The organism is Cryobacterium sp. W22_MBD10_FK3, from assembly GCF_052113745.1.
Taxonomy (GTDB): domain Bacteria; phylum Actinomycetota; class Actinomycetes; order Actinomycetales; family Microbacteriaceae; genus Cryobacterium.
The window spans coordinates 1-111,980 of the sequence record NZ_JBGQOH010000004.1 but is presented as its reverse complement, the minus strand read 5'-3'; the positions used below and the strand labels follow the sequence as shown (position 1 = coordinate 111,980).

Below are 111,980 nucleotides of genomic sequence, written 5' to 3'. Positions count from 1 at the left end.
AGATCGATGAAAGGAAAGAATCAATGAAGATTCTCATCGTTTGTGGTGCCGGGGCGTCCAGCGCCTTCGTGGCTCACCGGCTGCGGGTATCCGGCAAGGAACGTGGACTCACCCTCACGGTCGTCGCCGGCAGCGAATCGGATCTGCCGTCCTCGCTCGACACCATCGACGTCCTCCTGGTCGGTCCCCACCTCGAACCCCGCTTCGAGCGCCTCAGCGCTCAGGCGAAGGAGCGCGGCGTGGGCGTGGCACTCCTGCCCAAATCGGTGTTCTCGGCGCGTGACGGCGACCTGGCACTCGACCTGGCCGTGGATGCCGAACACGAACGTTCGTGGGTCTGACCCTTTTTCGGTCATCCACACCACTCCACCCCTGATTGTTGTGCCGGCAGCCGCCGGCCGCCCGCACGAAGCCGGGACCTCGACTGAGGCCCCGGTGACAATCCCGCACGTTGGAAGGAAGGCGCGAACCATGGTCGAACGCACCGTACTGATCGGATCGACGCACGGGCTGCACGCGCGGCCCGCGAAATTGTTCACGAAGGCCGCAGCCGCCACCGGCTCCCCGGTCACCCTGCAGAAGGGCGACGGCAAGCCGGTCAACGCCGCCAGCATCCTCGGTGTCATCGCGCTGGGCATCAACCACGGTGACAGCGTCACCCTAGCCACCGACGGCGACAACGCCGAGACCGTGCTGGACGCCCTCGCCGAGCTTCTCCTCACCGATCACGACGCCTAGGCGGACACGCACATGATTGAGCTGCAGGGCATCGGGATCGGCCAGAGCGTCGCCATCGGCCGGGTCCTGCGCATGCCCGAACCGCTGCCGGAGCCCGCAGACACTCGCAGCACCCTCGACCCCGCCGCCGAACTGGCCCGGGCCACCGCCTCCATGCACACGGTGGCCGAAGACCTCGAGGCCCGGGGCGAACGCGCCGGCGGCACCGCCCAGGAGGTGCTCGAGGCCCAGGCCATGATGGCTGAAGACCCCACCCTCGTGGAGGAAATCACCGCCCGGCTGCACAAGCACCAGACCGCCGAACGCGCCGTGTTCGAGGCCTTCGCCACCTTCCGCGACCAGATGCTGGCCCTCGGCGGCTACCTCGGTGAGCGCGCCGCCGACCTCGACGACGTCGCCCAGCGCGTGATCGCCAACCTCGGCGGCCTGCCCGCGCCGGGTGTGCCGGACCCCGAAGAACCGTTTGTGCTCGTCGCCCACGACCTGGCCCCCGCCGACACGGCCCTGCTCGACCTGGGGAAGGTGCTCGGCCTGATCACCATCGACGGCGGACCCACCTCGCACACCGCCATCCTGGCCAGGGAGAAGTCGATCACCGCGATCGTCGGCACCCACGCCGCCGCGCAGCTCACCGACGGCGACGAGGTCATCATCGACGCCGCCAACGGCATCGTGCTCGTGGCCCCCACCGACCGTCAGCTCGCCGAGGCCCGCGCCCGCATCCTGGCCCGCGAGGCCCGCGCCCTGGCCCCGATCGGCCCCGGCCGCCTGGCCGACGGCACCCCGGTTCCGCTCCTGGCCAACCTCGGCTCAGCGGATGGCGCCGCCAAGGCCGTCGCCCTCGGCGCCGAAGGGGTGGGCCTGTTCCGCACCGAGTTCCTCTTTCTCGACTCCACCTCCGCGCCCACCGTGACGCAGCAGCGTGAGCAGTACGAGCGGATGCTGCGCCAATTCCCCGGCCAGAAGGTCGTGGTGCGCGCGCTCGACGCCGGCGCCGACAAGCCGCTGGCGTTCCTCAACGACGCCGCCGAGGAGAACCCCGCCCTGGGCCTCCGGGGCCTCCGCGCCCTGCGCGCCAGCGAGGACATCCTGCGGGAGCAGCTCACCGCCCTCGCCGAGGCCGACGCGGCCACCGACGCTGACCTCTGGGTGATGGCACCGATGGTGTCCACAGTGGAGGAAACCCGGTACTTCACCACGCTCGCCCACGAGCTGGGCCTGAAGATGGCCGGCGTCATGGTGGAGGTGCCGTCCGCGGCCCTGCTGGCCGACCGCATCCTGGCGCACGCCGACTTCGCATCGATCGGCACCAACGACCTCACCCAGTACACCCTGGCGGCCGACCGGATGCTCGGCAGCGTCGCCGCCTTCCAGGACCCGTGGCACCCCGCGGTGCTCCGCCTGGTCGGCGAGGTCGGCGCTGCCGGCGCGAGCCTGGGCAAGCCCGTGGGCGTCTGCGGCGAGGCCGCGGCCGACCCGCTGCTGGCCGTGGTTCTTGTGGGCCTCGGTGCCACCACCCTGTCGATGTCGGCTTCGGCCCTCGCCGACGTTCGGGCCTCCCTGGCCGACTTCACTCTTGAGCAGGCCCGGCACCTCGCCGCGGCCGCTCTGTCCGCCGATGGCGCAGCATCCGCTCGCGCCGCGGCAACCGCAATCGCACACAGCTACACCAGCACCGCCCCCACCAGCGAGGCCCCTAGCCTGCTGGCCAACCCCGAGAGAGGTATACAGAAATGACAACGACGTCTGTCACCGAGAAGAAGGGTGCAAGGGTCCACGTTCAGGCCTTCGGCACCTTCCTGAGCGGCATGATCATGCCCAACATCGCGGCGTTCATCGCGTGGGGCATCATCACCGCCTTCTTCATCCCCACCGGCTGGACCCCGAACGAGACCCTGGTCACGCTCGTCGACCCGATGATCTTGTACCTACTCCCGCTGCTGATCGCCAACACCGGCGGCCGGATGGTCTACGGCACCCGCGGTGGAGTGATCGCCTCGATCGCCACCATGGGTGTCATCGTGGGCAGCTCGATCCCGATGTTCATCGGCGCCATGATCGTCGGCCCGCTGTCCGCGTGGATCCTGATGAAGGTCGACAAGATCTGGGCCGGCAAGATCCGCCCCGGCTTCGAGATGCTGGTGGACAACTTCTCCGCCGGTATCCTCGGCTTCGCCCTGGCCCTCGGCGCGTTCTTCGGAATCGCCCCGCTGGTCACCGGCCTGAGCGCCTTCCTCGAGACCATCGTGGACTGGCTGATCACCAACGGCCTGCTGCCGATCGCGTCGATCTTCATCGAACCGGGCAAGATCCTCTTCCTCAACAACGCCATCAACCACGGCGTGCTCACCCCCATCGGTGTGCAGCAGGTCCAGGAGTCCGGCAAGTCCGTCCTCTTCCTCCTCGAAGCGAACCCCGGCCCCGGCCTCGGCATCCTGCTCGCGTTCTCGTTCTTCGGCGTCGGCCTGGCCCGCGCGAGTGCACCCGGCGCGATCATCATCCAGTTCCTCGGTGGCATCCACGAGATCTACTTCCCGTACGTGCTGATGAAGCCGATGATGGTGCTCGCCGCCATCGGTGGTGGCATGACCGGTGTTGCCGTGAATGTCGCCTTCCAGACCGGCCTCCGCGCCCCCGCCTCGCCCGGCAGCATCATCGCGGTGCTGGCCCAGACCCCCGCCACCGACTTCGTCGGCGTGATCCTCTCGGTCCTCGCCTCCGCCGGTGTCTCGTTCGCGATCGGTGGTGTCATCCTCCGCGCCAGCCGCAAGAAGGACCTCGCCGCTGAGAACGACAACGAACTGGCCGCCGCCATCGCCAAGACCGAAGCCAACAAGGGCAAGTCCAGCTCCATTCTGGGCAACCTCGGCGCCTCGGCCACGACCGGTACCGCAGTGAAGAACATCGTCTTCGCCTGCGACGCCGGCATGGGCTCCAGCGCCATGGGCGCCTCGGTGCTGCGCAACAAGATCAAGAAGGCCGGCATCGAAGGGGTCACGGTGACCAACCAGGCCATCGCGAACCTCGACGGCACCGCCGACCTCGTGATCACCCACCAGGACCTGACGGACCGGGCCCGGGGCAAGAGCCCCAAGTCGGTGCACGTGTCGGTGGAGAACTTCATGAACAGCCCGAAGTACGACGAGGTCGTGCAGTCCCTGCACGGCACAAGCGAGGAAGCGACCAAGTAATGACCCAGAGCATTCTGGAACCGAAGAACGTGGTGGCCGCGGGTGCGGCCACCACGCGGGACGAAGCCATCCGTGAGGCCGGTGCCCTGTTGGTCGCCGCCGGAGCGGTGAAGCAGGAGTACGTCGACTCGATGTTCGAGCGCGAGAACTCGGTCTCGACCTACATGGGCAACTTCCTGGCGATCCCGCACGGCACCAACGATGCGAAGGAGTCGATCGTGCGATCGGCCCTCTCGCTCGTGCGGTACGCCGAGCCGATCGACTGGGACGGCCAGCCCGTCAAGTTCGCGGTCGGCATCGCCGGCCTGAACAACGAACACCTGGAGATCCTCTCCAAGATCGCCATCGTCTTCTCCGATGAGGACGAAGTACAGAAACTGATCGACGCAGGTTCGCAGGACGAGATCTTCGCCCTGCTCGAGGAGGTAAACGCAGAATGAAAGCCATTCACTTCGGCGCGGGCAACATCGGCCGCGGCTTCGTAGGTCTCCTGCTTCACGAGGCCGGTTATGAGGTTGTCTTCGCCGATGTGAATGCTCCTCTCATCGAGGCGCTGCAGCAGGCGCCCTCGTACACAGTGCACGAGGCGGGACAGACGCCCACCGACAAGGTGGTCGACAACTTCCGCGCTATCAACAGCAGCAGCCACGAGGCCGATCTCATCAACGAGATCGCCACGGCCGACGCGGTCACCACCGCCGTCGGTCCGACCGTGCTGCGGTTCGTGGCCCCGGTCATCGCGGCGGGCCTGGCCCGCCGCGAGGCCGGGCTGGCCCCGCTGGCCGTGATGGCCTGCGAAAACGCGATCAACGCCACCGATGTGCTCGCCGAGCAGGTCTGGGCGAACGTGCCCGAGGCCGACCGGGCAGCACTGGCGACCAAGGTGGCTTTCGCCAACACGGCCGTGGACCGCATCGTTCCCGGACAATCCGCGGATGCCGGCATCGACGTCACCGTGGAGGCCTTCTATGAGTGGGTCATCGAGAGCCCAGCGTTCGGGGGCACCCCGCCGGTGATCCCCGGCGCCACGTTCGTGGAGGACCTCGCGCCCTACATCGAGCGGAAGCTCTTCACTGTGAACACCGGGCACGCCACCGTGGCCTACCTCGGCACCCAGGCCGGCGTCTCCAAGCTCTCCGACGCCCTTCTGGTGCCGTCGGTCGCCGACGGTGCCCGCCGCGTGCTCGAAGAGACCAGCGCCCTGCTGGTGGCCAAGCACGGCCTCGACGAGGAAACCCAGCGCGCCTACCGGGAGAAGATTCTCGGCCGGTTCGCTAACCCGTCGCTGCCCGACACCGTCGAGCGGGTCGGCCGTCAGCCGCTCCGCAAGCTCAGCCGGCACGAACGGTTCATCGGCCCGGCCGCCGAGATCGCCGAGCGGGGCACCCGACCGGTGGCCCTGCTCGAAGCCATCGCCGCCGCCTTGCGCTTCGACGTGGCCGACGACGAGCAGAGCGTCGAGTTGAAGCGGATGCTCGCCAGCGACTCCGCCGAGACCATCGTCGCCGAGGTCTGCGGGCTCGAGCCCACGCATCCGCTCTACGCCGATGTGCTCGAGGTCGTGCGGGGCGCCGTCACCGCATCCTGAACCCGTTGTCCCTCGGCCCGAACCGGGCCGAGGGATTATAGGGATGAATTGCCAAAAGGCAATCACATAGCATAGGATAAATCCTTGGTGTCTAGCACCGCCTTTATGGGCGTGTCTGGCTGCCACAATCCACGCAAGACCAGCAACCAATACTTTAGCGATAGTGAGTTATGGCCAAAAAAGACGGTGTCATCGAGATCGAGGGCGCAGTAGTCGAAGCTCTTCCCAATGCGATGTTTCGCGTTGAGTTGACCAACGGCCACAAAGTTCTTGCCCACATTTCGGGCAAGATGCGTCAGCACTACATCCGCATCCTCCCCGAGGACCGCGTGATCGTGGAACTGAGCCCTTACGACCTGACCCGCGGTCGGATCGTATACCGCTACAAGTAACCGTTGCTGTAAGTAACGGCCCGCGGCATCCCGTGGGTACGAAGACAGCGATAACAAGGACACACCCATGAAGGTCAAGCCCAGCGTCAAGAAGATCTGTGACAAGTGCAAGGTCATCCGCCGTAACGGCAACGTGATGGTCATCTGCGAGAACCCGCGTCACAAGCAGCGTCAGGGCTAAGTCTCACCAAGTCCGACCAGCGATGGTCGTCTCGAGACCAGCACGACACAACTCAATACATAGCAGTGCCGGGAACCCTCACGGGTGACACCATCGGTTGGAGGCCGATGCACAGGTGCTGCTACAGACCTCCACTCATCCCACAGGAGAAGCCACAATGGCACGTCTAGCCGGCGTAGACATTCCGCGCGATAAGCGCGTGGAAGTTGCACTTACTTACATTTTCGGTGTTGGCCGTACGAGGGCACTCAAGACCCTCGCCGACGTCGAGATCGATGGAAACATTCGCGTCAAGGACCTGACCGACGACCAGCTCGTCCAGCTCCGCGACTACATCGAAGGAACCTTCAAGATCGAGGGTGACCTTCGCCGTGAGATCGCCGCTGACATCCGCCGCAAGGTCGAGATCGGTAGCTACGAAGGTATTCGTCACCGCAAGGGCCTGCCCGTTCGCGGCCAGCGCACCAAGACCAACGCTCGCACCCGCAAGGGCCCGAAGCGCACCGTAGCCGGCAAGAAGAAGGCGCGCTAGGCCTCGCCTAGCCCGTCACGCCTCTAGGATTCAGGAGAAATCATGGCAGCACCAAAGTCGGCCGTACGGAAGCCGCGTAAGAAAGAAAAGAAGAACATTGCTGTGGGCCAGGCCCACATCAAGTCCACGTTCAACAACACCATCGTCTCGATCACCGACACCACCGGTGCGGTCATCAGCTGGGCGTCCTCAGGTGGAGTCGGCTTCAAGGGTTCGCGCAAGTCGACCCCGTTCGCCGCTCAGCTGGCTGCAGAGTCTGCAGCTCGCCAGGCCCAGGAGCACGGCATGAAGAAGGTTGACGTCTTCGTCAAGGGACCGGGTTCAGGCCGCGAAACGGCTATCCGTTCGCTGCAGGCTGCCGGCCTCGAAGTTGGTTCGATCAACGACGTGACGCCCCAGGCCCACAACGGTTGCCGTCCCCCGAAGCGCCGCCGCGTTTAATTCCTTTCAGTGACAGGCGTCTGGGCTTGTCTGGGTCGAAAGATCCGGGCAGGCTCACTCGCCGTTCACCGCGACAGGGCCGCTCACCGCGGGCCCGTCGAGACTCACAATTTCACAACTCGCCACTAAGTGTCATATAGCGGACACTTCGCCGAAAGGAATCAATAGTGCTTATCGCACAGCGCCCCACGCTCACCGAAGAGAACATCTCGGAGTTCCGGTCCCGGTTCGTCATTGAACCGCTGGAGCCCGGCTTCGGTTATACCCTCGGTAACTCGATGCGCCGCACCCTGCTTTCCTCGATTCCCGGCGCTGCTGTCACCAGCATCCGCATCGATGGAGTGCTTCACGAATTCAGCACCGTTCCCGGGGTCAAGGAAGATGTCACCGAGATCATCCTGAACATCAAGGGCCTCGTCATCTCGAGCGAGCACGACGAGCCGATCACCGCGTACCTGCGCAAGCAGGGCTCCGGCCAGGTCACGGCCGCCGACATCTCGGCTCCGGCCGGCGTCGAGGTTCACAACCCCGAGCTCGTCATCGCGACCCTGAACGACAAGGCCAAGTTCGAACTCGAACTGACCATCGAGCGTGGCCGTGGCTACGTGTCGGCCACCCAGAACCGCAACGAGTACTCCGAGGCCGGCCAGATTCCGGTCGACTCGATCTACTCGCCGGTTCTCAAGGTGACCTACCGTGTCGAGGCAACTCGTGCCGGTGAGCGCACTGACTTCGATCGCCTCGTCGTTGACGTGGAGACCAAGTCGGCTATCTCGCCCCGCGACGCCATCGCATCCGCCGGTCGCACGCTGACCGAGCTGTTCGGTCTGGCCCGCGAGCTGAACACCGCCGCTGAGGGCATTGAGATCGGCCCCGCGCCGGTCGACGCCGTCCTCTCCACCGAGCTGTCCGTGCCGATCGAAGACCTCGATCTGTCCGTGCGCTCGTACAACTGCCTCAAGCGCGAAGGCATCAACAACGTCAGCGAACTGGTCGCCCTCTCGGAGACCCAGCTGATGAACATCCGCAACTTCGGTCAGAAGTCGGTGGATGAGGTCAAGGACAAGCTCGTAGAGCTCGGCCTGTCGCTGAAGGATTCTGTGCCCGGCTTTGACGGTGCGCACTTCTACAGCGGTTACGACGAAGAAACCATCTAAGGCCCGTCGTTCTCGACTGCCTTTCGACTTTGATACTGGAGATTACCGATAATGCCTAAGCCCACTAAGGGAGCCCGTCTCGGTGGCGGACCGGCGCACGAGCGCCTCATGCTCGCCAACCTGGCCGCCAGCCTGTTCACCCACAAGTCCATCAAGACGACCGAGACGCGCGCCAAGCGCCTGCGTCCGGTTGCCGAGCGCCTGGTGACTTTCGCCAAGCGTGGCGACCTGCACGCTCGTCGTCGCGTTCTCGCGACGATCGGCGACAAGACCGTCGTGCACGAGCTCTTCACCGAGATCGCGCCCCAGGTTGCGCTCCGCGATGGCGGCTACACCCGCATCACGAAGCTCGGCTTCCGCAAGGGCGACAACGCCTCCATGGTGCAGATGGAGCTCGTTCTCGAGCCCGTCACGCCCAAGGTGAAGTCGAACAAGGCCTCCGCGAAGGCGTCCGCGCCGGTCGCCGAGGAGACCCCGGCCGAAGCTGAGACCGTCGAGGCCGAGGTCGCTCCGACCGAAGCCGTCGAGGCCGACGCTGCCGAGGCATCCGCTGAGGAAGCCAAGTAACACCAGCTTCACCCGCTACACCTGAAAGGGCCCGACTCCGGTCGGGCCCTTTTTTGTGTGCGGCCGGTTACGGCAGTGTCGACGATGTGCAGTGCGGAAGTGCTCTGGTGGAGGTACGCGGGTCAGGCGCCGCTCTGCGCGTGGCGCGCCACCCGCAGAGCGGCGCCGCGCCCGCGCACCCGACGTGACCGGGCCATCCGCGGCGCTTCGGCTGCGTGACCCGCGGGCCGCGGTCACCGATCAGCGGATGCGGAACGGTGCCAGGGTGTCGGCCCCCGGTGCCGCGCTCGGCAGGCCGTGGGCGAGCCGGTTGAGGGCCGCCAGCACCGAATCGGCGTAGATCGCTCCGCCGGTGGGGCCGGGGTGGATGCCGTCGTCGGCGAGCACGTCAACGTGCGGGGCGATCGCGCCGCTCCAGTCGGCCAGCACCACCTGGCTGCGACGCGCCGAGAATTCCGCCAGCTGGGCGTTGACGCCAGCCGTCCAGTCCCGGTCGGCGAACGCGTTCACCACAATCAGCTCGCGGGAGGGACCGATCACCCGCATGATGGCGGCGAGGTCGGCCGGCTCGACGGGGCCGTTGGTGCCGAGCCCCACCAGAACCACGGGGCGCAGGGTTCCCGCGGCGCGTTGCGCGGCGAGGATCTCCGGGGCGGCGTCCATTCCGCGGGACACGGCCGCGTCGATCGTGATGCCGGGGAACTCCGCCTGCAGCTCGGCCGCAGAGGCGAGCATCACGGAGTCGCCGACGGCGGTGATGGTTGCCCCCGTGCTGGCCTCAGCGGCCACACCAGCGGCCCGGGCGGCGGCATCCTTGTCGGCCTGCGCCGCCGCGACCTTCGCGGCCTGGGCGAGGGCCTGTTGGCCGCGCAGCATCTCGGCCTGCGCCGTCGTGATGCTCGGCGCCGTGACCACGGATGCGACGGTGCCCGCCACCAGCACCAGCACGGTGGCCGCCGCCACCGTCAGCAGCGCGACGGGGCGGTGCCGGCGCAGCGAGGTGCGCGCGGCCGCCCGCTCGGTGACGCGCAGGCGCAGCCGGCCGGCCGCGCCGCCGAGGCCCAGCCGCCGGATCGGCATCTCGAGCCACCGATGAGAGGCAGCAGCGAAGGCCAGCGCCAGCCCGAGGGTGAGCAGCCCGGTGGCGACGGTGCTCGCCGCACCGCGCCCGAACGGGGCCAGGAGCTGCACGAGCACCAGCAGCGGCCAGTGCCAGAGGTAGAGGCCATAGGAGCGTTCACCGAGGTAGCGGAGGGGCCCGGTGTCGAGCATCCGCCCGAACCGGCCCGCGGCCACGCCGGCCCAGATGGCCACGGCGGAGAGCAGGCTCACCAGCAGCAGAGCGCCCCGGTAGGTGACCGGGGCGTCGTCGGGCAGCCAGATCGCCGCCGCCAGCAGGCCGGCCAGCGCGCCGGCACCCCACCATGGCCGGCCGGCCGCGAGGGCGAGACGAAGCGCTGACGGCGCCGCGCCCGCACCGGCCGTCGGCGCGAGCGGACGCAGCAGCAGGGCCAGTCCGGCGCCGATCAGCAGGCCGAAACTGTGCGTGTCCGAGCCGTAGTACACCCTGGTGGGATCGCCGCCCGGCTGGAAACCGATGCCCATCCACGTGGCCGAGGCGAGCGCCAGAACCGCGACGAGAGCGAGGCGCAGGCCCTGGCGGCGGATGCGCAACAGGAGCAACAGCAGCAGCGGCCAGAGCAGGTAGAACTGTTCCTCCACCGCCAGCGACCAGAGGTTGCGGAACAGTTCCGGTTGGCCGGACCCGAAATAGCTGGAGTCGGCGGCGGTGGACACCCAGTTGTAGCTGAAGGTCGCGACCCCCAACAGCCTCCAGCCCAGGCCCACGAGGACGTCCCCGCCGAGCAGCCACGCGCTCGAGCAGGCCACCAGCACCAGCGGCAACAGTGCGGGCAGGAGCCGACGGGCGCGGTGCAGCCAGAACCGCCGCGGCGAGAACCGGCCGGTGCCTTCGTGCTCGGCCACGATCAGGCCCGTGATGAGGAAGCCGCTGATCACGAAGAAGATGTCGACGCCGATGAATCCGCCCTGCAGCACCGGGGGGAACAGGTGGTAGACGACAACCAGGGTGACGGCGATGCCCCGCAGGCCGTCGAGGCCGCTGAGCCTGCGCGGCCTCGGCACCTGTGCATCGCCCGGCAGGCCCGGCACACCGGGGCCGCTGACGGAGACAGCTGTGGCGGGGGAGTGGGGGTCGGTCAGTGGGGAGCTGGTCATAACGGTGCGGCCGGACGACGGCCCGTCCAACGATAACCCGGCCCGGCCTCTACACTGACCTCTGTGAGTTTCCCCGAGCCCGTCGACGGCGCCCTTCCGCTGGTGCCCTCCGAGCTCAACCCGGATGGCGCCCTGGCGGAGCCGAGCGATTCGATGCCGCCAGCCGGCTCCAGCCGCATCCGCATCGATGTGGCCTACGACGGCACCGACTTCTTCGGCTGGGCCGTGCAGCCCGGCTACCGCACCGTGCAGGGCCAGATCGAGGAGGGCCTGGGCGCCATCCTCAAGCGCCACCAGCCCACCCCCACCCTCGTGGTCGCCGGGCGCACCGACTCCGGCGTGCACGCCCTGGGCCAGGTGGCCCACTTCGACCTCAACCCCGATCAGGTGGACAGCCTCGTGCGGATCAAGCGCGGCAGGGGCACGCCCAAGCACCCGACCGACCTGGCCACGATGGTGCAGCGCCGCCTCGGCGGCATCCTCGTCACCCAGCCCGAAATCGTGCTGCGCCGCGCCACCCTGGCCCCGCCCGGGTTCGACGCCCGCTTCTCCGCCCTCTGGCGGCGCTACGAGTACCGCATCTCCGACACCGGCGCGCTGCGCGACCCGCTGCAGCGGCTGCGCACCACCTGGCACGGCTTCGCGCTCGACCTTGCCGCCATGCAGGAGGCCGCCGCGACCCTGATCGGCCTGCACGACTTCGCCACCTACTGCAAGCCGCGCCCCGGCGCCACCACCATCCGCACCCTGCAGTCCTTCGAATGGCGGCGCGACCCCGACGGGGTGCTCGTGGCGACCTTGCAGGCGGATGCGTTCTGCCACTCGATGGTGCGCGCCCTGGTGGGCGCCTGCGTGTCGGTGGGGGAGGGCAAGCTGGTGGGCACCCGACTGGTGGACCTGCGGATCGAACGGGCCCGCACCAGCGAGTTCAAGGTGATGCAGGCGCACGGCCTCACTCTCATGGAGGTGGGCTACCCCGAAGACGCGGGGATGGCCATCCGTGCGGCGCAGACCCGCGCCCGCCGGGAGCTGCCCGACGACGACGAGTGAATTCGCGCGGATCTGCCCGGTGGAGTTGTGCGTGATTGCCCGGTGAACTAGTGTTGCTCCTTGGTGTCTTAGGCGTTGCAGCCAGGCACACGAACGTGAGCCCTCCATCGATCGTGTTCTCTTCGAGAACACACCCGGAGCGGGATTCACGAACACCTCCGTTCGAAAACAAGAAAGCAGCACAACAGTGACGCGCACCTACACTCCCAAGGCAAGCGAACTCCAGCACGACTGGGTCGTTATCGATGCCACCGACATCATTCTGGGTCGGCTCGCCAGCCACGCCGCGATTCTTCTTCGCGGCAAGCACAAGGCGACCTTCTCCCCCCACATGGATGGTGGCGACTTCGTCATCATCATCAACGCCGAGAAGATTGCCCTGACCGGCAAGAAGCTCGACCTCAAGATGGCTTACCGCCACTCCGGTTACCCGGGCGGCCTCACGGCCACGAACTACTCGGAGATGCTCGAGAAGCACCCCACCCGTGCGGTAGAAAAGGCGATTCGCGGCATGCTGCCGAAGAACTCGCTCGGCCGTGCTCAGCTGCTGAAGCTCAAGGTCTACGCAGGCCCCGAGCACCCGCACTCTGCACAGCAGCCCAAGCCGTACACCTTCAGCCAGGTCGCTCAGTAGCGTCGGCCCCAGACTTCTCGATATCTAAGAAAAAGGATTCACACCATCGTGGCGAAGATCGCAGACCAGATTGACGCAACTCCCGAGAGCTACTCCACCGAGACTCCCGCTGAAGTTGCAACCAAGGCGCCCCGCGCCGTCCTCAACGTTCCCGGCGCAGCCGTGGGCCGTCGCAAGCAGGCCATCGCCCGCGTGCGCATCGTTCCCGGCGCCGGCAAGATCGTCGTCAACGGGCGCGAGCTCGACGACTACTTCCCGAACAAGCTGCACCAGCAGCTGATTAACGACCCGTTCAAGGTCCTCGACCTGCTCGGCAGCTACGACGTCATCGCCCGCATCACCGGTGGTGGCCCGTCCGGCCAGGCCGGCGCGCTGCGCCTCGGCATCGCCCGCTCGCTGAACCAGATCGACGAAGAGAACAACCGCGCCATCCTCAAGAAGGCCGGCTTCCTCAACCGTGACGCTCGCGTCAAGGAGCGCAAGAAGGCCGGACTCAAGAAGGCCCGTAAGGCGCCGCAGTTCTCGAAGCGCTAACCCGTTAGTCGAGTACACACTCATATGGCTCGACTTTTCGGCACGGACGGCGTCCGGGGCCTGGCTAACCGTGATCTCACGGCTGGCCTGGCCCTGGGCCTCGCCCAGGCAAGCGCCGTAGTCCTCACGCAAGGCCGCCGCGCGGAAGAACGACGTGCCCAGGGCCGTCGCCCCGTCGCCGTGGTCGCCCGCGATCCCCGCATCTCCGGGGAATTCATCACCTCCGCCGTAGCAGCTGGCCTGGCCAGTTCCGGCGTCGACGTGTTGGATGCCGGCGTGATCCCCACGCCAGCGGCCGCGTTCCTCATCGCCGACATCGGCGCAGATTTCGGCGTGATGATCTCCGCCTCGCACAACCCGGCCCCAGACAACGGCATCAAGTTCTTCGCCTTCGGCGGCACCAAGCTGCCCGACACGGTCGAAGACCGCATCGAAGCCGTTCTGGCCGGCAACAAGCTCCTCACCCCGATCGGCGGCGACGTCGGACGCATCCGTCGGTTCGCCGACGCCGAGGACCGCTACGTCGTGCACCTGCTCGGCACCCTGCCGCACCGCCTCGACGGCATCCACGTGGTGCTGGACTGCGCGCACGGCGCGGCAGCCGGGGTGTCCCCGCAGGTGTTCACGGATGCCGGTGCCCGGGTCACCGTGATCGGTGCAGACCCCGACGGCCTCAACATCAACGACGGTGTGGGCTCGACCCACCTCGACAACCTGGCCCGCGCGGTGCTCGAACACGGCGCAGACGTGGGTATCGCCCACGACGGCGACGCCGACCGCTGCCTGGCCGTGGACCGCGACGGCAACATCGTCGACGGCGACCAGATCATGGCGATCCTGGCCGTGTCGATGGCCGAACGCGGCGTGCTCAAGGACCGCACCCTCGTGGCGACGGTGATGAGCAACCTGGGCCTGAAGAAGGCCATGGCCGCCAACGACATCAAGATGATCGAGTCGAAGGTGGGCGACCGCTACGTGCTCGAGGAACTCGACGCGCACGGGCTGTCGCTCGGCGGTGAGCAGAGCGGGCACGTCATCATGACCAAGTTCGCCACCACCGGAGACGGCATCCTCACGGGGTTGCACATCGTGGCCGAGATGGCCCGCACCGGCAAGACCCTGGCCGAGCTGGCCAGCGTGATGACCGTGTTCCCGCAGATCCTGGTGAACGTTCGCGGCGTCGACCACCACGCCCTCGCCGATGACGACGTCATCGCCGCGGCCGTGCGCGACGCCGAAGCCGAGCTGGGTGACACCGGCCGGGTGCTGCTGCGTCCCTCCGGCACCGAGCCGATGGTGCGGGTCATGGTGGAAGCCGCCGACCAGCCCACCGCCGACCGGCTGGCGCACGCCCTGGCCGAGGTCGTGCGGTCCCGTCTGGCCCTTCCGGTCGCCTGAGCACCCCCGCCCTTCCGACTGTTCCCCGTGCGGACAACTGCACCCGGCGCACCGGGTGCATGTGTCCGATATGGCACCAGTTGCATGCACGAAAGCGGGCGGCCAGGAGAACCTGACCGCCCGCATCCGTCGTCCGGCCCGACGACGTCGTGGGTTACGGCGTGGGCATGCCGCCGTTCACGTTCAGCGTCTCGCCGATGACGTAGCTGGACTCGCCCGAGGCCAGGAAGACGTACGCCGGGGCCAGCTCGGCCGGCTGGCCGGGGCGACCCAGCGGGGTCTGCTCACCGAACTCGGGCAGTTCCTCGGTGGGCTGGCCGCCCGCGGTCTGCAGCGGCGTCCAGATCGGCCCGGGTGCCACGGCGTTGACCCGGATGCCCTTGGGCGCCAGCTGCTGACCGAGCGCCTTGGTGAACGCGTTGATGGTGGCCTTGGTCGACGCGTAGTCCACCAGGTTCTCCGACGGCGTATAGGCCTGGATGGACGTGGTGTTGATAATGCTCGAACCCGGCTTGAGGTGCGGCAGCGCTGCCTTGGTGAGCCAGAACATCGCGTAGACGTTGGTCTTGAACGTCTCGTCGAACTGCTCGTCGGTGAGCTCGAGGAGGTCTTCCACGTGCTGCTGTTTGCCGGCGTTGTTCACCAGGATGTCGAGGCCACCGAGGCCGTCCACCGCGGCGGAGACCACCTGCCGGCAGAAGGCGGAGTCCGTGAGATCACCGGGCAGGGCCACGGCGGTGCGTCCGGCCTCCTCGATGAGGGCGACGATCTTCTGCGCGTCCTCTTCTTCTTCAGGAAGGTAAGAGATGGCGACATCCGCTCCCTCGCGGGCGAACGCGATCGCGACCGCGGCGCCGATACCTGAATCGCCGCCGGTGACGAGGGCCTTACGGCCGGTCAGGCGCTCCGAACCTCGGTATGACTTCTCGCCGCGGTCGGCAGTGTTGTCCAACTCCGCATCGAGGCCCGGACCATCCTGGGACTGGGCGGTGGTGCCGATATCTGCGTATTTCTTGGACGGGTCTTGGAAGGTGTACTGGTCGAAGGACAAGGCGTTCCCTTTCGTCGTAAGTGCCGCTGCGGGGTGCGCGAACACAACCGAACCAGCCTAGAAGCCGCCGTCTGACCGCTCTCTGAGTAAATTCTTACGAAATCATTGCAAGGTCCGGGGTGCTATTCGGTGAAGTCGGCCGCGGCCAGAACATAGCGGACATGACGCCGGAGCGCCGAGCCGGGGGAGAGCCGCGGGTGGTCGAACTCGTCGGCGAGCTGCATGCCGAGTCGTTCCATCACCTTGCGAGAGCGGATGTTCACGACCGCGGTGATCGAGTTCACCTCGGCCAGCATCAACTCGGTGAACGCGAAGCGCAGGGCGGCTGTGGCGGCCTCGGTTGCCAGGCCCTGCCCCCAGGCCGATGGCGCCAGCCGCCAGCCCACCTCGACCCCGCCGGAACCCGGGATGCCCTCCGGCATCGGAGCGAGCCCGGTGAAACCGATGAACGCGCCGGTGTCCAGGCGCTCCAGCGCCCACAACCCGTGGCCGTGCACGTCGAAGAGGGCGTCGGCGCGGACCGCGAGCCTGTCGCTCTGCTCCCGGTCCAGGGGAGCTGGGAAGAATCGCATCACCTCGGCATCCGCCGTGAGCTGCGCGAACGGCTCCAGGTCGTCATCCCGCCACCGCCGCAGCAGGAGCCGGTCGGTGCGCACCTCGAAGTCCATCCGTCCACGGTACCGGCCGCGAGATCCGGGTGGGCGCGCGCCCAACTGTTGCCGGTGCGGACATCTGCACCCGGCGTGCCGGGACCATTTGTCCGCACGGGCAACAGTTGCGCAATTCGGGCGCGATTGGGCGTGGCGGAGCGCGAGCAGCCGCGGGTCAGACCTTGCGGAGCAGCACCTTGTCGACGGTGTGATCGGAGTCCTTGCGCAGTACCAGGGTGGCCCTGGAGCGGGTGGGCCGGATGTTCTGCAGCAGGTTGGGCTCGTTGATGGTGCCCCAGATGGTGCGGGCGCGGGCCCTGGCTTCGTCCTCGCTGAGCGAGGCGAACCTGTGGAAGAACGACTTCGGGTTGGTGAAGGCGCCGCGCTGCAGCCGCAGGAAGCGCTCCTCGTACCACCGGGAGATGTCCGCGGTGCGGGCATCCACATAGATGGTGAAGTCGAACAGGTCGCTCACCGCGAGCCCGTGGCCGGGAGCGGGCGGTTGCAGCACGTTGAGGCCCTCGACGATGAGGATGTCGGGCTGGCGCACGACCACCTGCGCGTCGGGAACGATGTCGTAGTTCAGGTGCGAGTAGAACGGGGCGCGCACCTCGGCGGCACCGCTCTTGATGGCGCTGACAAACCGCAGCAGCGCGCGCCGGTCGTAGGACTCCGGAAATCCCTTGCGCTCCATCAGCCCACGGCGGGCAAGTTCGGCATTCGGGAAGAGGAATCCGTCAGTCGTGACCAGCTCCACCCGCGGGGTGTCTTCCCACCGGGCCAGCAGCTCGCGCAGCAGCCGGGCGATGGTGGACTTGCCGACGGCCACCGACCCCGCCACGCCGATGACGAACGGTGTGCGCTGGGCCCGCTCGCCTAGGAAGTCGCTGGTGTCACGGTGCAACCTGCGGGCGCCCGCGGCGTACAGATTGAGCAGTCGACTCAGCGGCAGGTAGACATCCGACACCTCGTTGATGTCGAGCGGCTCGCCCAAGCCGCGCAGCTGCACCACCTCGGTTTCGCGCAGAGGCAACGGCGTCGAGGGCGCGAGGGAGGCCCACACAGCACGATCGAGCTCCACGAAGGGGGTGCTGTGACCGTTATTACCTGGGCTCACCACCGGCTCGGACATCGAGACCAAGCATAGTGCGACTAAAATCAGGGCCATGTGCGGAATTGTGGGATATGTAGGAGACAACAAGAGCGTCGAAGTCCTCATGGGCGGGTTGCGCAGACTCGAGTACCGGGGCTATGACTCCGCGGGTATCGCGGTGATCGACGACGACGGGAAGCTCAACACGGCCAAACGCGCCGGCAAGCTTGCCGTACTCGCGGCGGCGCTCGAAGAGCACCCCATCAACAAGGGGCGGACGGGCATCGGGCACACCCGGTGGGCGACGCATGGCGGACCGACCGACCAGAATGCGCATCCGCACCTGGGCGATGACGGCAAGCTCGCCCTCATTCACAACGGCATCATCGAGAACTTCTCGCCGTTGAAAGACGAACTCCTCGCTGAGGGTTACGTCTTCGAGAGCGAAACCGACACCGAGGTGGCCGCCGTGCTGCTCGGTCGCGAGTACCAGCGTCTGGGCGACCTCGGTGAGGCATTCCGCACCGTCGTGGCCCGTCTGGACGGCGCCTTCACCCTCCTCGCGGTTCACCAGGACCAGCCCGGCGTGGTTGTCGGCGCCCGCCGCAACTCGCCGCTCGTGATCGGCCTGGGCGAGGGTGAGAACTTCCTCGGTTCCGACGTCGCCGCGTTCGTGGAGTACACCCGTCGCGCCGTCGCGATCGGCCAGGACCAGATCGTGACCATCACCCCCGACCTCGTCACCGTCACCGACTTCTTCGGCAACCCCGTCGAGGTCGAAGAGTTCGACATCGCCTGGGATGCCTCCGCCAGCGAAAAGGGCGGCTGGTCCAGCTTCATGGCCAAGGAGATCTCCGAGCAGCCCGACGCCGTGACCAACACCCTGCGCGGCCGCATCGTCGACGGCCAGGCCGTTGTGGGCGAGCTGGTGGAGTTCGGCGACGACGTGCTCGCCAGCATCCGCCGCATCGTGATCGTCGCCTGCGGTACCGCCGCCTACGCGGGACAGACCGCGAAGTACGCCATCGAGAAGTGGGCGAAAGTGCCCGTCGACGTCGAACTCAGCCACGAGTTCCGTTACCGCGACCCGGTGCTCGACGAGCACACCCTGGTCATTTCGATCAGCCAGTCCGGCGAGACCATGGACACGCTGATGGCCGTGAAGTACGCCCGCGAAGCCGGCGCCAAGGCCATCTCGATCTGCAACACCCAAGGTGCCACTATTCCTCGCGAGTCCGACGCCGTGATCTACACGCACGCGGGCCCCGAGGTGGCTGTCGCCTCGACGAAGGGCTTCACCGGCCAGATCGCCGCGCTCTACCTGTTCGCACTGCACCTGGCGCGGGTGCGCAACACCATGCCGCTGGAGGAACTGGCCGAACAGGTCGTCGAGCTGCAGGCCATTCCCGAGAAGATCGCCACCACCCTGCTGCAGGGCGACGCCGTGCGCCAGCTCGCTGTGTGGATGACCGATTCCCGCGCGGTGCTCTTCCTGGGCCGCCACGTCGGCTTCCCGATCGCCCTCGAGGGTGCGCTCAAGCTCAAGGAGCTCGCCTACATCCACGCTGAGGGCTTCGCGGCCGGCGAGCTCAAGCACGGTCCGATCGCGCTCATCGAGCCGGGCCAGCCCGTCTTCGTGGTCGTTCCGAGCCCCCGCGGCTCCGCGCACCTGCACCCGAAGGTGGTATCCAACATCCAGGAGATCCGCGCCCGCGGTGCCCGCATCATCGCGATCGCCGAGCAGGGTGACGCGGCGGTTCTGCCGTTCGCCGACACCGTGTTCCACATTCCGCTCGCGGCGCCGCTGTTCGAACCGCTGCTCGCAGTCGTGCCGTTGCAGCTGTTCGCCATCGAACTGGCCACGGCCAAGGGTCTGGACGTGGACCAGCCGCGCAACCTGGCCAAGTCGGTCACGGTCGAGTAGGCCGGTCGCACAGACCAGTCGAAACAGGCCACGGATGCCCAGGACTCGTCACGTCATCGCCTCGCGATGCCGCACGGGCCCTGGGCATTTCGCACGAACCGGCAGACGGGGATTGGGCACAGCATGATCAAGGGCATCGGTGTCGACATTGTCGACCTGGCACGCTTCGACCGGCAGGTCGCCCGCACGCCCGGGCTGATCCCGCGGTTGTTCGCGCCCGCCGAGCGCGCCCTGCCGCCGCACTCCCTGGCCGCCCGATTCGCCGCCAAGGAAGCCCTGATCAAGGCGCTCGGCGACAGCGTTGGCGCGAGTTGGCAGGAGATGGAAGTGATTTCGGACAGCCACGGCAACCCGTCGTTCGCGCTCACCGGGGTGATCCTGGCCGCCCTGTCGGCCCGCGGCATCACGAGCGCGCACCTGAGCCTCACCCACGATGCCGGGGTTGCCTGCGCGTTCGTGGTTCTGGAGGGAGACTCATGACCGACTTCCGTGAGGCCGTCATCGACCTCGGCGCGGTGCAGGCCAATGTGGCGCACCTGCGCAACCTGATCGGCACCCGGCACACCATGGCCGTGGTCAAGGCCAACGGCTACGGCCACGGCGCTGTGCAAGTGGCCCGCGCCGCCCTCGCCGGCGGTGCCGACTGGCTCGGCGTGGCCGACATCGACGAGGCCCTCGCCCTGCGTGCCGCCGGCATCGACGCCCCGCTGCTCGCCTGGCTGCACGGTCCCGACGCCGACTTCGCCGCGGCCATCAGTGCAGACATCGACCTCGGCCTGTCCTCCGAGACGCAGGTGCGCCGGGCCGCGGATGCCGCCACCGCCGTGGGCCGCACCGCCTCCGTGCAGATCAAACTCGAGACCGGCCTCAACCGCAACGGAGTCGACGAATCCGACTGGGCCACCGTGCTGGGCCTGTCAGCCGCGTTCGAGCGGGTCGGCCGGCTCCGGGTGCGGGGTGTGTTCAGCCACCTGGCCAATACCTCTCCAGAGGACGACCTCGCCGCGATCGCCAGCTTCGATCGGGGCCTGGCAGCCGCGACCGCCGCCGGGCTCACCGTCGACCTCGCCCACTTGGCGTCCACCGCAGCTGCCCTACGCCTGCCCGCGGCCCGGTACTCCATGGTGCGGCTGGGCATCGGCATCTATGGGCAGTCCCCGTTCGCCGACGAGGATGCTGCCGCGCTGGGCCTCAGCGCCGTCATGACCCTGCGCGCCCGGGTCGCCGCCGTGCGCCGGGTTGCCGCCGGTGCCGGCGTCTCCTACGACTACCTGTGGCGTGCCGCCGACGACACCACCCTGGCCCTGGTGCCGCTGGGCTACGCCGACGGCGTGCCCAGGCAGGCGATGAACGCCGCCAGGGTGGCCATCAACGGCACCCAGTACCCGGTGGTGGGCCGGGTCGCCATGGACCAGTTCCTCGTCGACGTGGGCACAGCCCCCGTGGCTGTCGGCGACGTGGTGGTGCTGTTCGGCGACGCCGCGGCCGGGGTGCCCACCGCGGCCGAATGGGGTGCGGCGGCCGGCACCATCAACTACGACATCATCACGCGGGTGGGCGCCAGGGTGCCCAGGCGCTACCTCGCGGCCGACGCCGCGGAGCAGTAGAGCGATGCGCCGGATCATCGCCGACCCCGAGGCCATGCACACCTTCGGCCAGGAACTGGCCGGGTTGCTGCGCGCCGGCGACCTGATGGTGCTCACCGGGCCGCTCGGTGCGGGCAAGACCACCCTCACCCGCGGCCTCGGCGAGGCCCTGCAGGTGCGCGGCCAGGTCACCAGCCCCACCTTCGTGCTCGCCCGCACGCATCCGAGCACCGCCGGCGGGCCGCCGCTGGTGCACGTGGATGCCTACAGGCTGAGCAGCGCGATGGAACTCGACGACCTCGACATCGACTTCGCCCGGTCGATCGTGGTGGTGGAGTGGGGCCGCGGCCTGCTCGACGGGATCACCGAATCGTGGCTGGACGTGGAAATCGAGCGGCCCGTCGGCGCCTCCGAGGCCCGGCCAGGCACCGAGGCGGATGCCGATGACGCCGTCGCCCTGGACCTCGCCGAACCGCGCACCGTCACGGTGACCGGCTACGGGCCGCGCTGGCAGGATGGTCTGGGCCTCGCGGACGACGGCCTCCGCCCCGGCCCGGATAGCCCGGTCTCGGCATGACCGGCTCCGCCCCGACGGGCTCCCGGCCGACCGGCGCCTGGTACTGGATCGCCCTCGTCTTCACCGGCCTGCTCGGCGGCCTGCTCTCCGGCGTGTTCGGCGTCGGCGGCGGCATCGTCATGGTTCCCCTGCTCATCTCGCTGGCCCGGATGGACCAGCGCCGGGCCGCCACGACCTCGCTCGCCGCCATCGTGCCCACCTCCATCGTCGGGTCGCTCACCTACCTCGCCAACGGTCATATCGACCTCGTCGCCGGCGCGATCATCGCGGCCGGCGCCGTGGTCGGCTCGGTGATCGGCACCAACCTGCTGCGCCGCATCCCCCTGTTCTGGCTGCGCTGGCTGTTCATCGCGCTGCTGGTCGTGGTGGCCGTGCGCATGGTGCTGGTGGAGCCCGAACGCGGCGCCACCCTCGAGCTGAACTGGATCGTGGTGCTCGGCTACCTCGCCCTGGGGCTGGCGATGGGCGTGGCGTCCGGCCTCTTCGGCATCGGCGGGGGAGTGATCGCGGTGCCCGCCCTCGTGGCGGTGTTCGGTGTGAGCGACCTCATCGCCAAGGGCACCTCGCTGCTGGTCCTGGTGCCCACGAGCATCGTCGGCACGGCCGCGAACGCCCGCGCCCGGCTCGTCGACCTGCCGGCCGGCCTCGTCGTGGGAGTGGCCGCCACGATCGCCGCCGTGCCCGGGGTGGCCCTGGCCCTGCTGATCCCGCCGCGGTTGTCGAGCATCCTCTTCGCCGTGCTGCTGCTCCTGGCCGCCACCCAGCTCACCATCCGGGCCCTGCGCACCCCGCGCCCCTGACGCCTGGCGCCCGCCGGCGCGAGCCAACTGTTGCCCGTATGGACAATTGCGCCCGGTGTGCCGGCACCAATTGTCCGCTTCGGCACCAGTTGCGGGTAGCACTGGCCAGCGTCGGCCAGCCCGGCCAGCCCGGCGCAACGCGGGCACCGGACCCCGGCGGCGGCGGATGCCCGGGCCTGGGCCGAATAGGCTGGACAGGTGCTCCTCGCCATCGATACCTCCGCCGGCACCAGCGTCGCCGTCGTCGACCTGACCCAGGGCGTGATCGCTGAACGCGGCGTCGCCGACACCATGCGGCACGCCGAGGTGGTCGGCCGCCTCATCCAGGAGTGCCTCACCGAGGCCGGCATCCAGGTCTCCGCGCTCTCCGGCGTCGTCGGCGGCATGGGTCCCGGCCCGTTCACCGGCCTCCGGGTCGGCATCGCCGCGGCCCGGGTCTTCGCGCTGGGCATCGACCGGCCCCTCGTGCCCGTGATCAGCCACGACGCCATCGCCTACGGTCACTACCGCACCGGCCACACCGGCCCCCTGCTCGTGGTCACCGACGCCCGCCGCCGCGAGGTCTACTGGTCGGCCTACAGCGGGGCGGATGCCGCCGGGCTGCCGGTGCGCATCGGCGCCCCGGCCCTGGCCAAGCCGGCCGAACTGCTCGAGGCCGACTTCGTGCACGCCGGCCTGCCCCGCCTGGATGCCGCGACCATCTCGGCCGGCGACCTGGGCATGGTCGCCGAGCTCGGCTTCGCGGCCGGACGCCCGAATGTGTCGGACGAGGCGCTCTACCTGCGCTCGCCCGACGTCACGGTGTCCACAACCGGCCCCAAGCGGGTGAGCTGATGACCTGGCAGCTGCGCCGCGCCACCGCCGCCGACGTCGACAAGATCATGGCCCTGGAAACCTCCATCTTCGAAAACGACGCCTGGTCGACCGAGATGATGACCCGGGACGTCACCGACCCCGGCTGCTACTACCTGGTCGCGTTCCCGCCGGATTCCCCGGAGCACATCGTCGGCTATGCAGGCCTGCAGGCCGCGCAACGCTCGCCGGAGAGCGACATCCAGACCATCGCCGTCGTGAAGGAAGCCCGCGGCCGTGGCCTGGGCCGGGTGCTCATGCTGAGCCTCCTCACCGAGGCCCGCAAACGCGGCGCCCGGGAGGCCTTCCTCGAGGTGCGCGCCGACAACCCCGGCGCCCAGCACCTCTACCGCTCGCTCGGCTTCGAAGACCTCGGCGTGCGCCGCGGTTACTACCAACCAGACAACGTGGATGCGATCGTGATGCGCCTGCCCATTCCGCCCGCCGAGATGCAGTTCACGGATGCCGCCGCCCCGATCGCCGCGCTCGCCCAACCCGCCGAACCCGCAGCGCCATCCGCCGCATCCGCCGAGCCGGCGCCCGCTGCCCCGGCCCGCCCGCTCAACCGCAGCAACCCGCTGGTGCTCGGCATCGAAACGTCCTGCGACGAGACCGGCATCGGCATCGTGCGCGGCACCACCCTGCTGTCCAACACCATCGCCTCGTCGATGGACGAACACGCCCGCTACGGCGGCGTCGTGCCCGAGGTGGCCGCGCGCGCCCACCTCGAGGAAATGGTTCCGGCCATCCGCGCTGCCGTCGCCGAAGCCGGTATCCGGCTGGACGAGATCGACGCCATCGCCGTCACCAGCGGCCCCGGCCTCGCCGGCGCGCTCATGGTGGGCGTCGGCGCGGCCAAATCCCTGGCGATCGCGCTGGACGTGCCGATCTACGCCGTCAACCACCTCGTCGGCCACGTCGGCGCCGACCTGCTGCGCGGCGAGGGGGTCACGACGGATGCTCCGCTGGAGTATCCGACCATCGCCCTGCTGGTCTCGGGCGGGCACACCTCGCTGCTGCTGGTGCGCGACCTCGTCTCCGACGTGGAACTGCTCGGCGAAACCATCGACGACGCCGCCGGCGAAGCGTTCGACAAGGTGGCCAGAGTGCTCGGCCTGCCCTACCCCGGCGGCCCGCAGATCGACAGGGTCGCCGCCACCGGCAGTCCCACCGCCATCCGGTTCCCCCGCGGGCTCAGCCACCAGAAAGACGTGGCCAAGCACCGTTACGACTTCTCCTTCTCCGGCCTCAAGACGTCGGTGGCGCGCTGGGTGGAGCAGAAGCGGGACGCCGGCGAGACCGTGCCGATCAACGACGTCGCGGCGAGCTTCCGCGAGGCCGTCGTCGACGTGCTGCTCACCAAGGCTGTCGCCGCCTGTACCGACCTCGGCGTGCCCAGGCTGCTGCTCGGCGGCGGCGTCATCGCCAATGCCCGGCTGCGCCAGGTGGCCCAGGAACGCACGGATGCGGCCGGCATCGCGCTGCGGATCCCGCCGCTGTCGCTCTGCACCGACAACGGCGCCATGATCGCCGCGCTCGGTGCGCAACTGATCATGGCGGGGAAGGCCCCATCCACCCTCGATTTCGGTGCGGATTCAACCCTCCCGGTCTCACTCATCCAAGCCTGAAACCGCATCTCACCATACGTTTCTCGCGTGGAGGCGTTACTGTGGCCGTGGGGGTTCTTCAGCCGTGCCAGCACGTTGACACCCCCACAGCGCGGGTGCCACTATGGCACCCATCGCACCCAGCACCGTTGCGTTCCCTGCGCTGCACCCATGTGAAGGAGTCTCCACAAAATGACCGACCCGAACCAGGCCCCCGCGAACCAGCCGGACTCGAACGAGCCCACCCCGCCGCCGGCCTACACCCCGCCCGCTCCGCCGGCCTACGGTGCCGCGCCCGCCGCCCCGGCCTACGGTGCCGCACCCGCCGCTCCGCAGGCGTATTCGCCGCAGGGCTACGGTCAGCAGGCCGCAGGCGACAAGTGGAACGTTCTCGCGATCATCTCCCTGGTCAGCGCATTCTTTGTATCGCTCGCCGCGGTGATCTGTGGTCACATCGCGCTCAACCAGATCAAGCGCACCGGCGAAAAGGGCCGCGGACTCGCCATCGCGGGCCTCGTCCTCGGCTACCTCGGCCTGATCAGCGGCATCATTTTCATCGTCGTCGTCGTGCTCGTGACCATTGCGGGCATCAACGACGGTAGCTACAGCACGTACTAAAGCTCGGCGCACCGCGCTTAGCGGCCGACCGGCCCGGCCTCATCGCCGGGCCGGCCGGAGCTCCCCGGGTGACGACCACCAGGCGTTCACAGGAAAGGAATGACCCGTCATGACTGATCCCAACACCCCGCACCCCGAGGTGCCCCAGGTGCCCGACGTGCCCCAGGTGCCCGACGTGCCCCAGGTTCCCGACTTTCCGCCGTCCGACAAGGCCGGCGATCCTCCCGAGCGTGCCGGCGGCCCCGGCCCCGACGCCGAACCGAGCGCACCGGCCGCCTATCCGGCCAGCCCGGGTGCCCAGCCGACACCGCCGCCCGCCTACGGCCCGCCGGCCACGCCGGCGCCGTACGGTTCGCCGCCGCCCGGCTATTCCCCGCCCGCACCCGGCTATGGAACCCCGCCGCCATCCGGCAGTCCCGCGCCCGGCTACTACGCGGGCCAGCCCGGGATGCCGTCCGCCACGAAACAGCCCATCCTGAGCATCCTGTCGATGGTCGCCGGCATCATCGGCATCCTCGGCTCGCCGATCGCGTTCTTCCCCATCTTCGGCGGCATCCTCGCGGTCATCCTGCCGGCGGCCGGTGTCGTGCTCGGCTTCATTGCCCGCACCAAGGAACCCAACGGCAAGGGCTTCTGGCTGACGGGCATCATCACGGGCTTCGCAGGCGTCGCCCTGGCGCTGTTGAGTATCCTGCTCTGGGCGCTGGTGTTCGCGAGCGTTCCGATGAACAATTACAACTACTGAGCCCAGCCGCGGCTGTTGCATCGGCTGCATGACCCAGCCGAGTCGAGAAACGAGTCACACCCATGCCGCAGTCCGGGCAGCCCGACACTCGGGCCGAGCGGGAGCAACCGCGCCCGCCCACCGCGGTGCCGGCGCAGTCGCGAGCCCAGGCCCGCGCCGCAGAGGCTGAGGCCGCGCAGCGCGCCGCCGCCGGGGATCCGCCGCACCTGACCCGGCCGCCCGTCGCCGGCGAACTCGCCTACGAGTCCACCATCACCGCGCCCACCGAGTGGGTGCCGTACGTGTACACCACGGCCGAGATCCAAACCCACGCCGCCCGCCGCGGGCTCAGTGTGGCCGCAGCGGTCTGCGGCATGCTCGGGGTGCTGGCCGGCATTTTCGTGATCTGGGGCGTTCCGCTCAGCGTCGCTGCCGTGGTGCTCGCGCTGGTCGCCAGGTTCGTCGAGCACCGCACCGGCGGTCTGTGGATCGTGGGCCTGGTCAGTGGGCTGGTGGGCATCCTGATGGGTGTGCTCTGGTTCGTCGTGATCACCCAGATGGTGCCCGCCTACTACGGCTGAGCCAGCCATCCAGCCGCCCGTCGCGCCGTGCCGGTCAGACCCGTTCCACCAGCAACGCCACCTTGTGGCCGGCCGCGCGAGTCAGTACCAGCGTGCCGGACTCCGGCCCCTTCAACTTCAACCGGGTGCGCAGGGTCGCCGGGTCCACGTCCACGCCGCGCTTCTTGATCTCCAAGGTGCCGATCTTGCGGTCGGCCAGCGCCAGGCGCAGCTTCTTCTCGTCGGTGGGCAGCACCTCGAGCACCCTGAACGCCGTGGCGAAAGGGGTACGGGTCAGGGTCGGGCTGGTCAGGTAGGCCAGCCCCTCGCTGAGCATCGCCGCGTCCATCGATCGGGCCAGGTCACCGATCAACCGGGCTCGGATGATGGCGCCGTCGGGTTCGTACACGTAGCTGCCGAGCTCGCCGACGCCGACATCCTCGCTGTCGGCCGGCGCGGTCAGCTCAGCAACCCCATCCTTGGTCAGCAACAGGGCCGCCCGGCGGATGCCCGGCCGCGCGAGAGCGCCGAACCACAGGCCCATCTCCACCAGCTTGCCGTCCACCGACACCCACTGGGCCTCGGCGGTGTCGGGGATTTGGTCGCGGTCGTGGCCCGGACCGAGCTTGACGCCCACCGGCATCCGCTCGCTCAGGGCGTACACGTCGTCGAGGTTGGGGGAGTAGTCCTCGGCACGGGTCAGTCGGCTGGTGTTGCCGTGCCCGGCGGTGCGCCGGGCGGGGTCGAACCAGAGCGCGTCGAACTCGGTGGGGTCGATGTCGGCGGCGTCGGCACAGCGCACCGAGGAGGTCGGGAACGGGGCGAGGTTGAAGCTGGCGACGGTGGCGGTGACCTCGTCGATGTCGATCGCGGTCACGGTCAGCTCCAGCGCGGCCATCGCCATGGCGTCCCCGCCGATGCCGCAGCCCACGTCGGCGACCCGGGTGAGCCCGCCCTCAACGAACCGGCCGGCGTGCAGCGCCGCGACGCGCAGCCGGGTGGCCTGTTCCAGGCCGGCCTCGGTGAACAGCATCCGGCTGGCGAAGTCACCGAACTTCGACACGGCCTTGGCCCGCAGCCGGGACTGGTAGAGCACCGCGTTCACGAGGGCGGGGGAGTGCCCGGCCTTGCGCAGGGCGCTGACCGTGCGAACGACGTCGGCGCCCGCTTCGTAAACGGGCAGGGAGTCCAGCAGGCGCAGGCCTTCGGGTGAGAGCAGCTCAACGAGCTCGGCGCGATCCATCCCGCAAACCTATCAACCCAAACGGGGACACAGCCCGGGTGCTCTGGCACTCACATTGCGTGAGTGCCAGTTGCGCCCTAAACTCGACTTAGCACTCTCGCTGTGAGTCTGCTAACTACGTCTTAGCTAAGAAAGAGGTCAACCGTGTCGGTCTCCATCAAGCCGCTCGAAGATCGCATCGTCATCAAGCAGGTGGATGCAGAACAGACCACCGCTTCCGGACTTGTGATCCCGGACACCGCCAAAGAGAAGCCCCAGGAGGGCGAAGTTGTCGCCGTCGGCCCCGGCCGCATTGACGACAACGGCAACCGCATCCCGCTCGACGTCGCCGTCGGCGACAAGGTGATCTACTCCAAGTACGGTGGAACCGAGGTCAAGTTCGGTGGCGAGGACCTCCTCGTTCTGTCGGCTCGCGACGTTCTCGCGGTCGTCGTTCGCTAGTCACACCCCATATCGTTGAATCCCGGATGGCCTCGGCCATCCGGGATTTTTCGCGTCCAGAGGGGGTTCCCGTGCACCAACCGTCCACCACGTCCATGGGTGGCCCATTTTCGCTAGTGGTGAGCACCCCGGCACTAGCAAATTCGGGCCAGTCACGGCAGGGTCGGCAGCTCTCGTGACCGACACCGACGGTGGCCGGATGCGCCCGGCGCGCAGTTCCGCGAACACCGGCCTGATCTTCGCCGTCTCCGCTTACGGCATGTGGGGGATCCTCCCGCTCTACTTCCTCTTCCTCGCCCCTACCGGCGCGTTCGAGATCGTGGCCTGGCGGGTGCTCTTCTCCCTGGTCTTCTGCGGCGTGCTGATCGCCTCCACCCGGGCCTGGCGGCCTCTGGTGGCTGCGCTGCGGTCGCCCCGAATCGTGTGGACGATGGGGCTCGCCGGTGTACTGATCTACATCAACTGGCAGACCTTCATCCTCGGCACCCTGAGCGGCCACGTCGTCGAAACCGCCCTCGGGTACTTCATCAACCCGATCATCACCGTGCTGCTCGGTGTGTTCGTGCTGCACGAACGGCTGCGCACAGCGCAGTGGGTGGCGGTGCTGATCAGCTTCATCGCCGTGATCGTGCTCAGCGTCGGGTACGGCACGGTGCCGTGGATCTCGCTGATTCTGGCGTTCTCCTTCGGCCTCTACGGCCTGATCAAGAAACGGGTCGGCGGACACCTGGATGCCCTCACCGGGCTGACCCTGGAGACGATGTGGCTCGCCCCCATCGCGATCATCCAGCTCGTGGTCGTGGCGCTCATCTCCGGGCTGACCTTCGGCACCGTCTCGCCGGTGCACACGATCGCGCTGATCGGCTCCGGTGTGCTCACCGCCATCCCGCTGCTGTTCTTCGCGGCCGCGTCCCGGCGGTTGCCGTTGACCACCCTGGGGCTGGTGCAGTACCTCGCGCCGGTGTTGCAGTTCCTCGCCGGCGTAGTGATCTTGCACGAGCCGATGCCGCCGGAGCGCTGGTTCGGGTTCGGGCTGGTCTGGCTGGCACTGATCGTGCTGACCGTTGACATGATCGTGGCCGGCCGCGCACAGCGCCGTTCGCTGCCCGACCTCGTTTAGCCGCTGCCCGTCCACGCGGCGAGCCGAAGATTACGGTTTCTTACGCCCGCGAACTGACCGTGCCACGGGGTGCCCGCCGGGGTTCCGCTGAACGATTGGGGAGAGCATCCTGATCAGCGCACCGTTCGTAACGATTTGGTCGCGTTACACGGCTGTAACACAGCCGTCTTGTTTGGCGTCGTTCTGATGAATAGCTTTACAGCACGGCAACGATCGTTTGCCAGCCTTTCTCTCGATTCCCCTTACCCTAGGAGCAACATGAGCGTATTCGCGAAGGCCTCGGCCTCCCGCTCGGCCCGCGCCGCAGTCACCGGTTTCGCCATCTTCGGCGTCAGCGCACTTCTGCTCACCGGATGCAGCACGGATGCAGCCGAACCGGCCGAATCCGATGCACCGGCAGCGTCCAGCAGTGAGGCCAATCCGGTCGAGGCCGGCGAACGTGCCCTCGACCTCAAGGTCGGCACGATCCTGCCCCAGAGTGGTGGACTCGCCTTCCTCGGCCCGCCCGAAGAAGCCGGCGTCAACCTGGCCATCGAAGAGGTCAACGCTGCCGGTCTCGGCATCGACATCGAAGCCATCCTCCGCGACTCGGGCGACACCACCACCGACACCGCCACGGTTTCGGTGACTGACCTGCTCTCGCAGGATGTCTCGGCGATCGTCGGAGCGGCATCCTCGGGTGTCTCCAAGACCGTCATCGACCAGATCACCGGTGCCGGCGTCGTGCAGTTCTCCCCGGCCAACACCTCGGCGGACTTCACGGACTACGAAGACAACAACCTCTTCTGGCGCACCGCGCCGTCCGACATCCTGCAGGGTGAAGTCCTGGGCAACCTGATCGCCGAAGACGGCAACAGCACCCTGGGCCTGATCGTGCTGAACGACGCCTACGGAACCGGCCTGGCCGAGTACACCACCGAGGCGTTCGAGGCTGCCGGCGGCGAGGTCGTCGCAAGCGCGAGCTTCAACGAAGGCGACGCCAACTTCTCGGCTCAGATCGCTGAAGTCACCGCGGCCAACCCCGACGCGATCGCCCTGATCACGTTCGACCAGGCCAAGGTCATCACCCCGGACCTCGTAGCCAGTGGCTTCCCCGGCGACAAGCTGTACTTCGTCGACGGTAACCTCGCGGACTACAGCAAGGACTTCGCTCCCGGCCTGATCGAGGGTTCCAAGGGCACGCTGCCCGGCCTCGACACGGCGACTCTCGGTGACTTCACCGAGCGTCTGCTCGCGGTCGACCCGGCCCTGACCGACTTCAGCTACGCGGCTGAGTCGTACGACGCCGTCATCCTGATCGCCCTGGCCGCTTACGCAGCCAACGACGTGACGGGTGAGTCCATCTCCAACTACCTGCAGCAGGTATCCGGCGGTACCGGTGACGGCACCAAGGTCACCACCTTCGCCGAGGGCGCTGCGCTGCTCGCCGACGGTAAACAGATTGACTACGACGGTTACTCCGGCCCGATCACGTTCGACGAGAACGGCGACCCGACCGACGCGACCATCGGTATCTTCCAGTTCGGTGCGGACAACACCTACGCCCGCCTCAACTAGCTCCGCTCGCTGACTCGCGGCACAACCACAGCAGACGTACCGCGACACGCACCAGAAGGGCCCCGGCTTCGGCCGGGGCCCTTTTGTGTGCCCGGGCCGATCAGGGGGCTGACGACCGGGCCTCAGGCCTGCCGCGCGGGTGCCTGACTCCTGCTGAATTCGGTCGACAGGATGCGGCGGCCCGGATCTCCGGGGCGGGCATCCGGTGTCGGCACGACGTGCAGGAGCTATGCGCGGGCACGGTGGATACACGGGGCCTCGGGTGGCGAGGCGTGGCGGGCCGCAGGGTGCGGCTGGGGCGCTGCGCCGCCCGTTCTCGCGCACCGTTCCGCCGACCGGGCGGAACGGGCGTCAGCGGGGCTCCTGGCGCCGCCGGCAACGCGAAGTGCCCCGCCGCAGACCAGGGGCTCCGGTATACCGGGGCAACTCGTCCGTGACGGGGCACGTGGGTGGTGCGGGTCAAGCGGGTGCTGCGGGTTAGTCGTCCTGACCCAGGGTGCCCAGGTACAGGCCGATCACCTTGGGGTCGTTCAGCAGCTCACGACCGGTGCCGGTGTAGGCATCCCGGCCCTGGTCGAGCACGTAGCCGCGGTCGCAGATCTGCAGGCAGCGACGGGCGTTCTGCTCCACCATGATCGTGGTCACGCCGGCCTTGTTGATCTCCTTCACGCGCAGGAAGGCTTCGTCCTGGCGCACGGGGGAGAGCCCGGCGCTCGGCTCGTCGAGCAGCAGCACGTGCGGGCCCATCATCAGCGCCCGGGACATCGCCACCATCTGGCGTTCACCGCCCGAGAGCGATCCGGCCCGCTGGCCGAGGCGCTTGCGCAGCTCGGGGAAGATCTCGGTGACGAACTCCAGCCGCTCGGCCAGGCCCTTGGGCTTCTGGTACATGCCCATCTCCAGGTTCTCCTGGATGGTCAGGGTGGGGAAGACGTTGTTCGTCTGCGGCACAAAACCGACACCCTTGGAGACCAGCTTGTTGGCCTTGAGGTTGGTGATGTTGTCGCCGCGCAGCCGGATCTCGCCCTCCCGCACCTTGACGAGACCGAAGATCGACTTGAGCAGCGTGGACTTGCCGGCGCCGTTCGGGCCGATGATGCCGATCAGTTCGCCGTCGTAGGCGGTGAGCGAGCACTCGTTGAGGATGTTCACGCCGGGTACGTACCCGGCCGTCACGTTCTTGACCTCGACGACGGCGTTCCGCACCGGGGGCGGCGTGGCGTCGACCAGCGGGCTAGAGTTCGTCATCGAGCAGCTCCTTAATGGCTCCGACATGTTCCTTCTCGGCGTCGGGGTCCTCGCCGAGGTCTTCATCGTGGTGCTGGCCCAGGTACGCGTCGATCACGGCCTGGTTGCGCATCACCTCGTGCGGGTCGCCCTCGGCGACCACCTTGCCCTCGGCCATCACGATCACCCAGTCGGCGATGTGACGCACCATGTGCATGTCGTGCTCCACGAAGAGCACGCTCATGCCCTCCGCCTTGAGGTTGAGGATGTGGTCGAGCAGCGACTGCGTCAGCGCCGGGTTGACCCCGGCCATCGGCTCGTCGAGCATCACCAGGGTCGGGTCGCTCATCAGCGCCCGGGCCATCTCCAGGAGCTTCCGCTGCCCACCGGACAGGCTGGCCGCGTAGTCGTCCTTCTTGGTGTCGAGCTTGAACCTGGCGAGCAGGTCCAGCGCCTTCACCTTGTTGTCGGCCTCCTGCTGACGCCAGAGGAACGGCAGAATGGCGCGGAACAGGTTCTCGCCCACCTGCGCCTTCGCGCCGAGCAGCATGTTGTCCATCACCGTGAGCAGGCCGAGGGCCTTGGTGAGCTGGAACGTGCGGACCTGGCCCATCCGGGCCACCTTGAACGCGGCCACCCCGCCGATGGGCGTGCCCTCGAAGGTCCACGAGCCGGTGTCGGGCTTGTCGAAACCGGTGAGCAGGTTGAACAGGGTGGTCTTGCCGGCCCCGTTCGGGCCGATCAGGGCCGTGATGGCGCCGCGCGGAATCTCGAGGTGCTCGACATCCACCGCCTTGAGTCCGCCGAAGGTGCGGCTGACGCCGTCGACCACGAGGATCGGGTCCTTCTTCTTGCAGCCGGGAACGGCGTCGCCGATGTGCATGTCAACGGTCTTGACGGGCTTGGCGGTGGGAACGGTGTTATTTGACAAAAGCCAGCTCCTTCTTGTTTCCGAAGATGCCCTGTGGTCTGAAGATCACTATGAGCATGATCGCCACTCCAACGAGGATGAAGCGCAGCTGTCCGGCCTGGATGCTCGTCAGGAACGGGATCCAGCCGGCCTCCACGGCCCTGGCGATGAAGCCGGAGAAGAAGGACAGCAGCACCCAGAAGATCATCGAGCCGATGACCGGCCCGAGGATCGTGGCCGCTCCACCGAGCAGCAGGATGGCGTAGACGAAGAACGTCAGCGACGTCTGGTAGTTCGACGGCACCACGGCACGAGGCAGCACGAAGATCATTCCGGCGATGGTGCCGAAGACACCACCGAGGATCAACGACTGCATCTTGTAGGAGTAGACGTTCTTGCCCAGGGCGCGTACGGCATCCTCGTCTTCACGGATGCCCTTGATCACGCGGCCCCAGGGGCTGCGCATGATCTGCCAGGTGAACAGGCAGGCCAGGATCACGATGGTCCAGGCCACGATGCGCAGCCACCAGTCGTAGGCGTTGTACTCGAACGGACCGAACCCGTAGGTGCCGTCGGGAATGGGGTTGAGGTCGGCGAAGCCGCCCTTGTACCCGCTGAGCCCGTTGGCCGACCCGGTGATGGGCTCGAACGTGTTCGTCGTGAACAGCAGGCGCACGATCTCGGCGGCCGCGATCGTGACGATGGCCAGGTAGTCCGCCCGCAACCGCAGGGTCGGAATACCCAGAACCAAAGCGAAGACCACGGATGCGCCGATACCCACGAGCACCGCCGCCCAGACCGGGAAGCCGAAGCTCAGGGTCGAGATGGCGTAGCCGTAGGCGCCGAGGGCCATGAAGCCGGCCTGGCCGAAGTTGAGCAGGCCGGTGTAGCCGAAGTGAACTGCCAGGCCCAGCGCCGCGAGGGCGTAGGCGGCGGTGGTCGGGCTGATCAGCTCGACGGCCGCGTTGCTAAAGATTGCTCCCCAGTCGATCATCGTCAGCCCCTAGCCAATTCTCTCTTTGCGACCCAGGATGCCTTGCGGCCGAAGCAGCAGCACCAGGATCAAAACGACAAGTGCACCGACGTACTTGAGGTCGGATGGAATCCACAGCGTCGACAGCTCGACGAACAGGCCCACGATGATGGAGCCCACCAAGGCGCCGAACGCAGTGCCGAGACCGCCGAGGGTGGTGGCCGCGAAGACCAGAAGCAGGATCTGGAAGCCCATGTCCCAGCTGACTCCGGGGCGGAAGTAGGCCCAGAGCACACCGGACAGACCGGCCAGCGACCCGCCGACGATCCAGACGGTGCGGATGACGCCGTCAACGTCGATGCCGCTGGCGGAGGCCAGGCTGGGGTTGTCAGAGACGGCTCGGGTGGCCTTGCCCGTGCGGGTGCGCAGCAGGAAGTAGGAGACCGCGAGCAGCACCACGATGCTGATGCCCATGCTGGCGAGGTCGATCGGCGACAGCGAGATGGGGCCGAACTTGAGGTCGGTCATGCCGGAGCCGGGCAGCTGGCTGGTGCCGCCGCCGTAGAACAGCTGGAAGGTGTACCGCAGCGCGAGCGACAGCCCGATGCTGACGATCATCAGCGGGATCAACCCCACGCCCTTCTTCCGCAAAGGTTTCCAGATCGCCGCATCGAGCCCGAAGCCCAACAGGCCGCTCAGGGCGATGGCGATCAGGATGGCCAGCCAGATCGGCAGGCCGAGGGTCACCGAGAGGGTGAGCGTGGCCAAGGCGCCGAAGGTGATCATCTCGGCGTGGGCGAAGTTGCTGAGCCCGGTGGTGCCGAAGATCAACGACATACCGATGGCGGCCAGGGCCAGCAGCAGGCCGAAGTTCAGGCCGTTCACAAACCGGTTCACGAACTGGTCGAAGAAGCTGACCGTGGTGCGTTCCCCCTCGCCGAGGAAGAAGTTCACCGATTTCACCTTGGTGAGGCCGAACTCGGCGTCGATTTCGGCGCCGCCCTTGGCCACGACCACGCCCTTGGGCAGGGTGTCCTCGTCGAGGGCGACCGTGTAGGTCTCCTTCTCCGGCACGCCGATGCGCCACTTGCCGTCGGCGTCGGTGACGACCTCGGCCTCGTAGCCGGAGCCTTCGACGGAGATGAGCACGTCTTCGATGGGCTCGCCATCGAATTGCACGTTTCCGGCGATGACGTAGTCGTACTGGTCAGTATTGATTTCGTCCGCTTGAGCGGCCCCAGCGCCGAGCGTGGAGAAGGTCAGCGCGCCAAGGAGCAGGCCAAGGAGCAGCACCACCCTCCGGGGCGTCAATTTGCGAACTGCGTGTGTATTACTCACTGCACCTCCAGGGCGGCACCGTCGGTGCGTATTCGAGCCGGCACGGACTTGCCTGCCAGCGACGTTGCTGACAGTACGTGCCGATTATGTCGCATATGTTTCGTACGCTGAATTTAGTGGTCTTGATTTTGGTTCGCGGAATGCGTGGAGCGCAACGTCGCTTAACATTGAGTACCGGTTGTATCCCTTGGATTTCCGGACATTTCTCCATATCCGCGAATGCAAAAGGGGTTTCATGGATCAGCCAGATCCGTTCGGTTTCACCGGGCTCACCTACGACGACGTCCTTCTCCTGCCGGGACACACCGACGTCATTCCGAGCGAAGCCGAGACAAAGTCCCGGCTAACCCGCAGAATCAGTGTCGCCACGCCGCTGCTCTCCAGTGCCATGGACACCGTCACCGAGACCAGGATGGCCATCGCCATGGCTCGCGAAGGCGGCCTGGGCGTTCTGCACCGCAACCTGTCGATCGCCGACCAGTCCGAGCAGGTCGACCTCGTCAAGCGCAGCGAATCCGGCATGATTACCAATCCGGTAACGACTTCGCCCGACGCCACTGTTGCCGAGGTGGATGCCCTCTGCGGCCAGTTCCGCATCAGCGGCCTGCCCGTCGTCGACAACGACGGCGTGCTCGTGGGCATCATCACCAACCGCGACATGCGGTTCGTATCGACCGTGAAGAAGCACACCACCAAGGTGCGCGAGGTCATGACCACGTCCCCGCTCATCACCGGCAAGGTGGGCATGGCTCCCATGGACGCCGTGGCCATCTTCGCCACCCACAAGATCGAGAAGCTGCCGCTGGTCGACGACTCCGGCCGCCTCACCGGGCTGATCACGGTGAAGGACTTCGACAAGAGCGAGGAATACCCCAACGCCACCAAGGACGACGCCGGGCGACTGCGTGTCGGTGCCGCCATCGGTTTCTTCGGTGACGCCTGGCGCCGGGCATCCGCCCTGCTCGAGGCCGGTGTCGACGTGCTCGTGGTCGACACCGCCAACGGCGACAGCGCCGGAGTGCTCGAGATCATCCGCAAGCTCAAGTCCGACAAGGCCTTCGCCGACGTCGATGTGATCGGCGGCAACGTCGCCACCCGCTCCGGCGCGCAGGCGCTCATCGACGCGGGCGCGGATGCCATCAAGGTAGGAGTCGGCCCCGGCTCGATCTGCACCACCCGCATCGTTGCCGGTGTGGGCGTGCCCCAGATCACCGCGGTCTACCAGGCCTCGCTGGCCGCCAGGGAGACCGGCGTGCCGGTGATCGCCGACGGTGGACTGCAGTACTCCGGCGACATCGCCAAGGCGCTCGTTGCCGGCGCCGACACCGTGATGCTCGGTTCGCTGCTCGCCGGTTGCGACGAGAGCCCCGGCGAACTGGTCTTCACCAACGGCAAGCAGTTCAAGACCTACCGCGGCATGGGGTCGTTGGGTGCGTTGCAGACCCGCGGCAACAAGACCTCCTACTCCAAGGACCGCTACTTCCAGTCGGATGTGCCCTCCGATGACAAGCTCATCCCCGAGGGCATCGAAGGCCAGGTGCCCTACCGGGGCCCGGTGTCCAACGTGGCCTACCAGCTCATCGGCGGGCTGCGCCAGTCGATGTTCTACGTGGGCGCCCGCACCATCGAGGAGCTCAAGCAGAAGGGCAAGTTCGTGCGCATCACCGCCGCGGGCCTGAAGGAGAGCCACCCGCACGACGTGCAGATCATGGTGGAAGCGCCCAACTACCGCCGCTAACCGGCTCCAACCCACAGCAACTGTTCCCCCCACGGACAATTGCACCCGGCACACCGGGTGCAATTGTCCGTTTTGGCAACAGTTGGCCGGTGACCGCGCGCGCACGGGCGGCCGCCGGTTCAGCCAGCGCGGCTGGCTGGGTGCGGGCTGCGACTAAACTGGGCGGGTGAGTATGGAAATTGAGATCGGCCGGTCCAAGCGCGCTCGGCGCGTATACGCCTTCGACGACATCGCGGTGGTGCCGTCCCGGCGCACCCGTGACCCGGAGGATGTGTCGGTCGGCTGGTCCATCGACGCCTACCAGTTCGACATCCCGTTCCTGGCCGCCCCGATGGACTCCGTGGTCTCCCCGACGACGGCGATCATGATGGGTCAGCTCGGCGGACTGGGTGTTCTCGACCTGGAGGGCCTCTGGACCCGTTACGAGGACCCGGAGCCGCTGCTCAAGGAAATCCGCGAGCTGCCCGCCGACAAGACCACCGCACGCATGCAGGAGATCTACGCCGAGCCGATCAAGCCCACCCTGGTCACGGAGCGTCTCGCCGAGATCCGCGCCGCCGGTGTCACCGTCGCCGGCGCCCTGTCGCCGCAGCGCACCCAGGAACTGTACGAGACCGTTGTCGCCGCCGGCGTCGACCTGTTCGTCATCCGCGGCACCACGGTCAGCGCCGAGCACGTCTCCCGCAACCAGGAGCCGCTGAACCTCAAGAAGTTCATCTACGACCTCGACGTGCCCGTCATCGTCGGCGGCGCCGCCACCTACACCGCGGCCCTGCACCTGATGCGCACCGGAGCGGCCGGCGTGCTCGTCGGCTTCGGCGGCGGCGCGGCATCTACCACCCGCACCAGCCTCGGCATCCACGCCCCCATGGCCACCGCCGTGGCCGACGTCGCCGGCGCCCGCCGGGACTACATGGACGAGTCCGGCGGCCGCTACGTGCACGTCATCGCCGACGGCGGCCTGAGCACCTCCGGCGACATCGTCAAGGCCATCGCCTGCGGTGCGGATGCCGTGATGCTCGGCACCGCCCTCGCCCGCGCCACCGACGCACCGGGCGGCGGCTTCCACTGGGGCGCCGAGGCGCACCACTCGCAGCTGCCGCGCGGCAAGCGCGTGGAGGTGGGCACCGTCGCCCCGCTCGAGGCGATCCTGTACGGTCCCGCCCCTGTCGCCGACGGCACCGCCAACCTGGTCGGCGCCCTGCGCCGCTCGATGGCCACCACCGGCTACAGCGGAATCAAGGAATTTCAGCGGGTAGAGGTAGTTGTCGCGCCGTACTGAGTGAACTAGCGTCGAAGCAAGCACCACCGATGGCGATGGGAGTTTGCAGATGACGCATGACAATTCGGTGACCCGGTCCACGAAACTCGGACCCGAGGAACGCGCGGCGGCGATCGAGCGCCTCAAATCCAAGGAAGTCGACATCCTCGTGGTCGGCGGCGGCATCGTCGGCACCGGCAGTGCGCTGGATGCCGTCACCCGCGGGTTGAGCGTGGGCATGCTCGAAGCCCGCGACTGGGCGTCCGGCACCTCCAGCCGCTCGTCCAAGCTGGTGCACGGCGGCATCCGCTACCTCGAACAGTTGGATTTCCGGCTGGTGCGGGAGGCTCTCACCGAACGCGGCCTGCTGCTCAAGCGCATCGCGCCGCACCTGGTCAAGCCGGTGCGGTTTCTCTACCCGTTGAAGAAGCGGGTCGTCGAACGTGCCTATGTGGGCGCCGGGATGCTGCTCTACGACGTGCTCTCCTACCTGGGCGGGCGGCCCGGTGTGCCGCACCACCGCCATCTCAGTCGCGGCCAGGTGGCGAAGCTGGTGCCCAGCCTCAACCACAACGCCCTCGTGGGCGGCATTACCTACTACGACGCCCAGGTCGACGACGCGCTCTACGTGGCGTCGCTGGCCCGCACCGCGTCGGCGTATGGCGCCCACGTCGCCAGCCGGGTGCGGGTGGAGGGCTTCATCAAGGTGGGCGAACGGGTCGTGGGCGTGCAGGCGCACGACCTGCAGACCGGGGAACGGTTCGAGGTGCGTGCCAAGCAGGTGGTGAACGCCACCGGCGTCTGGACCGACGACACCCAGCGGATGGTGGGGGAGCGGGGCACGTTCAAGGTGCGCGCGTCCAAGGGCATCCACCTGGTCGTGCCGCGGGACCGGTTCCAGTCCTCGATGGGCCTGCTGCTGCGCACCGAGAAGAGTGTGCTGTTCGTGATCCCGTGGGGCCGGCACTGGCTCATCGGCACCACCGACACCGACTGGCATCTGGACAAGGCGCATCCGGCGGCCACGGCCGCTGACATCGACTACCTGCTCGAACACGTCAACGCCGTGCTGCAGGTGGCCCTGACCCGAGAAGACGTGGAGGGTGTCTACGCGGGCCTCCGGCCGCTGCTGGCCGGGGAGTCCGAGCAGACCTCGAAGCTGTCCAGGGAACACCTCGTGGGACATTCGGTACCCGGCCTGGTCGTGATCGCCGGCGGCAAGTGGACCACCTACCGGGTGATGGCCAAAGACGCGATCGACGCGGCGGTGGATGCCCTCGACGGGCTGGTGCCGCCATCCACGACCAAGGAGATCCCGCTGCTCGGCGCCGAGGGGTACCGGGCGGCGTGGAACAAGCGCGGCAAGATCGCGCACGCGTTCAACCTGCACACGGTGCGGATCGAGCACCTGCTCAACCGCTACGGCACGCTCACCGACGAGCTGCTCGACCTCATCAAGGCCAGGCCCGAGCTGGCGGAGCCGTTGCCCGGCGCCGACGACTACATCCAGGCCGAGGTCGTGTACGCTGCCACCCACATGGGCGCCCTGCACCTCGAGGATGTGCTGGCCCGGCGTACCCGCATCTCGATCGAGGCCTGGGACCGCGGGGTGTCCGCGGCGCCGGTCGCCGCACGGTTGCTCGCCGGAGTGCTCGGCTGGGACACCGAGCGCGAGGAGCGGGAGGTGTCGATCTACCTCAAGCGGGTCGCCGCCGAGCGGGCCTCGCAAACCCAACCCGACGACGAGTCCGCCGACCGGGTGCGCCTGGAGGCGCCGGACATCGTCACGAACTGAGCCCGGCTGGTTCACTGCGCCTCCTGTCGGCGACCGCGCCCGCTATAGGGGGCGCGTTCGCCCGTACGAGGTGCAGTGAGTAGCCTTCCGAGGCGCAGCGAGCCTCGGGATGCTGGTGGAATGGTGCCGGTCGCCAGTGTTGGGGTTAGCTCATTCACCGCGCGGTGGGGATGCCGTTGCGGCTGAGCAGATCTCCCAGAGCAGGGAGGGATGTGGCAACCGACCAGTCCCAACGGAACACACCCAGCCCCAGCGCGCGCAGTCGGTCCTCCCTGATCTTCTCGGCGATGACGATATCGGCCGCGGAACGCCCGTGGGTGAACTCGTCGCGCAGGTACTTACCGTGCCCGTCGAATTCACCTACCTTTCCGAGGTCTCGCCAGAAGAAGTCGCTGAACCCGATCAGCCCCGCGTGATCCGAGTGCGACACCTGTAACTCGGGCAGGAGAAAACCCAGCAAGAAGATGCCGGCCCGGCTGATCGATTCTCCGGTCGACCCGGAGAGCGGCGAGGCGAACTCCAAGACTCGTCGCGCCGCGGTTCGTCCGGGAACCCGGCCGAGCTGGGCGACGGCTCGTTCGAGGTCTGCCATGGTGGTCAACGCCTGACCGACGCGAGGTTCGTGAATCGCCTTGTCCATCACCGCCACCGCCTGGCCGAACCTGAGCACTCTGGCCAGCGTCACCGCCGTAGCGGCGACAGAGGTCACGCGGAGGCCGTCGTGCATGGTGAGGTCAAGGTCGTGTTCCTGCGTATGGCGCACCACGCCGTGGCGAGACCGGCCCCCGGCCGCAGCCGTTACGGAGACATGGATGTCAGTGGGCCAAGCACCGACGACCGGCAGGCCCCAGACGGCGGCCGCCGACAGGTGGGAGTACACCGCGGGCTCTTCCACGACCGCGGCGTGAGCGCGGATACGCCGGAGGTAGCGGTCATCCGCGCCGAGGGCATCCCACTCGGCGGCACGCACATACACACCGCGGCGCAGGCGAACGACGGTGTGACGGTCGAACTCCCGGCGGAGCTCGTGCTGGAGGCCGACCCTGGCCGCGTCGCTGGCCAGGATGAGCCCCCGGTGACCGGACATCGCCGCGAGAACCTGCAGGGTGGTCGATGATGTGGCGTCCATGCCGAGAGGCTCGCAGAACACGGTGGGCCTGACGTCAGGCGAGAGGCATCTGTGCACTTCTGGGTGTTCGATGGCACTCGTGCGTCGCCGCTGGCCGCCCGCCCCCGCCCTCGCTGAATGGCCCACGTTGGCTGGATGCGCCCCCGCTGGCTGGATGAGCCCCCTATAGCGGGATCAGCGGGCCATACGAGGTTCATCGAAGGGCGCGGGGAGGCTCGCGGGGCCCCGCGGATGCTCGTGGGCCCGGCGTCGCGGCCCGCCCAACCGGCAGACACGCTCCGGTAGAATGGGAACACCGCCCACAAGCCTCAGGAGTCGCACCATGGTTGACGTTCGACGGGTCAAGCTCCCCGGTGTCGGTGTGCTGCACACCTTCATCACCGATGACGGCGGCAAGGTCGGCGTCATCGCGCACCGATCCGGTCACAGCGACCTCATCACCTTCGCCGACGACGAGGGCGGCCCGGACGCCAGCAAGGTATCCCTGCGGCTGAGCGAAGACGAGGCGCACACCCTCGCCGAACTGCTCGGCGGCACCCAGATCACCGAGTCGCTCACCGCGCTCGACCAGATCCCCGGACTCAGCATCGACTGGTTCACGGTGGACTACGAAGACCACATCGCCGGGCAGCCCCTGGGCAACCCGGCCGAGCGTGGCATCGCCGGGCTCACCGTCGTGGCCGTGGTGCGCGGCGAATCCGCCAACCCCGCGCCCGCGCCCGACTTCAAGGTCTTCCCCGGCGACACCCTGGTGGTGGCCGGTTCACCCGAGAAGGTCGCGAAGGCGTTCGCCTTCTTCCGCACCGGTGAGATCAAGGCCAAGCCCGTCGACGCGCCGCCCGGAGGTTAACCGATGCACCTCGGTGAAGACCTCCTCACCCTGGGCATCCTGCTCGTGGTGGCCTACGGCCTGGGTCGGTTGGGCAAGCTGATCGGCCTGCCGTCGATCCCGATCTACATGATCGTCGGCCTCCTCGCCAGCCCGTACAGCGGATGGTTCCCGCTGGACTTCAACTCCGCCGACATCGAGCTGATCGCGGTGTTCGGGTTGATCCTGCTGCTGTTCAGCCTGGGCCTCGAGTTCGACCAGGAGGCCTTCTTCGGCGACGCCGGAAAACTGTTGATCTCCGGCGGCTCGTACATTCTGATCAACATGGGCGCCGGCTTCGCCTTCGGTCTGATGACGGGCTGGGGCGCCCGCGAGGCCCTCGTTATCGCTGGCATGACCGGAACCTCGTCCAGCGCGATCATCACCAAGCTGCTCATCGAACTGCGCCGGCTGGCCAACAAGGAAACCCCGATGATCCTCGGGGTGACCGTGGTCGGTGACATCTTCATCGCCGTGTACCTCGCCATCGTGTCTGTCGTGCTCAGCGGCAAGACCGAGATCTGGCCGATCGTGCTGCAGCTGGGCATCGCGTTCGTGTTCCTCGTGGTGATGTTCTCCGTCGCCCGGTGGGGCGGCCGGGTCGTCTCCAGGCTCATGCGCACCAAGGACGATGAGCTCTTCACCATCCTGTTCTTCGGCCTGGCCGTGCTCTTCGCCGGTATCGGCGAGATCATCGGCGTCACCGACGCCATCGGCGCGTTCCTCATCGGCGTGGTCCTCGGCGCCAGCACCTACCGGGGCCGCATCGAACGGGTGGCGGTGCCGCTGCGCGACGTTTTCGGCGCGTTCTTCTTCCTCAACTTCGGTCTGGCGTTGAACGTCGCCGAGTTCGGCTCGGTCATCGGCCTGGTCGGCATCGCCATCGTGATGACCTTCGTGCTCAGCTTGGGCTCGGGCATGCTGCTGGCCCGGATGCATCAGATGGGGGTACGGGAAGGACTGAATACCGCGGCGATCTTCGTCAACCGCGGCGAGTTCACGCTGATCCTGGCGACACTGTCGGTCAGCGCGGGACTCGACCCGCGCCTGCAGCCGTTCGCGGGGCTCTACGTCTTGACCATGGCGATCCTCGGCCCGCTCTTCACCGCCAACTCCGAGAAGATCGGGGCCGCGATAGGCCGTCGTTCCCGGGCCGCTCATCCGCCCACCCGCACCTCGGAGCGTGACGCGATGCGCGCCGAGGAGATCGCGCTCGTGGAGGCGGCCACCCACGACCAGAAAACCGGCGACCCGATGGTGGACTTCATTTCCGACACGTACCCGACCCCCAAGAAGACCGACAAGACGGCCGGCCCTGACGACCAGACGGGTGACTACTCATGATCCGCATGATGGTGCGTCCCCGCTGGATCGCCGCCCTGCTGCTGGCCCTCGCCATCGCCGCGGCGTTCGCGCTCCTCGGCCAGTGGCAGTTGGACCGGGCCATCTCCTCCGGCCAGGTGGTGGAGCGCAGCACCGAAACCGTGCAGCCGCTCAGCGACACCGCCACTCCGGACGGCCCGCCCCCGCAGGCAGCGGAGGGACAGATGGTCGAAACGACCGGCTCCTTCGTGCCCGGTGACGAGCAGATCATCAGTGGCCGCCACAACGGCGGCGTCTCCGGGTTCTGGGTGGTCAGCCACTTCGTCACCGACGAGGGCGCCAGCATCGCGGTGGCCCGCGGCTGGACCGCCGAGGCCGATGAGGCCGAATCGGTGCGCGACAGGCTCGCGACGCAGATGTCGATCCTGTCCCTGCAGCCCCTCACCGGCCGGTTCCTCTCCTCCGAGGCGCCCGTGCTGCCGGAGGACGGCGCCGACCCGCACACGATGACCACGGTGTCCACGGCGGCGCTGATCAACCTCTGGGCCAACTGGATCGACCAGTCGGTCTACCAGGGCTACATCGTCGACACCGTCGCCCCCGACGGTCTCGCGGTCATCGACTCCCCGGAACCCGTCGTCGAGGTTCCGCTGAATTGGCTGAACATCTTCTACGCCCTCGAGTGGGCCGTCTTCGCCGGCTTCGCGGTGTTCCTCTGGTACCGCCTGGTGCGGGATGCCTGGGAGCGCGAGACCGAAGAGGCCGAGATCGCCGCAGCCGCCGCTGCCGACGCCGCAGCCGGTTCGCCGGATGCGCCGCCCGCCGGCGCCGACAGGTCGCACGCCAACGCCCCGTAGAATTAGCCCATGCCACTTGAACCCAAGCCCGCCGACCTGCCCAGAATCCCCGGTGCGCTTCGGCTGTACCAGGTCTCGTCGATCATCACCGGTGTCCTGTTGCTCCTGCTCTGCGCCGAGGTGATCGCCAAGTACTTCTTCGGCACCGAGCTTGAGGGCGGCGGCCCCAACGGCCTGCTGGCCCTCGTCCCCGAGGGCACCGTCACCGCCGTCAACCTGAGCACCGGGTTGCTGATCGTGCACGGCTGGTTCTACGTTCTGTATCTGTTCGCCGACTTCCGTCTCTGGAGCATCATGCGCTGGCCCTTCCTGACCTTCCTGGTGATCGCCCTCGGTGGCATCATCCCGTTCCTGTCCTTCTTCCTCGAGGTGAAGGTCGGCCAGCGGGTGAAGGCGTTCCTCGCCGCGCACCCCGTGGCTCCGATCGAAGCGGGGGCCCGCGCATGAGCGCCGTGAACCCGATGGACGTTGTCGGAGCGGATGGCGCCGAAGGCGCCGAGGGCCTCGAAAACCTGCTCGGCACCGAAGAAGGCGCCGCGGCCACGGTTCCCGCCGGCTCCGGCATCAGCCGCCCCGTTCTCGTGGTCGACTTCGGCGCGCAGTACGCGCAGCTGATCGCCCGCCGGGTGCGCGAGGCATCCGTGTACTCGGAGATCGTGGCGCACTCGATCACGGCGGCCGAGGTCACCGCGAAGAACCCGATCGGCATCGTGCTCTCCGGTGGACCGTCCAGCGTCTACGCCGAGGGTGCCCCCACCTTCGACCCGGCCATCTTCGACCTCGGCATCCCGGTGCTGGGCATCTGCTACGGCTTCCAGGTGATGGCCACCATTCTCGGTGGCGAGGTCGCTCACACCGGCCAGCGCGAATACGGCTCCACCCCCGTGGTCGTCTCCGACGGCGTCAACGCGCTGCTCGCCGGCCAGCCCGCCGAGCAGACCGTGTGGATGAGCCACGGCGACTCGGTCTCCAAGGCCCCCGACGGCTTCACCGTGCTCGCCTCCACGGTCTCCACCCCGGTCGCCGCGTTCGCCAACGACGAGCGCCGCCTCTACGGCGTGCAGTGGCACCCCGAGGTCAAGCACTCCGCGCACGGCCAGCACGTGCTGGAGAACTTCCTGCACCGCGCCGCCGGCATCCCCGCCGACTGGAACAGCGGCAACGTCATCACCGAACAGGTCGCCAAGATCCGCGCCCAGGTGGGCACCGGCAAGGTCATCTGCGGGCTCTCCGGCGGTGTCGACTCCGCCGTCGCGGCCGCTCTCGTGCACAAGGCCATCGGCGATCAGCTCGTCTGCGTGTTCGTCGACCACGGCCTGCTGCGCCAGGACGAGCGCCGCCAGGTCGAGGAGGACTACGTCAAGGCCACCGGCATCCGCCTGGTCACGGTGGATGTGCGCGAACAGTTCATCCAGGCGCTGGCCGGGGTCAGCGACCCGGAGACCAAGCGCAAGATCATCGGCCGCGAATTCATCCGCACCTTCGAGCAGGCCCAGGCCGAGCTCATCAAGGAGTCCGCCGAGATCGACGGCGACCCGATCCGCTTCCTCGTGCAGGGCACCCTGTACCCCGACGTCGTCGAGTCCGGCGGCGGCAGCGGCACGGCCAACATCAAGAGCCACCACAACGTGGGCGGCCTGCCCGAAGACCTGCAGTTCGAACTCGTCGAGCCGCTACGCGCCCTGTTCAAGGACGAGGTGCGGGCCATCGGCGCCGAGCTGGGCCTGCCCGCCGAGATCGTGCAACGCCAGCCGTTCCCCGGACCCGGCCTGGGCATCCGCATCGTCGGTGAGGTCACCCAGGCGCGCCTGGACCTGCTGCGCCAGGCGGATGCGATCGTGCGCGCCGAGCTGACCGCCGCGGGCCTGGACCGCGAGATCTGGCAGTGCCCCGTGGTGCTGCTCGCCGACGTGCGCTCGGTGGGCGTGCAGGGCGACGGCCGCACCTACGGCCACCCGATCGTGCTGCGCCCGGTGTCCTCCGAAGACGCCATGACGGCCGACTGGACCCGCCTGCCCTACGACCTGCTCGCGAAGATCTCCAACCGCATCACCAACGAGGTCGATGGGGTCAACCGCGTGGTGCTCGACGTCACGTCGAAGCCGCCGGGGACCATCGAGTGGGAGTAGGCGTCACGCCGCTCCCGTAGTCGTTCCGGAAGCACCCTCGCCAACGCGAGGGTGCTTCCGTCGTTAACCCGGCGCGGCGGTGCGGCGGTGCGGTCGGTATCGCGGTGCGGCGGTGGCACGGGCGTGATTGCGCGGCTGCTGAGGTAGGCGGGTCAGGCGCCGCTGTGCGGCAGGCGCGCCACCCGCCCAGCGGCGCCTTGCGCGCATAACCGACGAGAGGGCCGGCCCGTGGTGGGCCGGCCCTCTCGGGTGCTGCGGATGCTGCGGGAGCGAGGGAGCGCTACTCGCGGGCGATCATGAAGATGCGCAGCAGCTCGATGTAGAGCCACACGACGGTGACCATGATGCCGAACGCGCCGCTCCAGCCGTACTTGCGGGGCGCCCGGTTGTTGACGCCGCGCTGGATGAAGTCGAAGTCGAGCACCAGGGAGTACGCCGCCATCAGCACGGCCAGCACACCGATGACGAGGCCCAGCTTGATCTCGAAGCCGGCGATCTCGATGCTGCCGCTGCGCATGCCGAACGCACCGTCGACGGCGCCGAACATCATCATGCCGAAGTTGACCAGGGAGAAGACCGCGTAGCCGATCATCGCGATGAGGAAGACCTTGGTGGCCTTCTTCGATGCCCGGATCTTGCCGCTGGAGAACAGCGCCAGGGTCACGCCGACGACCACGAGGGTGGCGATGACGGCCTGCACGACGACGCCACCAGCCATCTCCTCGAAGAAGCGGGAGATGCCACCGACGAACAGTCCCTCAAACGCGGCGTAGGCGAGGATCAGGGGCGGCGACGGCTCCTTCTTGAAGGCGTTGACCAGGCCGAGCACGAGCCCGCCGATCGCGCCGAGGATGACCAGGAACGGCATCACCGGGGTGAGCACCCAGGCGGTCGCCGCGGCGGCCAGCAGAATCGCGAAGGCCAGAACTGTCTTGCCGATCGTGTCTTCGTAGGTCATCCGGTCGGTCTCCTGCGAACCGGCGGAGGGCGAGTTGTACAGCGCCTGCAGGTCGTTGTCGGAGAGCACCTTGGTTGATGCAACGGCGCCGGGAGCGCCGAACGCGGCGTTTCTAAATGCGGGGTTGGACGTAGCCATGGTTCCTGCCTAACAATCAGCTGGGTAAAGGGAAGCACGCCCGCCTCGGACGTGTGAGTCTGTGCCCCAAATCTACCCGAACAACCCGGGGTTTGCTGAGAGTCCGCTCAGAGACGACGGCGCGCGCCGGTGCGCCGAACCGCCAGAGCCCAGCCCAGCCAGGCGCAGGCCACGGTCGCGACGCCTCCGCTGAGCAGTCCGACCCAATTCTGGCCGTATTCGTTCAGCGCGCCCTTGAGCACGAAGCTCAGCACGATCACCGGGAGCACCGCCAGGTAGCTGCGCGCCGGCCGGTGCCGGGCGAACAGCCACCCGCCCAGCAGCATCGCGAACGCCCCGACGAAGTCCGGCCCGGCGACGAGCACCAGCGCGGCCACCAGGCACGGCAGCACCACCAGCAGCCGCCGCCACAGGGCGCCGGGCAGAATCAGCCAGCCCAGCAGTTGCACGCACGGCCCCACCAAGAGGAACCACAGGCTGTAGGTGCTGGTGAGGTTGGTCAGGGCGGCGCCGAGCACGATTGTGACCAGTCCCACCGCGTACCGCCACCGCACATCGCCCCAGCGCACGCGCGGCGTCGGGTCGATCCAGCTGGTCATACCCCAAGATTCGCACAGCCCGCGGCTAACCTTGACTCATGCCACCCCTCGTGATCGGACACCGCGGCGCCAGCGGGTACCGGCCGGAACACACCGAAGCCGCTTACCAGCTCGCCTTCGCCCTGGGCGCGGACGCGATCGAACCCGACATCGTCGCCACCAAGGACGGTGTCCTGGTCGTGCGGCACGAGAACGAGATCTCCGGCACAACGGATGTGGCCACGCGCGCCGAGTTCGCCGGCCGCCGCACCGAGAAGGTCATCGACGGTGTCGCCCTCACCGGCTGGTTCACCGAGGACTTCACCTGGGCAGAGCTGCGCACCCTGCGCGCCAGGGAACGACTGCCGGCCCTGCGCGGCCTGAGCGCCAGCTTCGACGGGCTCTTCCCGATCCTGCGGCTTCGGGACGTGTTCCGTCTGGTCGACCGGGCCGAGGCGCCGCTCGACCGGGAACTCGGCGTCGTCGCCGAGATCAAGCACGCCAGCTACTTCGAGTCGATCGGCCTGCCGCTGGACGAACTGTTCGCCGCCGAGGTCAACGAGGCCGGCTGGAACACCGGGGAGGGCCGGCTCACCATCGAGAGCTTCGAACGCACCGTGCTGGCCCAGGTGCAGGCGCGCGGGGTGTTCGGCCGCCGGGTGTTCCTGCTCGAGGCATCCGGTGCCCCCGCCGATCTCGTCGCCAGGTTCGGCGACCGGGCCACGCAGTACTCGGACTACCTCACCGACCTGGCGCTGTACCAGCTCGGCCACCAGGTCGACGGCATCAGCGTGCCCAAGTCGTTGATCCTCAACACGGATGCGGAGGGCAACGTCGACGGCGCCTCCGACCTCGTCGACTCCGCCCACGCCGCGGGCCTGGAGATCTACACCTGGACGCTGCGCCCGGAAAACCGGTTCCTCGCTCCCGGCTTCAGAATCGGCACCCGCAAGGCCGACTTCGGCAACTGGCAGGCCGAGTTCCGCACGATCATGGACACCGGCATCGACGGGGTCTTCGCCGACCAACCCGACCTGGCGGTCTTCGTGCGCGACGGGCTGCCGGCCGGGCTGCCGCATCCGCTCTCCCGCGCCTGAGGCCGAACCGTCCGCCGGGCGGATGTCGGCGGCTGCGCCTAGAATTGGCTCGCCATGACTTTGTCTTCAGACCTGCCCAACGCCCCCGCGACCAGGTCGTCGGCGACCCCGATCATCCTCGACGGACGAGCGGGTCCCGATGCCGGGTCCAACGCCGGTCAGCAGCAGAGCCCGCTCTTCGACGGGCTCAACCCGCAGCAGCTCGAGGCCGTGAAATACCGAGGTCCGGCCCTGCTCATCGTCGCCGGCGCCGGCTCGGGCAAGACCAGTGTGCTCACCCGCCGGGTGGCCAGCCTGATCGAGAGCCGGGAGGCCTGGCCCAGCCAGATCCTCGCGATCACGTTCACCAACAAGGCCGCCGCCGAGATGCGCGAACGGGTGCGCGGGCTGCTCGGCCAGGCGTCCGACGGCATGTGGATCAGCACCTTCCACTCCTCCTGCGTGCGCATCCTGCGCCGCGAGGCCGAGAGCGCCGGCCTGTCCACCAACTTCAGCATCTACGACTCGGCCGACTCCAAGGTCACCATCAAGCGCATCATCAAGCAGCTCGACGCCGACACCATGGGCTTCACCCCCGGCAATGTGGCGTCCAAGATCTCCAAGCTCAAGAACGAGCTGGCGGATGTCGACTCCTACGCCCGCAACGCGAACATGAGCGACCCGCAAGAGGTCATGTTCGTCGAGATCTTCCGCCAGTACACGAGAAGGCTGCGCGCGGCCAGCGCCCTCGACTTCGACGACCTGATCGGCGAGACGGTCTTCCTGTTCCGCGCCTTCCCCAAGGTCGCGGCGCTGTACAGGCGCCGGTTCCGGCACATCCTGGTCGACGAATACCAGGACACCAACCACGCCCAGTACGCGCTGGTGCGCGAACTCACCCGCCCCGTCGACGCCGAACTGGCCGACGACATGGAGGATCAGGGGCTGCACGTGAAAAACCTGCAGAATGCCCAGGGGCAGATCCCGGGCGCCTCGCTGACCGTGGTCGGCGACTCCGACCAGTCCATCTACGCCTTTCGCGGCGCCTCCAGCCGCAACATCACCGAGTTCGAACGCGACTTCCCCGGCACCAAGGTGATCCTGCTCGAGCAGAATTACCGCTCCACCCAGAACATCCTCTCGGCCGCGAACGCCGTGATCGGCAACAACTTCGATCGCCGCGAAAAGCGGCTGTGGAGCGCCGGCGGCGACGGCGAGAAGATCGTGGGCTACACCGCATACAACGGCCACGACGAGGCGCAGTTCGTCGCCGACGAGATCGAGGTACTGCACGCGGCGGGCATGGCCTACCGCGACATGGCGGTCTTCTACCGCACCAATGCGCAGACCCGGGCCCTGGAAGAGATCCTGGTGCGCGCCGCGGTGCCGTACCGGGTCGTCGGCGGCACCAAGTTCTACGAACGCGCCGAGATCAAGGACGCGCTGGCCTACCTCATCGCCGTCGCCAACCCGCAAGACGAGCTGGCGCTCCGCCGCATCCTGAACACGCCCAAGCGCGGCATCGGCCCGGCCACCGAAACCCAGCTGGCCAGCTTCGCCGACACCAACGGCATCAGCTTCCGTCAGGCGATGCGCGACTCCGGCGGCCTGGGGCTCGGACCCAAGGTGACCGGCGCCATCCTGAAACTGGCCACGCTGCTCGATTCGGCCGCGCTGATGATGGATCCCCAGAACCCGGCCGGAGCCGCCAACGTCAGCGACCTGCTCACCTTCCTGCTCGATGGCAGTGGCCTGCTCGCCGTGCTGCGGGCCAGCCGCGATGCGCAGGACGAGGTGCGGGCCGAGAACATCGAGGAGCTCGTCGCGCAGACCAAGGACTTCAACCGGGAGAACCCCGACGCCGGCCTGGTCGACTTCCTCACCCAGGTGTCGCTGGTGGCCGCCGCCGACGACCTCGACGACGCCTCCGGCACCGTCTCGCTGATGACCCTGCACACCGCCAAGGGCCTGGAGTACGAGGCCGTGTTCCTCACCGGCGTCGAGGAGGGGCTGCTGCCGCACCAGATGTCGGCCGGCGAACCGGGCGGCCCCGCCGAGGAACGCCGGCTGTTCTACGTGGGCATCACCCGGGCCAGGCAGCGCCTGTACCTGTCGTTGGCGATGACCCGCGCCCAGTTCGGCGAGGTGAACGTGGCGATGCCCAGCCGCTACCTGCAGGAGATCCCGGCGACCCTGATCGACTGGAAGCAGTCGCCCGGCATGGCCAACTCCCGCGGCGGTACCCAGCCCCGCGCTCTGAACGCCCGCCGCGACGGCGGCGGCTTCGGCAGCCGCAGCGGCACCCCCGGTCAGCTGCCGCCGGCACCCAAACCGAAGACCGAGTGGGCCAACCGGGTCACCGCGCAGGTGCGCGACAACGGTGACCTCACCCTGAACGCGGGCGACCGCATCCGGCACGTGGACTTCGGTGACGGCAAGGTCAACCAGGTCACCGGCGAGGGCACCAAGCGCATCGCCCACGTGCAGTTCGACACGAGCGGGGCGAAGAAGCTACTGATCAAGATCGCCCCGATCGAGAAGATCGAGTGACCGGCCCGACCAACGACGAGTCAACGGATGCGCGCTCCCGCCCCGAAACCCTGAGGCAGTGGGCACGATCCCTGCGTGCCCTGGACCTCGAGGTCGCCAGCCGGGCGACCCTGGCGATGGTGATACCGCTGATCGTGCTGGTGCTCGCGGGGCGGATCGACTGGGCGGTCTACGCCTCCTTCGGCGGAATGACGGCCCTGTTCGGGCGCAGCGAACCGTACCGGCTGCGGGCACGCTCGGTGAGCGTGGCAGCCGTCGGGATGCTCGGAGCGATCGCGTTCGGGCTGGGGCTGGCCGCCGTCGGGGCGCCGCTCTGGCTGCTCACCTGCGGTCTCGTCGTCGTGCTGGTCACCGGGGTGCTGCTGGTCAACACGATGGGCCTGTTTCCCGGTACCCCGCTGTTCTTCGTTTTCGCCTTCACCGTGTGCTCGCAGGTGCCCACCGAACCCGATCAGGTGGCGCCCCGGCTGCTGGTGGGCCTGGCCGGCGCGGCCTTCGCCTGGCTGGTGACCATGTCCGGTGCTCTGCTGCGTCGCGTGGTACCCGAACGAAGCGCCCCGCTGTTCAAGCAACTGCCGCGGCAGCCGCGCGTGAACCTCCGCGCGTGTCGCAGCGGCCGGGTCTGGCTGTCGATCGCACAGATGGTGGTGGGCAGCCTCGTCGCCGGCGGCCTCGCGATCATGGTGGGCATCGGGCATCCGTATTGGGCGGTCGTGAGCGTGGTGGCGGTGCTGCCGCCGCCCGGCGCGAAGCACTCCACCTCGCGGGCCTTCCACCGCATCTTCGGCACCGCCCTCGGGGTCATGGTCACCGCGCTGGTGCTGCTGCCGGGTCCACCGGTCTGGGTGCTGATCCTGGTGATCGCCATCGGTCAGTTCGGTGCCGAGATCCTGGTCGGCAAGCACTACGGAGCGGCCCTGCTCTTCATCACCCCGCTGGCGTTGACGGTGTCTCACCTGGGCAGCCCGATGCCGGTCTCGGTGTTACTGGTCGACCGGGTGGTGGAGACAGTTCTGGGCGGTGCGGTCGCCCTGGTGATCGTGGTGAGCACTCGCGCTGGCCTGGCCCGGAGCGCGCGGCGGCGGGCCGTCGACCGCTGACCGGCGCCGGGCCGTCGACCGCTGACCGATGCCTTGTCGGCGACCACCGACGACGGTACGGTGTGCTGCACCGGGGCCCGCGCGTTGCAGCCGTCCCGGTCAACCCGATCCCCGCACCGTTCAGCGTCGGCGCGCGTCCACAGGAGGCTCGATCATCATGACCCACGATTCCGACGGCCTATGGCCGCACGACCCCGAGGCGCTCGACGACAACCGCACCGTCGACGACCTCGAGATCCCCGAGGACGAGGAGCTGCTTCCCGACGCGGAGGACACCGCGCCGACCGACGTGGAGGACACCGATGAGTGGGGTGACGACGCCGACAACCGGCTGGTCGACCTCGGCGACGACACCGACGACACCGACGACACCGACGACGACCTCGACCGCTGACCCCGGTCGGGCGGTGCGGCACCGTCGCGCCAGGGCGACCTGCCCTGCCTCTTGCGGCTGAGGGACCCACAGCAGGACATCGGCCGGAAAATAGGATCCCGCGTCCAATCCCGTCCCTGTGAAGTCACTTCTTCCTTCCGAGGTGCGGCTCAGGGTCAGGGGGCCGGGAGCCGGGTCACCGGCGGGGGCGCCCAGGCGCCGTCCAGCACGTCGCGACGCGGGCCGTACAAGCGCATGGTCACGCCGAGCGGGCCCGGTGGCGCCGGCAGCCAGTTGGGCACCAGATGGTCCGGGGGGCGTTCGTGCTGCAGCACGAGGTCAAGCGAGCCGTCCGGGTTGTAGACCAACTGGTCCCGGTCGCCGATCGCGTACCGGTCGATCGGGTTGGCGGCCGGGAAGCCGTCAGCGTCGTACATGGTCAGCGACCAGAACGCCTCCACGGGCGGCAGCTCGTGCGCCTCGAAGTGCAGCGCGTACCGGTTCCCGCCATCGAGGGGCCGGCCGTCGGCATCCGCCATCAGGATCGGGTAGACAGCGTCCTCCGGCGGGTTGGCGCCGAGACCCACCAGCGCCACCACGGCGCGCTTGAGGTAGTCGTTGCCGTAGTTGCCCATGGTGTCGGTATTGAGCAGCCAGCCGTTCACCCGCCGGCCCAGCAGGGGCAGCGTGGCCAGCATGGTCGCTCTCGCCTCGGCCACCCCCTCCTCGAGCCTGCCGGTGTCCGCCGCATCCAGCCGCTCGCCGTCGAAGCGCAGGCCGGGCACGATGCCGAGGTGCCGGATGCGGGCCAGGACCGAATAGTCGGTCGCGTGCACCGGCACCGTCCTCAGTGCGGATGCCGCCCGCCTGAAGAACTCCACCCCGCTGAGCTGGGCCACGGTGCGCAGCGGTGGGGTGGACGAGTCAACCGTCGGGTCCAGCGGGAACGGCACGTACTCCACCGGCAGGGTGAGCCGCAATTGGTCTTGCAGCGCCCGCACCGCCGGGTAGTCGTCGACGCCGTTGGTCTGGAACCGGCCCACGATCCAGAGGTATGGCGTTGGTGCCTGCACGAGGCCGAGGCCGGCCGGCATCTCGCCCACCCAGCCGGGCGGCACCACGAGCAGGTCCAACGCCGCGGTTCCGGTGGTGCGCTTGCCCGGGTTGGCGAACACCTCGGTCCACATGTCGATCAGCGGCAGCATGTAGTAACGATCGGCGGTGTCCGGCAGGTGCACCAGCACGGGTCCCGCGCTGAGGTCCAGCCAGGCCAGCGAATACAGGGTGTCGAAGTTGGGTCGCACGACGTCGCGAAAGTCGGCCGTCGGAAAGGCGCGGGTGTGCACGAAGGTGTTCTCAGGTCCGCGGCCGAAGACCCGCCCCGGCGCGGTGTTGATGCTCTGCTGCCGGGTGACGTCCATCAGCACCAGCGGGTACAGGTAGAGGTAGGCCTCTTCGGCCAGGGTCTTGGGGTCGATCGACAGGGTGCTCATCGGCGCTCCTCCTGTTGAGTCTGAGCCACGCCCGGGCGTGCGGGCACGCGAACCGTTCGCACAGGCATTGTGGCCCATCACCTCGCCCGGGCACAGGGCTCGGCCGCCGAGGCGGTTATCCGGCGCTGCGACGGTGGCGCAGGCGCCGCACCAGGAGCGCGATCGCCCGCCAGCCGAGCAGGAACACGCCGAGCACGAGGACGGTCACGATCACGAAACTGGTCTGCACCCCCTGACCGCTGGCGAGGCGCAGGAGCATGCCGACGACCACGGTGATCAGCCACAGGCCCACCCCGGTCCACCAGATCTGCAGCGGCGTGCGCCAGGCGCGCAACACCAGCCAGGCCACGACGAGCCCGGCCAGGAACGGCCACCAGGTGCCCAGCACTCCCCAGAGGCCCTCGCCGTGGCTGGCCCGGCCGATCACCACGAACAGCAGCAGCATGGCCGCATCCAGGCCCGCCGCAAGCGAGATGAGGGCGAGGCTGGCGTTGCGATACGGCATGGGTTCAAGAATACCGGCCCGCGCCATCGGCACTCATCTGAGAAGGTAGAGTTTGAGATGGTCAGTATCTCTCGACGTCGAGCTAGTTTTCGCGCCGGGGAGCCAGACCACACCTACCCCATGCACGGAACGCTATGACGCGGATTGGAAGAGCAGCGTGGATCTTTACGAATACCAGGCCAGAGACCTGTTTGAACAGTATGGAGTGCCGGTTCTGCCGGGCATCATCGCAGACACGCCCGAGGAGGTGCGCGCCGCGGCCGAGAAGCTCGGCGGTGTCGTCGTCGTCAAGGCGCAGGTCAAGGTGGGCGGCCGCGGCAAGGCCGGCGGCGTGAAGGTCGCGAAGACCCCGGATGAGGCCGAAGCCGCCGGGCGCGCCATCCTGGGCCTGGACATCAAGGGCCACACCGTGAACCGGGTGATGGTCGCCGGGGGAGCCCGCATCAAGCAGGAGTTCTACTTCTCCGTACTGCTGGACCGGTCCAACCGCTCCTACCTCTCGCTCGCCAGCTACGAGGGCGGCGTGGAGATCGAGGTCCTCGCGGTGGAGAAGCCCGAGGCGCTCGCCTACGTGGCGATCGACCCGAACGCCGGCATCGACCTGGCCAAGGCCCGCGAGATCGCGATCCAGGCGAAGTTCCCGGCCGAGCTCGTCGACAAGGTCGCCCCGGTCTTCGTGCAGCTCTACAACGTCTACAAGGGCGAGGATGCCAGCCTCGTCGAGGTCAACCCGCTCGTCCTCACCGAGGAGGGCGACATCATCGCCCTCGACGGCAAGGTCACGCTGGACGAGAACGCCGGGTTCCGTCACCCGCACCACGCCGAACTCGAAGACGCGGCCGCTGCCGACCCGCTCGAGGCCAAGGCCAAGGCGAACGACCTCAACTACGTCAAGCTCGACGGTTCCGTCGGCGTCATCGGCAACGGTGCCGGCCTGGTCATGTCGACCCTCGACGTGGTCGCATACGCCGGGGAGAACCACGGCGGCGTGAAGCCGGCCAACTTCCTCGACATCGGCGGCGGAGCATCCGCCGAGGTCATGGCGGCGGGCCTCGACGTCATCCTGGGCGACCCGCAGGTCAAGAGTGTCTTCGTCAACGTCTTCGGCGGCATCACCGCGTGCGACGCCGTTGCCAAGGGCATCGTCGGCGCGCTCGCCGAGCTCGGCTCCGCGGCGAACAAGCCTCTCGTCGTGCGCCTCGACGGCAACAACGTCGAGGAGGGCCGTCGCATTCTCACCGAGGCGAACCACCCGCTCGTCACCCTGGCCGCCACGATGGACGAGGGCGCCGACAAGGCCGCCGAACTCGCCCACGCCGCCCGCTGACTGATTAAGGACAACTGACATGTCAATCTTCCTCAACAAGGATTCCAAGGTCATCGTGCAGGGCATCACCGGCGGTGAGGGCACCAAGCACACCGCCCTCATGCTCAAGGCCGGCACCCAGATCGTCGGTGGCGTCAACGCCCGCAAGGCGGGCACCACCGTCGTGCACGGCGACGTCGAGCTGCCCGTGTTCGGCACGGTCGCCGAAGCCATCGAAAAGACCGGCGCGGATGTCTCCATCGCGTTCGTGCCGCCGGCCTTCACCAAGGACGCCGTCATCGAAGCGATCGACGCCGAAATCGGCCTGCTCGTGATCATCACCGAGGGTGTGCCGGTCAAGGACTCCGCCGAGTTCTGGGCCTACGCCCAGGAGAAGGGCAACAAGACCCGCATCATCGGGCCGAACTGCCCGGGCATCATCACGCCCGGCGAAGCCCTCGTGGGCATCACCCCGGCGAACATCACCGGTAAGGGCCCGATCGGCCTGGTCTCCAAGTCGGGCACCCTGACCTACCAGATGATGTACGAGCTGCGCGACTTGGGTTTCTCCACCGCCATCGGCATCGGCGGCGACCCCATCATCGGCACCACGCACATCGACGCGCTCGCCGCGTTCGAGGCCGACCCGGAGACCAAGGCGATCGTGATGATCGGTGAGATCGGCGGCGACGCCGAGGAGAAGGCCGCCGCGTACATCAAGGAACACGTCACCAAGCCCGTCGTGGGCTACGTGGCCGGGTTCACCGCCCCCGAGGGCAAGACCATGGGCCACGCCGGCGCCATCGTCTCCGACGGAGCCGGAACCGCGCAGGGCAAGAAGGAGGCCCTCGAGGCCGCCGGGGTGAAGGTCGGCAAGACGCCGAGCGAGACCGCGACCCTGCTGCGCGAGGTTCTCGCCGCACTGTAACCCGCTTCCGAGCATGAGGGGCCCGCCGATTCGGCGGGCCCTTTCTCGTGCGCGGGGGCGCGAGTACGATGCCGGCACACGACGGATGCCGATGTTCCGATCGGAGGAGCATGTCCCGCAACGACGCCACGGTGCCGGTCCGGCCCGACTCTGCCCGCGCACCGGGCAAGGGCCTGGCCGCGGGCACGCTGGGCCTGTTCGGTTCCACAGTCATCGGGCTCGCGTCCACCGCCCCGGTGTACTCCCTGGCCGCGACGCTGGGCTTCGTGGTGCTCGCCGTGGGTGCCCAGGCACCCGTGGTGTTCGTGATCGCCTTCATTCCGATGCTGCTGGTGGCGTTCGCCTACCGGGAACTGAACCGGGACATCCCCGACTGCGGCACGACGTTCACCTGGGCGACCAAGGCGTTCGGCCCGTGGGTGGGCTGGATGGGCGGCTGGGGGGTGGCGGTGGCCGGCATCGTCGTGCTGGGCAACCTCGCCCAGATCGGCGGAATCTACTTCTGGCTGCTGGTGGCACCCGACCTGGCCGAGAACGCAACTCTCGTGACCATCACCGGGGTGGTGTTCATCGTGCTGATGGTGTGGGTGAGCTACCGGGGAATCGAGATCGGTGAGCGGCTGCAGAACGTGCTGCTGGGCTTCCAGTACCTGGCCCTGGTGCTGTTCACGGTGTTCACCCTGTGGGCGGTGTTCGACGGCAGCGCCCCGGCCGGCTCGACCACCCCTCAGGCCGAGTGGTTCAACCCATTCGCCCTCACCTCGTTCCCCGGCCTGGTCGAGGGTGTGCTGCTGGCCCTGTTCATCTACTGGGGCTGGGACACCTGCCTGTCGCTGAACGAGGAGACCCGCGACCCCAAGCGCATCCCGGGCCAGGCGGCGGTGCTCACCACGATCATCCTGCTGGTCACCTACGTGGGTGTGGCGGTCGCGGCGATGGCCTACGCCGGGCTCGGCAGCGACGGGCTCGGTCTGGGCAACGAGGGCAACGCCGACGACGTCTTCTTCGCTCTCAAGGACGCCGTGTTCGGGCCCTGGGCCTGGCTGCTCGTGGCCGCCGTGATGATCTCGGCGGTCTCCTCCACCCAGACCACCATCCTGCCCACCGCCCGCGGTACCCTCGCGATGGCCGTCTACAAGGCGCTGCCGCGCCGGTTCGCCCAGGTGCACCCGCGCTTCTACACCCCGTCGTTCTCCACCCTGATCATGGGCATCGTCGCGGTCGCCTTCTACGTGGGCATGACCCTGGTGTCGTCCAACATCCTCAACGACACCATCCTCTCGCTGGGCCTGGCGATCGCGTTCTACTACGCCATCACCGGCTACGCCTGCGTCTGGTACTTCAGGCACGACCTGTTCACCAGCTGGCGGAACGCCTGGATGCGCTTCGTCTTCCCGCTGCTCGGCGCGCTGCTGCTGACCGCGGCGTTCGTGTTCTCCCTCATCGACATGATCCGCCCCGACTACGGCTACACGGTGCTCTTCGGCGTCGGCGGTGTCTTCGTGGTCGGTGTCGGTTCCCTGCTGGTGGGGGTGCTGTTGATGATCGTCTGGTCGTTCTTCGCCGGCGCCAAACCGTTCTTCCGCGGCGAGTCGCTCAACCGCGACACCGCCGTGCTGGTGCCGGACGACGAGCTGCCGGTGACCCGGTCGGTTGACGGCGGGATCTGACGGCGGGATCTGACGAGGGGATCTGACGCCGGGATTCGCCGGGGATTCGGGTTGGGCGCGGCGGGGTACGACGAACCTGCAGCCCGCCCAGGGTAGGCTCCCTCACGGATATGAACCGTATAACGACTGCCCTGCTCGCCGCGCTCGAGGCGCTCATTGTCGTGGCCATCGGCGTGGGCATAGCCCTGGTGCCGCTCACCATTCTGTGGGGCACCCACTACGGCCTGGGCATCGACTGGTTCGTCTTCTGGCGTGCCGCCGTCGACGTCTGGCTGCTCGGAAACGGCGTGGATCTGGCCGTGCAACTGCCGATCGAGACGATCTCGGCGCTGAATCTGCCCGGTGCCGAGTCGCCGTTCAGCCTGACGTTCGCCCTGCTCGGCTTCGCCCTGCTGGCGATCCTGCTCGGCGTGCGCACCGGCCGCCGTGCCGCCGGCACCGGATACAGCTTCACGGCCGCCGGCGCGGCCATCCTCAGCTACGGTCTGCTCGCCGCGCTGCTCACCTTCTCCGCCGGCACCGCCGTCGTCACCCCCGCGGCGGTGCAGGGCGTCCTGCTGCCCACCCTGATCTTCGCCGGCGGGGTGCTGATCGGCCTGGCCGGGGCGCCCCGAGCGGCGCCGAGCCTGCCCGGCTGGGCGAGTCGCCCCCTCGGCGCGCAACTGCGCCGCATTCCAGCCGAAGTGCAGAGCCAACTCGCCGCGGCGCTGCGCGGGGGCACCGCCGCTGTCGCCGGCATCATGATCGTCTCCGGCCTGGCCGTTTTCGTGTCGGTCCTGGCCAATTTCGCCACCGTGATCGGCCTCTACGAAACCCTGCAGGCCGATGTGATGGGCGGCATCGCCCTCACCATCGCCCAGCTGGCGTTCATCCCGAACGTGGTGATCTGGGCGGCCAGTTGGTTCGTCGGTCCGGGCATCGCCCTCGGAGCGGGCAGCAGCGTCTCGCCGCTCGGCACCACCCTCGACGCCGTGCCCGGCCTGCCCCTGTTCGGCGCGCTGCCGCACGGCACCCTCGAATTCGGCTTCCTCGGCCTGCTCGTGCCGGTCCTGGTCGGTTTCGTATCGGCCGTGCTCGTGCGGCAAAGCCTGGACAAGCGCGCCAACGCCCCGCACGGGTCGGCGCGGATGCTGATCACCGGAGCATTGATGGGCGTCGTCGCCGGCATCCTGCTCGGCCTGCTCAGCTGGTGGTCGGCCGGCGCGATGGGGCCGGGACGCCTCACCGAGGTGGGCCCGAACCCGCTGCTCGTCGGTGCGCTCACGACGGTGGAGGTGGGTGTCGCCGCCGCACTCGGTATGCTCGTCGGTGGCCGTCGGGCCCGGAGCACGGATTCGCGCACCGAGGAAGTCTCAACGAAACGGTAGGCTCGGATGGTGCTGTCACTGGTCGTATTGATCTCCGGCGGAGGCTCGAACCTGCGCTCACTTCTCGAGGCGTCCAGCGACGCCGAGTTCCCCGCCCGGGTCGTGGCGATCGGTGCCGACCGGGACGCCGAGGGCCTCGCGCTCGGTGAGGAATTCGGCATCCCCACCTTCACGGTGCCGTTCTCCTCGCACGCCAACAGGGACGCCTGGGGCGACGCGCTGCTCGAGCAGATCCAGCAGTGGCAGCCCGACCTCACCGTGCTCAGCGGCTTCATGCGGCTGCTGCCGCCGCGGGTGGTTGCGGCCCTGTCGCCGCACCTGATCAACACGCACCCCGCCTACCTGCCCGAGTTCCCCGGCGCGCACGGGGTGCGCGACGCGCTCGCCGCCGGTGCGACCCAGACGGGTGCCAGCATCATCGTCGTTGACAACGGAGTGGACGACGGACCGATCGTGAGCCAGGAACGGGTGCCGGTACTGCCCGGCGACACCCAGGACTCGCTGCACGATCGCATCAAACTCGTCGAACGCCGCCTGCTCGTGCAGGCCGTGCTCGACATCGCCAACGGACACGTCGATCTCAAGGAGCATTCCCCCATATGAGCGGTCACACCAACGCCCGGAGCCTCTACCGCGACCGGGATGTCATTCCCGTGCAGCGGGCGCTGATTTCGGTTTCAGACAAGACCGGCCTGGTCGAACTGGCGCACGCCCTCGCCGCCGCCGGCGTGGAGATGGTCTCCACGGGCTCCACCGCCGCCACCATCCGCGACGCCGGCCACAGCGTCACGGATGTCTCCGCCGTCACCGGGTTCCCGGAGTCGCTCGACGGCCGGGTGAAGACCCTGCACCCGAGCGTGCACGCCGGCATCCTCGCCGACCTCCGCCTCGAGGCGCACGAGAACCAGCTCGCCGACCTGTCCATCGCCCCGTTCCAACTCGTGGTGGTGAACCTGTACCCGTTCGTCGAAACCGTCGAGTCCGGCGCGGAGCCCGCCGACGTGATCGAGCAGATCGACATCGGCGGACCCGCCCTGGTGCGCGCCTCCGCCAAGAACCACCCCAACGTGGCCATCGTGGTCGACCCCGAGGACTACCCGGAGATCATCGCCGCCGTGGCCGCCGGCGGCAGCACCCTGCGGTTGCGTCAGAAGCTGGCGTCGCTGGCCTTCGAGCACACCGCCAACTACGACCTGAGCGTGTCGGCCTGGTTCACCGAGAACGTCTACGACCAGTGGCAGGACGACACCGAGGCGCTCGGCGAGGAGATTCTCGACGCGTTCGACGCCATCGTCGGTAACACCGACGACACCGCCGACGCCCTGTTCCCCGAGACCCTCGCGATCGAAGCCACCCGCGCCACCGTGCTCCGTTACGGCGAGAACTCGCACCAGGCCGCCGCCCTGTATCTCGGCGAGGGCGGCCAGGGCATCGCCCAGGCCGTGCAACTGCACGGCAAGGAGATGTCGTACAACAACTACGTCGACGCCGACGCCGCCGTGCGCGCCGCGTTCGACTTCAGCGAACCGGCCGTGGCCATCATCAAGCACGCCAACCCGTGCGGCATCGCCGTGGCCAACCCCAAGGCGCCCGACGCCATCGCCTCGGCGCACCACCGGGCACACGACTGCGACCCGGTCTCCGCGTTCGGCGGCGTCATCGCCGCCAACCGCATCGTCACCCTGGGCATGGCCGAGACGGTCAGCCAGATCTTCACCGAGGTGCTCGTGGCGCCCGGGTTCGAGCCGGCCGCGTTCGAGCTGCTCAGCGCCAAGAAGAACATCCGGCTGCTGCAGCTGCCCGAGGACTACCGGCGCTCGTCGCTGGAGCTGCGCCAGATCTCCGGTGGCCTGCTCGTGCAGGAGACCGACACCTTCGACACCCTCGACACCGACGAGTGGCGCCTGGTGTCCGGCCCCGAGGTGGATGCCGCCACCCGCGCCGACCTCGAGTTCGCCTGGAAGGCCTGCCGGGCCGTGAAGTCCAACGCGATTCTGCTGGCGCACGCCGGCGCATCCGTGGGCGTGGGCATGGGCCAGGTCAACCGGGTCGACTCCTGCCACCTGGCCGTGAGCCGGGCGGGGGAGCGGGCCGAAGGCGCCGTGGCCGCGTCCGACGCGTTCTTCCCGTTCGCCGACGGCCTCGAGGTGCTGCTGGAGGCCGGGGTGACCGCGGTCGTGCAGCCCGGCGGTTCGGTGCGCGACGAGGAGGTCATCGCCGCGGCGACGGCCGCCGGGGTGTCGATGTACTTCACCGGGGAGCGTCACTTCTTCCACTGATCAAATGATTCGCAGGCGCCGGTGCGGCATCCGTTTTTCGCGGATGCCGCACCGGCGTTCGTCATTGTGTGGCTCTTCTCAGTCAGGGCTGTCAGACTGGGTGGTCCACGTGACACCGCCGTTGCAGACCTGTACAGACCTGACACGGAAAGGCCACCTGTGATCGACATTCTCGGCATGCCCCTGCCCGCCTTCCCGGTCGCCGTGGTCACGGCGATCGTGCTCGCCCTCGCCATCACCGCGATAGCGGCCCTTGCGTTCCGGCTGGTCGGCAAGCGCAAAGCCTGGGCGCGTGTGCTCGTGCAGCTCATCCGGGTGCCCTTCCGCATGACCATCCTGATCGGCGCGCTCTGGCTCGCCGTGGTCGGTTACCTCGACGTACCCGCCGACTGGGATGCCGCGTTGGGCTTCCTCTTCCGGGCCCTGTTCATCGGCAGCGCGACCTGGCTGCTCTGCGCGCTGCTCTACTATGCCGAGGAGATGGCCGCCAACCGGTACCGGATCGACGTGCGCGACAACCGGGTCGCGCGTCGGGTGCGCACCCAATTGCGGATGCTGCGTCGCATCGGCATCGTGATCATCATCATCTGCGCCATCGGCACCGTGCTGCTGAGCATCCCGGGTGCCGCGACCGTCGGGGCGAGTCTGTTCGCCTCCGCCGGTCTGCTCAGCGTGGTGGCGGGCCTCGCCGCCCAGTCCACTCTGGCGAACATCTTCGCCGGCATGCAGCTCGCGTTCAACAACGCCCTGCGCGTGGATGACGTCGTGATCGTCGAGGGGGAGTGGGGCAAGATCGAGGAGATCACCCTCACCTACATCGTGGTGCACATCTGGGACGACCGGCGGATGGTGCTGCCGTCCACCTACTTCACCACCACCCCGTTCCAGAACTGGACCCGGCACAACAGCGAACTGCTCGGCCAGATCGACTTCGACCTGGACTGGCGGGTGAACCCGGCCGCGATGCGCGAGGAGCTCAACCGCATTGTCGAGATGACCGACCTGTGGGACCGCCGTGCCGTGGTGCTGCAGGTGACGGATGCGATCGGTGGCTTCGTGCGGGTGCGCGTGCTCGTCACCGCGCAGGACGCTCCCACCCTGTTCGACCTGCGTTGCTTCGTGCGGGAGAACCTCATCGACTGGGTCAACGCGGAGAACCCGGAGGCCCTGCCGATGAGCCGGGTGGAGGTGCGGCACGAGCCCGAGGCCGCTCCGGTGCGGCCGTCATCGCGCGGCCGGAAGCCGGCCCGCCCGGTCATCGAGGCCCCCGGGCTGTTCTCCGGCGACGAGGGCGGCAAGGAACGTGCCCAGCACTTCACCGAGTCCATCACCGTGCAGGACTGGGAAGACGCCCCCGAGTCCCTGCCGGCGCCGCGCTAGCCGCCCCACGCAGGTCACCGACTTGCACCGAATTCCCGCTTGGCGCCATCCGAAGGGGCACTGTGCGGCAAGTGACGGATGCGGCGCGCTCGCGGGCCGGCCGCGGATCGCGCCGGGCGGAGGTGTTTTAGGCTGTGCGCATGACAACCTCCGGTGACTCTGGCATCCCCGTCGGCACGGCATCCACTGGCACCGCCAAGCGCGTGCTGGTACGCCGCCCGGTCGACATCCTCGCCGAGGGGCAGATCACCCACATCGACAGGGTCCCGATCGATCTGGACCTGGCCCGAGCGCAATGGGAGGGCTATGTCGCCGCCCTGCAGGCCGAGGGCTGGGCCACCACCGAGGTGGACCCCGCGCCGGACCAGCCCGACTCCGTCTTCGTCGAGGATGCCGTGATCCTGTTCGGCGACACCGCCGTGCTCTCCAGCCCCAGGGCTCCCAGCCGGCGCGGCGAGACGGCCGGAGCCGAGGCCGCGGTGCGCACCCTCGGCCTGACCGTACGGCGCCTCGACCTGCCCGGCACCCTCGACGGCGGAGACGTGCTCAAGGTGGGCCGCACCGTGTACGTCGGCCAGAGCCTCCGCACCAACGCCGACGGCGCCGCGCAGCTCGCCGCCATCGTCGAGCCGCTCGGCTACACCGTCGTGCCTGTCCCCGTGACCCGGGCCCTGCATCTCAAGACCGCGATCACCGCGCTGCCGGACGGCACCATCATCGGCTACCCGCCGCTCGTGGACGACCCGGGTCTGTTCGAGCGTTTCCTGCCCGTGCCAGAGGCCGAGGGCACCGCCGTCGTGATCCTCGACGAGAACACCCTGCTGATATCGGCCGCGGCCCCGCAGACCGCCGAACTGCTGACCGGGCTCGGCTACCGCACGGTCACCGTGGACATCACCGAGTTCGAGAAGCTCGAGGGCTGCGTCACCTGCCTGAGCGTGCGGGTGCGCTGACGCCGACCCGCACCAAGCGCCCGCCCTCGCGTCCGCATCCGCTGCCCGAGACCGTGGGCCGAAATTCGCTCTTGCGCCCAGCGCGCCCCTGGCCCTATCCTGAAAGGCTGCCTGAACAGGGGGGCACAAGACGATGACACGACGCGCTCAGGAGGCCGACATGACTAAGACAGCTCGCACCAGGTTCGCATCGATTGCAACCGGCGCTGCCTTCGTCCCGGCGCTCCGGCTCGCCTCCGCCTAGGGGCCCGGCCAGACCACCCACTGCCCGCATCATCGCGGGCGACTCATATCGGCGGGCGTCAACGCGCTCGACCTTTCCGACGCGGTCCACCGCGCCGACCTGGGAACCACCGTCGGCTTCGCCGCGGCTCGCGCACCCATTCAGAACGCACCATCCAGCCCGCCGACGCCTCGCGCCGCACCGGGCCCAGCCAGGAACACCAGATGACCACCACTGCTGAACAGCATCCGCCTCACACCGCTCCCACCCCCACCGTGCGAAGCAACACCCTCCGCACCCTGCTGCGGCTCTACCCGTACGCCAAGCCGGCTCTGCCGCGCCTGGGTCTGGGCATGCTCGCGGCGCTGCTCGCCTCGCTGGTGGCGCTGGCCATCCCGCAGGTGCTGCAGCAGCTTGTGGACGGCGCCCTCAGTCAGGGCGACACGGCGCCGATCTGGCCCGCCGTGCTCACAGTGCTCGGCCTCGGCGTGCTCGAGGCCATCATGATCGCCCTGCGCCGCTGGTTCGTGTTGGTGCCCGGCACCCACATCGAGTCCAGGATGCGCAACGCCCTGTACAGCCGGCTGCAGGACCTGCCCGTCACCTTCCACGACCGCTGGCCGAGCGGGCAGCTGCTCTCGCGCGCCATCAGCGACCTCAACATGATCCGCCGATGGATCTCCTTCGGCCTGGTGCTGCTCGTGGTGAACTTCCTCACCATCCTCGCCGGGGTCGTCATCCTGGTGTCGATGAACTGGATCCTCGGCCTGATCTTCCTGGTCTGCTCGATCCCGATCTGGATCTACGGTTACGTCTTCGAGGAGAAGTACTCCGTGATCGCCCGCCGCAGCCAGGACCAGTCCGGCGACCTGGCGACCGCCGTCGAGGAATCGGTGCACGGCATCCGGGTGCTCAAGGCCTTCGGCCGGGGCAGCTTCGCCTTGAAAAGCTTCGCCAACCAGGCCGAAGAACTGCGCGGCACCGAGATCGAGAAGGCCCGCGCCATCGCCGGCATCTGGCTGTGGCTGCTGCTGGTGCCCGACGTGGCATTCGCGCTCTGCCTGGTCACCGGTGTCTGGCTCACCAGCCAGGGCCAGCTCAGCGTCGGCGAGCTGGTGGCGTTCTTCGCCACCGCCACCGTGCTGCGCTTCCCGGTGGAGTCGATCGGTTTCCTGCTCTCGATGACGTTCGACACCCGCACCGCCACCGACAGGTTCTTCGACATCCTCGACACCCCCAACACCATCACCGACCCGCCCCGCCCGGTCACCATCACGACCCCGCGCGGCCGGCTCGCGTTCGAGAATGTGCACTTCCGCTACGCGGACTCGCCCGAACGCTTCCCCGACCTGCTCGACGGGGTCAACCTGGTGCTCGAACCCGGTGAGACCATGGCCCTGGTCGGGCTCACCGGCTCCGGCAAGTCCACCCTGACGGCGCTCACCACCCGGCTGTACGACGTGACGGATGGCTCGGTGACCCTGGACGGGGTCGACGTGCGGGCCCTCCGCCGCGAGGAACTGCGCCGCCACATCGCCATGGCGTTCGAGGACGCCACCCTGTTCTCGGCATCCGTGCGCGACAACGTGCTGCTCGGTCGCCCGGAGTTCGCCGAACCGAGCCCCGAGGCCGACGCCGCCCTGGCGGAGGCCCTGCAGATCGCGCAGGCCGGCTTCGTGCACGACCTGCCCAACGGCGTGGACACCCTCGTCGGCGAGGAGGGCATGAGCCTGTCCGGCGGCCAACGGCAGCGCGTTGCCCTGGCCCGCGCCGTGGCCGCGGCGCCCGCCGTGCTGGTGCTCGACGACCCGCTGTCGGCGCTCGACGTGAACACCGAGTCGCTCGTGGAAGCCGCGCTGCGTCGCGTGCTCGCCTCGACGACGGCGCTGATCGTGGCGCACCGCCCGTCCACGGTGATGCTCGCCGACCGGGTGGCGCTGCTCGAAGCCGGCCGCATCACCGCCGTCGGCACCCACTCCGAGTTGCTGGCCACCAACGCGCACTACAAGTTCGTCATCTCCAGCCTGGAGGACGAAGAACGACGAGAGTCCGAGCGAGCGGGAGAAGCACTGTGAGTGTCATCGGTGTCGAAGGCGAAGAACGCCTCGACTACACCAAGGCCGAAAGCGGACAGATCCGCCGGCGGTCGCTGCACCTGCTCGGTTCGCTGCTCTTCCCGGTGCGCTGGTCGGTTGTCGTGGCGATGCTCGTCGTGGTCGTGTCCACGGCCGCGCAGGTCGCCGGCCCCGCGCTGATCGCGTACGGGATCGACAAGGGCCTGCCGGCCCTGCTCGAGCAGGACTGGGTGCCGCTGGCGGCGACCGGTGTCGTCTACCTCGTCACCGGTGTCACCGGCGCGCTGCTGATCGCCTGGTACACGGTGCTCTCCGCCCGGATCAGCCAGGCCGTGCTCATCGACCTGCGGAAGCGCGTGTTCCTGCAGACCCAGAGGCTCAGCCTCGAGTTCCACGAGTCGTACACCTCCGGGCGCATCATCTCCCGGCAGACCAGCGACCTGGATGCGATCCGGGAGCTTCTGGACTCCGGCATCAACCAGCTCGTGCAGGGTCTGCTCTACATGGTCTTCACCGGCATCGCCCTGGTCGCCCTCGACGGGGTCAGCGGTCTGGTGCTGCTCGTCGCCCTGGTGCCGCTGCTCGCGCTCACCCGCTGGTTCCAGGTGCGCTCCCAGCACCTGTTCCGCCAGTCGCGCACGGCCTCGGCGAGCCTGATCGTGCAATTCGTCGAGACCATGACCGGCGTGCGCGCCGTCAAGGCATTCCGCACCGAGAAGCGCAACGAGGGTGTCTTCGGCACGCTCGTGGAGGCCTACCGGCTGGTCAACGCCCGGGTCATCCAGCTGTTCGGCGTGTTCGACCCCGGCCTGATCCTCATCGGCAACGTGACCGTGGCCGCGGTGCTGCTGGTCGGCGGCTTCAGGGTCGCCGACGGCCAGCTGGCCATCGGCGCGCTGCTCGCCGCACTGCTGTACACCCGCCGGTTCTTCGACCCGATGGAGGAGATGGCGATGTTCTACAACTCCTACCAGTCGGCCGCGGCGGCGCTGGAGAAGATCTCCGGGGTGCTCGAGGAACGCCCCGGCGTGCCTGACCCGGTCACGCCGGTGGACCTGTGGACGTCGAAGGGCGCCGTGCGGTTCGACAACGTGCAGTTCGAGTACCAGGCCGACCGGGTCATCCTGCCGCAGTTCAGCCTCACCCTCGAGCCAGGGCAGACCATCGCCCTGGTCGGTTCGACGGGCGCGGGCAAGTCGACCCTGGCGAAGCTGATCTCCAGGTTCTACGACCCGTCACACGGCAAGGTGCTGCTTGACGGCGTGGACCTGCGGGACCTGCATCCCAAGGACCTGCGCCGGGCCATCGTGATGGTGACCCAGGAGGCGTACCTGTTCAGCGGCAGCGTCGCCGACAACATCGCGATCGGCAAACCGGATGCGACCAGGTCGGAGATCGAGGCGGCCGCACGCGCGGTGGGCGCGCACGACTTCATCGAGGGGCTGCCCGGCGGCTACGACACGGACGTGAACAAGCGCGGCGGCCGGGTCTCGGCCGGGCAGCGCCAGCTGATCTCGTTCGCTCGGGCGTTCCTGGCCGACCCGGCGGTGCTGATCCTCGACGAGGCCACCTCGTCGCTGGACATCCCCAGTGAACGGCTGGTGCAGGAGGCCCTGCAGACGCTGCTCAGCGACCGTACCGCGGTGATCATCGCGCACCGGCTGTCGACGGTGGCCATTGCCGACCGGGTGCTGGTGATGGAGAACGGTGTGATCGTCGAGGACGGCACCCCCGACATGCTCATCTCGGGCACCGGCCGGTTCTCCCGCCTGCACGCCGCCTGGCGGGAGTCGCTGGTCTAACCCGCGGGCTAGCGGGGGCCCAGGGGCGCGACGTTGGGGGGCGCCAGGGGGGACGGTTCGCGCAGCTCGACGAAGATCGCCCGGGTGGGGGTGGAGCCGGTGTTCTCGCCCGAGTGGGTTTGGGCGGGTAACCAGCGCGCCTCGCCGGCATCCAGAACGGCGTCGAAGACCCGTTCGCCGCTGGAGAGCCGACGCCGAAACCCGCTCAAGGTGACCATGACGCTGTCCGGATGCCGGTGTGGGGTGGTTTCGTCGCCGGGCTCGTCCTGGTACTCGAGCACCCGCACCCGCTCGTTTTCGAACAGCACCCGGTAGTGCTCCGGATTCGACCTCACCGGGTCGGCCGCGTCGCCCCGCTCAGTGACCTCACCCTCTGCCGCATCCATGCCGGCACGATACACCTCGCGGGAACTGTGAGAAAAGCACCGAAAACCTCGAGTTCTAGGTGCGTGAGGCACAGTTCGCGGGAGGGGCGGGAGGCCCTCGGGAGAGGGGTTTGAGTCGGGCGTGTTTCGGGGATGTCAAGGGTCGGCAACCACTCGCCGGGAACCCGCCTGACCCGCTTGACACTCCCCGGGCGGGCGGCGAATCTGGTCCAAGGGAACACAACCGCCTCGCACGAGCACCTTCGTTCCCGAGCCGGCGCCACCGGTCATCCGACGGTGTCGGCCTGTCTGATCGGGGGATCACCCAGCATGGATTCAGTCACCATCGTGGGCGCAGGGGTGGTGGGTCACGCGAGTGCCGCGGCCCTCCGCGCCCACGGCTACACCGGCCGCATCACCGTGCTCGGCAGCGAACGCCACCGTCCGTACGACCGGCCGCCGCTCGGCCGCGGATTCCTCACCGGCCAGACCACGATCGGCGAACTGGCCCTCGAGGCCGCGGGCGAAGACCTCGACGTGGACTGGCGGTTGGGGGTGGCGGCCGCCGCCCTCGACCCGGCCGCGCACCGGGTGACCCTGGCCAACGGCTGCACCGTGGATGCTGACGCCGTCGTCATCGCCACCGGCTCCGCTGCCCGGCGCTTCGACACCATGCCGCGCGGGGTGCACACCCTGCGCACCGTGGAAGACGCCCTGGCGCTCCGCGAAGAGCTGCTGCCCGGCGCCCGCATGATCGTGGTCGGCTCCGGCGTGATCGGCCTCGAGGTGGCATCCACCGCCCGGGAGATGGGCCTGGACGTGACGGTGCTCGGCAGCACCACGGATGCGCTCTGCGCGACCTTCGGCCGTACCGTCGCGGACGCCGTGTTCGGCTTGCACGAGCGCCGGGGCATCACCGTGCGCACCGACCTGCGGGTGGCCGACCTGACCGGACCCGGGTGGGTGTCGGGGGTGCGACTCACGACGGGGGAGGAGATCGGCGCCGATGTGGTGCTGCTCGACATCGGCGCGGTGCCGCTGGTGGGCTGGCTGGGTGATTCCGGCCTCGATCTGCGCGGTGGGGTGGTCGCCGACGCGGCGGGCGCCACGGCCAGCCCCGGCATCGTCGCCGTCGGCGACTGTGCCGCGTGGCTGGATCCGTTCAGCGGCACACACCACCGCATCCCGCACTGGAGCGACACCCGCAACCGCCCGGCGATCGCCATTGCCGCGCTGCTCGGGGTGCACCTGGGGGCGGCGGCGCCGGCGCTGGTGAGCTCGGCGCAGGCGGGCGCCCGAGTGCAGTTCGCCGGCCGACTGCACGGCGACGAGCTGATGACCGTGGAGGCCGGCAGCGGCGACACCGGCGACCTGTTGGCCGTCTACCGCCGCGGCGAGCAGCCGGTGGCGGTGCTGGGCATCAACCAGCCGGTGCGGGTGCAGGAGTGGCAGCTGCGCCTGACGGCGCCGACCGCGGTCACGGGCGCCAGCGCGCCCGGCTGAGATCCACCCGGTAACCGATCTCCGGCTCCGCACCGAACAAAAGCGGCGTGTGCTCGGCGCTGTAGTGCACCAGCGCCCGGCTCTCGTGGCCGATCGGCGGGAGACCTCCCGCGCGGATCACCCGCCACCACGGCGCATCCGCCCCGAACTGTGCCATCGTCTGGCCGACGACGCGGGCGGCGCGGGAGCCGAGAGTGGCGGCGACGTCACCGTAGGTCATCACCTGGCCGGCCGGGATAGCCTCGACGATGTCGAGCACGGCCTCGACGAATGGGCTGGTCGGGGACAGGCGCATGGGCTACAGGGTGAGCGCGCCGATGACCTCGCCGAACTCGGTCTCGCCGATGTCGGCGAACCCGATGCGGTGGAAGAACGCCTCTGGGCCCTGCTCGCCGGGCTCCCAGATGACGGTGATGCGGTCGAATCCGCGGCGGCGGGCCTCTTCGGCGAGGGCTTCGGCGGCGAACTTGCCCACACCCATGCCCTGGGCTTCGGCGTCGACGTTGATCCGCCAGATGCAGGCCCGGAATTCCTCCTGGGGGGAATCGGGGTCGAAGTTGCCGTGGATGAACCCGGCGACCTCGCCGTCGAGCAGCACGACACGCTGCCAGGCGGTGGCCGGGTTGATCACGGAGGCGGCCACCGAGTACGAGACCGGCGCGATGAATTGCTCCTGACCAGGCTTGAGGCTCAGGTTGTTGGCCGCGACGATATTGCGCGCGGACAGGTCTTCAAGTCGAAGTTCAGGCATACCCCAAGGTTATCGCCCGGGTGCCGCGGCAGGTAGTCGGGTTTCTGGGGGACCCGGGGACCGCGGCAGCAGCCCGACGAAGTGTCTCGATGTCGAGAGAGTTACCGCCCTCGGCTAGGATTGTTGACGGCCCCACGCCCCGACTCACTGAGGAGAATCCATTGTCGAAGATCAAGGTTGCAGGTACTGTCGTCGAACTTGACGGGGACGAGATGACCCGCATCATCTGGCAGGCCATTAAGGACTCCCTCATTCACCCGTACCTCGACATCGACCTCGAGTACTACGACCTCTCGATCCAGAAGCGCGACGAGACCGACGACCAGATCACCGTCGACGCGGCCCTCGCCATCCAGAAGCACGGCGTCGGCGTGAAGTGCGCCACCATCACGCCCGACGAGGCCCGCGTCGAGGAATTCGGCCTGAAGAAGATGTGGGCCTCGCCCAACGGCACCATCCGCAACATCCTCGGCGGCACCATCTTCCGCGAGCCCATCATCATCTCCAACATCCCGCGCCTGGTGCCGGGCTGGAACAAGCCGATCATCATCGGCCGCCACGCGTTCGGCGACCAGTACCGCGCCACCAACTTCCGCTTCGAGGGCGAAGGCACCCTCACCATGACCTTCACCCCCAAGGACGGCGGCGACCCGCAGCAGTTCGAGGTCTTCCAGGCTCCGGGCAGCGGTGTGGCCATGGGCATGTACAACCTGGACAAGTCGATCATCGACTTCGCCCGCGCCTCGCTGAACTACGGCCTGGAGCGCAACTACCCGGTCTACCTGTCGACCAAGAACACCATCCTCAAGGCGTACGACGGCCGGTTCAAGGACATCTTCCAGGAGATCTTCGACACCGAGTTCAAGGACCGCTTCGAAGCTGCCGGCCTCACCTACGAGCACCGCCTGATCGACGACATGGTCGCATCGGCGATGAAGTGGGAGGGCGGTTACGTCTGGGCCTGCAAGAACTACGACGGCGACGTGCAGTCCGACACCGTGGCGCAGGGCTTCGGTTCGCTGGGCCTGATGACCAGCGTGCTCTCCACCCCTGACGGCAGCGTCGTCGAGGCCGAGGCCGCGCACGGCACCGTGACCCGGCACTACCGCCAGCACCAGCAGGGCAAGCCCACCTCGACCAACCCGATCGCGTCGATCTACGCCTGGACCCGCGGCCTGTCGCACCGCGCCAAGCTCGACTCCAACCCGGCGCTCGCCGAGTTCGCGCACACCCTCGAGGACGTCGTCGTGAAGACTGTGGAGAGCGGCAAGATGACCAAGGACCTCGCGCTGCTGGTCGGCCCCGACCAGGGCTACCTCACCACCGAGGAGTTCCTGGCCGCGATCGCCGAGAACCTGCAGGCCCGCCTGGCCTAACCCGCCGCATCCGCGCCGCGCGCATCCGCGCCGCGCGCACCCGCTCGCACAAAGGCCCCGCCGATCCGGCGGGGCCTTTGTGCGCCCAACTGTTGCCGTTGCGGACAACTGCACCCGGCACACCGGCACCATTTGTCCGCATCGGGCACAGATAGCCGACGGGCCGGCACGGACGGGGACGGACGGGGACGGACGGGGACGGGTAAGGACGGGCAGCGACGGGCGGGGCGACGAAGGCCAGGCTTTCCTGGCTGGTGCGCAGGGGCCTTTCGAGGTGACAATGGAGCCATGTCCACCCTCGAGGGAGCATTCCGCCGGTACCCGGTTGTGGCGGCAACCATCCTGATCGGCCTGCTGGGCCTGCTGCTGTGGGCCGTCGGTCTGACCAGCGCTGTGCAGTGGCTGTTCTCCGGCCTGGGCCTGGTGGTGGCCGGCATCGAGGGTGTCGGCATGGTCAAGCGGATGCGCCAGGGCACGGTCGGCGTCGACCTGCTGGCGATCATGGCGATCGTCGCCACCATCCTCGTGGGCGAGTACGTGGCCACGCTCCTGATCGTGCTGATGCTCTCCGGCGGCGCCGCCCTCGAGGAGTACGCCGCCGGTCGCGCCCAGCGGGAGCTGAAGACCCTCCTCGAGCGGGTGCCGCAGATCGCTCACCTGCTGCCCGACGGTTCCTCCGAGGTGGACGACGTGCCGGCGACGCAGGTGCAGATCGGTGACCTGCTGCTGGTGCGTCCCGCCGAGATCGTGCCGGTGGATGCCGACCTGGTCTCGGCCGTGGCGGCGTTCGACGAATCGTCCATCACCGGCGAAAGCCTGCCGGTGGAGCGCCACGCGGGCGATCCGGTGCTCAGCGGCTCGATCAACGGGCAGGCCGCCGCCACCGTGCGCGCCACCGCCCTGGCCGCCGACAGCCAATACCAACAAATCGTGGCGCTGGTGGGCGAGGCCGCCGCGAGCAAGGCCCCGGTGGTGCGCCTGGCCGACAGGTACGCGGTGCCGTTCACCGGGGTGGCGCTGCTGATCGCCGGCCTGGCCTGGTTCGTCTCCGGCGACCCGGTGCGCTTCGCCGAGGTGCTCGTCGTGGCCACCCCGTGCCCGTTGCTCCTCGCCGCGCCGGTGGCGTTCATGGGCGGAATGAGCCGTGCGGCCCGCAACGGCATCATCGTCAAGGGCGGGGGAGTGCTCGAGGCGCTCGCCCGCGCCAAGACCGTGGTGTTCGACAAGACCGGCACCCTCACCTACGGTACCCCGGCCATCGCTCGGGTGTGCCCTGAGCCCGGGTTCGGTGAGGACCAGCTGCTCACCCTGGCCGCGTCGGCCGAGCAGTATTCGTCGCACGTGCTGGCCGCATCCGTCACAGCGGAAGCAGAGAGGCGCAACCTGGCGTTGTTGCGCACCACCTCGGCAGAAGAACTGCCCGCGCACGGGGTGACGGCCCGATTTCGCCAGCAGGAGGTGATCGTGGGCAAACTGTCGTTCGTGGCCGAGCATGCCCCCGATGCCTACCCTGCCGACCTTGCCGGCGGGGAATTGGCCATCTACCTGGCCGTGGACGGCCGTTTCGCCGGCTGCATCGTCGCCAGCGACCGGGTGCGGGACAACGCCCGCGCCACCGTGCAGGCCTTCGACAGGCTCGGCGTGCACGAGTCGGTGATGCTCACCGGCGATGCCCGCACCACCGCCAACCACATCGCCCGGCAGGTGGGCATCACCCGGGTGCGCGCCGACTGCCTGCCTGTCGACAAGGTCGACGCCGTGCGGGCGATCCGCGACCGGCCGGTGATCATGGTCGGCGACGGCGTCAACGACGCCCCGGTGCTCGCCGTGGCCGACGTGGGCATCGCCATGGGCGCCAAGGGCTCCACCGCCGCCAGTGAGTCAGCGGATGCCGTGATCCTGCTCGACGACCTGTCCCGCGCCGCCCGCGCCGTCGCCATCGGCCGGGACACCGTGCGCATCGCCCTGCAGAGCATCTGGCTGGGCATCGCGCTCAGCATCGGCCTGATGATCGTCGCCGCGTTCGGGCTGATCCCCGCCACGGTCGGTGCCCTGCTGCAGGAACTCGTGGACCTGGCCACCATCCTCAACGCGCTGCGGGCCATCGGCGGCCGCCGCGACATCCGCGCCCGCGGGGTCGCCGCGCGGATCCCCGCGGCGACCCGGCCGGTGCCCACCAGCTGACGCGCCCCCGCCAGCTCGCCCACGCGCCTCCCGGGGCCGCCGAGCGCCTAATCTGGAGGGATGCGACGCATCCGTTCACCGTTCGGGCCCACCCACAGCCGAACGGCGAACGAACCCCGCCTCGGCCGGGACGTGTACGTGCTCGGCGTCATCGCCTTCTTCGTGATGGTGGGCTTCGGCGTGGTCGTGCCGGTGTTGCCGGTATACGTGAAGAGCTTCGGTGTGGGCAACCTGGAGATCGGCGCTGTGGTGTCGGCGTTCGCCCTGATGCGCTTCGTCGCCAGCCCGGTCTGCGGCAAGCTCATCGACTGGGCCGGCGAACGCACCATCCTGGCGGTCGGCATCGGCATCGTCGCGGTGTCCAGCGGCCTGGTCGGCATCGCCGGAAGCTACCCGCAACTGCTGCTGCTGCGGGGGGCGGGCGGCATTGGTTCGGCGATGTTCACCGTCGCGGCGATGACCCTGCTGCTGCGCACGACCGCGCCGGGCATCCGCGGCCGCGCCGTGGGCTTCTACCAGGGCGGCTTCCTCATCGGCGGCATGGCCGGACCGGCGCTCGGCGGCCTGCTCGCCACCATCTCGCTGACCGCACCGTTCTTCTTCTACGCCGGCACCCTGGCCGTGGCCGGCCTGATCGGCCTGGTGCTGCTGCAACCGGCCACCCGCGCCGGCACCGGACCCACGGGCGCCCCCACCCCGCTGCTGCCGTTGGGCACGGTGTTGCGCGACGCCCGGTTCCGCGCCGCCTGCCTGGCGAACTTCTCCCAGGGCTGGTCATCGTTCGGCGTGCGCGGCGCGCTCGTGCCGGTGCTGGTCGTGGAGGTGCTCAAGGGCCCGAGCGCCTGGACGGGCATCGCGTTCGCCATCGCCGCGGTCGCGCAGACCCTCGCCCTGGCGCCGGCGTCGAGGTTCGTCGACACCGTCGGCCGCAAGCCCGCCATCATCGGGTCGTTCCTGGTGGCCGCCGTGACCATCACGGCGATCCCGTTCGCCCCCAACATCGTGATCCTCACCGTGCTGCTCAGCGTCTACGGGGTCGCCGCGGCGTTCATGGGCACCGCGCCGGCGGCATCCGTCGGCGACGCGGCCGGCACCGCGGGCGGGCGGCCGGTCGCGATCTTCTCGATGTTCTCCGACTTCGGCGCCATCGTGGGACCGCTCGTGGCGGGCCTGCTCGCCGACACGGTGTCCTACCCGGCCGCGTTCCTGCTCGGCGGCCTGCTCTTCGTCGCCACCTCCCTCTACGCGCTGCGGATGCCCGCCGGCCTGCCCGCGCAGCCCGCCCCCGAGCCGCCCGCCCGCTGATAGCCCGCCCGTCATCCGCTGACATCCGGCGACCCGGTCCGGCATAACTCCTGCTGGAAATGCAGGAGTTGTGCGTATCCGGCGGGCGCGGGCGGTTCTACGGTGGGGGCATGGACTACCTCGAGGTGCCCGTACCGGCCGATCTGTCCCCCGAGGTGCAGCGGTTGTGGTTTCTGGAGCAGCCCGCCGAGCAGCGCTACGAGCGCATCTTCCCGCAGCCGGCCCTGCACCTGATCGTCAACCTGGCCGGGCCGTACCGGCTCTTCGACCTGCAGACCGGGGCGGTGCGTGTGCTTCGGGCCGGGTTCCTCTCCGGGCTGCAGCCGCGGTTCCTGATGAGCCAGAGCCCGCCGGCCATCCGCCACATCGCCGCCGAGCTCGCGCCCTTCGCGGTCGCCCGGTTTCTGGACCTGCCCGCCACCGCCCTGACCGGCACCGTGCGGGAAAGCCAGGGTCTGCTCGGCGACACCGACGCCGTGCGAGCGGCCGCCGAGCAGGCCGAGAACCCGGCGGCGGCGGTGGCGGTGCTGATCGAGCACCTGCGTGCGCGGCAGCGACCCAGCGGGGTGCCGCCGGCGGTGGTGCGGGCCTGGTCAGGCATCCAGCACAACCCGGATGCGCCGATTCCGCAGATCGCGGCGGCCGCCGGCACCAGCCACCACCGCCTGATCGACGGCTTCAGGGCCTGGTGCGGGGTGACGCCCAAGGTCTACGCGGACATCGTGCGGTTCCGGCAGTTCATCGACGCCCTGCCGTTGCGGGGGCCGATGCCCAGCTGGGCCGATCTGGTGGCATCCAGCGGATACTACGACCAGCCGCATTTCATCAGGGTGTTCCGGGCGTTCACGGGCCTCTCGCCCACCCGGTACCTCGATATCGTCGCCCGGTACGGGCCCGAGTACGCCGCGTTCGTGCCGCTGGACGAGCCGCACGGAGTGCCGGAATTTTCTACAAGACCCCGGGGGCCGGGCGGTCTACGGTGACAGTGTCCCGGATGGGCCGGGACCACCACCCCCGGGAGCGGTCATGGACGGGTCCTTCAACTGGCTGGCGATCGCGCTGGCCGCACTCTCATCGTTCGTCATCGGCGGACTCTGGTACTCGGTGCTCTTCGCGCGCCCCTGGCAGCGCGCGGCGGGGGTCACCGACGATCAGCTCGCGCACGGAACCGCGCGGGTCTTCATCGGGTCCGCGGTCCTGGCGATCGTGATGGCGATCAGCCTGGCCGCGTTCATCGGCTCGAGCGGGGTGGGCTTCGGTGTCTTCGCCGGTTTCGCCACCGGTGCCACGTTCGTGGCCGCCGCCTTCGGCGTGAACTACCTGTTCGAACGACGAAGCCCGCTGCTGTTCGCCATCAACGGGTCGTACAACGTGGTGTCCTTCACCGTGATGGGCGCCATCATCGGCCTGATGCAGTAAGGCTCAGGCGCCGAGCTCCTTGCGGCCGGAGAGGATGCCGCTGACGGTGGCGACCACCGCGAAGACGCCGGCCACGATCGGCTGGCCCAGGTCCCACCAGGCGAGCGCGGCAGCGCCGAACACGAAGATCTCCACGATCGCCTTGCCGAACGGGTCGAGCCTGAACACGGCCTTGGGCGAACGGAACAAGGCCCAGACCAGGATCGCGAACGCCGGCGCGAGAATGCCGACCAGAATGCCCGGCCACGGCAGCGGCCAGGCCAGGAAACCCCAGAGCGCGAGACTGACGAAGGCGAACAGTTCGAGCACAAAACGCAGAATGTCGTTGGCGCCGATGGTGGGGGCGGGGCGGGTGTCGTTCACCCGCCAATCCTACCCACCGGGCTACTTGAAGATGATGGTGCGGGCGCCGTCGAGCAACACCCGGTTCTCGGCGAACCACTTCACCGCCTGGGTGAGGGTGCGGCTCTCCTCGTCCTGGCCGATCGCGACCAGCTCGGCCGAGGTGCGGGAGTGGTCCACGCGCACCACGTTCTGCTCGATGATCGGCCCCTCGTCGAGATCGCTCGTGACGAAGTGCGCCGTGGCGCCGATGAGCTTCACCCCGCGCGCGTGCGCCTGCTTGTAGGGGTTCGCGCCCTTGAAGCCGGGCAGGAACGAGTGGTGGATGTTGATCGCCCGACCGGTGAGGTACGCGCACAGCTCGGGGGAGAGGATCTGCATGTACCGGGCCAGCACCACCAGCTCGATGTCGTTCTCCTCAACGGCCTCGATGACCCGGGCCTCGAACGCGGCCTTGCTGGCCGCATCCGTGATCGGCAGCGACTCGAACGGCACCCCGTAGAAGCCGACCAGGTCGCGCAAGGTGCCGTGGTTGCTGAGCACGAGCGGAACCTCCACGGCCAGCTGGCCGCCGCGCTGGCGGAAGAGCAGGTCGTTGACGCAGTGCCCGGCGGTGGACGCCAGAACCAGGGTGCGCAACGGCCGGCCGACGACGTCGATGACGGATGCCATGGCGTACCGCTCGATGATCGGCGCGAGCGCGGCCTGCAGCTCCTCGCGGTTCGCCGGGGACTCCACCTGCAGGCGGATGAAGAACCGCCCGGTGTCGGCGCTGGAGAACTGCTGGCTCTCGGTGATGTTGCCGCGGGCCTGCACGATCGCGCCGCTGACAGCGTGCACGATGCCGGGCTGGTCGGGACAGACGAGAGTGACGACCAGGTGGTGATGGTGGGCCGGCGCCGGAAGACTGGTGTTCATCGAACCAGATTACCCGGCGGCGGGGGTGCGGCCGCGGCCCGCAGGCCCCGCACGGCCCGCGCCCGCGCCGGGCGCGTCGCCGGCACCCGGCGTTATCGATGCCAGGGGCCCGGAAACACAGGGCTCCTGCTCGCGTAAAGCGGCGCAACAATCCCGCAATGTCATGGTCGCGCAGCCGAAACTCCAGGATGCTGAGATGGACGCAGGCAGCCGAGCTGCCCGACGGACCCGGATCGAAGCTCAGCGGAAGGCAGTTCCACCATGACCGAATCAACCGTGCAGGCGCAGCGCACCCGACCGACGACGATCACCGGAGCCGTCATCCACGGCAACGCCTGGGGCCGGGTGATCGGGTTTCCCACCGCCAACATCGAGGTTCCGGGCCTGATGGCGCACAGCGGCATCTGGGCCGCGATCGTGCACGGCCACGGACTGCCGGCCGAGGGCGCGCTCGCGGCCGTGTCGGTGGGCACCCGGCCCACCTACTACGGCGACGCCGGGCATCCGTTGCTCGAGGCCCACCTGCTGGACTTCACCGGCGACCTGTACGGCCAGGTGCTGTCGGTTGAACTGCGCCTGTTCCTGCGCTCGGAGGTGGCCTTCGTCGACACCCCGGCCCTCGTGGACCAGCTCGCGATCGACGTGCAGAACACCAGGGACTGGTACGCCGCCGGGGCCCGCGCCGCCGCCTGACCCTGCCCGATACCCATTCAGCACGCACTCGGCTAGGCTGAAGAGTGGTCGGTACGATTCTCACCGGCCCCGGGCGCGCACGTCGGCGCGCACCGCTTGACTTACCCCGCGCAGCCAGCCGTGACAGCCGCTGGCCTCGGGCAAGCGGCATCCTGTCTGTGAGCCACAGCACCCATGTCATTCACCGCGCCCATCTCGCTGCCAACCAACCTTCCGCAGCGCTCCAAAACCGCCCCCGCTGGGCCGTTCCCCTGGATCGGCCTGATCGCCCTCTCCGCCGCCGTGTTCCTCTCGGTCACCTCCGAGATGCTGCCCACCGGTCTGCTGCCCGAAATGAGCACCTCGCTCGGTGTCAGCCAGTCCGACGTGGGCCTGCTCGTGTCCTGGTTCGCCTTCACCGTGGTGATCACCAGCACGCCGCTGGCGCTGCTGACCAAACGGATGCCCAGGCACGGCCTGATCGTGATGGTCCTCGTGGTCTTCGCGCTGAGCAACATCCTCACCGCCGTCGCGCCGGACTACACCTTCGTGGTGATCTCCCGCGTGATCGGCGGGCTCGCGCACGGCCTGTTCTGGGGCGTCGTCGGCGCCTATTCCGCGCACCTCGTGCCCAAGGACCAGATCGCCAGGGCGGTCTCGATCACCATCGCCGGCGGCACGCTGGCATTCGTGTTCGGGGTGCCGCTGGGCACCTTCCTCGGCCACCTGCTGGGCTGGCGGCTCTCCTTCGTGGTGCTGGCCGGGCTGATGCTGGTGGGCGCCGTGGTGATCTGGCGCTTCCTACCCAAGGTCGAGCACTACTCGGCCAAGCGCACCGAAACCGTCACCACGGCCACCGGCACCATCACGACGGCCAAGCTGCCCCGCGACCCCACCATCGGCCCGGTGGCGCTGGTCTGCGTGATCACCGCGCTCACCATGATCGGCCACTACACCTTCTACACCTACATCGCGCCGTTCCTGAGCGACACCCTCGGGGTGGGCAGTGACGCCGTCGCACCGTTGCTGTTCGCGTACGGCATCGCCGGCGCCATCGGCCTCTTCATCAGCGGGGTCGTGTTCAGCAAGCGTCCGCAACTCGGCCTGGTGCTCGGCATGTCGGTGACCGTGGTCAGCGTGAGCGTGCTCGCCCTGTTCACGCAGACCCTGCCCGTCGCGATCGGCGCGTTCCTGGTGTGGGGCCTGGCCTTCGGCACCTTCCCGCCCCTGCTGCAGACCCGGTTGCTGCACACCGCGTCGGTCCGCATCCGCGACACCGCCAGCGCCGTGTACACCACGGCGTTCAACATCGGCATCGGCCTGGGCGCCTTCGTCGGCGCCTTCCTGCTCGCCCATGTGGGCCTGGGCACGGTTCCGTTCGTCTACGTGGGCATCATCGTGGTGGCGCTGGCCCTGGTGCTGGCCAGCGACCTCGTCATCCGCCGCCGCGCCCGCCCCGGCCGCGTGTAACTGTTGCCGCAACGGACAATTGCACCCGGCGCACCGGGTGCAATTGTCCGCACGGGCAGCAGTTGCGCGCCGCGAGGGTGCGCTAGCGCTTGCCGGTGCTCAGCGGCGGTCGCGAGGCCGCGATCTCGAGGATGCGGCCCCGGCAGGCGAACCAGCCGACCACGAGGGCCGGGATGATCAGGCCGAGTGAGCTGATCGTGAGAGTGCCGACCGGCCAGTCGAAGGCCATCAGCACGAGCACCGTCGCCAGGAACGCCAGCGTGAGGTAGCCGGTGAACGGCGCCCCGGGCATCCGGAACGCCGGCCGGGTGAGGATGCCCGCCTTGGCCCAGGCCTGCAACCGCATCTGGCAGAGCACGATCATGCCCCAGGCGCTGATGATGCCGATCGCGGCCATGTTCAGCACGATCTCGAAGGCTTCGTCGGGCACGATCGCGTTGAGGCCGACGCCGAGCAGGGTGACCACACCGGTGAGCAGGATGCCGCCGAACGGCACCCCGTTGCGGCTCACCTTGTCGGCGAACTTGGGTGCCGACCCGGCCAGGGACATCGAGCGAAGGATGCGGCCGGTGGAATACAGGCCGGCGTTCAGCGACGACAGGGCCGCCGTGAGCACGACGAGGTTCATGATCACGTCGACGCCGTCGACGCCGATCGAGCCGAAGAAGGTGACGAACGGACTCACCCCTGCCTCATATGCCGTGTACGGCAACAACAGCGACAGCAGCAGGATCGAGCCGACGTAGAAGACGGCGATGCGCACGATGACGGTGTTGATCGCCTTGGGCATCACCTTCTCCGGGTTCTCGGTTTCCCCGGCGGCGGTGCCGATCAGCTCGATGGAGGCATAGGCGAAGACCACGCCCTGCACCACGAGGACCGAGGCGAGCACCCCGTTGGGCAGCCAGCCACCGTTGTCGGCGATCAGGGAGAAGCCCACGGTGGCGCCGTCGACCGGGGTGCCGAAGATGACCATCCAGGTGCCGACGAGCAGGAACGTCACGATGGCGACAACCTTGATCAGCGCGAACCAGAACTCCAGCTCGCCGAAGACCTTGACCGAGAGCAGGTTGAGGCCCATCACCACGGCCAGCGCCAGCAGGGCGAACAGCCACTGCGGCACGTCGCCGAACGGCGCCCAGTACTTGCCGAAGAAGTTCATGTACAGCGCCACCGCGGTGACGTCGACGATCGCCGTCATCACCCAGTTCAGCCAGTACAGCCACCCGGTGACGAACGCCGTCTTCTCGCCGAAGAACTCCCGCGCGTACGACACGAACGAGCCGGAGGTGGGCCGGTGCAGCACCAGCTCGCCGAGCGCCCGCAGGATGAGGAACGCGAAGAAACCGCAGATCGCGTACACGAACACCAGGGCCGGTCCTGCGCTGGCGAGCCGGCCGCCCGCGCCGAGGAACAGGCCGGTACCGATGGCGCCGCCGATGGCGATCATCTGCACGTGCCTGGCCTTGAGGCCCTTGTGCAGGCCCACGTCCTCGTGAACGCTCAGGGCGTCGTCGATGTGCTCGAGCGGAGTCTCCTCGTGCCCGGAATGGTGCGCTGCTGCAGTGGTGGGGACGGGCGAATTCTCCGGCCGGTCAGGCCCGGTGGTGCGAGTGGTCACGTGGAGCATCCGATCTGGGGGTTGCGGCAACACTAGTAGACCGCTAGTACACGGTAAGGGTCTAAAGGCCCATTCCTGTAGACTCAGTCCTGACACTCTGACCGTAGAGACGACACTCTTTTATAGAGAGCCGGGAGGCCCCATGGCGACAATCCTCCTGGTCTTCCTGCTTGTTTCCCTGCTCACGCCCACGCTCACCCGACTGATCGGGTTGCGCGTTTTTTATGTCGTGGCCATTTTGCCCACGGCGGCCTTTGTCTACACCCTCACCCAGACCGGCGTGATCACAGCCGGCGGCGCGGTCACCCAGAGCCTGCCCTGGATCCCGCAACTGGGGATCAGCCTGTCCTTCCGGGTGGATGCGTTAGCGTGGCTGCTCGCTCTCGTGGTCACCGGTGTCGGTGCCCTGGTGCTCATCTACTGCGCCCGCTACTTCGACGCCGACGAGCCCAGCCTGGGCCGGTTCGCGGCGCTGCTGCTCGCCTTCGCCGGCACCATGTACGGGCTCGTCACCGCCGACGACATTCTGGTGATGTTCATGTTCTGGGAGATCACCAGCGTGCTCTCCTACCTCTTGATCGGGCATTACACCACCAAGCGGGAGAGCCGCGGTGCCGCGTTGCAGGCCCTGCTGGTGACCACCTTCGGCGGCCTGGTGATGCTCATCGGCGTCGTGATGATCTCGGTGGACGCCGGCACCACCTCCCTGGCCGCCATCGTCGCGAACCCCACCGGAACCCCCGTCGCGATCTGGGCCGTGCTGCTGATCCTGGTCGGGGCGCTGTCGAAGTCGGCGTTGATCCCGTTCCACTTCTGGCTGCCCGCCGCGATGGCCGCCCCCACCCCGGTGAGCGCGTACCTGCACGCCGCCGCCATGGTGAAGGCCGGCATCTACCTCACCGCCCGATTCGCCCCCGGCTATGCCGAGTCGCCGGGCTGGCTACCGGTACTGGTCACGATCGGCATCTGGACCATGCTCGTCGGCGCCTGGCGGTCGCTCCGCCAGCACGACATCAAGCTGATGCTCGCCTACGGCACGGTCAGCCAGCTCGGCTTCCTCATGGTGGTCGTCGGCTTCGGCACCCGTGACGCCGCCCTCGCCGGGGTGGCGCTGCTGCTCGCGCACGCCCTCTACAAGGCCACCCTCTTCCTCGTCGTTGGCATCATCGACCACCGGGCCGGCACCCGGGACTGGCGCAAGCTCTCGGGCATCGGCCGCCGCGAACCTGCCCTCGCCGCCATCGCGCTGATCGCCGTCGCGTCGATGGCCGGCCTGCCGCCGCTCGTCGGTTTCGTCGCCAAGGAATCGGTGTTTACCGCGTTCATCGAGGCCGGCGTCGCCGGCGACGGCTGGGGCTGGATCGCCCTGGCCGGCACCGCGGTCGGCTCGGTGCTCACCGTGGCCTACAGTGCCAAGTTCTTCTGGGGCGCGTTCGGCACCAGGCCGGCGATCAGCGACACCCCGCTGCACTCCAGCCGCTGGGACTTCAACCTGGCCCCCGGCATCCTCTCGGCGGCCACCCTTCTGCTCGGACCGTTCGTGATGCTGCTCGACCCGATGCTGGCCGCGTACGCCGACACCGTGCCCGGCGGCGGCGACTACCACCTGGCGCTCTGGCACGGGTTCGAACCCGCACTGTTGCTCAGCACCATCGTGGTGCTGCTGGGCCTGCTCATCTTTGCAAAGCGCAAACGCGTGGCCCGCTGGCAGGCCGCCGTGCCGGCCTGGGTGGACGCCGGGCACGGCTACGGCCACACCGTGCGATTCGTCGACAGAATCGCCGCCCGCACCACCCACCTCGCCCAGAAGGGCGGCCTGCCGCAGTACCTCTCCACCATCCTCGTGGTCTTCGTGCTCGCCTTGGGCGCCGCCTCCTTCGTCAACCGCACCTGGCCTGACGCCGTGGTGCTCTGGGACTACCCCGCCCAGGCGATCATCGGCCTGGTCATGATCATCGCCGCCGTGATGGCGGCCAGGGTCGGCCAGCGGATGACCGCGGTGCTGCTGGCCGGCGTCACCGGCTACGGCATGGTCGCCCTGTTCGCCTTCCACGGCGCCCCCGACCTGGCCCTGACGCAGGCTCTCGTGGAGTCGATCACCCTCGTGGTCTTCGTGCTCGTGCTGCGCCGGCTGCCCAGCCGGATCGCCCAGCACAACCGGCCGATGCACCGCCGCCGCCGAGCGCTCATCGGCGGCCTGGTGGGGCTGACGATGGGCACCATCGCGGTCATCGCCCTCGGCGCCCGCCAGGCGCAGAGCATCGCCGCCGAACTGCCCAGGCTGGCCGTGGAAGAGGGCCACGGCAAGAACATCGTGAACGTGATGCTCGTCGACATCCGCGCCTGGGACACCATGGGTGAGATTTCGGTGCTCATCGTGGTCGCCACCGGCGTCGCCAGCCTGCTCTTCGTCTCCGGCCGCAGCGAGCAGATGCCGCGCCTGCGCGAGTCGCGCAAGCGCCGCGCCCCGAAGAACCGGCGCCGGATCGTCGCCGACCCGCACGCGAGTTCGGCCGGGCATGCCGTCAGCCGGCAGTCCTGGCTGCTCGGCGGTCGCACCCAGTCGGCCGAGAACCGGTCGATCCTGATCGAGGTGCTGGTGCGCCTGCTCTTCCACCCGGCCATCATCGTGTCGATCTACCTGCTCTTCGCCGGCCACAACCTGCCCGGCGGCGGGTTCGCCGGCGGCCTGCTGGCCGGTCTGGCGCTGGTGGCCCGCTACCTGGCCGGCGGCCGCTACGAGCTCGGCGAAGCCGCGCCCATCGACCCGGGCAAGATCCTCGGCTTCGGCGTGGTGCTGGCCGTTGGCACCGCCGTCGCGTCGCTGTTCGTCACCGGAATCCCGCTCGAATCGGCCTACTTCGAAGCCGACCTGCCCGTGCTCGGGCACCTCTCCTTCGGCACCTCGAGCATCTTCGACATCGGTGTCTACCTCGTGGTCATCGGCCTGAGCCTGGACATCCTGCGCAGCCTCGGCAGCGAGATCGACCGGCAGAGCGAGCTCGACGAACCCGGCGACGACGACCCGGACCACCCCACCATTCCGGCGCTCGGCGACGAGTCCAGCGACGCGGGTGACGCCATCGGCTTCGACGCCTCGTCGGAGTGGACCCCGGCCGAGGCGCCCGCCGTGGGCACCGGCCCCGAAACCGCCCCGATCACCCAGCCCGCCGACCCGGCCGGCGACGACGCATCAGCACCGCTGGGGGGAACCCGATGAGCGCCTCCCTGACCCTGGTGATCGTGATGGCGGTGATGTACGCCGCGGGCATCTACATCATGCTCGAACGCAGCCTCACCCGGGTACTGATCGGTTTTCTGCTGGTGGGCAACGCCACCAACCTGCTCATCTTCATCATGAGCGGCCGGCCCGGCAGCTCGCCGATCGTCACCGGCACGGCCCTGGACGACTCCATGGTCGACCCGGTGCCGCAGGTGCTGATGCTCACCGCCATCGTGATCAACTTCGGTATCACGGCCCTGCTGCTCGCCCTGATCTACCGCTCCTGGTGGCTGGCGCAGCTCGGCGATGAAGGCGACAACCTCACCGACGAGCACGCCGCGGAGACCAGCGAGGACTCCGAGGCCGCGTTCAGGTCGTCCTCCGACGACGAGGCCGCCGTGCAGGCGTCGCTCGACGCCAGCGAGCAGGGCAGCGACGACGACAGCTCAGGCGCCGACGCCACCGACCGGTCCGACGAACGCGACCCGGCGACCACCGGCAGCACCGACCAGGAGGGCGACACCCGATGAACGTACTCGTGCCCCTCGTCGTCACCATCCCGCTTCTCGGCGCGGCGCTCGCGCTCGCGCTCGGCCGGCGCTCCCGCTACCAGGTGCTGGTGAGCGTGCTCTCGCTCACCTCGGTCGTCGTGATCAGCGCCATCCTGCTCGTGCTGGTCGACCAGAACGGGCCGGCCGTGGTGCACGTCGGCGACTGGCAGGCGCCGTGGGGCATCGTGCTGGTGGTGGACAGGCTGTCGGCCATCATGCTCATAGTGTCGGCGCTGATGCTGCTCGGCGTGCTGCTCTTCGCCATCGGCCAGGGCATCGTGGACAGCAACCGGGAAACTCCCGTGTCGATCTTCCACCCCACCTACCTGGTGCTGTCGGCCGGACTGTTCAACGCGTTCGTCGCCGGTGACCTGTTCAACATGTACGTGGGCTTCGAGATGCTGCTCTCGGCCAGCTACGTGCTGCTCACCCTCGGCGGCACCGGCGCGCGCATCCGAGCCGGCGTCACCTACATCATCGTCAGCCTGGTCTCGTCGATCCTGTTCCTCTCCGCCATCGCCCTCATTTACGGCGCCACCGGCACCGTCACGCTGGCGTTGCTGGCCGAACGCATCCCGCAGCTGCCCGGCGACGTGCAGCTGATCCTCGGCCTGATGCTGCTCATCGCCTTCAGCGTCAAGGCGGCCGTGTTCCCGCTGTCGTTCTGGCTGCCGGACTCCTACCCGACCGCGCCCGCCCCGGTCACGGCGGTGTTCGCCGGGCTGCTCACCAAGGTGGGCGTCTACGCGATCCTGCGCACCCAAACTCTGCTCTTCCCCGACAACCGGTTGCAGGTTCCGCTGATGATCGTGGCGCTGCTCACCATGGTGGTGGGCATCCTCGGCGCCCTCGCCCAGGCCGACATCAAACGGTTGCTCTCGTTCACCCTGGTCAGCCACATCGGCTACATGATCTTCGGCATCGCCATCGGCACCCAGGCGGCCATCGCGGCCACGATCTTCTACGTCGTGCACCACATCATGATCCAGACCACCCTGTTCCTCTGCGCGGGGCTGGTCGAACGCATCGGCGGCACCACCTCGCTCGCCCGGCTCGGCGGGATGCTCAAGGCCGCGCCGTTCGTCGCCATCCTGTTCTTCATCGGAGCACTCAACCTCGGCGGCATCCCGCCGTTCTCCGGGTTCCTCGGCAAGGTCGCCCTGTTCGACGCCGGCGTGCAGATGGGCGGCGCGCTCAATTACGTGCTGCTGGCCGGGGGAGCGGCCACGTCGCTGCTCACCCTGTACGCGCTGGCCCGGGCCTGGAACATGGCGTTCTGGCGGCCGCGGCGCGACGTGGAGAACTACGACTCCGCCATGCTCAACGCGCTGCAGGACGACCCGCACGACGAGGGCACTGTCACCACGAAGACCACGTCGCCGCTGATGACCGCCGCCACCGCCACCATGCTGGCTCTCACCGTGAGTCTGACCATCTTCGCCGGGCCCGCTTTCGACCTGGCCGCCCGCGCGGCGGCGAACATCGAGCAGCCGTCCACGTACATCGACGCCGTGTTCCCGGGAGGCACCCCGTGAGCCCGATGAAGGAACGCCTCGGCGGTGCGGTCAACCAGCTGCCGCTCTTCCTCGGCCTGGTGTTGCTCTGGGCGCTGCTCTGGGGCAAGTTCTCCTGGCTGAACCTGCTCACCGGCGCGGTCTTCGCCGCTGTCGTGTCGGTGGTGTTCTACCTGCCGGCCGTGCAGCTCAGCGGCCGGGTCAACGTCTGGCGCACGGCCTGGCTGTTCGTGAAGCTGCTCTGGGACATCGGCCGGGCTTCGGTGAACGTCGCCTGGCTGGCCCTCGGCCCCAACTACACCGCGACCAACGCCATCATGGCTGTGCACCTGCGCACCCGCAGCGACCTCGTCCTCACCTGGACCGCGGTGGCCACCTCCATCGTGCCCGGCTCCATCGTGGTGGACATCGAACGGGTCGACTCCACGCTGTACCTGCACGTGATCAACATGCGCGACACCGCTGAGACCGACAGGTTCCGTGAATCCGTGCTCGCCACCGAACGGCGCATCGTGATGGCGTTCGGCTCCCGCGAAGACGTCGAACGCGTCAACCGGGTGCAGAACGAGGAAGAACGGCTCGGCATCACGCCGGGCGAACCGCCCGAATTCACCAAGGGAGGCCAGTCATGAGCCCCATGGACATCGTCGCGATCGTCGCCGGCGTCATGTTCGGCGGTGGGGTGCTCTGCGCCATCTACCGCATCATCCACGGCCCCTCGGTGCTCGACCGGGTGATCGCTTCCGACGTGCTGGTGGCCACCATCATCTGCGCGCTCGGCGCCGAAATGGCGTTCAACCGGCACACCGACAACCTGCCGGTGCTGCTGGTGCTGGCCCTCTTCGCCGTGCTCGGTTCGCTCAGCGTCGCCCGCTTCCTGCCCGGACGGGACCGCGCATGAGCGCCGTCTGGAGCGACGTGGTGACCGCCGTGCTGGTGCTCCTGGCCGCGCTGATGTGCCTCGCCGCCGGCGTCGGCCTGCTCAGGTTCCCCGACGTGCTCACCCGGCTGCACTCCGCCACCAAGCCGCAAATCCTCGGCCTGATGGCCGTGACCCTGGACATCGCGGTGACCAACTTCAGCGTCGGCACCGTTACCCTGGTGGTCGCCATCGTGCTCTTCCAGGCGCTGACCGCGCCGATGGCGGCGCACCTGGTGGCTCGCGCCGCGTACGTCACCGACCACCTGCGCCCCGACCTGTTGATCCTCGACGAGCTGCGCGACGCACGCGGCTGATAGAATGGCCGGGTCGCGACTGGCGTAGCACGAAAGATGGGTCACCATCGGGGAGCGACTTGACACGGTTAGTGACCGCACGCCTGGGCCACGACACATCCATCGATAGTCTCAAGGAGTTCTCCCGTGTCCGACACTGTGCTTACCAGTTCCGTACCCTCCACCTTCAACGAGCCCCTCGAGGTCGTCGACCCCGAGATCGCCGCGATCCTCGAGCAGGAACTCGGTCGCCAGCGCGACTACCTCGAGATGATCGCCAGCGAGAACTTCGTGCCCCGCGCCATCCTGCAGTCGCAGGGCTCGGTGCTCACCAACAAGTACGCCGAGGGCTACCCGGGCCGTCGTTACTACGGCGGCTGCGAGTACGTCGATGTGGCCGAGCAGCTGGCCATCGACCGGGCCAAGAGCCTGTTCGGCGCCGAGTACGCGAACGTGCAGCCGCACTCCGGCGCCACCGCGAACGCCGCGGTGCTCTCCGCCATCGCCACTCCCGGCGACACCATCCTGGGCCTGGAGCTGGCGCACGGCGGCCACCTCACCCACGGCATGAAGCTCAACTTTTCCGGCAAGCTCTACAACCCGGTCGCCTACGGTGTCGACCCGGAGACCTTCCGCGTCGACATGGACGTGGTGCGCGACAAGGCCCTCGAGCACAAGCCGCAGGTCATCATCGCCGGCTGGTCGGCCTACCCCCGCCAGCTCGACTTCGCCGCGTTCCGCGCCATCGCCGACGAGGTGGGCGCCAAGCTCTGGGTCGACATGGCCCACTTCGCCGGCCTCGTCGCCGCCGGCCTGCACCCGTCGCCGGTGCCCTACGCCGACGTCGTCTCCAGCACCGTGCACAAGACCCTCGCCGGCCCCCGCTCGGGCTTCATCCTCTCCCGCGACACCGCGCTGGCGAAGAAGCTCAACTCCAACGTGTTCCCCGGCCAGCAGGGCGGCCCGCTCATGCACGTGATCGCCGCCAAGGCCACCGCGTTCAAGCTCGCCGCGCTGCCCGAGTTCAAGGAACGCCAGGAGCGCACCCTCCGCGGCGCCCGCATCCTCGCCGACCGGCTCACCGCCGACGACTCCCGTGCCGCGGGCATCGATGTGCTCACCGGCGGCACCGATGTGCACCTGGTGCTCGCCGACCTGCGCCACTCCGAGATCAACGGCCAGCAGGCCGAAGACGCGCTGCACGAGGTGGGCATCACCGTCAACCGCAACTCGGTGCCCTTCGACCCGCGCCCGCCGATGGTCACCTCCGGCCTCCGCATCGGCACGCCCGCGCTGGCCACCCGCGGTTTCGGCGACGCCGAGTTCACCGTGGTCTCCGACGTCATCGCCGAGGCGCTCAAGCCCGGCGCCGACATCCCCGCGCTCCGCGCCCGCGTCAAGGGTCTCACCGACGCGTTCCCGCTGTACCCCGGCCTCTCCCAGTAGGCCCGTCGGGTGGTGACGGATGTGTAGCCCTCGCGTGAGCGCATCCGTCACCACCCGCACCCGGCATCGCCTCATCGGCCCGTTGCGGCCGGTGTGCGTGGCCAGATTGGCGCGCGGCCCCAGGCTGGGGTGCGTGCGCGGCACCACCAACAGATCGGATCTCGCATGACCGCACTCACCCTCGACGGCGTCGCCACCGCGACCCAGGTCAAGACCGAACTCACCGAGCGCGTGCGGGTTCTGGCCGCCCACGGTATCGTGCCGGGGCTGGGCACCCTGCTCGTCGGCGACGACCCGGGTTCCCGCTCCTACGTGGCGGGCAAGCACCGCGACTGCGCCGAGGTCGGCATCGAGTCGATCCGCATCGACCTGCCCGGTTCCGCCACCAGCGCGGATGTGCGCGCCGCCATCAACGACCTCAATGCCGCCCGCGAGGTCACCGGCTACATCATCCAACTGCCGCTGCCCGTGGGGCACAACGAGAACGCGATGCTCGAGCTGATGGACCCGGCCAAGGACGCCGACGGCCTGCACCCCACCAACCTGGGCCGTCTGGTGCTCGGCATCGAGGGCGAGCTCAGCTCGCCGCTGCCCTGCACCCCGGCCGGCATCGTGGAGCTGCTGCGCCGCTACGACGTGCCGATCGCGGGCCAGAACGTCGTCGTCATCGGCCGCGGCCTCACCGTGGGCCGGCCGCTGGGCCTGCTGTTCACGCGTAAGGGCCTGGACGCCACCGTCACGCTCACCCACTCCCGCACCGTCGACCTGGCCGCCGAGGTGCGCCGCGCCGACATCGTCGTGGCCGCCGTGGGCGTGCCGCACCTGGTGCAGGCCGACTGGATCAAGCCCGGCGCCGCGGTGCTCGACGTGGGCATCACCCGGGTGCAGAATCCGGAGACCGGCAAGGGCATCCTCACCGGCGACGTGCACCCCGACGTCGCCTCGGTGGCCGGCTACCTCTCGCCCAACCCCCGCGGCGTGGGCCCGATGACCCGCGCGATGCTCCTCGCCAACGTCGTCAAGGCCTCCGAGCGCCTGCTCACGCCCTAGCCGCGCCTGCCCCTGCGCTCCGTGAGGCAGGGGCGAAGCCCGGGGCCCCAGGGTTCCGGGGCTCTCAGGTCGCGAGCTTGTGCAGGGCGGCGTGGCCCAGGTAGCTCTGGGCGTTGTGGCGGATGCCCTCGATCTCCTCTGGTGTGAGCTCGCGGCGCACCTTGCCCGGCACGCCGGCCACGAGCGATCCGGGCGGCACAATGGTGCCCTCGAGCACCACGGCCCCGGCGGCCACCAGCGAGCCCGCGCCGATGACGGCACCGTTCAGCACCGTGGCGGCCATGCCGATCAGCGCGCCGTCCTCCACAGTGCAGCCGTGCAGCACCGCGCCGTGACCCACCGACACGTCGCGGCCGACGATGAGCGGAAACCCGTCGTCGACGTGGCAGGAGACGTTGTCCTGCAGGTTGGAGCCGGCCCCGATGCGGATGGGTTCGGCCTCGGCCCGCAGCACCGCGTTGTACCAGACGCTCGCGTGCTCGGCCAGGCTCACATTGCCCACCAGAACCGCGCCGGCGGCGACGAAGGCGCTCTCGGCCACGTGCGGCCCCGGTCGGTCGGGCAGGGTGATCAGGCGGGCGGTGCTGGCGGCTGTCATGGCCCCACCCTAGCCATCCGGCAGCGGCCGGGGGTCTGAGCCGGCAGGCCCAACCCGCGCGCATGTCACACTGCCACTCAAAAAAGGGAAGAAGTGAGCTAAAAAGGACGGAACTCGCGAAAGCATCCTCCTTACCGGCCTTTGTCCTTTTTTGCGACCGAGCCGCCGACCCGGCGCCGTGCGCGGGGCGGATGGTTCGCCCTAGGATTCTGGAATGGTGAACACCGCGCATCCGGCCGTCGACAGAGTGCGCCAGGCGCTGAACGCGCACGGGCTCGACCCGGAGATCCGCTGGTTCGACGATGCGACCACGACGGCAGTCGCCGCTGCGGCGGCGCTGGGCATCGAGGTGGGCGCCATCGCGAACTCGCTGGTCTTCACCCTCGACGGTGAACCGCTGCTGGTGCTCACCTCCGGGGCGCACCGGGTGGACACGGCCTGGCTGGGGGAGCGGCTCGGCGGCACCATCGGTCGCGCGTCCAAAGACCTGGTGAAGGAGGCGACCGGGCAGGTGATCGGCGGCGTCGCGCCGCTCGGGCATCCGGCACCGATTCGCACCCTGGTCGACGAGGACCTGGCCGGCTACCCCGTGGTCTGGGCCGCCGCGGGGCACGCGCACACGGTGTTCCCCACCACGTTCGCCGAGCTACTGCGTCTCACCGGTGGCAGCGCGACCCTGGTGGTTGCGCCCGCCTCGACCTGAGCTCGTCAGTTCACTTCGCGGCGGCATCGGCTGTCGGTTGCTCGGCGGCGGCAGCACGCCGCGCCGCGATGTGCTTCTCGATTCCCCGCTCGGCGTGCTCCTCGGTGAGGTATCGGTCAGCCTCCGCTTCGATGAACGCACGCAAGTCGTTCTCGAGCTGCACGGTGCTCATTCGTAAACATCCCGCCCTCGTTGTCGAAACGAAGGCGGGATGTTTGCAAACGAGCGCGTCTCCACGCGCGGTGAGGCCGGCTCAGGACAGGCGGGCAGCCCCGGCCGCGGCGCGCACCACGAACATGTCGGGCGCCGTGAAGCCGGCTGACGCGAAGGCCTCCTTCACGGCCTGCTGCACCGCCGGGATGAGCGCGTGCGGGGTGAGCGCGATGGCCGAGCCGCCGAAGCCGCCGCCGGTCATGCGGGCGCCGAGGGCGCCGGCGGCGCGGGCCGTCTCCACGGCGAGGTCGAGCTCGGCGACCGAGATCTCGAAGTCGTCGCGCATCGAGGCGTGCGACGCATCCAACAGTTCGCCGATCGCGGAGGGGCCCTGCTCGCGCAGCACCCGCACGGTGTCGAGCACCCGCTGGTTCTCCGTGATGATGTGCCGCACACGGCGGAAGGTCTCGTCGTCGAGCGCCACGGCGGCGCGCGGCAGGTCGTGCACGGTGAGGTCGCGGAGCGAGGCGACACCCATCAGGGCGGCGCCCTTCTCGCAGGAGGCCCGCCGGTCGGCGTACCCGCCGGTGGCGTGCGCGTGGCTCACCTTGGTGTCGACCACGAGGAGCTCCAGGCCGGCGTCGTCGAAGCCGAGCGGGATGACCTCGGACTTGAAGCTGCGGCAGTCCAGGAACACGGCCGCATCGGTCTGGCCGAGCAGCGACGCCGACTGGTCGAGGATGCCCGTGGGCGCGCCGACGACCTTGTTCTCGGCCAGCTGGCCCACCCGCACGAGCACCTGCTTGTCGAAGCCGAGGTTCCAGACCTCGTCGAGGGCCACGGCCGTGGCGCACTCGATCGCGGCCGAGGAGGAGAGCCCGGCACCGATCGGCACGTCGGAATCGATGAACGCGTCGAACCCGCTGACCGCCGATAGGTCGGCACCCTTCTCGCCGAGCGCCCAGGCCACGCCCAGCGGATACGCCGACCAGCCCGACACCGTCTCGGGGGAGAGCTCGTCGAGCGAGATCTCCACGATCTCGTCGGCGAAGGAACTGGCGACCCGCAGCATCCGGTCGTCCCGCACGGCCAGCGCCACAACGGCACGACGGTTGATCGCGAACGGAAAGACGAAACCGTCGTTGTAGTCGGTGTGCTCGCCGATCAGGTTGACCCGGCCGGGGCCGAACCACAGGCCGTCCGCCTCCCGGTCGAACCGGGCACGGAAGCCGCTCAAAATACTCTGGTCGTCGGTCACGAGTGGGCCTCTCCGGTGGTGCTGTCGATGGTGTCTGCCGCGGCATCCGCGGCGTCCGAGCGTGCGATCGCCGCACGGATGTTGTCGGCCGCCTGCTCGGGCGTGACGTCGCCGATCCAGGCGCCCATGGCGGCCTCGGAGCCGGCCAGGAACTTCAGTTTGTCTTCGGCCCGGCGCGGGCTGGTGAGCTGCAGCATCAGGCGGATGTCGTCCCGGTGCACGTGCACCGGCGCCTGGTGCCAGGCGCCGATGTACGGCGTGGGCGTGGAGTAGAGGTGGTCGATGCCGCGCAGCAACCGGCGGTAGAGCACCGCGAGCTCGTCGCGCTCGGCCAGCGTGGTTCCGGCGAAGTCGGCCACGTGCCGGTGCGGCAACATGTGCACCTCGACGGGCCAGCGGGCGGCGAACGGCACGAACGCGGTCCAGTGCTCACTCTGCAGGATGACCCGGTCGCCGGCCTGCTCGCTGGCCAGGATGTCGGCGAACAGGGTGGGACCGTAGCTCTCGATCGAGTCGATCAGCCGCTGCGTGCGCGGGGTCACGTAGGGGTAGGAGTAGATCTGGCCGTGCGGGTGGTGCAGGGTGACGCCGATGGCCTCGCCGCGGTTCTCGAACGGGAAGACCTGCTCGATGCCGGGCATCTGCGAGAGCGCATGGGTGCGCTCGGCCCACGCCTCGATCACGGTGCGCGCACGGGTGACCGAGAGGCTGCCGAACGAGCCCTCGGTGGCGGGGCTGAAGCAGACAACCTCGCAGCGGCCGACCGAGGTGCGGGTGCGGCCCAGTCCGATGGTGCGCAGGTCGTCGAGCCCGCTGGGCGCGTCGGCATCCTCGAGCAGCGGGCCGAACGACGGCGACTTGTTCTCGAATACGGCCACGTCGTAGTTGCTGGGCACCTCCGATGGGTTCTCCGGGGTGGACGGCGCGAGCGGGTCGAGGTGCGCCGGCGGCAGGAACACCCGGTTCTGCCGGGCGGCGGCGATGGAGACCCACTCCCCGCTGAGCGGGTCCTGGCGCATCCGCGCGTTCGCCGGCCGCGGTGCGAGGTCGCGCAGGTCGGGGGCCCGGTCGGGCGACAGGGTGGTGTCGGGGTCATCGAAGTAGATGAGGTCGCGGCCGTCGGCCAGGGTGTGCGGGTGACGCGCGATGCCGGCGTCGGCGACGAAGTCTGGGGTGTTCGGGAGGGAAGTCATGGCGGAATCCACGCTAGCCGATTTGCACAACCGAAACCAGCTCTTTCGTATTGAAAAGGGAGACAAACTAAGTGAAGATTAAGACATGGCCTCAGCGGAACATCCGACCGACCGGGACGCGCTGCCCGCGCACCAGCGCCGGGAACAGATCCAACGCCTCGTCGACGAACGTGGCTTCGTGCGGGTGAGTGAACTCAGCGAGACCTTCGGTGTCTCCGGCGTCACCGCCCGCGCCGACCTCGACCAGTTGGAGAGCGCCGGCACGCTCATGCGCATCCACGGCGGCGCGGTGCCGGCCGGGGTCTCCACCACGAGCCGGCCCGACCGGGAGTTCTCCTTCGAGGAGGCGCTCGCCTCCTCCGTCATCCCCAAGCAGCAGATCGGGGAGCTCGCCGCCGCACTGGTTTCCAGCGGTCAGAGCGTGATCCTCGACGTGGGCACCACCACCCTCGCCATCGCCAGGGCCCTCGTTGCCCGCGCCGACCTCACCGACGTGGTGATCATCACCAACGGCCTGAGCATCGCCCTGGCGCTCGAACCGGCCATCCCGCGCTTCACGGTGATCGTCACCGGCGGGTCGCTCCGCCCGCTGCAGCACTCGCTCGTCGACCCGCTCGCCGCCACGGTGCTCAGCCAGGTGCACGCCGACCTGGCCTTCATCGGCTGCAACGGCGTCGACGTGGACGGCGGCGTCACCAACATCAACCTGCCGGAGGCCGGCGTGAAAACCCTGATGCTCGCCGCCGCGGCGCGCGCGATCATCGTGGCCGACGGTGCCAAACTGGGGCAGGTGCACCTGGGCCGGATCGGCCCGCTTGCCGCCTTCGACACCCTGGTGACGGATGCGGCCGCCGACCCGCTCACCCTGGCCCCGCTCCGCGAGGCCGGCCTCGCCGTGCTCCAACCACACTGATTCGAAAAGACCACCATGCCGCTTGCCGCCGCCACCGGAACCCAATACGCGCTCAGCCTGCAGACCCCGCAGGGCCGGGCCACCGCGACGATCACCGAGGTCGCCGCGGGCATCCGCGAATACGCGCTGAACGGCATCGACTTGGTGGAGGGCTTCGCGGCGGAGTCGGTGCCACCGCTGGGCGCCGGCACGGTGCTGGTGCCCTGGCCCAACCGCATCCGTGACGCCATCTGGGCGCAGGACGGCGTGCGGCACCTGCTGAACATCACCGAACCCGCCCAGATGAATGCCATCCACGGTCTGCTCGCCCACACCGCATACAGGTTGGTCGCTAGGAGCGAGCACGAGGTGACCCTGGCGGCCACGGTCTACCCGCAGGCCGGCTATCCGTACCAGCTGGACACCACGGTCGGCTACACGCTGACGGCCGAGGGCCTGGCCGTCACGCACACCATCCGCAACGTCGGCGCCGCGTCCGCCCCCGTGGCGCTGGGCACCCACCCCTACCTGAAGATCGGCGACGTGCCCACCGGCGACCTGACCCTGCGCCTGAACGCCAGCAGCCACATCGACGTGGACCACCGGCTCAACCCCGTGGGCGTCAGCGCGGTCGACGGCACCCGCTTCGATCTGCGTGCCGGCGCCCGGGTGGCCGACCTCGACCTCGACGACGGCTTCGGCGGCGTTCTCGTGCAGAACGGCCGCGGCGAGCACTCCCTGACCGCTCCCGACGGACGCCGGGTCACCCTCTGGGGCGACGCGAGCATGGCCTACGTGCAGGCATTCACCCCGCGCAACTTCCCGGTGCGTGCCGGGGAATCGACCCAGCTCGGCCAGGCCGTGGCGATCGAGCCGATGACGGCCCCTGCGGATGCGTTCAACTCCGGCCAGGGCCTGACCTGGCTGGCCCCCGGCGAGGACTGGACGGTTCGCTGGGGAATCACCCCGACGGGTTTCGCGGGCTGAGCAACCCGGCTTAGGGTGGCGGGAGCGCCGCAGTTGCAGCGCCTCGCGGATTGACAAGGAACGACCAGACCCATGGCAGCACCCTCCCTGACGACTCCCGCCCCGCCCGCCCGCGCCCCGCGTGCACCGCTCAGTCCTGCCGACGAGGCCCGCCGGGTGGCCCTCGTGAGCATGAAACGGCTCGCTCTGGGCCTGCTGCTGACCATGGCCGTGATCTTCGCGGTGTCGTTCGCGCTCGAGGACCGCTACCCGTGGCTGGAGTATGTGCGGGCCGCCGCCGAGGGCGGCATGGTCGGTGCGATCGCCGACTGGTTCGCCGTGACCGCGCTGTTCCGGTATCCGCTCGGGCTGCGCATCCCGCACACCAACATCATCGCCAACCGCAAGGACGAAATCGGCGCGAGTCTGGGCGAGTTCATCGAGTCGAACTTCCTGTCCGACGCCGTGGTGCGCGGCAAGCTCGAATCCATCGGCATCTCCCGTCGGCTGGGCGCCTGGCTGGTGCAGCCCGTCAATGCCGAGCGGCTCACCGACGAGCTCGCGCACGCCGGCACCGGCCTGCTCGACCTGCTCAGCGACGACGACATCAAAGATCTGCTCGAGGGCGTCGCCCGGGAACACCTGCTCGAGCCGACGTGGGCGCCGAGCCTCGGCCGGCTCGGCGAGAACCTGGTGGACTCCGGCCGGCACCACGCCGCGGTGGACCTACTGGTGGACAAGGCGCAGACCTGGCTGCAGACCCACCCGGAGGCATTCGGAACCTCCGTGTCGACCCGGCTGCCCCGGTGGGTGCCCGGCTTCGTCGGTGAGATGGTCGACGACAAGGCCTACCGCGAGGTGCTCGGCTTCGTCGCGACGGTGCAGGCCGACCCCGGGCATCCGCTGCGCGAAGCCATCGACCGCTACCTGGCCGAGTTGATGGACGATCTGCAGCACGACGACACCATGATCGACCGGGTCGAGGTGCTCAAGCTCGAGCTGGTCGACAACGCCAAGCTGCGCGAGTTCGCCGGTGACGCCTGGGAGTCGGTCAAACAGTCGCTGCTGACCGCCCTGGCCGATCCGGACAGTGCCGTGCGCACCGGCATCACCTCCACGGTGCTCGACGTGGGCGGCCGGCTGGTGCGCGACGAGTCGCTGGGGGCCCGCATCGACCGCTGGCTGGCGGATGCGGCGGGCTACCTGCTGCAGAAATACCGGCACGAGATCGCCGGCGTGATCACCGAAACTGTGGAGCGCTGGGACCCCGCCGAGACCACCGAGAAGATCGAGTTGCAGGTAGGCAAGGACCTGCAGTTCATCCGCATCAACGGCACCGTGGTGGGCGCGCTCGCCGGGCTGCTGATTTTCGCGTTGGCGCAGGGCGCGGTGGCGTTGTTCGGCCTGTGAGCCATACTTAAGCGGTGGAGAACGGGTCGGACAACACCGAGGGCACTGCGGCCCCTGGCCCGACCACGCCGTCCACCGCCCGGATCGTCGACGAGGGCATGCTCATCGCCCTCTCCGCCGTGCGGATGGCCCTGAAGAACCGCATCATCGTCGGTGCGCTCCGCGACCACAGCGACTACGACGTCGAGCAGTACGCCGCCTTCGCCAGGCAGGAACTGCACGAGGTGGCGAGGCAGAACGACGAGGACTCCACCCGAGTGGAACGCCTCGGCTCCTACCTGTCGCGCACCACCGGGTCCGGCAAGGGGCGGGAGCTCGAGAACAAGCGCCGGGACGTCGTGCGGCTGGGCCGGCGACGCACCCTGCACGATCACGTCGCCGAGCGGCTGCGGGAGATCGCCGACGACGACGAACGGGTGGCCGCGATCGTCGAGAGGGCCCGCGCGGATGCCCTCCAGGAGATCAACGATGCCCTCGCGGCCCGCCTCCTGGCCCAAAAGGTCGACCCCCGTCAACCCGGCTACGCGGCCGCGCGCGCCGAGCGCATGCGGGCGGTCGGCGCGATCGACCTGGCCGGCCTGGCCAAGCGCACCCGGCACACCGACTGAGGCCACGGCCGCGCCCGGCCGGCGCCGGCGCATCCGTCACCGCGAAGACCGCCGCCGTTCGCTACGCTCGAAGGGTGGATACCCAGGCAATTCAGACTTTTCTCGATGACAGCGATTTTTCCGGCGTGGTGTTGGTGCGTGACGGCGACCGCACCGTCTTTGAGGCGGCCCGCGGGTTCGCCACCCCGCGCTGGCAGGTGCCCAACACCCTGGACACCCGGTTCGACACGGCGTCGATCACCAAACTCTTCACCAGCGTGGCCGTGCTGCAGCAGGTGGATGCCGGCAGGCTCGACCTCGAGGCGTCGATCCACGAGTACGTCGACCTGGGCGGCAGCTCGATCGGCACCGACGTCACGCTGCTGCACCTGCTCACGCACACCAGCGGCATCGCCGACGACGTCGACGAGGAGGCGGGCGAGGAGTACGACGCGTTCTGGGCGGCGACGCCCAACTACTCGCTGATCGAGACGATCGACTTCCTGCCGTTGTTCGCCGACAAGCCGCGCCTGGCGCCGCCGGGCGTGCAGTGCGAAGACTGCAACGTCGGCTACATCCTCGCCGGCCTCGCCGTGGAGCGGGCCTCCGGGCTCAGCTACCGCGACTACGTGCGCGAGGAGGTCTTCGCCCGCTCCGGCATGACCGACTCCGGCTTCTTCGACCGCCGCGACGCCGTTCCGCGGGTCGCGGAGGGCTGGGACCGGCGCGAGGACGGCAGCTGGGTCTCGAACATCTACAGCTCGCCGGCGATCGGCTCGCCCGACAGCGGTGCGCACACCACTGCCGGTGACCTGATGAACTTCCTCACTGCCGTGCGCGGCGGCCAGCTGCTCTCCAAGGAGTACACCGAGGAGTTCTTCACCCCGCAGGTGGAGTACGACGACGACGTGAAGTACGGCTTCGGCCTCGAGTTCGACCTCGACGACAATGGCGCGGTGCGCTCGTACTACAAAGACGGCGTCAACGCCGGCGCCAGCGGCATCCTGCGGCACTACCCCAAGAGCGGCCTCGACGTGGTGGTGCTCAGCAACGCCGAAGAGGGTGCCTGGGATCTCGTGGTGGAGATCGACGCGCAGTTCTAACCGCTCAGGGTCGACCCGGCAGGTACGTCAGGCCGTGGGCAGCGGGCAGCGCAGCTGGGTGCGCTCGCCGCTGCGGTCGATGTCGTGCTCGGTCATCGGGGCGCCGCAGAGCGGGCAGCGGGCCACCGGGCGCTCGGCAACGGGCACCTCGTCGTCGTACGGGCCGAGCGGCGGCGGGCCGATGACCGGCAACAGCCGACCGTTCAGCCACGCGGTGAAGCCGCCGGCCTCCTTGATGGTCGGTTTGCGTTTCTTCGCTGTCATACTAGTTAGTGTACTAACTAAAACCGATAGATGGTTAGCGCACTAACGAAGGGCCAGAGCATGACGAACCCGGTAGCGATGACGACCGAACCGAACGTGCTCGCCCTGGAGAACCAGGTCTGCTTCGCCCTGACCGTGGCGGCGCGCACCACGGTTGCCCTGTACAAGCCGATTCTGGAGCCCCTGGGTCTCACGCATCCGCAGTACCTGGTGATGCTGGCACTCTGGGAGAAGAATCCGCGCACCCTGCGCAGCCTGGCCGACGCGTTGCGTTTGGAGCCGGCCACCCTGTCGCCCCTGCTCAAGCGGCTCGAGTCGACCGGGCACATCCGCCGGCAGCGGTCGGCGACCGATGAGCGCGCCCTGCAGGTGACCCTGACCGACCACGGCCGTGAGCTCCGTGCCATCGCCGAGACCATCCCGGAGCGGGTGGCCCGCACCCTGGACATGACCCCGGATGCCCTGATCGCCCTGCGTGACACCCTCAACGAGGTCATCCGGGCCACGAGCGCCGCGTCCCACTAACCCGAACCCGCGGCGGGGTCGTACGCTGGCGTCATGCAGAAGATCTCGATCGTCGCCCTTGCCCGCCAGCAGCTTGCCGCCGCCACCGCGGCCACGAGCGGCCGTGCGGCAGACACTGTCTATGGCGGCCACGAGAAGGTGCTGAGGCAGACCGTGATCGGTATGACCAAGGGCACCGTCCTGGCCGAGCACGAGAACCCCGGCGACGCCACTGTTTTCGTGGTCACCGGTCGGGTGCGCCTGATCGTGGGGGAGGACTCCTGGCAGGCGCGCACCGGCGACCTGCTCATCGTGCCCAACGCCCGGCACAGCCTCGAGGCCGAAGAGGATGCCGCCATCCTCCTGACCATCGCGAAACGGCCTTAGCGCGCGGTCTGCGCGCCGCGGAGCGGTCAGCGCGCCGCGGAGCGGTCAGCGCGCCGCGGAGCGGTCACCGCGCCGCGGAGCGAGAGCCGGCTACCGCGGCGCGGCCGGCCAGCTCAGCGCGAGTTCGGTCGCCGCGGCGCTCGCCGCGGTGATGTCGTCGGTGCTGCCACCGTTCTGCGCAGCGGCCAGGCCCACCAGGAACAGGCTGAGCGGGGCGGCCGGCCGGGCCACATTGTGTGCCACGTCCCGGGCCACGTCCAGCAGCAACCCTGTGGGCACCAGCTCGGGGTCCAGGCCGAGCCTGGCGGCGAGGGCGGCCAGCCACTCGTCGAGCGCTTCGGGAGGGAGCGGGGTATTGGTGCTCATGGTGTCACTCCTCGGTGGCGGTGGCGGTGGCTGTGGCGGCGGTACTGGTGGCGGCGTGGGCCCCGGTCGCGGATGCGGCAAGGCCGTCGGTCTCAATCCTGGCACCGGCCGGCGCCGGCTGGGCCACCGGCAGCAAAGTGGCGTCGAACCGGCCGGACTCGGCGTCGATGGTGAGCACCCGGCCGATCAGTGGTTCGCCGGTTCCGGTGATGAGGCGGATGGCCTCAGCGGCGAGGATCGCGCCGGCTTGGCCGCGGAGCGCGCCGAGCACGCCGAGCACGCCGGGCCCGGCGTCGTCGACGGTGACGGCGGTGGCGGCCGCCGCATCCGCACCGAAGAAGTCACGCAACCGGGTGGACCGCTGGCCGCTGCGCCGGGGCGGGCTCGACCAGAACACCGACAGCTCGGCATTGCCGCGCGCCACCGAGCCCCACACCAGCGGCAGCCCGAGCGCGGCGCAGGTGTCGCCAACGAGGAACGGCTGCGGGCTGAGGTCGCTGCCGTCGAGCACCAGGTCATAGCCGCCGAGGATGCGCGGGGCGGACTCGGCCGTGAGGTCCTCGTCGTGCGCCGTCACGGCGGTGTCGGGGGAGAGGGTGAGGATGGTGGTGGTCGCCAGCACCAGGGCGTCCACGTTCAGCGGGCCCACGTCGGCCAGCCCGATCGTGCCCACCCCGGCCGCGGCCAGCGAGCGCACGGCGGGCGCGCTGAGGCCCGTGCTGCCCAGCACCAGCACCCGGGCGGCCGCGAGGCGGCGGTGCCCGAGGTCGTCGATCGGGGGCAGCCGCAGCTGCGGCAGGCCGCGCACCTTCGCCAGGCGTTCGGTTTCGGTGGGGCTGAGCGGGCCGGTGGGCTCGACGAGAGGGGGAAGTGCCATGACACCACGGTACGCGGCAAACGCGCCGACTCCGCCACCCCACCCCGCCCGCATCCTTCGCGAGAGCGGCCCTGTGGCTGCTTCAGTGGCGTGAGGCAGCCACACTCCCGCTTTCGCGCTGGTGCTCTTTCGCGAGAGCGGCCCTGTGGCTGCTTCAATGGCGGGAGGCAGCCACACTCCCGCTTTCGCCATTACGCAGGCGGGTTGCCCCACACCCCCGGGGGGAGGATTAGGCTCGAATTAGGTTCCGGCGGCGCCCCAGCGCGCGCACCGGCACACTCCCGAGGAGGGCACCCATGAGCAGAGTCACGGTACGACGCAAGATCACCCGGCTGACGGTGGGCCAGCCGCCCATCCGCCGCGAAGACGTGCTCGCCGTCGAGGAGCCGCTGGAGATGCGGGTGAACGGCCGGTCGTTGGCCGTCACCATGCGTACCCCCGGCCACGACGTCGACCTCGCCGCCGGATTCCTGGTCTCCGAGGGCATCATCACCGCCGGCGAGCACCTGGCCACCGCCCGGTACTGCGCCGGCGCCACCGCCGAGGGCGTGAACACCTATAACGTGCTCGACCTGCGTCTGGCTGCCGGCGTCGCCGCGCCCACCCCGAGCATGGAGCGCAACTTCCTCACCACCAGTTCCTGCGGGCTGTGCGGCAAAGAGAGCATCGATGCCGTGCGCACCAAGTCCACCTGGGATGTGCGCGCGGATGCGGTGCGGGTCGACGCCGAACTCCTCACCAGCTTCCCCGAGAAGCTGCGCGAGGCGCAGGCCGTGTTCGAGAAGACCGGCGGCTTGCACGCGGCAGCGCTGTTCGACGCCGGCACCGGCGAAATGCTCGTATTGCGCGAAGACGTGGGCCGGCACAACGCCGTGGACAAGGTGATCGGCTGGGCGGTCAAGGAGAACCTGCTGCCGCTCCGTGGGACCGTGCTGATGGTGTCCAGCCGGGCCAGCTTCGAGCTGGCTCAGAAGGCGCTGATGGCCGGCATCCCGGTGCTTGCCGCCGTGTCGGCGCCGTCGTCGCTGTCCGCCGAGTTCGCGGCCGAGGTGGGCCTGACCCTGGTCGGTTTCCTCCGCGGTGACTCGATGGTGATCTACGCCGGCGACGAGCGGGTCACCGAGAACGCCCTCACCCCGGCCTAACCTGCCCAACTGTTCCCCGAACGGACAAGTGCGCCCGGCACACCGGGTGCAATTGTCCGCAGAGGCAACAGTTATCGCGCGGCCCGGCCCGGGCTCAGCTCAGGACGGGCAGCCGATCCTCGTGCGGGATGAACCGCACGCTCATGGCCTTGTAGCCGGGGGTGTTCGACTCCCGGGCCACGAGCTCGCGGTGCATCAGCTGGTTGGCCTCGGGGAAGTACGCCGCCGCGCAGCCCCGCGGCGTGGGGTACACCACCAGCCTGAACTTGTCGGCCCGGCGCTCCTGGCCGCCGAAGGTGCTGATCACGTCGACCAGGTCACGGTCCGCGAAGCCCAGTTCGGTGACGTCGTCGGCGTGGATCAGGATCACCCGGCGGCCGTCCTTGATGCCGCGGTAGCGGTCATCCAGCCCGTAGAACGTGGTGTTGTACTGGTCGTGGCTGCGCATGGTCTGCAGAATCAGGTGCCCGGGCGGCGGCGTGAGGTACTCCAGCGGGCTCACCGTGAACCGGGCCCGGCCGATGTCGGTGGCGAAGCTGCGGGTGTCGCGCGGCGGGTTGGGCAGCACGAAGCCGTTCTTGTCGCGCAGCCGCTTGTTGAAGTCGTCGAAGCCGGGCAGCACCCGGGCGATGTGGTCGCGAATGACGTCGTAGTCCTCCGCCATCTCCTTCCAGTCCACCGGATGGTCGTCGCCGAGCGTGGCCCTGGCCATCCGTGCCACGATCACCGGCTCGGCCAGGAGGTGCTCAGACACCGGGGCGAGCCGGCCCTGGGTGGAGTGCACCATCGACATCGAGTCCTCCACCGACAAGACCTGCCGGCCGGCCGGATGCTTGTCATCGGTGTCGGTGCGGCCGAGCGTGGGCAGAATCAGCGAGGTGACCCCGTGCATCACGTGCGACCGGTTGGGCTTGGTGGAGATGTGCACGGTCAGGCCCACCCGCTGCATCGCGGCTTCGAGCGCGTCGGTGTCGCTGCAGGCCAGCGCGAAGTTGCCGCCCATCGACACGAACACGTCAACGTCGTCGTTCTCGAACGCCTCGACTGTATTCACCGAGTCCAGGCCGTGCTCGCGCGGCGAGACGATACCGAACTCGGCGTCGAGCGCGGCGAGCATCGCTTCCTTGGGCTTCTCCCACACCCCCATGGTGCGGTCGCCCTGCACGTTGGAGTGCCCGCGCACCGGGCAGGCACCGGCGCCGGGCTTGCCGAAGTTGCCCTGCAACAGCAGCAGGTTGATGATCTCCTTGAGCGTGTTCACCGAGTGCGGCTGCTGAGTCAAGCCGAGCGCCCAGCAGATGATGGTGGCGTTGGAGGCGGCCAGCATCTTCGCGACCACGCTGATCTCCAGCCGGGACAGCCCGGTGGCCTTCTCGGTCTCCACCCAGTCGATCTCGGCGCGGGCGGCGCGGTAGGCCTCGATGCCGTCGGTGTTGGCGTCGATGAACTCCTGGTCCACGACCGAGCCGGGCACCCGGGCTTCTTCCTCGAGCAGCAGGTGGCCCAGCGCCTGGAACAGGGCCAGGTCGCCGCCGACCTTGATCTGCAGGTATTCGTCGGCCAGCGGCACCCCGTGGCCGACCAGCCCGGTGGGCGTCTGCGGATCCTTGAAGTTGAACAGCCCGGCCTCCGGCAGCGGGTTCACGGCCACGATCTTGCCGCCGTTCGCCTTGCAGTCGGCCAGCGCCGACAGCATCCGCGGGTGATTGGTGCCCGGGTTCTGGCCCACCACGAGAATCAGCTCGGCCACATGGATGTCGTCGAGCGAGACGGTGCCCTTACCGATGCCGATCGTGGGGTTCAGCGCCGAGCCGCTCGATTCGTGGCACATGTTCGAGCAGTCCGGCAGGTTGTTGGTGCCGATCGACCTCGCGAACAGTTGATACAGAAAAGCCGTCTCGTTGGCGGTGCGGCCCGAGGTGTAGAACACGGTGCGGTCCGGTGTGGTGGCGCGAATCTTCTCGCCGATCAGGGCGAACGCGTCTTCCCACGCGATGGGGGAGTAGTGAGAGTCGCCGGGGCGCACCACCACCGGCTGCGAGATGCGGCCCTGGTTGCCCAGCCAGTACTCGGTCTTGTCGGCCAGGTCGGCCAGGGAATGTTCGGCCCAGAATTCGGCGCCCACGGTGCGGAGCGTGTTCTCCTCGGCGACAGCCTTGGCGCCGTTCTCGCAGAACTCGGCGGTCTTGCGGTGCCCGGTCGATTCGGGCCAGGCGCAGCCGGGGCAGTCGGTGCCGTTCCGCTGGTTGAGCCGCAGCAGCGCCCGCGCGGTGCGGCCGACCCCGGCTTGCGCGATGCCCCGGTCCAGGGCCACCACCACCGCCTCGAGGCCGGCCGCGGCCTTTTTCGGGGTGCCGATAACGAGGTCGTCTTCGTTGATGTCCTTGACCGGTGCGCGACGTGTCATGGGTCCATCCTGCTCCCCCCGAAGCAGCACCCGGTACCGCTCGCGGCACGGTTTCGGGGGTTTACCGGCTTAAACGGATGCTCAGGCGGCCAAGCCGTGCGCCCGTCGGCCGTCGGCGCCCACGTTTCCCGTGGCCACATCGGTGCCGTCGGGCACCTGGGTGTCCCGGTCCAGCCGCACGCCGGCGGCGATGCGCACGTTCCGGCCCACGCGCACGTGGCTGCCCAGGTGCGCACCGCCTGAGACCAGGCTGCCCTCGCCGATGTGCACGTTCTGGCCGATGAACACCTTGTCGCCGATCACGACGTCGTGGTCGATCCAGCTACCCGGGCCGACCCACGCTTCCCGGCCCACGCGCGCTCCGGACTCGATGTACGCCGACTCGGAAATGAACGCGCTCGGTTGCACGGTGGACTTGCCGGACACCCAACCGTTCCCGTTGGGGTGCCGGCGGTACTTCTCGATCACGCCGGTCTCGACCTCGACATCGATGTTCTTGCGCACTTGGACTCCTCTCGTGACGCTCCGAATGTGCGCCACCCTGCGCCACGGCGCGGGTTGCGCGCCTGTGACGGGAGACCAGCACACCAGAATGAGCGTCTACAGGGAGGGAAACACCGCATACTCGCAGGACATTCCGGGTGCCCGCTCAGTCCCGGCGGGCTGCCAGGGTGCATGCGGCCCGTTCTCGGCGCATCCGGTGCGGGCCAGGAATGCCGCGCTCGCCGGCTCCCGGGAGCGCATCGGGGCCGTGTGCAGCCCGGTAGACGGCTCTATGCTGCCCCTATCAACGGATTGGGGCTGGTATGACTACTGAGTCGGTTGCACTGACGAGCGAACAACGCCTGGGGCTGCTCAATCACGAGGTCGCCCGGTTCGCGCTGGAGGGCTGGACCGTCAGCAGGGTGAGCCGGGAATTCTCTCACCCGCCGGACACACTGCTGACGATAAAAATGTGGGCCCCGTCGGGCTCGAACCGACGACCCAAGGATTAAAAGTCCTTTGCTCTACCAACTGAGCTAGAGGCCCGCGGTTAATAACTTAGCGTGGATTGCCGGACGGTTTTTCTGACTAGCGTGGACGCATCCGCCAGAGACGCCGGCCCGATCCCGAACCACTCAACCAAACCGGCGGCATTACCGTCGCCGCCCAACCGAAACAGCCAGGAGGAGAGCGATGGCCGACGATTTTCACAAGCCCACGAAGTTCTCGGGCGCCAAGTTCGAGTCGCTGATGGGCGGCGAAGACCCCGCCCAGATCAGCCGGGTGGCCCACGAGACCGCTCAGGCGCTGATCAACCGGGTGCGCGACAGCCCCGACCCCGAGGTGGTCGACCGCCTGGTGGCGTACACCGACGAGCACGGGATCGACGCCGTCGCGGAGCTGTGGTCTCGGGCCACACCGCGCAGCCTGCCCGGCGCGCTCTGGCGCATCTACCTGGTGCGCCTGCTGATCCGGCAGGATGCCGAGGGCACGTCGTTCCTGTACCAGCGCGGCATCGACGTGGCCGTGAGCATCGACCCTCTGGTCGCGGGCGCGGCAGTGCCGACCGGCCCGGCCGAGATCATCCTGCTCGCCGACGAGATCCTGCGGGGCGTGTTCACCGGCGACTTCGCCATCGCCCTGGACCGGGCGGCCGCCTTCTGCCGGGTCATCGGCGCCGGCTGCGCGAGCGTGGCCGACGACCTGGACAGCACCGAACCCGGCCGGTCGTCCGAGCTGACCACGCGTGCGCTGCGATTCTCCACCACCGCCCAGGAGTTCGCCTCCTGCGCCCGGCTGTGGCGCAGCGACTCCCTCGAATAACCCTGCGGCGGCATCTGGGAATGAACTCTCAGCCGATGTCGTTTACACTTGATGCTGGCCGGACCGCAGTAACCCCGGGCTCCAATATTCGCCGTCTAGAACGGCCTCGCGCCGAGAGGCGTTCTGCGGTCCGGCCTTCACTCTGCCCGGCAGGCCCCGGGCCCGCCGCATAATTCTTCGCTCCAGACCAAACCAGCAGGGACTCGGTACCGAACCCTAAGCATGGAAGGGGACTGGACCTGACATGCTGGATCTCATGACTGCTGAGTTCGACCTCGACGCCTCGTCGACGGCGCCTTCGAAAGAAGAGCTGCTCGCCCGTGTAGCCGAGGGCGACCAATCGGCTTTCGGAGAGCTTTACGACCAGATCGCTCCGCGGGTGCTTGGCTTGGTCAAGCGCGTGCTGATCGATCACGCACAGTCCGAAGAAGTGACCCAGGAGATTTTCCTGGAGATCTGGCAGACGGCGGCGCGGTACGAGTCGCAGCGTGGCGGGGCCTCGACCTGGATCATGACCATGGCGCACCGACGTGCGATCGACCGGATTCGGTCGTCGCAGGCCGGTCGCGACCGGGACACCAAGATCGGCATCCGCGACCTCGCGGTGCCGTATGACCACGTCGCCGAAACCGTCGAGGTGAAAATCGAGCACGAGAGGGTGGAGAAGGCGATGTCCAGACTGACCGAACTGCAACGCCAGGCCGTGAGCCTGTCGTATTTCAGCGGTTACAGTCATCGTGAGGTCGCCGATCACCTGCACATCCCGCTCGGGACCGTGAAAACGAGACTCCGAGACGGGTTAATCCGTCTGCGAGACGAACTGGGGGTGGCGTCATGAGCGGCACCGACAAGGACAACGACCTGACCGGCAACGGTTCCATCGACAACCCGGCCGACCTGGCCGGCGCCTACGCCCTGCACGCGCTCAGCGCCGACGAGGCCGCCGAGTACGAGAGCTACCTGGCCCGCTCCGAGCAGGCCCGCATCGAGGCCGCCGAACTCAGCGACACCGCGGTGGCCCTCGGCCTGTCCGTGGCGCCCGTGCAGCCCTCCAGCGCACTCAAGGCCAACCTGATGGCGCAGCTCGCCTCCACCCCGCAGCTGGCCGCCCAGGCGCCGGCCGCGGCCGCCGAGCCGACTCAGACCGATGCCCCGACGGATGCGCCGCCCGCGGTCATCCCGATCGGCGCCGGGCCGTCTCGCTCCGCTGCAAGCACAGCGGCAACCGCCTCGTCCGAAAGCGCCGGGCCAGTCGACGGTGCCACTGAAGCTGAGAGCATCGCACCTTCCGGTTCTGCCGCCGACCGGGCCCAGCGCCGCTGGTTCCAGCGCCCCGCCGGGTATCTCGTCGCGGCCGCCGCGGCCGTCGCCCTCTTCGCCGGTGGAACCTTCGCCGGCCAGGCTATCTACGGCGACCCCACCCGGGAGTTCGCCCAGCAGCAGGCCGCCAGCCTCGCCGAGATCAACGCCGCCGGCGACACCCAGCGGGCGTCGACGCAGACCTCCGACGGCCAGGACGCCACGCTGGTCTGGTCCGGCGAGCTCGGCCTGTCCGCGATCATCGTCGACGACCTGCCCGCCCTCGGCGACGACGAGGACTACCAGCTCTGGTACATCGGCACGGCAGGTCCGGTCCCGGCCGGCACCTTCGACTCCGACGGTTCAGGCCCGGTCTGGCGGGTGCTCGACGGCACGATGACCGCCGGCGACACCGTGGGCGTCACCGTGGAACCCAAGGGCGGCTCCGAGCAGCCCACCACCGACCCGATCGTGGCCATCCAGAGCTGACGGCCCGCCCCGAGAGGACACTGGGGCCAGTGTTGCCCCGCACGACTGGCCGCAACTGTCCTTTCGCTCCAGTGCGCCTCGCCGAGAGGACACGTGGGGCCAGTGCTGCCCCGCACGACTGGCCGCAGCTGTCCTTTCGCTCGGGGCCTCTTGCGACACGGGCGGGCTCCGGGCGTGCAACGGGCGAGTGGGTAGGCTCGTTGCATGACCCTGCCTTTCACGCTGCTCATCGACCCGGAGCCGGCCGATTCCACCCGCACCGACTTCGTCGACACCTTCCACGAGATGGACTCCGCCGCCCCGGCGTTGCGGGTCGCCGAGCTGAGCACGCAACGCGGCGACGGCATCTTCGAGACCCTCAGCGTGGTCAACGGGCATCCGCAGGAGGTCGAGCCGCACATCAACCGGCTGATCAACTCCGCGCAGATCTGCGACCTGCCGGTGCCGAACCCCGCCCAGTGGCGTGCCGCGATCGCCTACGCTGTCGCCAACATCCCGGGCGAGGGTGAACTGGCCCTCAAGTTCGTGCTCAGCCGCGGCGTCGAGCACGGCCCCGCGCCCACCGCCTGGCTGCACGCCACCCGCGCCGCCGACTTCACCGCGGTGCGCGAGCACGGCATCAGGGTGATCACCCTCGACCGCGGCTACCCGCGCGGCGTCGCCGAACAGGCACCGTGGCTGCTGATGGGCGCCAAAACCCTCAGTTACGCCGTCAACATGGCCGCCCTGCGTGAGGCCAAGCGCCGTGGCGCCGACGACACGATCTTCCTCACCCACGACGGCTATGTCATGGAGGGCCCCACCTCGAGCGTGATCCTGCGCATCGACGGCCGCTACGTCACCCCGGCGCCGAGCGGAGCCATCCTGCACGGCACCACCCAACAGAGCGTGTTCGAATACCTCAAGGAGCACGGCCAGAGCGTCGAGTACCGCGACGTCACCGTCGACGAGCTGCGGGCGGCGGATGCGGCATGGCTGGTCTCCAGCGTGCGCCTGGCGGTCGCGGTGACCGCCCTGGACGGCGTGGAGTTCCCCCACGACCTCGAGCTCACCCGGTCCCTGAACGCTTCCCTGCTGGCCCGCACCGGCGCCTGACGCGCCCACCACCGCGAGAGCGGTGCTGTGGCTGCTTCGCGGGTGCCGAGGTGACCGTTCGGCCGCTTTCGCGAGATGGCGCACCCGCGAGGTGACGCGTCACGAGGTGACGCATCGCGAGATGGCGCATCCGCGAGAGCGGTGCTGTGGCTGCTTCGCGGGTGCCGAGGTGACCGTTCGGCCGCTTTCGCGAGATGGCGCACCCGC

General features: G+C 68.8%; 109 protein-coding genes, 1 tRNA gene, 1 pseudogene and 1 riboswitch. Of the genes and pseudogenes, 81 read left to right on the top strand and 30 right to left on the bottom strand.

From position 1 onward, the window contains the following. Positions 1-23 precede the first annotated feature (23 nt). From ACEN2M_RS06415 to rplQ, 12 genes are all read left to right on the top strand, one after another. Positions 24-341 (top strand): PTS sugar transporter subunit IIB, encoded by a 318-nt coding sequence (locus tag ACEN2M_RS06415; RefSeq protein WP_441647294.1) that lies wholly within the window; start codon positions 24-26, stop codon positions 339-341. Positions 342-471: 130 nt separating this feature from the next. Continuing rightward, positions 472-738, top strand: a complete 267-nt coding sequence (locus ACEN2M_RS06410; RefSeq protein WP_441647293.1) for an HPr family phosphocarrier protein — start codon at positions 472-474, stop codon at positions 736-738. Between the two features lie 12 nt (positions 739-750). Continuing rightward, a complete protein-coding gene (gene ptsP, locus ACEN2M_RS06405; RefSeq protein WP_441647292.1) occupies positions 751-2,475 on the top strand; it encodes a phosphoenolpyruvate--protein phosphotransferase in 1,725 nt (574 codons plus the stop codon). Further along, positions 2,472-3,929 carry a PTS mannitol transporter subunit IICB gene (locus ACEN2M_RS06400; RefSeq protein ID WP_441647291.1) on the top strand — a complete coding sequence of 486 codons (1,458 nt, stop codon included), beginning with the start codon at positions 2,472-2,474 and terminating at the stop codon, positions 3,927-3,929. Before ptsP ends, ACEN2M_RS06400 begins: the two co-directional genes overlap by 4 nt. After that, entirely contained in the window at positions 3,929-4,369 is a 441-nt protein-coding gene (locus tag ACEN2M_RS06395) for a PTS sugar transporter subunit IIA (protein WP_441647290.1), read from the top strand. Before ACEN2M_RS06400 ends, ACEN2M_RS06395 begins: the two co-directional genes overlap by 1 nt. Continuing rightward, the gene (locus ACEN2M_RS06390) at positions 4,366-5,517 is read left to right on the top strand and encodes a mannitol-1-phosphate 5-dehydrogenase (RefSeq protein ID WP_441647289.1); all 1,152 of its coding nucleotides are present in this window, start codon (positions 4,366-4,368) and stop codon (positions 5,515-5,517) included. The genes ACEN2M_RS06395 and ACEN2M_RS06390 overlap by 4 nt, the downstream gene beginning before the upstream one ends. Before the next feature lie 170 nt (positions 5,518-5,687). Further along, positions 5,688-5,909: a translation initiation factor IF-1 gene (infA, locus tag ACEN2M_RS06385; protein ID WP_022883252.1), complete on the top strand. Its 222-nt coding sequence runs from the start codon at positions 5,688-5,690 to the stop codon at positions 5,907-5,909. Between the two features lie 67 nt (positions 5,910-5,976). Further along, positions 5,977-6,090, top strand: coding sequence for a 50S ribosomal protein L36 (gene rpmJ / locus ACEN2M_RS06380; protein WP_035834639.1), 114 nt, complete (start codon positions 5,977-5,979; stop codon positions 6,088-6,090). A 157-nt stretch (positions 6,091-6,247) separates the two neighbouring features. Next, on the top strand, positions 6,248-6,622 hold the full coding sequence (gene rpsM / locus ACEN2M_RS06375) for a 30S ribosomal protein S13 (RefSeq protein WP_134640273.1): 375 nt from the start codon (positions 6,248-6,250) through the stop codon (positions 6,620-6,622). A gap of 42 nt (positions 6,623-6,664) precedes the next feature. Next, the gene (gene rpsK, locus ACEN2M_RS06370; protein ID WP_055821293.1) at positions 6,665-7,063 is read left to right on the top strand and encodes a 30S ribosomal protein S11; all 399 of its coding nucleotides are present in this window, start codon (positions 6,665-6,667) and stop codon (positions 7,061-7,063) included. A gap of 167 nt (positions 7,064-7,230) precedes the next feature. Beyond that, the gene (locus tag ACEN2M_RS06365) at positions 7,231-8,220 is read left to right on the top strand and encodes a DNA-directed RNA polymerase subunit alpha (RefSeq protein WP_066597571.1); all 990 of its coding nucleotides are present in this window, start codon (positions 7,231-7,233) and stop codon (positions 8,218-8,220) included. 51 nt (positions 8,221-8,271) lie between these two features. Beyond that, complete coding sequence (gene rplQ / locus ACEN2M_RS06360; RefSeq protein ID WP_441647288.1) at positions 8,272-8,787, top strand: 50S ribosomal protein L17; 516 nt, start codon at positions 8,272-8,274, stop codon at positions 8,785-8,787. A 240-nt stretch (positions 8,788-9,027) separates the two neighbouring features. Here rplQ and ACEN2M_RS06355 read toward each other — a convergent pair whose 3' ends face one another. Further along, positions 9,028-11,025: an acyltransferase family protein gene (locus ACEN2M_RS06355; RefSeq protein WP_441647287.1), complete on the bottom strand. Its 1,998-nt coding sequence runs from the start codon at positions 11,023-11,025 to the stop codon at positions 9,028-9,030. 153 nt (positions 11,026-11,178) lie between these two features. Here ACEN2M_RS06355 and truA point away from each other — a divergent pair, with 153 nt between their 5' ends. The 4 genes from truA to glmM all read left to right on the top strand — a co-directional run bounded on the left by truA (position 11,179) and on the right by glmM (position 14,641). Continuing rightward, the gene (gene truA, locus ACEN2M_RS06350; RefSeq protein WP_441647407.1) at positions 11,179-12,075 is read left to right on the top strand and encodes a tRNA pseudouridine(38-40) synthase TruA; all 897 of its coding nucleotides are present in this window, start codon (positions 11,179-11,181) and stop codon (positions 12,073-12,075) included. Between the two features lie 187 nt (positions 12,076-12,262). Continuing rightward, positions 12,263-12,709: a 50S ribosomal protein L13 gene (gene rplM, locus ACEN2M_RS06345; protein WP_441647286.1), complete on the top strand. Its 447-nt coding sequence runs from the start codon at positions 12,263-12,265 to the stop codon at positions 12,707-12,709. A gap of 48 nt (positions 12,710-12,757) precedes the next feature. Then, entirely contained in the window at positions 12,758-13,243 is a 486-nt protein-coding gene (gene rpsI / locus ACEN2M_RS06340; protein WP_130175904.1) for a 30S ribosomal protein S9, read from the top strand. A gap of 24 nt (positions 13,244-13,267) precedes the next feature. Next, positions 13,268-14,641, top strand: coding sequence for a phosphoglucosamine mutase (gene glmM, locus ACEN2M_RS06335; protein ID WP_441647285.1), 1,374 nt, complete (start codon positions 13,268-13,270; stop codon positions 14,639-14,641). A gap of 154 nt (positions 14,642-14,795) precedes the next feature. Here glmM and ACEN2M_RS06330 read toward each other — a convergent pair whose 3' ends face one another. The 3 genes from ACEN2M_RS06330 to coaA form a co-directional block, all read right to left on the bottom strand. Continuing rightward, positions 14,796-15,692 carry a glucose 1-dehydrogenase gene (locus tag ACEN2M_RS06330; protein WP_441647284.1) on the bottom strand — a complete coding sequence of 299 codons (897 nt, stop codon included), beginning with the start codon at positions 15,690-15,692 and terminating at the stop codon, positions 14,796-14,798. A 122-nt stretch (positions 15,693-15,814) separates the two neighbouring features. Continuing rightward, positions 15,815-16,360, bottom strand: a complete 546-nt coding sequence (locus tag ACEN2M_RS06325; protein WP_441647283.1) for a GNAT family N-acetyltransferase — start codon at positions 16,358-16,360, stop codon at positions 15,815-15,817. Between the two features lie 157 nt (positions 16,361-16,517). Next, on the bottom strand, positions 16,518-17,474 hold the full coding sequence (coaA, locus tag ACEN2M_RS06320; protein ID WP_441647282.1) for a type I pantothenate kinase: 957 nt from the start codon (positions 17,472-17,474) through the stop codon (positions 16,518-16,520). A gap of 34 nt (positions 17,475-17,508) precedes the next feature. Between coaA and glmS the strand changes: the two genes are divergently transcribed. From glmS to ACEN2M_RS06265, 11 genes and pseudogenes are all read left to right on the top strand, one after another. Then, positions 17,509-19,359 carry a glutamine--fructose-6-phosphate transaminase (isomerizing) gene (gene glmS / locus ACEN2M_RS06315; protein ID WP_441647281.1) on the top strand — a complete coding sequence of 617 codons (1,851 nt, stop codon included), beginning with the start codon at positions 17,509-17,511 and terminating at the stop codon, positions 19,357-19,359. Positions 19,360-19,482: 123 nt separating this feature from the next. Next, positions 19,483-19,839, top strand: a complete 357-nt coding sequence (locus ACEN2M_RS06310; RefSeq protein ID WP_441647280.1) for a holo-ACP synthase — start codon at positions 19,483-19,485, stop codon at positions 19,837-19,839. Beyond that, positions 19,836-20,966, top strand: a complete 1,131-nt coding sequence (gene alr, locus ACEN2M_RS06305; protein WP_441647279.1) for an alanine racemase — start codon at positions 19,836-19,838, stop codon at positions 20,964-20,966. Before ACEN2M_RS06310 ends, alr begins: the two co-directional genes overlap by 4 nt. Positions 20,967-20,970: 4 nt before the next feature. Continuing rightward, positions 20,971-21,522, top strand: coding sequence for a tRNA (adenosine(37)-N6)-threonylcarbamoyltransferase complex ATPase subunit type 1 TsaE (gene tsaE / locus ACEN2M_RS06300; RefSeq protein ID WP_441647278.1), 552 nt, complete (start codon positions 20,971-20,973; stop codon positions 21,520-21,522). Beyond that, positions 21,519-22,322: a sulfite exporter TauE/SafE family protein gene (locus ACEN2M_RS06295; RefSeq protein ID WP_441647277.1), complete on the top strand. Its 804-nt coding sequence runs from the start codon at positions 21,519-21,521 to the stop codon at positions 22,320-22,322. The genes tsaE and ACEN2M_RS06295 overlap by 4 nt, the downstream gene beginning before the upstream one ends. A gap of 198 nt (positions 22,323-22,520) precedes the next feature. Continuing rightward, on the top strand, positions 22,521-23,156 hold the full coding sequence (gene tsaB, locus ACEN2M_RS06290; protein WP_441647276.1) for a tRNA (adenosine(37)-N6)-threonylcarbamoyltransferase complex dimerization subunit type 1 TsaB: 636 nt from the start codon (positions 22,521-22,523) through the stop codon (positions 23,154-23,156). Then, a pseudogene (rimI, locus tag ACEN2M_RS06285) lies at positions 23,156-23,587 on the top strand (ribosomal protein S18-alanine N-acetyltransferase); the annotation flags it as partial. The gene tsaB and the pseudogene rimI, both read left to right, overlap by 1 nt. Before the next feature lie 165 nt (positions 23,588-23,752). Further along, positions 23,753-24,802 carry a tRNA (adenosine(37)-N6)-threonylcarbamoyltransferase complex transferase subunit TsaD gene (tsaD, locus tag ACEN2M_RS06280; RefSeq protein WP_441647406.1) on the top strand — a complete coding sequence of 350 codons (1,050 nt, stop codon included), beginning with the start codon at positions 23,753-23,755 and terminating at the stop codon, positions 24,800-24,802. 171 nt (positions 24,803-24,973) lie between these two features. Beyond that, on the top strand, positions 24,974-25,399 hold the full coding sequence (locus tag ACEN2M_RS06275) for a DUF4190 domain-containing protein (protein WP_441647275.1): 426 nt from the start codon (positions 24,974-24,976) through the stop codon (positions 25,397-25,399). 109 nt (positions 25,400-25,508) lie between these two features. Beyond that, positions 25,509-26,144 carry a DUF4190 domain-containing protein gene (locus ACEN2M_RS06270; protein ID WP_441647274.1) on the top strand — a complete coding sequence of 212 codons (636 nt, stop codon included), beginning with the start codon at positions 25,509-25,511 and terminating at the stop codon, positions 26,142-26,144. A 62-nt stretch (positions 26,145-26,206) separates the two neighbouring features. Further along, positions 26,207-26,704, top strand: a complete 498-nt coding sequence (locus ACEN2M_RS06265) for a hypothetical protein (protein ID WP_441647273.1) — start codon at positions 26,207-26,209, stop codon at positions 26,702-26,704. A 34-nt stretch (positions 26,705-26,738) separates the two neighbouring features. Here the strand turns inward: ACEN2M_RS06265 and ACEN2M_RS06260 are convergent, their stop codons facing one another. Continuing rightward, positions 26,739-27,926 (bottom strand): class I SAM-dependent methyltransferase, encoded by a 1,188-nt coding sequence (locus ACEN2M_RS06260; RefSeq protein WP_441647272.1) that lies wholly within the window; start codon positions 27,924-27,926, stop codon positions 26,739-26,741. 144 nt (positions 27,927-28,070) lie between these two features. On the opposite strand from ACEN2M_RS06260, the gene groES reads away from it, so the two are divergent. From groES to ACEN2M_RS06245, 3 genes are all read left to right on the top strand, one after another. Beyond that, positions 28,071-28,367, top strand: coding sequence for a co-chaperone GroES (groES, locus tag ACEN2M_RS06255; RefSeq protein WP_066597535.1), 297 nt, complete (start codon positions 28,071-28,073; stop codon positions 28,365-28,367). Positions 28,368-28,566: 199 nt separating this feature from the next. Then, entirely contained in the window at positions 28,567-29,487 is a 921-nt protein-coding gene (gene rarD / locus ACEN2M_RS06250) for an EamA family transporter RarD (RefSeq protein WP_441647405.1), read from the top strand. A gap of 258 nt (positions 29,488-29,745) precedes the next feature. After that, positions 29,746-31,044 (top strand): ABC transporter substrate-binding protein, encoded by a 1,299-nt coding sequence (locus tag ACEN2M_RS06245; RefSeq protein ID WP_441647271.1) that lies wholly within the window; start codon positions 29,746-29,748, stop codon positions 31,042-31,044. 477 nt (positions 31,045-31,521) lie between these two features. Here the strand turns inward: ACEN2M_RS06245 and ACEN2M_RS06240 are convergent, their stop codons facing one another. The 4 genes from ACEN2M_RS06240 to ACEN2M_RS06225 are packed head-to-tail and all read right to left on the bottom strand — an operon-like array spanning position 31,522 to position 35,492. Continuing rightward, positions 31,522-32,292 carry an ABC transporter ATP-binding protein gene (locus ACEN2M_RS06240; RefSeq protein ID WP_441647270.1) on the bottom strand — a complete coding sequence of 257 codons (771 nt, stop codon included), beginning with the start codon at positions 32,290-32,292 and terminating at the stop codon, positions 31,522-31,524. Then, entirely contained in the window at positions 32,279-33,154 is an 876-nt protein-coding gene (locus ACEN2M_RS06235; RefSeq protein ID WP_441647404.1) for an ABC transporter ATP-binding protein, read from the bottom strand. The genes ACEN2M_RS06240 and ACEN2M_RS06235 overlap by 14 nt, the downstream gene beginning before the upstream one ends. 37 nt (positions 33,155-33,191) lie before the next feature. Further along, the gene (locus ACEN2M_RS06230) at positions 33,192-34,172 is read right to left on the bottom strand and encodes a branched-chain amino acid ABC transporter permease (RefSeq protein ID WP_441647403.1); all 981 of its coding nucleotides are present in this window, start codon (positions 34,170-34,172) and stop codon (positions 33,192-33,194) included. Between the two features lie 12 nt (positions 34,173-34,184). Next, the gene (locus ACEN2M_RS06225) at positions 34,185-35,492 is read right to left on the bottom strand and encodes a branched-chain amino acid ABC transporter permease (protein WP_441647269.1); all 1,308 of its coding nucleotides are present in this window, start codon (positions 35,490-35,492) and stop codon (positions 34,185-34,187) included. Between the two features lie 235 nt (positions 35,493-35,727). Here ACEN2M_RS06225 and guaB point away from each other — a divergent pair, with 235 nt between their 5' ends. The 3 genes from guaB (at position 35,728) to ACEN2M_RS06210 (ending at position 40,286) form a co-directional block, all read left to right on the top strand. Further along, entirely contained in the window at positions 35,728-37,230 is a 1,503-nt protein-coding gene (guaB, locus tag ACEN2M_RS06220) for an IMP dehydrogenase (RefSeq protein ID WP_441647268.1), read from the top strand. A 172-nt stretch (positions 37,231-37,402) separates the two neighbouring features. Continuing rightward, a complete protein-coding gene (locus ACEN2M_RS06215; RefSeq protein WP_441647402.1) occupies positions 37,403-38,512 on the top strand; it encodes a GuaB3 family IMP dehydrogenase-related protein in 1,110 nt (369 codons plus the stop codon). A 49-nt stretch (positions 38,513-38,561) separates the two neighbouring features. Next, entirely contained in the window at positions 38,562-40,286 is a 1,725-nt protein-coding gene (locus ACEN2M_RS06210; protein ID WP_441647267.1) for a glycerol-3-phosphate dehydrogenase/oxidase, read from the top strand. 154 nt (positions 40,287-40,440) lie between these two features. Here ACEN2M_RS06210 and ACEN2M_RS06205 read toward each other — a convergent pair whose 3' ends face one another. Further along, positions 40,441-41,415: a hypothetical protein gene (locus tag ACEN2M_RS06205; RefSeq protein WP_441647266.1), complete on the bottom strand. Its 975-nt coding sequence runs from the start codon at positions 41,413-41,415 to the stop codon at positions 40,441-40,443. A gap of 322 nt (positions 41,416-41,737) precedes the next feature. On the opposite strand from ACEN2M_RS06205, the gene ACEN2M_RS06200 reads away from it, so the two are divergent. Genes ACEN2M_RS06200 through guaA form a run of 5 tightly spaced genes read left to right on the top strand, consistent with a single transcriptional unit; the run spans position 41,738 to position 46,592 of the window. After that, positions 41,738-42,265, top strand: a complete 528-nt coding sequence (locus ACEN2M_RS06200) for a cation:proton antiporter regulatory subunit (protein WP_441647265.1) — start codon at positions 41,738-41,740, stop codon at positions 42,263-42,265. Between the two features lie 3 nt (positions 42,266-42,268). After that, complete coding sequence (locus ACEN2M_RS06195) at positions 42,269-43,627, top strand: cation:proton antiporter (RefSeq protein WP_441647264.1); 1,359 nt, start codon at positions 42,269-42,271, stop codon at positions 43,625-43,627. A gap of 5 nt (positions 43,628-43,632) precedes the next feature. Further along, entirely contained in the window at positions 43,633-44,463 is an 831-nt protein-coding gene (locus ACEN2M_RS06190) for an SURF1 family protein (RefSeq protein ID WP_441647263.1), read from the top strand. A gap of 9 nt (positions 44,464-44,472) precedes the next feature. After that, a complete protein-coding gene (locus ACEN2M_RS06185; protein WP_441647262.1) occupies positions 44,473-44,910 on the top strand; it encodes a DUF3817 domain-containing protein in 438 nt (145 codons plus the stop codon). 14 nt (positions 44,911-44,924) lie between these two features. Next, positions 44,925-46,592, top strand: coding sequence for a glutamine-hydrolyzing GMP synthase (gene guaA, locus ACEN2M_RS06180; protein WP_441647401.1), 1,668 nt, complete (start codon positions 44,925-44,927; stop codon positions 46,590-46,592). 280 nt (positions 46,593-46,872) lie between these two features. On the opposite strand, the gene ACEN2M_RS06175 is transcribed toward guaA, so the two are convergent. Both ACEN2M_RS06175 and ACEN2M_RS06170 read right to left on the bottom strand, forming a co-directional pair. Then, positions 46,873-47,688 (bottom strand): Bax inhibitor-1/YccA family protein, encoded by an 816-nt coding sequence (locus ACEN2M_RS06175; RefSeq protein ID WP_441647261.1) that lies wholly within the window; start codon positions 47,686-47,688, stop codon positions 46,873-46,875. Positions 47,689-47,795: 107 nt separating this feature from the next. Then, positions 47,796-48,287 carry a hypothetical protein gene (locus ACEN2M_RS06170; RefSeq protein WP_441647260.1) on the bottom strand — a complete coding sequence of 164 codons (492 nt, stop codon included), beginning with the start codon at positions 48,285-48,287 and terminating at the stop codon, positions 47,796-47,798. A gap of 38 nt (positions 48,288-48,325) precedes the next feature. Here ACEN2M_RS06170 and ACEN2M_RS06165 point away from each other — a divergent pair, with 38 nt between their 5' ends. The 4 genes from ACEN2M_RS06165 (at position 48,326) to ACEN2M_RS06150 (ending at position 53,386) form a co-directional block, all read left to right on the top strand. Beyond that, on the top strand, positions 48,326-49,363 hold the full coding sequence (locus ACEN2M_RS06165) for a glycerophosphodiester phosphodiesterase family protein (RefSeq protein ID WP_441647259.1): 1,038 nt from the start codon (positions 48,326-48,328) through the stop codon (positions 49,361-49,363). A 54-nt stretch (positions 49,364-49,417) separates the two neighbouring features. Continuing rightward, positions 49,418-51,892, top strand: a complete 2,475-nt coding sequence (locus tag ACEN2M_RS06160; RefSeq protein WP_441647258.1) for an ATP-dependent helicase — start codon at positions 49,418-49,420, stop codon at positions 51,890-51,892. Further along, positions 51,889-52,992, top strand: coding sequence for an FUSC family protein (locus tag ACEN2M_RS06155; RefSeq protein ID WP_441647257.1), 1,104 nt, complete (start codon positions 51,889-51,891; stop codon positions 52,990-52,992). Before ACEN2M_RS06160 ends, ACEN2M_RS06155 begins: the two co-directional genes overlap by 4 nt. A 157-nt stretch (positions 52,993-53,149) precedes the next feature. Continuing rightward, positions 53,150-53,386: a hypothetical protein gene (locus ACEN2M_RS06150; RefSeq protein ID WP_441647256.1), complete on the top strand. Its 237-nt coding sequence runs from the start codon at positions 53,150-53,152 to the stop codon at positions 53,384-53,386. A 155-nt stretch (positions 53,387-53,541) separates the two neighbouring features. Here the strand turns inward: ACEN2M_RS06150 and ACEN2M_RS06145 are convergent, their stop codons facing one another. Together ACEN2M_RS06145 and ACEN2M_RS06140 are read right to left on the bottom strand one after the other, a co-directional pair. Then, complete coding sequence (locus ACEN2M_RS06145) at positions 53,542-54,858, bottom strand: DUF1254 domain-containing protein (RefSeq protein ID WP_441647255.1); 1,317 nt, start codon at positions 54,856-54,858, stop codon at positions 53,542-53,544. A gap of 115 nt (positions 54,859-54,973) precedes the next feature. After that, the gene (locus ACEN2M_RS06140; RefSeq protein ID WP_441647254.1) at positions 54,974-55,363 is read right to left on the bottom strand and encodes a DUF3054 domain-containing protein; all 390 of its coding nucleotides are present in this window, start codon (positions 55,361-55,363) and stop codon (positions 54,974-54,976) included. A 157-nt stretch (positions 55,364-55,520) separates the two neighbouring features. Between ACEN2M_RS06140 and sucC the strand changes: the two genes are divergently transcribed. The 10 genes from sucC to ACEN2M_RS06090 all read left to right on the top strand — a co-directional run bounded on the left by sucC (position 55,521) and on the right by ACEN2M_RS06090 (position 69,346). Beyond that, entirely contained in the window at positions 55,521-56,690 is a 1,170-nt protein-coding gene (gene sucC, locus ACEN2M_RS06135) for an ADP-forming succinate--CoA ligase subunit beta (protein WP_441647253.1), read from the top strand. Positions 56,691-56,709: 19 nt separating this feature from the next. Next, positions 56,710-57,597 (top strand): succinate--CoA ligase subunit alpha, encoded by an 888-nt coding sequence (gene sucD, locus ACEN2M_RS06130; protein WP_441647252.1) that lies wholly within the window; start codon positions 56,710-56,712, stop codon positions 57,595-57,597. Between the two features lie 110 nt (positions 57,598-57,707). Continuing rightward, positions 57,708-59,267 carry an APC family permease gene (locus ACEN2M_RS06125; RefSeq protein ID WP_441647251.1) on the top strand — a complete coding sequence of 520 codons (1,560 nt, stop codon included), beginning with the start codon at positions 57,708-57,710 and terminating at the stop codon, positions 59,265-59,267. Between the two features lie 110 nt (positions 59,268-59,377). Then, positions 59,378-60,634: a cell division protein PerM gene (locus ACEN2M_RS06120; protein WP_441647250.1), complete on the top strand. Its 1,257-nt coding sequence runs from the start codon at positions 59,378-59,380 to the stop codon at positions 60,632-60,634. Between the two features lie 9 nt (positions 60,635-60,643). Then, entirely contained in the window at positions 60,644-61,237 is a 594-nt protein-coding gene (purN, locus tag ACEN2M_RS06115; protein WP_441647400.1) for a phosphoribosylglycinamide formyltransferase, read from the top strand. After that, positions 61,234-62,913, top strand: a complete 1,680-nt coding sequence (gene purH, locus ACEN2M_RS06110) for a bifunctional phosphoribosylaminoimidazolecarboxamide formyltransferase/IMP cyclohydrolase (protein WP_441647249.1) — start codon at positions 61,234-61,236, stop codon at positions 62,911-62,913. Before purN ends, purH begins: the two co-directional genes overlap by 4 nt. Before the next feature lie 159 nt (positions 62,914-63,072). Continuing rightward, complete coding sequence (locus ACEN2M_RS06105) at positions 63,073-64,293, top strand: mechanosensitive ion channel family protein (RefSeq protein ID WP_441647248.1); 1,221 nt, start codon at positions 63,073-63,075, stop codon at positions 64,291-64,293. Between the two features lie 140 nt (positions 64,294-64,433). Further along, the gene (gene ddaH / locus ACEN2M_RS06100) at positions 64,434-65,246 is read left to right on the top strand and encodes a dimethylargininase (protein ID WP_441647247.1); all 813 of its coding nucleotides are present in this window, start codon (positions 64,434-64,436) and stop codon (positions 65,244-65,246) included. A 447-nt stretch (positions 65,247-65,693) separates the two neighbouring features. After that, a complete protein-coding gene (locus tag ACEN2M_RS06095; protein ID WP_441647246.1) occupies positions 65,694-67,544 on the top strand; it encodes an ABC transporter ATP-binding protein in 1,851 nt (616 codons plus the stop codon). Continuing rightward, positions 67,541-69,346: an ABC transporter ATP-binding protein gene (locus ACEN2M_RS06090; protein ID WP_441647245.1), complete on the top strand. Its 1,806-nt coding sequence runs from the start codon at positions 67,541-67,543 to the stop codon at positions 69,344-69,346. The genes ACEN2M_RS06095 and ACEN2M_RS06090 overlap by 4 nt, the downstream gene beginning before the upstream one ends. Before the next feature lie 8 nt (positions 69,347-69,354). Here the strand turns inward: ACEN2M_RS06090 and ACEN2M_RS06085 are convergent, their stop codons facing one another. Then, entirely contained in the window at positions 69,355-69,732 is a 378-nt protein-coding gene (locus ACEN2M_RS06085; protein ID WP_441647244.1) for a cupin domain-containing protein, read from the bottom strand. 309 nt (positions 69,733-70,041) lie between these two features. Between ACEN2M_RS06085 and ACEN2M_RS06080 the strand changes: the two genes are divergently transcribed. Beyond that, complete coding sequence (locus ACEN2M_RS06080) at positions 70,042-71,214, top strand: NAD(P)/FAD-dependent oxidoreductase (RefSeq protein ID WP_441647243.1); 1,173 nt, start codon at positions 70,042-70,044, stop codon at positions 71,212-71,214. Here the strand turns inward: ACEN2M_RS06080 and ACEN2M_RS06075 are convergent. Next, complete coding sequence (locus tag ACEN2M_RS06075) at positions 71,189-71,509, bottom strand: MGMT family protein (RefSeq protein ID WP_441647242.1); 321 nt, start codon at positions 71,507-71,509, stop codon at positions 71,189-71,191. The two genes, ACEN2M_RS06080 and ACEN2M_RS06075, sit on opposite strands and share 26 nt — an antisense overlap. A 3-nt stretch (positions 71,510-71,512) precedes the next feature. Beyond that, on the bottom strand, positions 71,513-71,965 hold the full coding sequence (locus ACEN2M_RS06070) for a GNAT family N-acetyltransferase (RefSeq protein ID WP_441647241.1): 453 nt from the start codon (positions 71,963-71,965) through the stop codon (positions 71,513-71,515). Positions 71,966-72,126: 161 nt separating this feature from the next. On the opposite strand from ACEN2M_RS06070, the gene ACEN2M_RS06065 reads away from it, so the two are divergent. The 5 genes from ACEN2M_RS06065 (at position 72,127) to ACEN2M_RS06045 (ending at position 78,249) form a co-directional block, all read left to right on the top strand. Next, positions 72,127-73,341 (top strand): NADP-dependent isocitrate dehydrogenase, encoded by a 1,215-nt coding sequence (locus tag ACEN2M_RS06065; RefSeq protein ID WP_441647240.1) that lies wholly within the window; start codon positions 72,127-72,129, stop codon positions 73,339-73,341. A 288-nt stretch (positions 73,342-73,629) separates the two neighbouring features. Beyond that, positions 73,630-75,525 carry a heavy metal translocating P-type ATPase gene (locus tag ACEN2M_RS06060; protein ID WP_441647239.1) on the top strand — a complete coding sequence of 632 codons (1,896 nt, stop codon included), beginning with the start codon at positions 73,630-73,632 and terminating at the stop codon, positions 75,523-75,525. A 60-nt stretch (positions 75,526-75,585) separates the two neighbouring features. After that, positions 75,586-76,830: an MFS transporter gene (locus tag ACEN2M_RS06055; protein ID WP_441647238.1), complete on the top strand. Its 1,245-nt coding sequence runs from the start codon at positions 75,586-75,588 to the stop codon at positions 76,828-76,830. A 110-nt stretch (positions 76,831-76,940) separates the two neighbouring features. Next, a complete protein-coding gene (locus ACEN2M_RS06050; protein ID WP_441647237.1) occupies positions 76,941-77,813 on the top strand; it encodes a helix-turn-helix domain-containing protein in 873 nt (290 codons plus the stop codon). 43 nt (positions 77,814-77,856) lie between these two features. Then, the gene (locus ACEN2M_RS06045) at positions 77,857-78,249 is read left to right on the top strand and encodes a DUF1761 domain-containing protein (protein ID WP_441647236.1); all 393 of its coding nucleotides are present in this window, start codon (positions 77,857-77,859) and stop codon (positions 78,247-78,249) included. A 3-nt stretch (positions 78,250-78,252) separates the two neighbouring features. Here the strand turns inward: ACEN2M_RS06045 and ACEN2M_RS06040 are convergent, their stop codons facing one another. Further along, a complete protein-coding gene (locus tag ACEN2M_RS06040; protein ID WP_441647235.1) occupies positions 78,253-78,612 on the bottom strand; it encodes a YrdB family protein in 360 nt (119 codons plus the stop codon). A gap of 21 nt (positions 78,613-78,633) precedes the next feature. Continuing rightward, positions 78,634-79,509 (bottom strand): formyltetrahydrofolate deformylase, encoded by an 876-nt coding sequence (purU, locus tag ACEN2M_RS06035; protein ID WP_441647234.1) that lies wholly within the window; start codon positions 79,507-79,509, stop codon positions 78,634-78,636. Positions 79,510-79,770: 261 nt separating this feature from the next. Here purU and ACEN2M_RS06030 point away from each other — a divergent pair, with 261 nt between their 5' ends. Both ACEN2M_RS06030 and ACEN2M_RS06025 read left to right on the top strand, forming a co-directional pair. Further along, on the top strand, positions 79,771-80,202 hold the full coding sequence (locus ACEN2M_RS06030) for a riboflavin kinase (RefSeq protein WP_441647233.1): 432 nt from the start codon (positions 79,771-79,773) through the stop codon (positions 80,200-80,202). 174 nt (positions 80,203-80,376) lie between these two features. Then, on the top strand, positions 80,377-81,651 hold the full coding sequence (locus ACEN2M_RS06025) for an MFS transporter (protein WP_441647232.1): 1,275 nt from the start codon (positions 80,377-80,379) through the stop codon (positions 81,649-81,651). 82 nt (positions 81,652-81,733) lie between these two features. Here ACEN2M_RS06025 and ACEN2M_RS06020 read toward each other — a convergent pair whose 3' ends face one another. After that, positions 81,734-83,170 (bottom strand): amino acid permease, encoded by a 1,437-nt coding sequence (locus tag ACEN2M_RS06020; RefSeq protein ID WP_441647399.1) that lies wholly within the window; start codon positions 83,168-83,170, stop codon positions 81,734-81,736. A 244-nt stretch (positions 83,171-83,414) separates the two neighbouring features. On the opposite strand from ACEN2M_RS06020, the gene ACEN2M_RS06015 reads away from it, so the two are divergent. From ACEN2M_RS06015 to ACEN2M_RS05980, 8 genes are all read left to right on the top strand, one after another. Next, positions 83,415-86,492, top strand: coding sequence for a Na+/H+ antiporter subunit A (locus ACEN2M_RS06015; protein WP_441647231.1), 3,078 nt, complete (start codon positions 83,415-83,417; stop codon positions 86,490-86,492). Further along, positions 86,489-87,025 carry an NADH-quinone oxidoreductase subunit K gene (locus tag ACEN2M_RS06010; protein WP_441647230.1) on the top strand — a complete coding sequence of 179 codons (537 nt, stop codon included), beginning with the start codon at positions 86,489-86,491 and terminating at the stop codon, positions 87,023-87,025. Before ACEN2M_RS06015 ends, ACEN2M_RS06010 begins: the two co-directional genes overlap by 4 nt. Next, positions 87,022-88,581, top strand: coding sequence for a Na+/H+ antiporter subunit D (locus ACEN2M_RS06005; RefSeq protein ID WP_441647229.1), 1,560 nt, complete (start codon positions 87,022-87,024; stop codon positions 88,579-88,581). The genes ACEN2M_RS06010 and ACEN2M_RS06005 overlap by 4 nt, the downstream gene beginning before the upstream one ends. Before the next feature lie 5 nt (positions 88,582-88,586). Beyond that, positions 88,587-89,192 carry a Na+/H+ antiporter subunit E gene (locus ACEN2M_RS06000; protein ID WP_441647398.1) on the top strand — a complete coding sequence of 202 codons (606 nt, stop codon included), beginning with the start codon at positions 88,587-88,589 and terminating at the stop codon, positions 89,190-89,192. Next, the gene (locus ACEN2M_RS05995; RefSeq protein WP_441647228.1) at positions 89,189-89,461 is read left to right on the top strand and encodes a monovalent cation/H+ antiporter complex subunit F; all 273 of its coding nucleotides are present in this window, start codon (positions 89,189-89,191) and stop codon (positions 89,459-89,461) included. The genes ACEN2M_RS06000 and ACEN2M_RS05995 overlap by 4 nt, the downstream gene beginning before the upstream one ends. Continuing rightward, on the top strand, positions 89,458-89,796 hold the full coding sequence (gene mnhG / locus ACEN2M_RS05990) for a monovalent cation/H(+) antiporter subunit G (RefSeq protein WP_441647227.1): 339 nt from the start codon (positions 89,458-89,460) through the stop codon (positions 89,794-89,796). The genes ACEN2M_RS05995 and mnhG overlap by 4 nt, the downstream gene beginning before the upstream one ends. 5 nt (positions 89,797-89,801) lie before the next feature. Then, positions 89,802-89,892, top strand: a riboswitch (ZMP/ZTP riboswitch). A gap of 30 nt (positions 89,893-89,922) precedes the next feature. Further along, a complete protein-coding gene (gene glyA, locus ACEN2M_RS05985; RefSeq protein WP_441647226.1) occupies positions 89,923-91,221 on the top strand; it encodes a serine hydroxymethyltransferase in 1,299 nt (432 codons plus the stop codon). Positions 91,222-91,386: 165 nt separating this feature from the next. Then, entirely contained in the window at positions 91,387-92,271 is an 885-nt protein-coding gene (locus ACEN2M_RS05980) for a bifunctional methylenetetrahydrofolate dehydrogenase/methenyltetrahydrofolate cyclohydrolase (RefSeq protein ID WP_441647225.1), read from the top strand. A 64-nt stretch (positions 92,272-92,335) separates the two neighbouring features. Here ACEN2M_RS05980 and ACEN2M_RS05975 read toward each other — a convergent pair whose 3' ends face one another. Continuing rightward, positions 92,336-92,869: a gamma carbonic anhydrase family protein gene (locus ACEN2M_RS05975; protein WP_441647224.1), complete on the bottom strand. Its 534-nt coding sequence runs from the start codon at positions 92,867-92,869 to the stop codon at positions 92,336-92,338. Between the two features lie 214 nt (positions 92,870-93,083). On the opposite strand from ACEN2M_RS05975, the gene ACEN2M_RS05970 reads away from it, so the two are divergent. Beyond that, entirely contained in the window at positions 93,084-93,572 is a 489-nt protein-coding gene (locus tag ACEN2M_RS05970; protein WP_441647223.1) for a YbaK/EbsC family protein, read from the top strand. A gap of 10 nt (positions 93,573-93,582) precedes the next feature. On the opposite strand, the gene ACEN2M_RS05965 is transcribed toward ACEN2M_RS05970, so the two are convergent. The 3 genes from ACEN2M_RS05965 to galT form a co-directional block, all read right to left on the bottom strand. After that, complete coding sequence (locus ACEN2M_RS05965; RefSeq protein ID WP_441647222.1) at positions 93,583-93,744, bottom strand: hypothetical protein; 162 nt, start codon at positions 93,742-93,744, stop codon at positions 93,583-93,585. Positions 93,745-93,825: 81 nt separating this feature from the next. Then, positions 93,826-94,983, bottom strand: coding sequence for a galactokinase (galK, locus tag ACEN2M_RS05960; protein WP_441647221.1), 1,158 nt, complete (start codon positions 94,981-94,983; stop codon positions 93,826-93,828). Continuing rightward, entirely contained in the window at positions 94,980-96,176 is a 1,197-nt protein-coding gene (gene galT, locus ACEN2M_RS05955; RefSeq protein WP_441647220.1) for a galactose-1-phosphate uridylyltransferase, read from the bottom strand. The genes galK and galT overlap by 4 nt, the downstream gene beginning before the upstream one ends. Positions 96,177-96,261: 85 nt before the next feature. Here galT and ACEN2M_RS05950 point away from each other — a divergent pair, with 85 nt between their 5' ends. From ACEN2M_RS05950 to ACEN2M_RS05930, 5 genes are all read left to right on the top strand, one after another. Continuing rightward, positions 96,262-97,089, top strand: a complete 828-nt coding sequence (locus ACEN2M_RS05950; RefSeq protein ID WP_441647219.1) for a DeoR/GlpR family DNA-binding transcription regulator — start codon at positions 96,262-96,264, stop codon at positions 97,087-97,089. Positions 97,090-97,104: 15 nt separating this feature from the next. Continuing rightward, complete coding sequence (locus ACEN2M_RS05945) at positions 97,105-98,055, top strand: aldose 1-epimerase family protein (RefSeq protein ID WP_441647218.1); 951 nt, start codon at positions 97,105-97,107, stop codon at positions 98,053-98,055. A 72-nt stretch (positions 98,056-98,127) separates the two neighbouring features. After that, positions 98,128-99,444: a DUF445 domain-containing protein gene (locus ACEN2M_RS05940; RefSeq protein ID WP_441647217.1), complete on the top strand. Its 1,317-nt coding sequence runs from the start codon at positions 98,128-98,130 to the stop codon at positions 99,442-99,444. Between the two features lie 14 nt (positions 99,445-99,458). After that, positions 99,459-100,052, top strand: coding sequence for a hypothetical protein (locus ACEN2M_RS05935; protein ID WP_441647216.1), 594 nt, complete (start codon positions 99,459-99,461; stop codon positions 100,050-100,052). Between the two features lie 74 nt (positions 100,053-100,126). Beyond that, positions 100,127-101,134 carry a serine hydrolase domain-containing protein gene (locus ACEN2M_RS05930; RefSeq protein WP_441647215.1) on the top strand — a complete coding sequence of 336 codons (1,008 nt, stop codon included), beginning with the start codon at positions 100,127-100,129 and terminating at the stop codon, positions 101,132-101,134. Between the two features lie 27 nt (positions 101,135-101,161). Here the strand turns inward: ACEN2M_RS05930 and ACEN2M_RS05925 are convergent, their stop codons facing one another. Then, positions 101,162-101,398, bottom strand: coding sequence for a hypothetical protein (locus ACEN2M_RS05925; protein ID WP_441647214.1), 237 nt, complete (start codon positions 101,396-101,398; stop codon positions 101,162-101,164). Between the two features lie 60 nt (positions 101,399-101,458). On the opposite strand from ACEN2M_RS05925, the gene ACEN2M_RS05920 reads away from it, so the two are divergent. Both ACEN2M_RS05920 and ACEN2M_RS05915 read left to right on the top strand, forming a co-directional pair. After that, complete coding sequence (locus tag ACEN2M_RS05920) at positions 101,459-101,923, top strand: MarR family winged helix-turn-helix transcriptional regulator (RefSeq protein WP_441647213.1); 465 nt, start codon at positions 101,459-101,461, stop codon at positions 101,921-101,923. A gap of 33 nt (positions 101,924-101,956) precedes the next feature. After that, entirely contained in the window at positions 101,957-102,289 is a 333-nt protein-coding gene (locus tag ACEN2M_RS05915; protein ID WP_441647212.1) for a cupin domain-containing protein, read from the top strand. 90 nt (positions 102,290-102,379) lie between these two features. On the opposite strand, the gene ACEN2M_RS05910 is transcribed toward ACEN2M_RS05915, so the two are convergent. Both ACEN2M_RS05910 and ACEN2M_RS05905 read right to left on the bottom strand, forming a co-directional pair. Next, a complete protein-coding gene (locus ACEN2M_RS05910) occupies positions 102,380-102,655 on the bottom strand; it encodes a DUF6457 domain-containing protein (protein WP_441647211.1) in 276 nt (91 codons plus the stop codon). 4 nt (positions 102,656-102,659) lie between these two features. Next, positions 102,660-103,532 carry a HesA/MoeB/ThiF family protein gene (locus ACEN2M_RS05905; RefSeq protein ID WP_441647210.1) on the bottom strand — a complete coding sequence of 291 codons (873 nt, stop codon included), beginning with the start codon at positions 103,530-103,532 and terminating at the stop codon, positions 102,660-102,662. A 296-nt stretch (positions 103,533-103,828) separates the two neighbouring features. Here ACEN2M_RS05905 and fdhD point away from each other — a divergent pair, with 296 nt between their 5' ends. After that, positions 103,829-104,677, top strand: coding sequence for a formate dehydrogenase accessory sulfurtransferase FdhD (gene fdhD, locus ACEN2M_RS05900; RefSeq protein ID WP_441647209.1), 849 nt, complete (start codon positions 103,829-103,831; stop codon positions 104,675-104,677). Positions 104,678-104,771: 94 nt separating this feature from the next. On the opposite strand, the gene ACEN2M_RS05895 is transcribed toward fdhD, so the two are convergent. The 3 genes from ACEN2M_RS05895 to ACEN2M_RS05885 form a co-directional block, all read right to left on the bottom strand. Next, entirely contained in the window at positions 104,772-107,084 is a 2,313-nt protein-coding gene (locus ACEN2M_RS05895) for an FdhF/YdeP family oxidoreductase (protein ID WP_441647208.1), read from the bottom strand. Positions 107,085-107,165: 81 nt separating this feature from the next. After that, the gene (locus ACEN2M_RS05890; protein WP_441647207.1) at positions 107,166-107,588 is read right to left on the bottom strand and encodes a hypothetical protein; all 423 of its coding nucleotides are present in this window, start codon (positions 107,586-107,588) and stop codon (positions 107,166-107,168) included. Between the two features lie 452 nt (positions 107,589-108,040). Further along, positions 108,041-108,113: transfer RNA gene (locus tag ACEN2M_RS05885), tRNA-Lys, on the bottom strand. A gap of 147 nt (positions 108,114-108,260) precedes the next feature. On the opposite strand from ACEN2M_RS05885, the gene ACEN2M_RS05880 reads away from it, so the two are divergent. The 4 genes from ACEN2M_RS05880 to ACEN2M_RS05865 all read left to right on the top strand — a co-directional run bounded on the left by ACEN2M_RS05880 (position 108,261) and on the right by ACEN2M_RS05865 (position 111,773). Next, on the top strand, positions 108,261-108,890 hold the full coding sequence (locus ACEN2M_RS05880) for a DNA-directed RNA polymerase subunit beta (protein ID WP_441647206.1): 630 nt from the start codon (positions 108,261-108,263) through the stop codon (positions 108,888-108,890). A gap of 256 nt (positions 108,891-109,146) precedes the next feature. Next, complete coding sequence (locus ACEN2M_RS05875; RefSeq protein WP_441647205.1) at positions 109,147-109,728, top strand: sigma-70 family RNA polymerase sigma factor; 582 nt, start codon at positions 109,147-109,149, stop codon at positions 109,726-109,728. Next, entirely contained in the window at positions 109,725-110,678 is a 954-nt protein-coding gene (locus ACEN2M_RS05870; protein ID WP_441647204.1) for an anti-sigma factor domain-containing protein, read from the top strand. The genes ACEN2M_RS05875 and ACEN2M_RS05870 overlap by 4 nt, the downstream gene beginning before the upstream one ends. Positions 110,679-110,882: 204 nt before the next feature. Then, on the top strand, positions 110,883-111,773 hold the full coding sequence (locus ACEN2M_RS05865; RefSeq protein ID WP_441647203.1) for an aminodeoxychorismate lyase: 891 nt from the start codon (positions 110,883-110,885) through the stop codon (positions 111,771-111,773). The last annotated feature ends 207 nt before the right edge of the window (positions 111,774-111,980 follow it).

What these genes read in the sequence shown, in the direction of transcription:
- ACEN2M_RS06005 (WP_441647229.1), top strand. Translation starts at nt 87,022, where the DNA reads ATGAACGTACTCGTGCCCCTCGTCGTCACCATCCCGCTTCTCGGCGCG.
- ACEN2M_RS05910 (WP_441647211.1), bottom strand. Translation starts at nt 102,655, where the DNA reads ATGAGCACCAATACCCCGCTCCCTCCCGAAGCGCTCGACGAGTGGCTG.
- coaA (WP_441647282.1), bottom strand. Translation starts at nt 17,474, where the DNA reads ATGTCCGAGCCGGTGGTGAGCCCAGGTAATAACGGTCACAGCACCCCC.
- ACEN2M_RS06060 (WP_441647239.1), top strand. Translation starts at nt 73,630, where the DNA reads ATGTCCACCCTCGAGGGAGCATTCCGCCGGTACCCGGTTGTGGCGGCA.
- ACEN2M_RS06400 (WP_441647291.1), top strand. Translation starts at nt 2,472, where the DNA reads ATGACAACGACGTCTGTCACCGAGAAGAAGGGTGCAAGGGTCCACGTT.
- tsaE (WP_441647278.1), top strand. Translation starts at nt 20,971, where the DNA reads ATGCGCCGGATCATCGCCGACCCCGAGGCCATGCACACCTTCGGCCAG.
- ACEN2M_RS06210 (WP_441647267.1), top strand. Translation starts at nt 38,562, where the DNA reads ATGACGCATGACAATTCGGTGACCCGGTCCACGAAACTCGGACCCGAG.
- ACEN2M_RS05995 (WP_441647228.1), top strand. Translation starts at nt 89,189, where the DNA reads ATGAGCCCCATGGACATCGTCGCGATCGTCGCCGGCGTCATGTTCGGC.
- rarD (WP_441647405.1), top strand. Translation starts at nt 28,567, where the DNA reads ATGCGCCCGGCGCGCAGTTCCGCGAACACCGGCCTGATCTTCGCCGTC.
- ddaH (WP_441647247.1), top strand. Translation starts at nt 64,434, where the DNA reads ATGACAACCTCCGGTGACTCTGGCATCCCCGTCGGCACGGCATCCACT.
- ACEN2M_RS06245 (WP_441647271.1), top strand. Translation starts at nt 29,746, where the DNA reads ATGAGCGTATTCGCGAAGGCCTCGGCCTCCCGCTCGGCCCGCGCCGCA.
- ACEN2M_RS05925 (WP_441647214.1), bottom strand. Translation starts at nt 101,398, where the DNA reads ATGACAGCGAAGAAACGCAAACCGACCATCAAGGAGGCCGGCGGCTTC.
- ACEN2M_RS06205 (WP_441647266.1), bottom strand. Translation starts at nt 41,415, where the DNA reads ATGGACGCCACATCATCGACCACCCTGCAGGTTCTCGCGGCGATGTCC.
- ACEN2M_RS06080 (WP_441647243.1), top strand. Translation starts at nt 70,042, where the DNA reads ATGGATTCAGTCACCATCGTGGGCGCAGGGGTGGTGGGTCACGCGAGT.
- sucD (WP_441647252.1), top strand. Translation starts at nt 56,710, where the DNA reads ATGTCAATCTTCCTCAACAAGGATTCCAAGGTCATCGTGCAGGGCATC.
- ACEN2M_RS06195 (WP_441647264.1), top strand. Translation starts at nt 42,269, where the DNA reads ATGCACCTCGGTGAAGACCTCCTCACCCTGGGCATCCTGCTCGTGGTG.
- ACEN2M_RS06325 (WP_441647283.1), bottom strand. Translation starts at nt 16,360, where the DNA reads ATGGACTTCGAGGTGCGCACCGACCGGCTCCTGCTGCGGCGGTGGCGG.
- glmS (WP_441647281.1), top strand. Translation starts at nt 17,509, where the DNA reads ATGTGCGGAATTGTGGGATATGTAGGAGACAACAAGAGCGTCGAAGTC.
- ACEN2M_RS06240 (WP_441647270.1), bottom strand. Translation starts at nt 32,292, where the DNA reads ATGACGAACTCTAGCCCGCTGGTCGACGCCACGCCGCCCCCGGTGCGG.
- rpmJ (WP_035834639.1), top strand. Translation starts at nt 5,977, where the DNA reads ATGAAGGTCAAGCCCAGCGTCAAGAAGATCTGTGACAAGTGCAAGGTC.
- alr (WP_441647279.1), top strand. Translation starts at nt 19,836, where the DNA reads ATGACCGACTTCCGTGAGGCCGTCATCGACCTCGGCGCGGTGCAGGCC.
- ACEN2M_RS06010 (WP_441647230.1), top strand. Translation starts at nt 86,489, where the DNA reads ATGAGCGCCTCCCTGACCCTGGTGATCGTGATGGCGGTGATGTACGCC.
- ACEN2M_RS06030 (WP_441647233.1), top strand. Translation starts at nt 79,771, where the DNA reads ATGACCGAATCAACCGTGCAGGCGCAGCGCACCCGACCGACGACGATC.
- truA (WP_441647407.1), top strand. Translation starts at nt 11,179, where the DNA reads ATGCCGCCAGCCGGCTCCAGCCGCATCCGCATCGATGTGGCCTACGAC.
- ACEN2M_RS06175 (WP_441647261.1), bottom strand. Translation starts at nt 47,688, where the DNA reads ATGGCTACGTCCAACCCCGCATTTAGAAACGCCGCGTTCGGCGCTCCC.
- ACEN2M_RS05880 (WP_441647206.1), top strand. Translation starts at nt 108,261, where the DNA reads ATGGCCGACGATTTTCACAAGCCCACGAAGTTCTCGGGCGCCAAGTTC.
- ACEN2M_RS05945 (WP_441647218.1), top strand. Translation starts at nt 97,105, where the DNA reads ATGCCGCTTGCCGCCGCCACCGGAACCCAATACGCGCTCAGCCTGCAG.
- ACEN2M_RS05940 (WP_441647217.1), top strand. Translation starts at nt 98,128, where the DNA reads ATGGCAGCACCCTCCCTGACGACTCCCGCCCCGCCCGCCCGCGCCCCG.
- ACEN2M_RS06170 (WP_441647260.1), bottom strand. Translation starts at nt 48,287, where the DNA reads ATGACCAGCTGGATCGACCCGACGCCGCGCGTGCGCTGGGGCGATGTG.
- ACEN2M_RS06050 (WP_441647237.1), top strand. Translation starts at nt 76,941, where the DNA reads ATGGACTACCTCGAGGTGCCCGTACCGGCCGATCTGTCCCCCGAGGTG.
- ACEN2M_RS06260 (WP_441647272.1), bottom strand. Translation starts at nt 27,926, where the DNA reads ATGGATCGCGCCGAGCTCGTTGAGCTGCTCTCACCCGAAGGCCTGCGC.
- ACEN2M_RS06275 (WP_441647275.1), top strand. Translation starts at nt 24,974, where the DNA reads ATGACCGACCCGAACCAGGCCCCCGCGAACCAGCCGGACTCGAACGAG.
- fdhD (WP_441647209.1), top strand. Translation starts at nt 103,829, where the DNA reads ATGAGCAGAGTCACGGTACGACGCAAGATCACCCGGCTGACGGTGGGC.
- infA (WP_022883252.1), top strand. Translation starts at nt 5,688, where the DNA reads ATGGCCAAAAAAGACGGTGTCATCGAGATCGAGGGCGCAGTAGTCGAA.
- ACEN2M_RS06185 (WP_441647262.1), top strand. Translation starts at nt 44,473, where the DNA reads ATGCCACTTGAACCCAAGCCCGCCGACCTGCCCAGAATCCCCGGTGCG.
- ACEN2M_RS06265 (WP_441647273.1), top strand. Translation starts at nt 26,207, where the DNA reads ATGCCGCAGTCCGGGCAGCCCGACACTCGGGCCGAGCGGGAGCAACCG.
- ACEN2M_RS05975 (WP_441647224.1), bottom strand. Translation starts at nt 92,869, where the DNA reads ATGACAGCCGCCAGCACCGCCCGCCTGATCACCCTGCCCGACCGACCG.
- ptsP (WP_441647292.1), top strand. Translation starts at nt 751, where the DNA reads ATGATTGAGCTGCAGGGCATCGGGATCGGCCAGAGCGTCGCCATCGGC.
- guaA (WP_441647401.1), top strand. Translation starts at nt 44,925, where the DNA reads ATGGACGTTGTCGGAGCGGATGGCGCCGAAGGCGCCGAGGGCCTCGAA.
- ACEN2M_RS06120 (WP_441647250.1), top strand. Translation starts at nt 59,378, where the DNA reads ATGAACCGTATAACGACTGCCCTGCTCGCCGCGCTCGAGGCGCTCATT.
- ACEN2M_RS05950 (WP_441647219.1), top strand. Translation starts at nt 96,262, where the DNA reads ATGGCCTCAGCGGAACATCCGACCGACCGGGACGCGCTGCCCGCGCAC.
- ACEN2M_RS06075 (WP_441647242.1), bottom strand. Translation starts at nt 71,509, where the DNA reads ATGCGCCTGTCCCCGACCAGCCCATTCGTCGAGGCCGTGCTCGACATC.
- ACEN2M_RS06045 (WP_441647236.1), top strand. Translation starts at nt 77,857, where the DNA reads ATGGACGGGTCCTTCAACTGGCTGGCGATCGCGCTGGCCGCACTCTCA.
- ACEN2M_RS06000 (WP_441647398.1), top strand. Translation starts at nt 88,587, where the DNA reads ATGAAGGAACGCCTCGGCGGTGCGGTCAACCAGCTGCCGCTCTTCCTC.
- ACEN2M_RS06415 (WP_441647294.1), top strand. Translation starts at nt 24, where the DNA reads ATGAAGATTCTCATCGTTTGTGGTGCCGGGGCGTCCAGCGCCTTCGTG.
- rplQ (WP_441647288.1), top strand. Translation starts at nt 8,272, where the DNA reads ATGCCTAAGCCCACTAAGGGAGCCCGTCTCGGTGGCGGACCGGCGCAC.
- ACEN2M_RS06015 (WP_441647231.1), top strand. Translation starts at nt 83,415, where the DNA reads ATGGCGACAATCCTCCTGGTCTTCCTGCTTGTTTCCCTGCTCACGCCC.
- ACEN2M_RS06150 (WP_441647256.1), top strand. Translation starts at nt 53,150, where the DNA reads ATGACCCACGATTCCGACGGCCTATGGCCGCACGACCCCGAGGCGCTC.
- glmM (WP_441647285.1), top strand. Translation starts at nt 13,268, where the DNA reads ATGGCTCGACTTTTCGGCACGGACGGCGTCCGGGGCCTGGCTAACCGT.
- ACEN2M_RS06395 (WP_441647290.1), top strand. Translation starts at nt 3,929, where the DNA reads ATGACCCAGAGCATTCTGGAACCGAAGAACGTGGTGGCCGCGGGTGCG.
- ACEN2M_RS06390 (WP_441647289.1), top strand. Translation starts at nt 4,366, where the DNA reads ATGAAAGCCATTCACTTCGGCGCGGGCAACATCGGCCGCGGCTTCGTA.
- ACEN2M_RS06085 (WP_441647244.1), bottom strand. Translation starts at nt 69,732, where the DNA reads ATGGATGCGGCAGAGGGTGAGGTCACTGAGCGGGGCGACGCGGCCGAC.
- ACEN2M_RS05980 (WP_441647225.1), top strand. Translation starts at nt 91,387, where the DNA reads ATGACCGCACTCACCCTCGACGGCGTCGCCACCGCGACCCAGGTCAAG.
- purU (WP_441647234.1), bottom strand. Translation starts at nt 79,509, where the DNA reads ATGAACACCAGTCTTCCGGCGCCGGCCCACCATCACCACCTGGTCGTC.
- ACEN2M_RS06070 (WP_441647241.1), bottom strand. Translation starts at nt 71,965, where the DNA reads ATGCCTGAACTTCGACTTGAAGACCTGTCCGCGCGCAATATCGTCGCG.
- ACEN2M_RS06140 (WP_441647254.1), bottom strand. Translation starts at nt 55,363, where the DNA reads ATGCCGTATCGCAACGCCAGCCTCGCCCTCATCTCGCTTGCGGCGGGC.
- purH (WP_441647249.1), top strand. Translation starts at nt 61,234, where the DNA reads ATGAGCGGTCACACCAACGCCCGGAGCCTCTACCGCGACCGGGATGTC.
- ACEN2M_RS05875 (WP_441647205.1), top strand. Translation starts at nt 109,147, where the DNA reads ATGACTGCTGAGTTCGACCTCGACGCCTCGTCGACGGCGCCTTCGAAA.
- ACEN2M_RS06410 (WP_441647293.1), top strand. Translation starts at nt 472, where the DNA reads ATGGTCGAACGCACCGTACTGATCGGATCGACGCACGGGCTGCACGCG.
- ACEN2M_RS06235 (WP_441647404.1), bottom strand. Translation starts at nt 33,154, where the DNA reads ATGCACATCGGCGACGCCGTTCCCGGCTGCAAGAAGAAGGACCCGATC.
- ACEN2M_RS06055 (WP_441647238.1), top strand. Translation starts at nt 75,586, where the DNA reads ATGCGACGCATCCGTTCACCGTTCGGGCCCACCCACAGCCGAACGGCG.
- guaB (WP_441647268.1), top strand. Translation starts at nt 35,728, where the DNA reads ATGGATCAGCCAGATCCGTTCGGTTTCACCGGGCTCACCTACGACGAC.
- ACEN2M_RS06215 (WP_441647402.1), top strand. Translation starts at nt 37,403, where the DNA reads ATGGAAATTGAGATCGGCCGGTCCAAGCGCGCTCGGCGCGTATACGCC.
- ACEN2M_RS06165 (WP_441647259.1), top strand. Translation starts at nt 48,326, where the DNA reads ATGCCACCCCTCGTGATCGGACACCGCGGCGCCAGCGGGTACCGGCCG.
- ACEN2M_RS06200 (WP_441647265.1), top strand. Translation starts at nt 41,738, where the DNA reads ATGGTTGACGTTCGACGGGTCAAGCTCCCCGGTGTCGGTGTGCTGCAC.
- ACEN2M_RS06160 (WP_441647258.1), top strand. Translation starts at nt 49,418, where the DNA reads ATGACTTTGTCTTCAGACCTGCCCAACGCCCCCGCGACCAGGTCGTCG.
- rpsK (WP_055821293.1), top strand. Translation starts at nt 6,665, where the DNA reads ATGGCAGCACCAAAGTCGGCCGTACGGAAGCCGCGTAAGAAAGAAAAG.
- ACEN2M_RS06145 (WP_441647255.1), bottom strand. Translation starts at nt 54,858, where the DNA reads ATGAGCACCCTGTCGATCGACCCCAAGACCCTGGCCGAAGAGGCCTAC.
- ACEN2M_RS06125 (WP_441647251.1), top strand. Translation starts at nt 57,708, where the DNA reads ATGTCCCGCAACGACGCCACGGTGCCGGTCCGGCCCGACTCTGCCCGC.
- ACEN2M_RS06270 (WP_441647274.1), top strand. Translation starts at nt 25,509, where the DNA reads ATGACTGATCCCAACACCCCGCACCCCGAGGTGCCCCAGGTGCCCGAC.
- ACEN2M_RS06095 (WP_441647246.1), top strand. Translation starts at nt 65,694, where the DNA reads ATGACCACCACTGCTGAACAGCATCCGCCTCACACCGCTCCCACCCCC.
- ACEN2M_RS05965 (WP_441647222.1), bottom strand. Translation starts at nt 93,744, where the DNA reads ATGAGCACCGTGCAGCTCGAGAACGACTTGCGTGCGTTCATCGAAGCG.
- ACEN2M_RS05920 (WP_441647213.1), top strand. Translation starts at nt 101,459, where the DNA reads ATGACGAACCCGGTAGCGATGACGACCGAACCGAACGTGCTCGCCCTG.
- ACEN2M_RS05895 (WP_441647208.1), bottom strand. Translation starts at nt 107,084, where the DNA reads ATGACACGTCGCGCACCGGTCAAGGACATCAACGAAGACGACCTCGTT.
- ACEN2M_RS05915 (WP_441647212.1), top strand. Translation starts at nt 101,957, where the DNA reads ATGCAGAAGATCTCGATCGTCGCCCTTGCCCGCCAGCAGCTTGCCGCC.
- ACEN2M_RS05905 (WP_441647210.1), bottom strand. Translation starts at nt 103,532, where the DNA reads ATGGCACTTCCCCCTCTCGTCGAGCCCACCGGCCCGCTCAGCCCCACC.
- ACEN2M_RS05970 (WP_441647223.1), top strand. Translation starts at nt 93,084, where the DNA reads ATGGTGAACACCGCGCATCCGGCCGTCGACAGAGTGCGCCAGGCGCTG.
- ACEN2M_RS06295 (WP_441647277.1), top strand. Translation starts at nt 21,519, where the DNA reads ATGACCGGCTCCGCCCCGACGGGCTCCCGGCCGACCGGCGCCTGGTAC.
- ACEN2M_RS06355 (WP_441647287.1), bottom strand. Translation starts at nt 11,025, where the DNA reads ATGACCAGCTCCCCACTGACCGACCCCCACTCCCCCGCCACAGCTGTC.
- ACEN2M_RS05870 (WP_441647204.1), top strand. Translation starts at nt 109,725, where the DNA reads ATGAGCGGCACCGACAAGGACAACGACCTGACCGGCAACGGTTCCATC.
- galT (WP_441647220.1), bottom strand. Translation starts at nt 96,176, where the DNA reads ATGACTTCCCTCCCGAACACCCCAGACTTCGTCGCCGACGCCGGCATC.
- ACEN2M_RS06025 (WP_441647232.1), top strand. Translation starts at nt 80,377, where the DNA reads ATGTCATTCACCGCGCCCATCTCGCTGCCAACCAACCTTCCGCAGCGC.
- mnhG (WP_441647227.1), top strand. Translation starts at nt 89,458, where the DNA reads ATGAGCGCCGTCTGGAGCGACGTGGTGACCGCCGTGCTGGTGCTCCTG.
- ACEN2M_RS06310 (WP_441647280.1), top strand. Translation starts at nt 19,483, where the DNA reads ATGATCAAGGGCATCGGTGTCGACATTGTCGACCTGGCACGCTTCGAC.
- ACEN2M_RS06190 (WP_441647263.1), top strand. Translation starts at nt 43,633, where the DNA reads ATGATGGTGCGTCCCCGCTGGATCGCCGCCCTGCTGCTGGCCCTCGCC.
- ACEN2M_RS05865 (WP_441647203.1), top strand. Translation starts at nt 110,883, where the DNA reads ATGACCCTGCCTTTCACGCTGCTCATCGACCCGGAGCCGGCCGATTCC.
- rpsM (WP_134640273.1), top strand. Translation starts at nt 6,248, where the DNA reads ATGGCACGTCTAGCCGGCGTAGACATTCCGCGCGATAAGCGCGTGGAA.